The sequence below is a fragment of the Microvirga sp. VF16 genome (assembly GCF_016864375.1).
Taxonomy (GTDB): Bacteria; Pseudomonadota; Alphaproteobacteria; order Rhizobiales; family Beijerinckiaceae; genus Microvirga.
The window spans coordinates 226,979-342,321 of record NZ_CP069358.1 but is presented as its reverse complement, the minus strand read 5'-3'; the positions used below and the strand labels follow the sequence as shown (position 1 = coordinate 342,321).

The 115,343-nt window shown below is 61.9% G+C and carries 103 protein-coding genes and 6 pseudogenes (1 of these 109 cut by a window edge); 65 read left to right on the top strand and 44 right to left on the bottom strand.

Annotation, left to right across the window (positions count from 1 at the left end; all coding sequences use genetic code 11):
- Positions 1-229: 229 nt before the first annotated feature.
- A pseudogene (locus tag JO965_RS44445) lies at positions 230-1,259 on the top strand (IS630 family transposase).
- A 32-nt stretch (positions 1,260-1,291) separates the two neighbouring features.
- Here JO965_RS44445 and JO965_RS44440 read toward each other — a convergent pair.
- Positions 1,292-1,512 (bottom strand): annotated as a pseudogene (locus JO965_RS44440) (IS6 family transposase); the annotation flags it as partial.
- A gap of 214 nt (positions 1,513-1,726) precedes the next feature.
- Between JO965_RS44440 and JO965_RS44435 the strand changes: the two are divergent.
- Positions 1,727-2,551, top strand: a complete 825-nt coding sequence (locus JO965_RS44435; protein WP_203447521.1) for an IS5 family transposase — start codon at positions 1,727-1,729, stop codon at positions 2,549-2,551.
- 1,250 nt (positions 2,552-3,801) lie between these two features.
- On the opposite strand, the gene JO965_RS44430 is transcribed toward JO965_RS44435, so the two are convergent.
- Positions 3,802-3,969: a hypothetical protein gene (locus JO965_RS44430; protein ID WP_203447520.1), complete on the bottom strand. Its 168-nt coding sequence runs from the start codon at positions 3,967-3,969 to the stop codon at positions 3,802-3,804.
- 64 nt (positions 3,970-4,033) lie between these two features.
- Here JO965_RS44430 and JO965_RS44425 point away from each other — a divergent pair, with 64 nt between their 5' ends.
- Positions 4,034-4,732, top strand: a complete 699-nt coding sequence (locus tag JO965_RS44425) for an IS6 family transposase (RefSeq protein ID WP_203447519.1) — start codon at positions 4,034-4,036, stop codon at positions 4,730-4,732.
- A 47-nt stretch (positions 4,733-4,779) separates the two neighbouring features.
- Positions 4,780-6,591, top strand: a pseudogene (locus JO965_RS48780) (Tn3 family transposase); the annotation flags it as partial.
- A gap of 52 nt (positions 6,592-6,643) precedes the next feature.
- Here JO965_RS48780 and JO965_RS44410 read toward each other — a convergent pair.
- On the bottom strand, positions 6,644-7,426 hold the full coding sequence (locus JO965_RS44410; RefSeq protein ID WP_203447516.1) for an IS5 family transposase: 783 nt from the start codon (positions 7,424-7,426) through the stop codon (positions 6,644-6,646).
- 164 nt (positions 7,427-7,590) lie between these two features.
- Positions 7,591-8,160 (bottom strand): hypothetical protein, encoded by a 570-nt coding sequence (locus JO965_RS44405; protein ID WP_203447515.1) that lies wholly within the window; start codon positions 8,158-8,160, stop codon positions 7,591-7,593.
- A gap of 339 nt (positions 8,161-8,499) precedes the next feature.
- Between JO965_RS44405 and JO965_RS44400 the strand changes: the two genes are divergently transcribed.
- The 3 genes from JO965_RS44400 (at position 8,500) to JO965_RS44390 (ending at position 13,117) form a co-directional block, all read left to right on the top strand.
- Positions 8,500-9,750 (top strand): hypothetical protein, encoded by a 1,251-nt coding sequence (locus JO965_RS44400; RefSeq protein ID WP_203447514.1) that lies wholly within the window; start codon positions 8,500-8,502, stop codon positions 9,748-9,750.
- Between the two features lie 100 nt (positions 9,751-9,850).
- On the top strand, positions 9,851-11,326 hold the full coding sequence (locus JO965_RS44395) for a chitosanase (protein ID WP_246777285.1): 1,476 nt from the start codon (positions 9,851-9,853) through the stop codon (positions 11,324-11,326).
- A gap of 231 nt (positions 11,327-11,557) precedes the next feature.
- A complete protein-coding gene (locus JO965_RS44390; RefSeq protein WP_203447513.1) occupies positions 11,558-13,117 on the top strand; it encodes a hypothetical protein in 1,560 nt (519 codons plus the stop codon).
- A 97-nt stretch (positions 13,118-13,214) separates the two neighbouring features.
- Here the strand turns inward: JO965_RS44390 and JO965_RS44385 are convergent, their stop codons facing one another.
- Positions 13,215-13,457 (bottom strand): hypothetical protein, encoded by a 243-nt coding sequence (locus JO965_RS44385; protein ID WP_203447512.1) that lies wholly within the window; start codon positions 13,455-13,457, stop codon positions 13,215-13,217.
- Positions 13,458-13,612: 155 nt separating this feature from the next.
- On the opposite strand from JO965_RS44385, the gene JO965_RS44380 reads away from it, so the two are divergent.
- Entirely contained in the window at positions 13,613-14,749 is a 1,137-nt protein-coding gene (locus tag JO965_RS44380; protein WP_203447511.1) for a DUF3616 domain-containing protein, read from the top strand.
- A 29-nt stretch (positions 14,750-14,778) separates the two neighbouring features.
- Here JO965_RS44380 and pbpC read toward each other — a convergent pair whose 3' ends face one another.
- Together pbpC and JO965_RS44370 are read right to left on the bottom strand one after the other, a co-directional pair.
- Positions 14,779-16,881: a penicillin-binding protein 1C gene (gene pbpC, locus JO965_RS44375; RefSeq protein WP_203447510.1), complete on the bottom strand. Its 2,103-nt coding sequence runs from the start codon at positions 16,879-16,881 to the stop codon at positions 14,779-14,781.
- 2 nt (positions 16,882-16,883) lie between these two features.
- Positions 16,884-22,118 carry an alpha-2-macroglobulin gene (locus JO965_RS44370; protein WP_203447509.1) on the bottom strand — a complete coding sequence of 1,745 codons (5,235 nt, stop codon included), beginning with the start codon at positions 22,116-22,118 and terminating at the stop codon, positions 16,884-16,886.
- Between the two features lie 121 nt (positions 22,119-22,239).
- Between JO965_RS44370 and JO965_RS44365 the strand changes: the two genes are divergently transcribed.
- Positions 22,240-23,622, top strand: coding sequence for a peptidoglycan-binding protein (locus JO965_RS44365; RefSeq protein ID WP_203447508.1), 1,383 nt, complete (start codon positions 22,240-22,242; stop codon positions 23,620-23,622).
- A gap of 701 nt (positions 23,623-24,323) precedes the next feature.
- The gene (locus JO965_RS44360) at positions 24,324-25,310 is read left to right on the top strand and encodes an IS481 family transposase (protein WP_203444277.1); all 987 of its coding nucleotides are present in this window, start codon (positions 24,324-24,326) and stop codon (positions 25,308-25,310) included.
- On the opposite strand, the gene repB is transcribed toward JO965_RS44360, so the two are convergent.
- The 6 genes from repB to JO965_RS44330 form a co-directional block, all read right to left on the bottom strand.
- Positions 25,307-26,578, bottom strand: coding sequence for a plasmid partitioning protein RepB (gene repB, locus JO965_RS44355; RefSeq protein WP_203447507.1), 1,272 nt, complete (start codon positions 26,576-26,578; stop codon positions 25,307-25,309). The two genes, JO965_RS44360 and repB, sit on opposite strands and share 4 nt — an antisense overlap.
- A complete protein-coding gene (repA, locus tag JO965_RS44350; RefSeq protein WP_371827048.1) occupies positions 26,578-27,810 on the bottom strand; it encodes a plasmid partitioning protein RepA in 1,233 nt (410 codons plus the stop codon). The genes repB and repA overlap by 1 nt, the downstream gene beginning before the upstream one ends.
- Before the next feature lie 1,574 nt (positions 27,811-29,384).
- Positions 29,385-29,891 (bottom strand): hypothetical protein, encoded by a 507-nt coding sequence (locus JO965_RS44345; RefSeq protein ID WP_203447505.1) that lies wholly within the window; start codon positions 29,889-29,891, stop codon positions 29,385-29,387.
- A gap of 221 nt (positions 29,892-30,112) precedes the next feature.
- The gene (locus JO965_RS44340) at positions 30,113-31,033 is read right to left on the bottom strand and encodes a recombinase family protein (RefSeq protein WP_203447504.1); all 921 of its coding nucleotides are present in this window, start codon (positions 31,031-31,033) and stop codon (positions 30,113-30,115) included.
- A 54-nt stretch (positions 31,034-31,087) separates the two neighbouring features.
- Complete coding sequence (locus JO965_RS44335; RefSeq protein WP_203447503.1) at positions 31,088-31,489, bottom strand: PIN domain-containing protein; 402 nt, start codon at positions 31,487-31,489, stop codon at positions 31,088-31,090.
- The gene (locus tag JO965_RS44330) at positions 31,479-31,709 is read right to left on the bottom strand and encodes an AbrB/MazE/SpoVT family DNA-binding domain-containing protein (RefSeq protein ID WP_203447502.1); all 231 of its coding nucleotides are present in this window, start codon (positions 31,707-31,709) and stop codon (positions 31,479-31,481) included. Before JO965_RS44330 ends, JO965_RS44335 begins: the two co-directional genes overlap by 11 nt.
- Before the next feature lie 420 nt (positions 31,710-32,129).
- Between JO965_RS44330 and JO965_RS44325 the strand changes: the two genes are divergently transcribed.
- Positions 32,130-33,287 (top strand): RHE_PE00001 family protein, encoded by a 1,158-nt coding sequence (locus tag JO965_RS44325; RefSeq protein WP_246777284.1) that lies wholly within the window; start codon positions 32,130-32,132, stop codon positions 33,285-33,287.
- A gap of 70 nt (positions 33,288-33,357) precedes the next feature.
- Positions 33,358-33,648 carry a hypothetical protein gene (locus tag JO965_RS44320; protein WP_203447501.1) on the top strand — a complete coding sequence of 97 codons (291 nt, stop codon included), beginning with the start codon at positions 33,358-33,360 and terminating at the stop codon, positions 33,646-33,648.
- A 166-nt stretch (positions 33,649-33,814) separates the two neighbouring features.
- Here JO965_RS44320 and JO965_RS44315 read toward each other — a convergent pair whose 3' ends face one another.
- The 4 genes from JO965_RS44315 to JO965_RS44305 all read right to left on the bottom strand — a co-directional run bounded on the left by JO965_RS44315 (position 33,815) and on the right by JO965_RS44305 (position 36,370).
- Positions 33,815-34,171, bottom strand: coding sequence for a lysozyme inhibitor LprI family protein (locus JO965_RS44315; RefSeq protein ID WP_246777283.1), 357 nt, complete (start codon positions 34,169-34,171; stop codon positions 33,815-33,817).
- Positions 34,172-34,396: 225 nt separating this feature from the next.
- Positions 34,397-34,822: a L,D-transpeptidase gene (locus JO965_RS44310; RefSeq protein ID WP_246777282.1), complete on the bottom strand. Its 426-nt coding sequence runs from the start codon at positions 34,820-34,822 to the stop codon at positions 34,397-34,399.
- Between the two features lie 9 nt (positions 34,823-34,831).
- A complete protein-coding gene (locus JO965_RS48775) occupies positions 34,832-34,969 on the bottom strand; it encodes a hypothetical protein (protein ID WP_246777281.1) in 138 nt (45 codons plus the stop codon).
- Between the two features lie 123 nt (positions 34,970-35,092).
- On the bottom strand, positions 35,093-36,370 hold the full coding sequence (locus JO965_RS44305) for an App1 family protein (protein WP_203447500.1): 1,278 nt from the start codon (positions 36,368-36,370) through the stop codon (positions 35,093-35,095).
- A 767-nt stretch (positions 36,371-37,137) separates the two neighbouring features.
- Here JO965_RS44305 and JO965_RS44300 point away from each other — a divergent pair.
- The 3 genes from JO965_RS44300 to JO965_RS44290 all read left to right on the top strand — a co-directional run bounded on the left by JO965_RS44300 (position 37,138) and on the right by JO965_RS44290 (position 39,538).
- Positions 37,138-38,520, top strand: a complete 1,383-nt coding sequence (locus tag JO965_RS44300; protein ID WP_203447499.1) for a cytochrome P450 — start codon at positions 37,138-37,140, stop codon at positions 38,518-38,520.
- Between the two features lie 81 nt (positions 38,521-38,601).
- Positions 38,602-38,988, top strand: coding sequence for a hypothetical protein (locus tag JO965_RS44295; RefSeq protein ID WP_203447498.1), 387 nt, complete (start codon positions 38,602-38,604; stop codon positions 38,986-38,988).
- A gap of 190 nt (positions 38,989-39,178) precedes the next feature.
- Entirely contained in the window at positions 39,179-39,538 is a 360-nt protein-coding gene (locus tag JO965_RS44290) for a cupin domain-containing protein (RefSeq protein ID WP_203447497.1), read from the top strand.
- 35 nt (positions 39,539-39,573) lie between these two features.
- Here JO965_RS44290 and JO965_RS44285 read toward each other — a convergent pair.
- The 3 genes and pseudogenes from JO965_RS44285 to JO965_RS44275 form a co-directional block, all read right to left on the bottom strand.
- Positions 39,574-40,128, bottom strand: a pseudogene (locus JO965_RS44285) (IS630 family transposase); the annotation flags it as partial.
- A complete protein-coding gene (locus JO965_RS44280) occupies positions 40,113-40,535 on the bottom strand; it encodes a helix-turn-helix domain-containing protein (protein WP_203447496.1) in 423 nt (140 codons plus the stop codon). The gene JO965_RS44280 and the pseudogene JO965_RS44285, both read right to left, overlap by 16 nt.
- 129 nt (positions 40,536-40,664) lie before the next feature.
- Positions 40,665-43,118 carry a type IA DNA topoisomerase gene (locus JO965_RS44275; RefSeq protein WP_203447495.1) on the bottom strand — a complete coding sequence of 818 codons (2,454 nt, stop codon included), beginning with the start codon at positions 43,116-43,118 and terminating at the stop codon, positions 40,665-40,667.
- 1,292 nt (positions 43,119-44,410) lie between these two features.
- On the opposite strand from JO965_RS44275, the gene JO965_RS44270 reads away from it, so the two are divergent.
- On the top strand, positions 44,411-45,046 hold the full coding sequence (locus tag JO965_RS44270) for a helix-turn-helix domain-containing protein (RefSeq protein WP_246777280.1): 636 nt from the start codon (positions 44,411-44,413) through the stop codon (positions 45,044-45,046).
- Positions 45,047-45,118: 72 nt separating this feature from the next.
- Here JO965_RS44270 and JO965_RS44265 read toward each other — a convergent pair whose 3' ends face one another.
- A complete protein-coding gene (locus JO965_RS44265; RefSeq protein WP_371827034.1) occupies positions 45,119-45,739 on the bottom strand; it encodes a hypothetical protein in 621 nt (206 codons plus the stop codon).
- A gap of 468 nt (positions 45,740-46,207) precedes the next feature.
- On the opposite strand from JO965_RS44265, the gene JO965_RS44260 reads away from it, so the two are divergent.
- Positions 46,208-46,630 (top strand): helix-turn-helix domain-containing protein, encoded by a 423-nt coding sequence (locus JO965_RS44260; protein ID WP_246777279.1) that lies wholly within the window; start codon positions 46,208-46,210, stop codon positions 46,628-46,630.
- Between the two features lie 421 nt (positions 46,631-47,051).
- Here the strand turns inward: JO965_RS44260 and JO965_RS44255 are convergent, their stop codons facing one another.
- Positions 47,052-47,642, bottom strand: a complete 591-nt coding sequence (locus JO965_RS44255) for a transposase (RefSeq protein ID WP_246777278.1) — start codon at positions 47,640-47,642, stop codon at positions 47,052-47,054.
- Positions 47,639-48,145 carry a helix-turn-helix domain-containing protein gene (locus JO965_RS44250; protein WP_246777277.1) on the bottom strand — a complete coding sequence of 169 codons (507 nt, stop codon included), beginning with the start codon at positions 48,143-48,145 and terminating at the stop codon, positions 47,639-47,641. Before JO965_RS44250 ends, JO965_RS44255 begins: the two co-directional genes overlap by 4 nt.
- A gap of 41 nt (positions 48,146-48,186) precedes the next feature.
- On the opposite strand from JO965_RS44250, the gene JO965_RS44245 reads away from it, so the two are divergent.
- The 7 genes from JO965_RS44245 to JO965_RS44215 all read left to right on the top strand — a co-directional run bounded on the left by JO965_RS44245 (position 48,187) and on the right by JO965_RS44215 (position 56,296).
- Positions 48,187-49,152, top strand: coding sequence for an ABC transporter substrate-binding protein (locus tag JO965_RS44245; protein ID WP_203447493.1), 966 nt, complete (start codon positions 48,187-48,189; stop codon positions 49,150-49,152).
- Positions 49,149-49,733, top strand: a complete 585-nt coding sequence (locus JO965_RS44240) for an SCO family protein (protein WP_203447492.1) — start codon at positions 49,149-49,151, stop codon at positions 49,731-49,733. The genes JO965_RS44245 and JO965_RS44240 overlap by 4 nt, the downstream gene beginning before the upstream one ends.
- Positions 49,720-52,344, top strand: coding sequence for an ATP-binding protein (locus JO965_RS44235; RefSeq protein ID WP_203447491.1), 2,625 nt, complete (start codon positions 49,720-49,722; stop codon positions 52,342-52,344). Before JO965_RS44240 ends, JO965_RS44235 begins: the two co-directional genes overlap by 14 nt.
- The gene (locus tag JO965_RS44230) at positions 52,344-52,706 is read left to right on the top strand and encodes a response regulator (RefSeq protein WP_173909538.1); all 363 of its coding nucleotides are present in this window, start codon (positions 52,344-52,346) and stop codon (positions 52,704-52,706) included. The genes JO965_RS44235 and JO965_RS44230 overlap by 1 nt, the downstream gene beginning before the upstream one ends.
- 14 nt (positions 52,707-52,720) lie before the next feature.
- Positions 52,721-53,899: an adenylate/guanylate cyclase domain-containing protein gene (locus JO965_RS44225; RefSeq protein WP_203447490.1), complete on the top strand. Its 1,179-nt coding sequence runs from the start codon at positions 52,721-52,723 to the stop codon at positions 53,897-53,899.
- A 172-nt stretch (positions 53,900-54,071) separates the two neighbouring features.
- Positions 54,072-55,079, top strand: a complete 1,008-nt coding sequence (locus JO965_RS44220) for an ABC transporter substrate-binding protein (RefSeq protein ID WP_203447489.1) — start codon at positions 54,072-54,074, stop codon at positions 55,077-55,079.
- 203 nt (positions 55,080-55,282) lie between these two features.
- On the top strand, positions 55,283-56,296 hold the full coding sequence (locus JO965_RS44215; protein ID WP_203447488.1) for an ABC transporter substrate-binding protein: 1,014 nt from the start codon (positions 55,283-55,285) through the stop codon (positions 56,294-56,296).
- 1,665 nt (positions 56,297-57,961) lie between these two features.
- On the opposite strand, the gene JO965_RS44210 is transcribed toward JO965_RS44215, so the two are convergent.
- From JO965_RS44210 to JO965_RS44185, 6 genes are all read right to left on the bottom strand, one after another.
- Positions 57,962-58,657 carry a DUF998 domain-containing protein gene (locus JO965_RS44210; RefSeq protein WP_256451956.1) on the bottom strand — a complete coding sequence of 232 codons (696 nt, stop codon included), beginning with the start codon at positions 58,655-58,657 and terminating at the stop codon, positions 57,962-57,964.
- 258 nt (positions 58,658-58,915) lie between these two features.
- Positions 58,916-59,407 carry a hypothetical protein gene (locus tag JO965_RS44205; RefSeq protein ID WP_203447486.1) on the bottom strand — a complete coding sequence of 164 codons (492 nt, stop codon included), beginning with the start codon at positions 59,405-59,407 and terminating at the stop codon, positions 58,916-58,918.
- Positions 59,407-60,084 (bottom strand): hypothetical protein, encoded by a 678-nt coding sequence (locus tag JO965_RS44200; RefSeq protein WP_203447485.1) that lies wholly within the window; start codon positions 60,082-60,084, stop codon positions 59,407-59,409. Before JO965_RS44200 ends, JO965_RS44205 begins: the two co-directional genes overlap by 1 nt.
- An 11-nt stretch (positions 60,085-60,095) precedes the next feature.
- The gene (locus JO965_RS44195) at positions 60,096-60,872 is read right to left on the bottom strand and encodes a molybdopterin-dependent oxidoreductase (protein WP_203447484.1); all 777 of its coding nucleotides are present in this window, start codon (positions 60,870-60,872) and stop codon (positions 60,096-60,098) included.
- Between the two features lie 17 nt (positions 60,873-60,889).
- The gene (locus JO965_RS44190; RefSeq protein WP_203447483.1) at positions 60,890-61,486 is read right to left on the bottom strand and encodes a cytochrome b/b6 domain-containing protein; all 597 of its coding nucleotides are present in this window, start codon (positions 61,484-61,486) and stop codon (positions 60,890-60,892) included.
- 63 nt (positions 61,487-61,549) lie between these two features.
- Positions 61,550-62,071, bottom strand: coding sequence for a fasciclin domain-containing protein (locus JO965_RS44185; RefSeq protein WP_246777334.1), 522 nt, complete (start codon positions 62,069-62,071; stop codon positions 61,550-61,552).
- A 423-nt stretch (positions 62,072-62,494) separates the two neighbouring features.
- Between JO965_RS44185 and JO965_RS44180 the strand changes: the two genes are divergently transcribed.
- Positions 62,495-63,040, top strand: coding sequence for a gamma-glutamylcyclotransferase (locus JO965_RS44180; RefSeq protein WP_203447481.1), 546 nt, complete (start codon positions 62,495-62,497; stop codon positions 63,038-63,040).
- A gap of 136 nt (positions 63,041-63,176) precedes the next feature.
- Here the strand turns inward: JO965_RS44180 and JO965_RS44175 are convergent, their stop codons facing one another.
- Together JO965_RS44175 and JO965_RS44170 are read right to left on the bottom strand one after the other, a co-directional pair.
- The gene (locus JO965_RS44175) at positions 63,177-63,908 is read right to left on the bottom strand and encodes an anti-sigma factor domain-containing protein (protein ID WP_203447480.1); all 732 of its coding nucleotides are present in this window, start codon (positions 63,906-63,908) and stop codon (positions 63,177-63,179) included.
- Positions 63,905-64,468, bottom strand: coding sequence for a sigma-70 family RNA polymerase sigma factor (locus tag JO965_RS44170; RefSeq protein ID WP_246777276.1), 564 nt, complete (start codon positions 64,466-64,468; stop codon positions 63,905-63,907). Before JO965_RS44170 ends, JO965_RS44175 begins: the two co-directional genes overlap by 4 nt.
- 299 nt (positions 64,469-64,767) lie before the next feature.
- Between JO965_RS44170 and JO965_RS44165 the strand changes: the two genes are divergently transcribed.
- From JO965_RS44165 to JO965_RS49930, 3 genes and pseudogenes are all read left to right on the top strand, one after another.
- Positions 64,768-66,198: an NAD(P)/FAD-dependent oxidoreductase gene (locus JO965_RS44165; protein WP_203447479.1), complete on the top strand. Its 1,431-nt coding sequence runs from the start codon at positions 64,768-64,770 to the stop codon at positions 66,196-66,198.
- A 74-nt stretch (positions 66,199-66,272) separates the two neighbouring features.
- A pseudogene (locus tag JO965_RS49935) lies at positions 66,273-66,353 on the top strand (GFA family protein); the annotation flags it as partial.
- 113 nt (positions 66,354-66,466) lie between these two features.
- Positions 66,467-66,730 carry a hypothetical protein gene (locus JO965_RS49930; protein ID WP_371827032.1) on the top strand — a complete coding sequence of 88 codons (264 nt, stop codon included), beginning with the start codon at positions 66,467-66,469 and terminating at the stop codon, positions 66,728-66,730.
- A 158-nt stretch (positions 66,731-66,888) separates the two neighbouring features.
- Here JO965_RS49930 and JO965_RS44155 read toward each other — a convergent pair whose 3' ends face one another.
- Positions 66,889-67,551 (bottom strand): hemolysin III family protein, encoded by a 663-nt coding sequence (locus JO965_RS44155; RefSeq protein ID WP_246777327.1) that lies wholly within the window; start codon positions 67,549-67,551, stop codon positions 66,889-66,891.
- Between the two features lie 184 nt (positions 67,552-67,735).
- Positions 67,736-67,963, bottom strand: a complete 228-nt coding sequence (locus JO965_RS44150) for a hypothetical protein (RefSeq protein WP_203447890.1) — start codon at positions 67,961-67,963, stop codon at positions 67,736-67,738.
- A 511-nt stretch (positions 67,964-68,474) separates the two neighbouring features.
- Here JO965_RS44150 and JO965_RS44145 point away from each other — a divergent pair.
- The 7 genes from JO965_RS44145 to JO965_RS48770 all read left to right on the top strand — a co-directional run bounded on the left by JO965_RS44145 (position 68,475) and on the right by JO965_RS48770 (position 73,840).
- On the top strand, positions 68,475-68,942 hold the full coding sequence (locus JO965_RS44145; RefSeq protein WP_203447889.1) for a DUF1772 domain-containing protein: 468 nt from the start codon (positions 68,475-68,477) through the stop codon (positions 68,940-68,942).
- 255 nt (positions 68,943-69,197) lie between these two features.
- Entirely contained in the window at positions 69,198-70,229 is a 1,032-nt protein-coding gene (locus tag JO965_RS44140) for an IS110 family transposase (protein ID WP_203439776.1), read from the top strand.
- A 543-nt stretch (positions 70,230-70,772) separates the two neighbouring features.
- The gene (locus JO965_RS44135) at positions 70,773-71,402 is read left to right on the top strand and encodes an IS5 family transposase (RefSeq protein WP_246777326.1); all 630 of its coding nucleotides are present in this window, start codon (positions 70,773-70,775) and stop codon (positions 71,400-71,402) included.
- A gap of 15 nt (positions 71,403-71,417) precedes the next feature.
- Positions 71,418-72,640 (top strand): IS3 family transposase gene (locus JO965_RS44130; RefSeq protein ID WP_371827045.1). Its coding sequence is split into 2 segments (ribosomal slippage): positions 71,418-71,687 and positions 71,690-72,640, totalling 1,221 coding nucleotides; the frame shifts between segments, so codons are not numbered across the junction.
- An 87-nt stretch (positions 72,641-72,727) separates the two neighbouring features.
- Positions 72,728-73,270: a helix-turn-helix domain-containing protein gene (locus JO965_RS44125; protein WP_203447887.1), complete on the top strand. Its 543-nt coding sequence runs from the start codon at positions 72,728-72,730 to the stop codon at positions 73,268-73,270.
- Between the two features lie 14 nt (positions 73,271-73,284).
- On the top strand, positions 73,285-73,698 hold the full coding sequence (locus JO965_RS44120; RefSeq protein WP_246777325.1) for a hypothetical protein: 414 nt from the start codon (positions 73,285-73,287) through the stop codon (positions 73,696-73,698).
- Positions 73,580-73,840: a hypothetical protein gene (locus JO965_RS48770; protein WP_246777338.1), complete on the top strand. Its 261-nt coding sequence runs from the start codon at positions 73,580-73,582 to the stop codon at positions 73,838-73,840. Before JO965_RS44120 ends, JO965_RS48770 begins: the two co-directional genes overlap by 119 nt.
- A 178-nt stretch (positions 73,841-74,018) precedes the next feature.
- Here JO965_RS48770 and JO965_RS44115 read toward each other — a convergent pair.
- The 3 genes and pseudogenes from JO965_RS44115 to JO965_RS44105 form a co-directional block, all read right to left on the bottom strand.
- Positions 74,019-74,276 (bottom strand): annotated as a pseudogene (locus JO965_RS44115) (transposase); the annotation flags it as partial.
- 89 nt (positions 74,277-74,365) lie between these two features.
- Positions 74,366-76,114, bottom strand: a complete 1,749-nt coding sequence (locus JO965_RS44110) for a SulP family inorganic anion transporter (protein ID WP_203447886.1) — start codon at positions 76,112-76,114, stop codon at positions 74,366-74,368.
- 90 nt (positions 76,115-76,204) lie between these two features.
- Positions 76,205-76,474: a helix-turn-helix domain-containing protein gene (locus JO965_RS44105; RefSeq protein WP_203447885.1), complete on the bottom strand. Its 270-nt coding sequence runs from the start codon at positions 76,472-76,474 to the stop codon at positions 76,205-76,207.
- Positions 76,475-76,977: 503 nt separating this feature from the next.
- On the opposite strand from JO965_RS44105, the gene acs reads away from it, so the two are divergent.
- From acs to JO965_RS44050, 11 genes are all read left to right on the top strand, one after another.
- Positions 76,978-78,948, top strand: a complete 1,971-nt coding sequence (acs, locus tag JO965_RS44100) for an acetate--CoA ligase (RefSeq protein WP_203447884.1) — start codon at positions 76,978-76,980, stop codon at positions 78,946-78,948.
- Positions 78,949-78,970: 22 nt separating this feature from the next.
- Entirely contained in the window at positions 78,971-79,276 is a 306-nt protein-coding gene (locus JO965_RS44095) for a DUF485 domain-containing protein (protein WP_203447883.1), read from the top strand.
- Complete coding sequence (locus JO965_RS44090; RefSeq protein WP_203447882.1) at positions 79,276-80,970, top strand: cation acetate symporter; 1,695 nt, start codon at positions 79,276-79,278, stop codon at positions 80,968-80,970. Before JO965_RS44095 ends, JO965_RS44090 begins: the two co-directional genes overlap by 1 nt.
- Positions 80,971-81,038: 68 nt before the next feature.
- Positions 81,039-82,853 (top strand): DUF294 nucleotidyltransferase-like domain-containing protein, encoded by a 1,815-nt coding sequence (locus JO965_RS44085; RefSeq protein ID WP_203447881.1) that lies wholly within the window; start codon positions 81,039-81,041, stop codon positions 82,851-82,853.
- Positions 82,854-83,522 (top strand): 3'-5' exonuclease, encoded by a 669-nt coding sequence (locus JO965_RS44080; RefSeq protein WP_203447880.1) that lies wholly within the window; start codon positions 82,854-82,856, stop codon positions 83,520-83,522.
- A 382-nt stretch (positions 83,523-83,904) separates the two neighbouring features.
- Positions 83,905-84,168 (top strand): hypothetical protein, encoded by a 264-nt coding sequence (locus JO965_RS44075; RefSeq protein ID WP_203447879.1) that lies wholly within the window; start codon positions 83,905-83,907, stop codon positions 84,166-84,168.
- A 166-nt stretch (positions 84,169-84,334) separates the two neighbouring features.
- Entirely contained in the window at positions 84,335-84,913 is a 579-nt protein-coding gene (locus tag JO965_RS44070; RefSeq protein ID WP_203447878.1) for an Hsp20/alpha crystallin family protein, read from the top strand.
- A gap of 146 nt (positions 84,914-85,059) precedes the next feature.
- A complete protein-coding gene (locus tag JO965_RS44065) occupies positions 85,060-86,037 on the top strand; it encodes a zinc-binding dehydrogenase (RefSeq protein ID WP_203447877.1) in 978 nt (325 codons plus the stop codon).
- Positions 86,038-86,163: 126 nt separating this feature from the next.
- A complete protein-coding gene (locus JO965_RS44060) occupies positions 86,164-86,997 on the top strand; it encodes a universal stress protein (RefSeq protein WP_203447876.1) in 834 nt (277 codons plus the stop codon).
- A gap of 27 nt (positions 86,998-87,024) precedes the next feature.
- A complete protein-coding gene (locus tag JO965_RS44055; RefSeq protein WP_246777324.1) occupies positions 87,025-87,432 on the top strand; it encodes a cation-transporting P-type ATPase in 408 nt (135 codons plus the stop codon).
- A complete protein-coding gene (locus tag JO965_RS44050) occupies positions 87,429-88,130 on the top strand; it encodes an IS6 family transposase (RefSeq protein WP_203447875.1) in 702 nt (233 codons plus the stop codon). Before JO965_RS44055 ends, JO965_RS44050 begins: the two co-directional genes overlap by 4 nt.
- Before the next feature lie 194 nt (positions 88,131-88,324).
- Here JO965_RS44050 and JO965_RS44045 read toward each other — a convergent pair whose 3' ends face one another.
- Both JO965_RS44045 and JO965_RS44040 read right to left on the bottom strand, forming a co-directional pair.
- Positions 88,325-88,483, bottom strand: coding sequence for a hypothetical protein (locus tag JO965_RS44045; RefSeq protein ID WP_203447874.1), 159 nt, complete (start codon positions 88,481-88,483; stop codon positions 88,325-88,327).
- A 7-nt stretch (positions 88,484-88,490) separates the two neighbouring features.
- Positions 88,491-89,030, bottom strand: a complete 540-nt coding sequence (locus JO965_RS44040) for a hypothetical protein (RefSeq protein ID WP_203447873.1) — start codon at positions 89,028-89,030, stop codon at positions 88,491-88,493.
- Positions 89,031-89,208: 178 nt separating this feature from the next.
- Here JO965_RS44040 and JO965_RS44035 point away from each other — a divergent pair, with 178 nt between their 5' ends.
- From JO965_RS44035 to JO965_RS44020, 4 genes are all read left to right on the top strand, one after another.
- Complete coding sequence (locus JO965_RS44035) at positions 89,209-89,436, top strand: hypothetical protein (protein ID WP_203447872.1); 228 nt, start codon at positions 89,209-89,211, stop codon at positions 89,434-89,436.
- A 189-nt stretch (positions 89,437-89,625) separates the two neighbouring features.
- Positions 89,626-90,294 carry a hemolysin III family protein gene (locus JO965_RS44030; RefSeq protein WP_203447871.1) on the top strand — a complete coding sequence of 223 codons (669 nt, stop codon included), beginning with the start codon at positions 89,626-89,628 and terminating at the stop codon, positions 90,292-90,294.
- 250 nt (positions 90,295-90,544) lie between these two features.
- Positions 90,545-91,126 (top strand): winged helix-turn-helix domain-containing protein, encoded by a 582-nt coding sequence (locus tag JO965_RS44025; RefSeq protein ID WP_203447870.1) that lies wholly within the window; start codon positions 90,545-90,547, stop codon positions 91,124-91,126.
- Positions 91,012-91,578 (top strand): transposase, encoded by a 567-nt coding sequence (locus JO965_RS44020; RefSeq protein WP_371827044.1) that lies wholly within the window; start codon positions 91,012-91,014, stop codon positions 91,576-91,578. Before JO965_RS44025 ends, JO965_RS44020 begins: the two co-directional genes overlap by 115 nt.
- A 267-nt stretch (positions 91,579-91,845) precedes the next feature.
- Here JO965_RS44020 and JO965_RS44015 read toward each other — a convergent pair whose 3' ends face one another.
- The 3 genes from JO965_RS44015 to JO965_RS44005 form a co-directional block, all read right to left on the bottom strand.
- Positions 91,846-92,070: a hypothetical protein gene (locus tag JO965_RS44015; RefSeq protein ID WP_203447868.1), complete on the bottom strand. Its 225-nt coding sequence runs from the start codon at positions 92,068-92,070 to the stop codon at positions 91,846-91,848.
- 86 nt (positions 92,071-92,156) lie between these two features.
- The gene (locus JO965_RS44010; protein ID WP_203447867.1) at positions 92,157-93,359 is read right to left on the bottom strand and encodes an adenylate/guanylate cyclase domain-containing protein; all 1,203 of its coding nucleotides are present in this window, start codon (positions 93,357-93,359) and stop codon (positions 92,157-92,159) included.
- A gap of 239 nt (positions 93,360-93,598) precedes the next feature.
- Positions 93,599-94,492, bottom strand: coding sequence for a LysR family transcriptional regulator (locus JO965_RS44005; protein ID WP_203447866.1), 894 nt, complete (start codon positions 94,490-94,492; stop codon positions 93,599-93,601).
- Between the two features lie 87 nt (positions 94,493-94,579).
- On the opposite strand from JO965_RS44005, the gene JO965_RS44000 reads away from it, so the two are divergent.
- The 8 genes from JO965_RS44000 to JO965_RS43970 all read left to right on the top strand — a co-directional run bounded on the left by JO965_RS44000 (position 94,580) and on the right by JO965_RS43970 (position 104,074).
- Entirely contained in the window at positions 94,580-95,926 is a 1,347-nt protein-coding gene (locus JO965_RS44000; RefSeq protein ID WP_203447865.1) for an acyclic terpene utilization AtuA family protein, read from the top strand.
- A gap of 1 nt (position 95,927) precedes the next feature.
- Positions 95,928-96,275, top strand: coding sequence for a hypothetical protein (locus JO965_RS43995; protein WP_203447864.1), 348 nt, complete (start codon positions 95,928-95,930; stop codon positions 96,273-96,275).
- 23 nt (positions 96,276-96,298) lie between these two features.
- Positions 96,299-97,267 carry a tripartite tricarboxylate transporter substrate binding protein gene (locus tag JO965_RS43990; protein ID WP_203447863.1) on the top strand — a complete coding sequence of 323 codons (969 nt, stop codon included), beginning with the start codon at positions 96,299-96,301 and terminating at the stop codon, positions 97,265-97,267.
- A gap of 39 nt (positions 97,268-97,306) precedes the next feature.
- Complete coding sequence (locus JO965_RS49130; protein WP_256451961.1) at positions 97,307-97,651, top strand: D-(-)-3-hydroxybutyrate oligomer hydrolase; 345 nt, start codon at positions 97,307-97,309, stop codon at positions 97,649-97,651.
- Entirely contained in the window at positions 97,572-99,359 is a 1,788-nt protein-coding gene (locus JO965_RS43985; RefSeq protein WP_256451960.1) for a D-(-)-3-hydroxybutyrate oligomer hydrolase, read from the top strand. Before JO965_RS49130 ends, JO965_RS43985 begins: the two co-directional genes overlap by 80 nt.
- A 120-nt stretch (positions 99,360-99,479) precedes the next feature.
- Positions 99,480-101,171, top strand: coding sequence for a tannase/feruloyl esterase family alpha/beta hydrolase (locus JO965_RS43980; RefSeq protein ID WP_203447862.1), 1,692 nt, complete (start codon positions 99,480-99,482; stop codon positions 101,169-101,171).
- Positions 101,172-101,689: 518 nt separating this feature from the next.
- Complete coding sequence (locus JO965_RS43975) at positions 101,690-102,748, top strand: phosphotransferase (RefSeq protein ID WP_203447861.1); 1,059 nt, start codon at positions 101,690-101,692, stop codon at positions 102,746-102,748.
- Positions 102,749-102,751: 3 nt separating this feature from the next.
- Entirely contained in the window at positions 102,752-104,074 is a 1,323-nt protein-coding gene (locus JO965_RS43970) for an aspartate aminotransferase family protein (RefSeq protein WP_203447860.1), read from the top strand.
- A gap of 92 nt (positions 104,075-104,166) precedes the next feature.
- Here the strand turns inward: JO965_RS43970 and hisD are convergent, their stop codons facing one another.
- Positions 104,167-105,462 carry a histidinol dehydrogenase gene (hisD, locus tag JO965_RS43965; protein ID WP_203447859.1) on the bottom strand — a complete coding sequence of 432 codons (1,296 nt, stop codon included), beginning with the start codon at positions 105,460-105,462 and terminating at the stop codon, positions 104,167-104,169.
- A gap of 191 nt (positions 105,463-105,653) precedes the next feature.
- On the opposite strand from hisD, the gene JO965_RS43960 reads away from it, so the two are divergent.
- The 5 genes from JO965_RS43960 (at position 105,654) to JO965_RS43940 (ending at position 110,666) form a co-directional block, all read left to right on the top strand.
- Positions 105,654-106,202, top strand: coding sequence for a cupin domain-containing protein (locus JO965_RS43960; protein ID WP_203447858.1), 549 nt, complete (start codon positions 105,654-105,656; stop codon positions 106,200-106,202).
- 131 nt (positions 106,203-106,333) lie between these two features.
- The gene (locus tag JO965_RS43955) at positions 106,334-107,386 is read left to right on the top strand and encodes an ABC transporter substrate-binding protein (RefSeq protein ID WP_203447857.1); all 1,053 of its coding nucleotides are present in this window, start codon (positions 106,334-106,336) and stop codon (positions 107,384-107,386) included.
- A gap of 232 nt (positions 107,387-107,618) precedes the next feature.
- Positions 107,619-108,683: an ABC transporter ATP-binding protein gene (locus JO965_RS43950; RefSeq protein WP_203447856.1), complete on the top strand. Its 1,065-nt coding sequence runs from the start codon at positions 107,619-107,621 to the stop codon at positions 108,681-108,683.
- Complete coding sequence (locus JO965_RS43945; protein WP_203447855.1) at positions 108,680-109,867, top strand: ABC transporter permease; 1,188 nt, start codon at positions 108,680-108,682, stop codon at positions 109,865-109,867. Before JO965_RS43950 ends, JO965_RS43945 begins: the two co-directional genes overlap by 4 nt.
- Before the next feature lie 4 nt (positions 109,868-109,871).
- On the top strand, positions 109,872-110,666 hold the full coding sequence (locus JO965_RS43940) for an ABC transporter permease (RefSeq protein WP_203447854.1): 795 nt from the start codon (positions 109,872-109,874) through the stop codon (positions 110,664-110,666).
- 120 nt (positions 110,667-110,786) lie between these two features.
- Here the strand turns inward: JO965_RS43940 and gabT are convergent, their stop codons facing one another.
- On the bottom strand, positions 110,787-112,079 hold the full coding sequence (gene gabT / locus JO965_RS43935; RefSeq protein WP_203447853.1) for a 4-aminobutyrate--2-oxoglutarate transaminase: 1,293 nt from the start codon (positions 112,077-112,079) through the stop codon (positions 110,787-110,789).
- A gap of 105 nt (positions 112,080-112,184) precedes the next feature.
- Here gabT and JO965_RS43930 point away from each other — a divergent pair, with 105 nt between their 5' ends.
- Both JO965_RS43930 and JO965_RS43925 read left to right on the top strand, forming a co-directional pair.
- Positions 112,185-112,760, top strand: a complete 576-nt coding sequence (locus tag JO965_RS43930; RefSeq protein WP_203447852.1) for a cupin domain-containing protein — start codon at positions 112,185-112,187, stop codon at positions 112,758-112,760.
- A gap of 442 nt (positions 112,761-113,202) precedes the next feature.
- Complete coding sequence (locus JO965_RS43925) at positions 113,203-114,258, top strand: IS110 family transposase (RefSeq protein WP_203447851.1); 1,056 nt, start codon at positions 113,203-113,205, stop codon at positions 114,256-114,258.
- Positions 114,259-114,927: 669 nt separating this feature from the next.
- Here the strand turns inward: JO965_RS43925 and ltrA are convergent.
- A protein-coding gene (ltrA, locus tag JO965_RS43920) for a group II intron reverse transcriptase/maturase (RefSeq protein ID WP_246777322.1) crosses the window boundary here: on the bottom strand, positions 114,928-115,343 show its final stretch. It continues 934 nt past the right edge of the window; the window shows 416 of its 1,350 coding nt (coding positions 935-1,350); the start codon falls outside the window, past its right edge — the gene reads right to left on this strand; it ends in the stop codon at positions 114,928-114,930.

Below are 115,343 nucleotides of genomic sequence, written 5' to 3'. Positions count from 1 at the left end.
AAAAGCTTTACACTCAAGTGTGTGGGAAGAATGCCTTATCTACATGTAGTGGCATGATACCCCTGATGGTCCGCGGCATACATTGCAACCACGATGAATTCTGCTGCGCTGCCGCGCGGTGCGCTTCTGATCTTTGGTGGATCATCCGGAAGGGTCTGATCATACCGTTCTTTATTGATCCGGCTTGGGTACTCTTGAAATCTGCGGCTGGGTAATCCAGTTTGGCGGGATGAAACATGTCGATATGCGCAAGCTGCCAGCAGCAGCGCAAGAGGAGCGTCGGCGGCAGGTCATCGGCTTGCGTGAGAGCGGCCTGACCTATGAGGCCATTGCCGCCCAGGTGGGCCTGACCCGGACCGGCGTGTTCGATATCTGCCGCCGCTTCGCCGCGCAGGGCCTGACCGGATTGGCCAGCGGGCCGCGCGGCCCGGCTCTCGGCACGGGGCGATTTCTCGCGGCCGAGCAGGAAGGGCAGGTCCGCGCTCTGATCAGACGGCACACGCCCGACGACTCGGCCTGCCCTTCGCCCTGTGGAGCCGGGCGGCGATGCGGATGCTGATCGAGCGGCATTGTGGAGTCCGGCTGGCGGTGCGTACCACCGGCACCTATCTGGCGCGCTGGGGCTTCACGGCCCAGAAGCCGCTCCGACGGGCCTACGAGCAGTCACCGAAAGCGGTGCGGCGCTGGCTGCGGCAGGACTATCCGGCCATCGTGGCGCAAGCCAAGGGTGAGAAGGGCACGGTCTTCTGGGGGACTACACCGTGCGCTCGGACGATGGGCGCGGCCGCAGCTTCGCCCTACGGGGCCGGACGCCTGTCGTGTGCCCGAGTCACAAGCGCGCGCGGCTGGGCTTGATCTCGGCTGTGACCAACAAGGGCGAATTGCGCTGGATGGTGCTCAATGGCGCCGTCAAAGCCCCGGGCCTGATCCGTTTTCCCGGGCGGCTGATCCAGGAGGCCAACGGCAAGGTGTTTCTGATCTGGGATAACCTGCCGGTCCATCGGGCCCGGGCGGTGCAGGGCTGGTTAGCCGCGCGCACGCAGCAGATCGAGGTCTTCTCCCTACCCTCCTATAGCCCTGAGCTGAACCCGGACGAGGGCCTGAACGCCGACCTGAAGCACGCCGTGACCCGCAAGCCGCCGGCCCGCAGCAAGCCCGAACTCAAGCGCGTCGTCATCAGCCACATGCGCCGGCTTGCCAAGTTGCCCGACCGGATCCGCCGCTACTTTGGGCATCCATCTTTCCGTTATGCCGCGTAGTTCAAGATCACCCAAACCGGATCAATAATACTATCCTGGCGGCTCGGTGTCTTGCGCCGGAGGCGGCGAGCGTAGTTTGGCCCGAACTTCAGCGCCCACCGGCGAACCGTCTCATAGGAGACGACGATGCCGCGCTCGAGCAGCATCCCCTCGACCAGACGCAAGCTCAGGGAAATCGGAAGTACAGCCAGACTGCACAAGCGATGATCTCAGGCACGAACCGATGGCGTTTGTAACTGATAGGCGTGGTCATACCCGCCCATCTACACGGATCACCCTCATCCCCGAGTCAACGTGACAACGCCCTCGCCTGACCTGTGTCAAGAGTTGCAACGAAACCCGTAGCTCGCACTATGCTATTATACTTCTGCGTTAGTGCAAAAGTATGAGAGGCTGACTGAAAAAGGTTGAGTGGCCTCAAGGCCCTGTGATTCCGTCGGATTTGCAAAGATTCGATGGAGGTCACGATGGTTTGGACCGAGGCCACTCGCCGACAGTATCGGCGGGATGGACTGCGCTATGCAAGCAATCTCACAGATGCCGAATGGGCGCTGGTCGAGCCGTTCATGCCCGCCGCCCGGCGGATCGGGCGTCCGCGTATGACCTGCCTGCGGGCCGTGGCCGATGCCATTCTCTATCTCGCCTCGACCGGGTGCCAATGGCGCCAGCTGCCAAAGGAGTTTCCGCCCTATTCGACCGTGCAAGGATACTTCTATGCCTGGTCACGCGACGGCACCTTTGAGCGGATCAACCATGCTCTCGTGGCCGCCTCGCGCGAGAGGGCCGGCCGCGAGGCGAGCCCCTCGGCCGGCGTGATCGACAGCCAGTCCGTGAAGACCACCGAAGCCGGCGGCCCGCGCGGCTTTGATGCCGGCAAGAAGATCAAGGGCCGCAAGCGCCACATCATCACCGACACGCAGGGCCATCTCGTCGGGTTAAGGGTTCATCCCGCCGAGATCCAGGACCGGGACGGAGCCGTAGAGGTGCTGACGTCCGTCCGCACCCTCTATCCGTGGCTGCGCCATGTCTTTGCCGATGGCGGCTACGCGGGCGACAAGTTGCGCGACGACATCGCCGCTCTCGGGCACTGGACGATCGAGATCATCAAACGCTCGGATGCGGTCAAAGGCTTTGCGGTTCTCAAGCGCCGCTGGGTCGTGGAGCGAACCTTCGGTTGGCTTGGACGCTGCCGCCGCCTGGCCAAGGACTTTGAAGCCTCTATTGAAAGTGCGGTGGCATGGGTCTTCATCGCCCATATCCGGATGCTGACCAGACGGCTCGCAAGGACCTGAAAGACCACATGTCTTTTTGAGTCAGCCTCTGAGCCCCTCCAAGTCAGTGGATCGCACAATTTACCATATACTATTGTTGAATACTTGCTGCGCTGACTATGCTGCTCTGTCCAAAATATGCAAGATGCTACAGGTGCCGGGGGAGCTCGATATGAAGAATGTTTCTCGTGTACTTGTCTGGCCTCTTTTGGCTCTAATCGTCGGGGGATGTCAGACTACCGTTCCGAAGTTGCCAGCGGTCGCTGCAGTTGAGAGTTACATCTCGGAGTGCTCAGCAGCCAGTTCACTTGGTGTAAGCCCGCGTGCCTATGCGATAGCAGGTTTCGCTTACGTAGAGCAGCAATGCGACGGGTTCTTCGACAGTATTGCCTCACTAGGGCAGCAAACCGGGTTCATAAATGATGTGCTGGTTGCCGCGATACCGTCGCTCAATGCATTCCTGCAAGCCGCGAAGGCGCATGCAAGTACAATCACCAAGATCTCAACAGGTCTGGCCTTGGCGACCATAACAGTCGACGCTTTCGCCCGTAACTATGCCTACTCGCCTGTACTCTTTCAGATCCGGTCAGCAGTCAAGGATTCGTTCATAAAGGCACAAACGGACCTGCTTGCGCCCCTGTCCGACGAAGTTGGGAGCTCAACCGGTCAATACTGCGCAGCACACTATGCTGTGCAGAGATATGCAAGCTATTGCTCAATTGCCAACATTCAATCACTTGTTCAATCAGCTCTCATTAATGCGAGAGTTGGCGAGAGATCTACAAGTCAGGTCGGAGCCAGGAGTGAGAGCGCACCACGCATTGCCAGTGGCAGACTCTTTATACGGCGACTGGAGACACCCCTCCCAAAGGCACCGAACCTGACGGTGTCTCCGAATTAGGCGCGGTACTTGCATTCGCCGTAACAACCGGGCGTGGAGAACCTGCTTCGGCGCACGCGCATGTTTTCCTTAGGTTGAGGTTGCGACCAAGAGGATGAAAGGTTTCAAACTGGATGCAGATCGCCTTCCTATCTAACAAGTGGGGATTAGTACATCAAATGCTGATGCCCCTAGTGTGGGCGGCGATCACGTTGACGCCGCCTGTTTGTGGTTCTTGGGACCGTGGGGCGAAGGTCTTTATCTGATACTCAAGTGAATCCTGATGTGTGGAACCAAAAATGCGAGGCTCGCTTTGGTGATTGATCTGCGCGGGTGCTGTCACGTTAACCAGCCTCGGGCGTATTGAGGCAAATTCGGCCGCATGACAGTTTTAGGCGGCGGCATTCGCCGCGACTTTCCACTGTGCCATGGCGTTGAGGCGGTAAAGGTAGGTCGCATGGGCAGAGCGGCGGGAGCGGGGTGGAGCGAAGAGATTGCGGACAGCAGAGAACACGCTGACGAAGCGCTGCAGGTACCTGGGTGATCGAAAGCCTTGCATCACGGCACTGTTGCGTTAACCTCGGCAGTATAATCCGGAGCGGCCAACTCGAGGAGCCGCCCTGTTGTCTTTGTTCAAGCGCCGCCGCTTTCCGGTCAAGATCATCCTGTTGTGCGTGCGCTGGTACTGCAAGTACGGAATCAGCTATCGCGACCTGGCAGAGATAATGTCCGAGCGCGGTGTCAGCGTCAGTCCAAGCACAATCTTTCGTTGGGTCCAACGCTATGCCCCGGAGAATGAGAAGCGGGTGCGCCCTTACTACGGACATCGTTCAGGCTCATGGCGAGTGGATGAGACCTATGTGCGAGTTGGTGGACGCTGGCGGTACTTGTTTCGAGCAGTCGATAAACACGGTCGGCTGATCGCCTCCATGCTATCCGATCGGCGTGATACTGGAGCGGCGTATCGCTTCCTGCGCAAAGCTCTTAGGGCAGTGAGCGACTGTCCTCCCTCATCCATTACGACCGACAAATTGGCCTCGTACCCGAAGGCGATTCGGCGCTTGCAGAACGAAGGGCTGCTGCCGCAGGATGTCGAGCACCGCACCTCGAAATATTTGAATAACATCATTGAGGCGGATCACGGCGCATTCAAGCGGATGATTCGGCCAACGCGTGGCTTCCAGACGATGAAAACCGCCGCCGTGACCCTGAATGGTTTTGAAGCCATGCGCATGATCCGCCGCGGTCACTACATCCAGCGAAAACGTCAGGCGACGGGCGAAGTCCGTCTCGTTAATCAGCTCTTCGGTCTTGCAGCCTGAATGATCCGATCGACAGGGATCGTCATGCCCTTTCTAAGTTACTGCAACGGTGCCCGCCAGATGCACCCGGCGCCGACAATGTGATCGGCCTCATGGATCGACTGGCTTTCGACCGCTCTATAGCCATCGATCCGCAGCGGCGTGAGCGAATCCACCCTGAACGCTGGACCCAAATTTTCCGTGAGGGTGACGCCGCCCCAGCCTGGCTCGTTGCCGACTTCAACGCCAATCGGCGGCGGGCGACAATCGTCGCGCAACTGATCACACTCTGGGAGCGCTTGACCGACGAGGCGGTCGCGATGTTCAACAAACTGATCGGCCGTCTCTTCGCGCGAGCCAACCTGCGCCGCAAGCAAAAATACGCCGACACGCGGCAAGAGACCACCAAGGCGCTACGCCTGGCCCGCAACACCTTGCGAGCCCTCGTTGTCGCCAACGATACAGGCCGGAATGCCATTGATGTGCTCGACGATGAGATCGGATGGCATCGGCTGCTCGAAGCCAAACCCGAAGTCGAGGCCATGGTGCAGGATGCTGATCCCGATCCGCTTGTGCTGGCCGCGGAGCACTACGGCCCTGTGCGCAAGTATGCTGCGGGCTTCCTTGAGACGTTTACCTTCCGCTCCTCTCGCCGGCATGACCCGCTGTTAGCCGCGATCGGGACACTCAAAACATTGAATTCTGCCGGACGCCGGATCTTGCCGGAGCGAGCGCCTGTCGGCCACCTCACCGCCCAAGCCCGCAAGCTGATCTTTGCCGACGCCAAGCCGGATCGCCGTCTGCACGAGATCGCGACGCTGGCGGCGCTTCGGGATCGGTTGCGCTCTGGAGACATCTGGGTTGAGGGCAGTCGCGCCTTCCGGCCGATGGACGAACAACTCATGCCGAGGCCTACGTTTGCGGCCCTGAAGGCATCGGACGATCTCGGGCTCGGTGTGCCGCGCGATGCCGTAGCCTATCTCACCGAGGCCCGTTAGAGCCTCGACTTCAATCTGAAGCGGCTCGCCTATCGTGCACGCAACGGCAAGCTCGAGGGCGTCCGGCTTGAAGCGTGACAACTCATTGTCACTCCCCTCCCCGGCGATGTGCCGGCAGCAGACGAAGAGCTGAAATGGGAACTTGGCGACATGTACCCGCTGATCGAGGTGCCAGACCTTCTGACGGAGGTTCATGCCTGGACCGGGTTTGCCGATCAGTTCACGCACATCCGCACCCAGGACCCACCGCACAGCATCCCAGCGATGCTGGCCGGGATTCTGGCTGACGCCACCAACCTCGGTGCCAAACGGATGGCTGCGGCTTCGAAAGGCATCAACGCGCGGGAAATCGCCTGGAAGCGGATCTTCCATACCCGGCCTGAGACGTACAAGTTGGCGCAAGCTTGCATCACCGACAGGCATGCTCAGCATCCCCACGCCCTTCTCTGGGGCGACGGGTCCACAGCCTCGTCGGATGGCCAGTTCTTCCAAGCCAGTGATCGCGCAGGTCTGCGCAGTGACGTCAACCTGCACTACGGGAGTGAACCAGGGTCGAAGTTCTACAGCCATCTCTCCGACCAGTGCGGCTACTTCAGCATCCTGCCGATTAGTGCCACCGAGAGCGAGGCTCCGTATGTGCTGGATGGCCTGTTCGATCACGAGACGGCGCTCGACATCCAGGAGCACTTCACAGACACGGGCGGCGCGAGTGACCACGTGTTTGGCCTCTTCGCGCTGACGGGCCGACGGTTTGCTCTGCGGCTTCGTAATCTCAAGGACCGGAAGCTCCACACCTTCGAGAAGCCGGAGACCTATCCTGCACTCCACGAGCATATCGGCGTGCCGATCAACGCCAGTCTGTTTATGGAATACTGGGATGACCGACCTTGGTGCGTAATTCAGAGGCAGACCGCTCCCGTGCCTGCGGCGGAGCTCAGGTGATGCGCTGTGATACCGGCCTGCCGAGGCGGGTCATGACGTTGATGACCTTGCAGCCGGCCGCGGCTTCGGCCCTTTGCGTCGGCAGAGTCCGGGCGTGGAGACGGCGCCAGATTACGGTCTTGTAGCGCATCATCGCCACCTCGCCCAAGGACCGAGGGCCGTAGTTCACCGCCTTTTGCCAGCCGCGCCGACTACGCTCTTGGATCATCCGGAGGTGCCGGTCTCGCTGGGTGGGCGCCGTCTCGGCCGTGCTGCTCGGCACTGCTGTTGATCGCGGTGGAATGATCACCGCAGCCGCAGGATCCCGCTCGGCGATGGTACGGTAGACGGGCTCACCATCATATGCGCCATCAGCCGTGACCGAAGCGATTGGGCCTGAGATCTGATCCAACAAGGGGCCGACCTGCGAGGCATCACCGTCTTCCGTGGTCGTCAGCTCTGAAGCAAGGTTATCACCGGTCTCGGGATCGATGGCCAGGTGGAGCCTGCGCCAGGTTCGGCGCCCCTTGCCGCCATGCTTGTCGCGCTGCCATTCGCCGGCCCCAAAGACCTTCAGGTCGGTGGAGTCGATCACCAGGTTCACTGGACAGATTGCTGTTCTCACCGCCTTGGCAACAGTCAGGTCGACGCTGCGGCGCGAAAAGGTGGTGTGATCAGGAACCGGGAGGGCCAAGCCGAGCAGACGCAGAGCCGCATCGTAGTCGCGCCAATTCTTTACGTGGTAGCGGGCCTTCGGGATTCTGTGGCGGTGCTCTTGATTGACCTTGTAGGGCATGCAGCTCTCGGGTTCCGACGACCGCCTCTATACCTCACGCCGGTCTTCGCGCGACACCTCAGGCCGAATTACGCACCAACGTCCGTTCGACCGGGTTCGTTATGACCTTTCCAAGTTACTGCAACGGAGCCGATCCGCCCGGCAGTTATCCGGACAACTATTCTCTAAATATTCCAGCTCGTCGTCGTATCGTAGCCGCCGGGGCCATCCTTCTCCCCTTTGAGGGAAACGTGGAAATGCTTGGTGTGCGGATTGGGGCCGTTATAGCGCCGCCATGCAAACGGCGGATGATCTCCGATCACCTTGAAGTTCGCGATGCGCCCGTTTGAAATAATGTACTTAATGCGCGGGTCCTGACCTACACGCAAGCGCTCTGCAATCTCCCCAGCATCGAGGCCGTGCTCCGGATCATGAGTGATGTCCAAGGCAGTGACGACGCCAATATTTCCCTCAACAATATTCGGGCAATGATCGGACGAGCCTGGGCAATGGTTGATATCTCCGATTGTCCCGTCACTGTCTTTTTTACGGTTGGGAAATTTTGTGTTGATTTGATCTCGAAGGACCACGAGAGCTTTGGCGACGCGCCATTCCCTTGGGACCACCGGAGCTGCGGTGGCCGGTGGAGGATCATCCGGGTCGATATGCGTGTCCCCTGCTCCGAGTGCCTTAGCCACTTCCTCTTCGGGCCTATCTTCAAACCGGCGTAGTTTGGAGCTCTCTGTATCGATCATGATGCCCTCTCCTCATCATCGTGAAAAGGCGAAGTCGGAGACGCGCTAAATATCCATAATGCGTGATTACCTCCCCTACGGGCCGATACCAGCAACAGCGCCCGCAGAAGCTAATTACCGTGAGTTCGGGAACACCTACGAACTTTCCGGCGAAGACTTTCGTCACTATCATATTATAAACCTATTGACCTTGTAAGTAGCTCGTCGAATATTTTACCATCAGCCTGCATTAAGGTCAGATCAAAGACATCCAAGTTTCAATTTTGAAGTACTCCGACTCGATAGTTGCGAATTACTGATTATTGATCTAATATAAGAATATTATCTAAAATTGGTCGCGTGGCACATTTTTTCTGCCATAGCACTATTCATACGACACCGTCTACAGAGAAGCGATTTCTTCTCTTTTTGCAGTTTGCGCTTCCGGCCAGTAAGAGTGCCCCAATCAAGTACAGTAATAAGAATGCTTCCCATAAACTGTGCGAAGATGATTGGATTTTGATCAGCGCTGTTGCTGTTCGAACGCACTTGGCAGGGGGCATCAATGTCCGCTGTGGGGTCGAGTTAGGTGAGTTATCGATTGGACCTGATCTTCAGTATCTGCAACGGCTGGGTAAGCCCATGCCTCCAGTCATTACATTCAGTCAGCTTATCTCTCACATCGAGAGGCGCACGCTGACGCCCGAAGGACTGAGGCGAGCCTTCATTCTCGATCCAGCGAACACAACACCATTCAATCCACGCTTCACGATCAATCCAGACTTCGTCGATATCTCTGGGCTCCCCCGTACAGCAATGGAGTGTGGCAACACTTTAGCGATCGAGGCCGCGTCCGCCATAGAGCCCGAAGTCCGCTTCGAAGCGGCTCCTATGCCGCCTTCGATTATAGCCGAAGGGGATTCCTGGTTCCGACTACCGCGCTTCCTTTATCCGAAGACGATGGCCGATTATCTCTCGGAGTCCTTTCCAATCCTCAATCTCGCCCATTGGGGCGATCTGCTGTCGAGTATGTACAACGACGGGAGAGGCCAGTTCGTCCCCTTCCTTTCGGCGGGCAATATCAAAGTCGTTATGTTCTCCGGCGGCGGCAACGATATCTTGGGTGAAACACTCGAACGATCCCTCAATCTTTTCGATGTGGGCCACGCGGATCCGCAGGATGCCTCATACTATCCGACTGCCTTCTTCTTCGAGCAACTTGCAAGGGTGATGAGCATCTATACGGCGATCTTCGATCAGGTGCGTTTCATCTCACCCAGAACGGCGGTGCTCGTGCACGGGTATGACTACGCGATTCCGAGGGAGAACGGCATTTTTCTCGGCGTCCGATTAGCCCGCCGTGGCTTGCACCCTGCGGATCGCCCGGAACTCTGCAAGGCTATCATCAGAGTGATGCTCAATCTCTTCAATGAGTCTCTCGCGGCATTGGCGGCGAGGTACGACAATGTGCGTTATGTCGACCTTCGCAACACCATTCGTGAGGACGAATGGTTCGACCAGGAGCTCCACCCTACGGCGACGGCGGCTGAGCGGATGTCAGTCAAGCTGGCCCTGGCCTTGCGGAAAGTTCTAAACGTACCTGAGGTCTAGAACCATGAACGATGCCGCCAATCCGTATGAAACTCGAACTCGGCGAAGACGCCTTCGATCAGCTAAAGCTAAGTCCCATTCCGTCCCACGGGAGCTCGTCATGTCGACCTCGATCAACTCAGCGGAACTCACTAGATCTCTTCAGGCGCTGATTGAGGCATCAAATAACCTGGCGGCAACGGTCAACTCTCTTGCGCAGATGAGCGTCGAGCAGCGATCGTACATCGACGGCGGCGCGATTGCAGGAGTAGCGACCCCGGCCGCGGCACTTGCGGCTGTCAGACTGACAGATCTGCAGCGGCGCATATGCGAGCGCGTCGTCAATGTCTTCGAGACCGGGTCCTCCCAAGGAAACTACGCCACGATCAGCATCTTCCACGATGGACCGAATAGAATCCGGCAAATCACCTATGGGCGCTCGCAGACAACTGAATACGGCAATTTGCGGAAGCTGGTGCAGATGTACGTCGATGCCGGCGGACATTTTGCCGATGAGTTAAGGCCGTTTATCCCGAAGATCGGAGTTTCTCCCCTCGTCGACGATTCACGCTTCAAGAGGCTGCTGCAGGACGCAGCCAGACAAGATCCTGTCATGCGCCAAACCCAGGACGTATTCTTCGACGAGGTCTACTTCCAGCCGGCCCTGAACTGGTTCAATCAGGAAGGCTTCACACGCGCCCTTTCTATGCTCGTCATCTATGACTCGTTCACCCACAGTGGGCAGATCCGGCCCGAAATCCGGGCAATGTTCCGCGAGCGGACACCCAAAAATGGCGGCAACGAGACGATCTGGATCCGCGACTACGTGAAGGCGCGTCACACATGGCTGGCCACCCATTCAAATCCCGAGCTCCATCCCACGGTATACCGAACCCGTGATCTCGCCCGTGAGATCCAACGTGGCAACTGGGATCTTACCATGGTCCCCATCATGGCGAACGGGACGCCAGTCGATGGTGGCGTTGGTACGATGGCTGCGGCGCCAGGCGTCGACGAGAGTACCGATCTCATATTCGAGGACTTCGCCCCCTTCGATTTGGTCCCCTTACAGGACGATGAGGTTTGGAGCGAAGTTGAAATGTTCTCGTCCGAGATTGCCGAGGCCGCGGCGGCTGCCGCACCTTCGACGCCAGACCTAGCACGGCGCATACTCAATCACCCGTCTATCAGCCTCGCAACGGCTCATCCTTCCGGTGCCGTTGACCAGGCCACGGCCCGCGACAACATCAGCGATACCGCCTCCGGACGCCCCGCCAGGCGTAGCACTCATGGCAACGCTCCTGGTGGCACCACGAACCTCGATGTCCGGCTGTTATCGGGGCTATTAGCGCTCGCAGATCAGTTCTCATTCTCGATTGCCGAGCTCGCCGGGGGCAGTCACAACCCCAATTCACGCCACTATGCCGGTTTGGGGATGGATGTGAACATCATCAACGGTCGTCGTGTAAGGGCTGACCATCCTGATGTCTCTGCCTTTAAAGCGAAGTGTCGAGAAATGGGCGCAACGGAAGTGCTGGGGCCGGGGAATACAGGCCATGCTACGCATGTTCATGCAGCTTGGCCGCGGCCAAACTGAACCGGGAGAGTGGGGTTCCGCCAATTCAGTCGCATGACCTCATAAGTCGCATCCCTCAAGGAGGCATCAATGCCGAAAAGCCCCGCTACAAAAAAGCTTGCTCAGGGGGACCGCCCGGATGAGATCACAACGGCGCTCGATCGGGTCACTGCGACGCTGGAATCGACCAACGAGCAGATCCTAAGGCTGATGGACATGCTTGCACCGCTGCAGCCCGGCGGTGCCACGGCTTTGGCGGGTCCGGCGACGGAGATCAACACTTTCGCCGACGACCCGTTCAGCGAAACCCTGCCAACGGCCAACCCAGGGCAAGCGGCGACAGTAACGGTTCCAATCGCCACTATTGCGAACCAAAGGCTGCGGATCGCGATCCGTGACCCCCGTCCGGCGCCGGCTCGTTACAATCCCGGAACGCCTGGCTTCCGCTACTGGTCGGCCTCGAACGCACTGACACGAGGTATCAATTTCTGGGAGGAGTTGCTTCCGGCAGGCACGACTTGGTCAACCATCAATCCCATGCCTGTCGTTCTTTTGGAATCATTCCCCTGGCTCAACGCGCAATATGTGCGAGGCAGCGGTCTTCACTTCTATAGCGACAGGGTCAGAGACGGTTTTCCCATCTATACCGCCGAGAGCCCTGATGTCGTGCGCCACGAACTAGGTCACGCCGTCCTCGATGCCATCAAGCCCCAAGTTTTTAATGCGGCAAGTCTTGAGGGAGCGGCATTCCATGAAGCGTTCGGCGACATCAGTGCCATTCTCTGCGCCCTACAACAGGAATCCGTCCGTCGCAGCGTCATCGAGGAAACCGGCGGCAGGCTGAACACCACTTCCAGGCTATCACGCGTTGCCGAGCAGCTCGGATGGGCCTTCCGCCAGAGAGATCATGATTCTGCCGACAGAGATGCACTCCGCAACGCTGCGAACCGCTTCTTCTACACACGGCCGGACCTCCTACCGCCGAGTGCTCCCGCCAGACAATTGTCAAATCAACCTCACTCCTTTTCACGCGTGTTCACCGGCGCGTTCCTGGATGCGTTGGCCGGCATGTTCGCGATCTCGGGGGCCCCGCACGAGCAGACGCTGCTCACGGTGAGCCGTAATATCGGACGGCTCATCGTTGACGCGGTTCTCACCTCGGACGTGCCGATCAACTATTTCAGCCAGATCGCCGCCGCCATGATTCAAGCAGACCGCGCCCGTTTCGCAGGCCGGCACACACCGGTCCTCACTCGGGCCTTCACACGACGCGGCATCCTCAGCGTAACATCGGCTGCTTCCCTCCGCAGCGCACCTATTCCTGCCCCGGCAGCACCCATCCCCACCACTGCGATGGCCTCATTCTCCATGGCGTCTCCACTCGCCTATGAAGAAGAGGACGTGGACGAGTCTTTTCGCCTCGGGGCCGGTGAAACCCCTGATCTTCCGAAGAAGGCCGTCTCCATAGGTGACCTGAAGATTGAGGTACATGCTCCGAACGAAACCCCACGGCTCAATGTATGGCCGGCCCTGATCGGCACTATGGCGGCAGTTCCCCTGAGCGAGCGCTCAGAGAGCACAATCTTTGTCGAAGGGCTCATTCAGCGTGGGGAACTAGACCGAGGGGCAGCAGACAGCGATGGGGTGAGCGCATTGATGATCGCTTCGCCTACGGAAATTGCCAGCCCAATTCCAACGAAGAAGACGCACTACTTGGCCGAGGAGGACGGGAAGCTTGTCCTCAAGAGAAGCCATTTCAACTGTACCGCATGTGGCTGGCGGACTAGCAATAGACTCCTATCTTGTCTCTGAAAGCGTTATCATGTTCGCGTTCAAGGCCGATACCGGCCTTCGGACATCAAGGCCCCGAATGATCCAATCAGCTCGTTTGCGTGCGGGGCAGGCCATCTTACGAACTACTGACGCGAGCAAGATCGCCGTTCGGGAAAAGTACCCACTCAATGTAGGGAGGCAGGCCCTGTTTTTGGGTCCAACCCTCGTCGACCGGCATGACCGTTCCATTCGCCTGCAGCATCTTCAGGAAGCCTGGCCCCTGTTCTTCTGGCGGAACCCGAACGATGTCGAGCGCCCCATGGTCGAAAGAGCTCGATTCATCGGAGGCAGATGGGTCAGTACGCTTGCGTGTGGTCATGCTGTTCATCGCCGCTGTTCGGATTTTACATGGTCCGCCCCGGTTGGCTTATCAAGCTGGCCTTCGTTCTGGCACCTGAGATGCCTCCTTTCTCGGCTCAGGCGCATTCTTCTGAAGCTGCCTATCCGAAACCCCCACACATAGGAGGCACGGTTATGACAAACCGAGCTGGACATGCCCTTCTGATCCTCGCGTCAACATGTTCACTGATGTATGTTTTCCCATTCTGGGTGGCTCCTGCTTCTGCGCAGCAGGGGCAGTCTGAGATTGTGATCGAGGGAGAATTCAAGGGTAAGGAGGGCGATCCCGCAGGAGATCTCAGCGGGATCGCCTGCCGGGTGGAGAGGAATGGCCACACCTGCCTCGTGGTCAATGATGAGAGCCCGTTCGCACAGCTTGCCAAGCTGCGGGATCGGCGTCTCACATCCGACCGGACCGTGGATCTGATCGAAAACCTCGGGGCGCGTCTGGCCGATAACATACCGCCGGCAGGGACGTTTGGATCGGAGGCGAAAGCCCGGCCAGTGTTGTCGACCCGCTGTCCAGATCGCCCTCTCAATAAGGATTTCGACGAATTTGATGGCGAAGGGGTCGCCTATACGCCTACCGTCTCAGGCGGGTTCTTCTATATTGTAGGATCCCATGCCTGTGGTCGCGGCAACCCTACCAGGCGCCGATCGACGCATCTACTCGCCCGGTTCCGGATCGATGAATCAGGAGCTCTTGCCGAGCCGGCTGAGCTTACTTGGCGCTTGGGCGAAGCGCTGCTCAAGGCAGACCAAGTCAGCGCCAACTATGGACTCCTCCTCACCGAGGAGCAGAAAGGTCTCGACATTGAAGGCATCGCGGCGTTGTCGGACGATGACCTCGTGCTTGGCCTGCGAGCCCCACTCCTGGGGGACTCAGATGCGGTTATCCTGCGCGTACGGGCCTCAGAGCTCTTCTCTGCGGCTCCAGAGCAGTCTCCTTCAGTGCGGGTCGCCCGAGTTTCACTTGGCGGCAAGGCTGGGATCCGCGACTTGGCCACCCTTCCGGACGGCAGACTCTTGATCCTCTCGGGATCTCCGCAACAGCAACCTGACATTCCCCAGGAAATCTTTATCGTCACTCCGAGCGATCAGCCCGTCTGGGAGGTAAAACCCGCCTTGGCGAAGATCACGCCGCCAAGACCAGAAGCCAAGGCCGAGGGAATAGCCGTGCTCGGAGTCGCGGGTCGTACGGTTTCTCTGCTGGTGCTCTTCGAAAATATAAAAAAGGATAAACCTGTGGAGTATGCGATTGAGTTGCCTTGAATCTTCGTCCGTAGCGGCAGGTCGCAATCTCATTCCAGCCGCACCATGACGCTGTCCGTGGCGCCTCTTGCGTCGATAACGGACAAGCGGACAAAGCCAGCGCCATCCGGCTCCCAGAACGCCTCGCGCCTCTGGGAGCCGACTTCCACAGGGGCTCCGTCCACCATCCAGGTCAGAGGCGGCACGCCCCCTGATGCCTTCAGGACAAGGCTCCCCTTCTCATCCGATGATTCTGAGAAACCCAGATCCACCCTCGACCTGTCTAGCGGAAACGCAATCTTGAGGGGCGCCTGGACAGTTGAGGCGATCGTTTTCGGAACGTCTTTCCTAATATGACGTAAGGGCGGCGGCAGAGACGCGGTCGTAGCCTGCAGGGCATAGGAAGGCACAGCCAAGGCTTCCGACTCGATACCAAGGCGGGCATATGCATCGAAGAGTATCGGGGCAGCAACCATTCGGCCGACGAGGCCCGGTACAGCCGTACCGTCTGGCCGGCCCACCCAAACCCCGACCGTAAACCGCCGGTCGTATCCGACCGCCCAGGCATCCCGATAGCCATAGGATGTGCCAGTCTTGAAAGCGAACCTGCCGGCGAGCGCGTTGTCCGGCGGCGGAGCCCCGCGCAGGATATCGAAAACATACCATGCAGAAACAGGGTCGGTGATGCGACGTCCTTGGGCCGGCACTGGGGTTTCGCCGGCATACCGTACGAGATTGGGCATTTCTCCGCCCCGCGCGAGACCACTATAGAGCCGCGTCAGATCGATCAGCGTAATGCCGAGGCCGCCAAGACCGATCGCAAGTCCTGGGGCGGCTTCCTTCGGTATTGCAATCGCCGTCTGTGTATCTCGAAGACGCGCCAACAGGCGGGCCGGCCCAAGTTCGTTTAAGAGCTCGACCGCGGGCAGGTTGAGCGATAGCTGCAATGCCTTGCGCGCGGTCACCGTGCCTTGGAAGGCGAGATCGAAGTTTTCCGGCTGATAGATGCCATATCGGGAAGGTCTGTCATCGAGGAGGGTCTCCGGATGAGCCAATCCCCCTTCGAAGGCGAGTGCATAGATGAAAGGCTTCAGAGCAGAGCCAGGCGAGCGCACGGCGAGCGTCATGTCGATGGCGCCGGCCCGTTCCTTGCTCATGTAATCGGGACTGCCAACCTGGGCCCTCACCTCGCCTGTCGTGTTGTCGATTGCCAGGATCGCGACGGACAGCCTGGAATCGAGCCGGTTGACCCGCTCCCGTGTCAGATGCTCGAGGCTGTCCTGCAGCCGGGCGTCGATCGTAAGGTGATGTGTGTTCCGGTCTGGTCGTTCCGTTAGAGCAGCCTCCGCGGCATGAGCTGCCAGCATCGGGAAAGCTCGCCGACTGTCAGGCATCGGTGCGGACTTGGCTGCTTCGGCCTCTGCCGCAGAGATGACGCCCCGCTCTTGGGCCCGGTCCAGAACCCGGTTGCGTGCGACTAAAGCGGGTCGAGCAAAGCGGTCCGGACGGCGCGTCTCCGGCGATTGGGGCAGAGCCACGAGAAGGGCCGCCTCGCTGAACGACAGGCGTTTGGGCTCACGTCCGAAATACGACAGGCTCGCGGCCCTCATGCCCTCGAGATTGCCGCCATATGGCGCCAACGTGAGGTAAAGCCTCAGGATGTCATCCTTCGAGAGGCGACGTTCCAGCTGAATGGCCCGGACAACCTGGCGTAGCTTCGCCGTGAGCGAACGCTCATCCCGGGGCTCCAGGAGGCGTGCCACCTGCATAGTCAGCGTCGAACCACCCGACACAATCCTGCCGTTGCGGAGGAATTGCCCAGCCGCCCTCATAAGCGCGAGCGGATCAATGCCGGAATGACTGTCGAACCGCCGATCCTCGTAGGCTTTGAGCATTGCGAGATAGCGTGGATCGACGTCCGTTGTCTCAATTGGAAGACGCCAGCGCCCCTCCTTCGTCGCGAATGGACGCAACAACTGTCCATGGCGATCGAGGACCACAGTCGAGCGGTTTACCGCAACGGACAGGTCGAGCGGCCCCAAGCTCTCCGTGTAGTGCCATAATGCGAAAGCCGGGATGGAAACGACAAGCGCAAGAGTGCCCGCGAGGGCAATCCCCCATCTGGCCTTCCGGCGTTGTCGTTCCCCTGTCATCGTTACCGTGCCGTGACGATATCAACGGCACCGTAGCCCGTTCGTCCATAGCGTTCGGGCCGATACATGTCCTCCACCTGTGCGGATGGGTGGACATAGGTTCCCGGCGACACGGCCCGAACCATGTAGGCCACCGTTAAGAACGCGGGCTGATCCGGCCTGCGGTCAAAGGCAGCGACAAAGCGGTCGTCCCGGTACTCAGTGTGCGCCGGCTCAACATCCCGCTTGAGCCATGACAGACTTGCCACCGTATCGCTGTCCACGAGACTCGGATTGTCGATCTCAAACCCAGCCGGCAAGCGGTCAACCAGCAGCAGGCGTGCTTCCCTGGCCTCCGCCTCGGTGACCTTCAGCACCACCACGAGACGGTCGTTCTGCTGAACCGACGAAAGCTGAATCTCACTGCCGTCGAGCCGGTAGTAGTTCCGTTCCACCGTGTAGCCGTGAGACAGGGCGGGTTCGGGATCTACCGGATTGCCCAAAACTGTCAGGACAGCCTGAACCGGGGCGTTCCCGGCATTGGCGAGGCTAATTGAGACTCCGTCCAGTTCAGCACCCTTATAGGTGCGATAAAAGGTTCCACGATGCTCGGCACCATCGACAGTAAGGACGAACTTCTCCGTGGCCTGATCCACCGCTTGGGCGGCCATGACCAGCCAGGCTTCCTCCTGAGTGCTGGTCCGCCGAATGCCTCGCTCCTCCTCGATCACGCGAGAGACCGGTTGAATGAGCGCCGGCAGGTTGTTTGCCTCCGACGCAAGGGCCAGAAGACCTGCCCCGTCTCGCAATCTCGAACCATAATCAGAACGGTGACTCTTGGTATCTTGGGCACTCTGCAGGACATTGACAGCCGTCATGAAAGCCTTTTTGGCTCTGGCGCCATCCCCAAGGAGGGCGAGCGCCGCACCGATTTGGCCACGCGATAGAGGTGACGAGAACTCGTCCATCTTCGTGTCGGCAAGATAGCGCAGATCCCCCATCACCGGACGTCCGTTGCGCGCCAACACATAGGCCGCATAGGCGAGATCGGCGGCGTTGTCCTCCACCTGAGTGGTGTTGGCGACGAAATTGCGCAGCCGGTCGAGAGCGAGATTGAACGCTACTTGAGGGACTGCGAAACCCTGCTCCCGCGCGCGAGTCAGGAAATCGCCGACATAGGCATCAAGCCACATGTCATCGCCGCCCACCGACCACAGGCCGAACGAGCCATTGGAATCCTGCCGCGCCAGGATCCGCTCGATGGCCCGGCGCACACGCTCGTCCGCCTTGTCGTCGAGCGAAAGGTTTTCCTCTTTGGCCAAACGGTTGACGTAGAGCAACGGCAGTGCACGGCTCACGACCTGCTCCGTGCAGCCGTAAGGATACCGGTCGAGCGCCTTGAGCAGCCCCGGCACGTCGAGGCTCGCGAGCGGCGAGACCGAGACCGACACGGTCCCGGTACCGCCGAGAATATCGGCCACGAGATCCTTCGAGAGAGTAAGGCTTGCCCCCGGTGCAATGCTTTGCACCGTCCGGCGTGCCAGCACCCCAGTTCCAGGCTGGATTGCGACGGAGAAGCTCTGCGTCAGCTCGGTGACGTTCGGCCCTTTGAGGGTCACGTTGACCGTCGCCGTGCCCTGCCCGGCTGCCGTGATTGGGATGGTGATGCCGTTCTTGGCCTTGGCTTCAAGCCGGATCGTGGATCGCAGGGCATCCGCCGCCACGAGGATGGGGCCGCGGATATCGAGGTCGACCGTGTAGTCGCCCGCCGGCCCCTCCACATTGTCGAGCTGCATGAAGAAGCGGGAGCGATCGCCGATGGAGAGGAACCGCGGAAGCGTGCCGGCCAGCACCACGGGATCGCGAACGATCACATCGGCGCTCGCACGGCCGACGCGATCCTTCGTCCAGGCGACGGCCATGACGCGCACGGTGCCGTTGAAGGCAGGAATGTCGAAATCCACCTTCACGGATCCGTCTGCCTCCACCTTCACCACGCCGGAGAAGCGCGCCAGCGGCTCCTGCGTCGGTGGAATGCCGTCGAGAGCCTTCGGCTCCATGTCGCCGCCCGAGCGGATCGTGCCGCGTGTGCCCTGCATGCCGTCGATGAGATAGCCATAGAGATCGCGGACCTCCGACGAGAGCTGTTTCTGGCCGAAGAAATAATCGAGCGGATCGGGCGCCTCGTAGCGGGTGAGGTTGAGGATGCCGACATCGACCGCCGCGACGGTGATGCGCGCCTCCTCGCCGGGAGCCAACCCCGCCACCTTGATCGGCAGCGTGAGGCTGCTCCGCGGCCTGATCTTGTCCGGCGCATTGAGGTTCACCTGCAGATCGCGATTGTCCCGGTCGATCTCGAACCAGGCCGTTCCCAGAGAGCGGCCCGGCATGCGCTTCGCCGCCTGATCGAGGGGGCGATGGGCCATGGCAACGATGTAGGCGCCCGGTCCCCAGGCGGCCTGCACGGGCAGGATGACCGTCGAGCCACCTGCGGCGACATCGACGACACGGATGTCGTGCACGCGGTCGCTGACGACCGCCAGCGTCGCCTTGCCCTTGAAGCGCGGGTTGAGGCGCAGCTGCATCGTCTCGCCTGCGCGGTAGCTCGCCTTGTCGAGATTCATGTCGAGAAGGTCCGGCGTGTCGGCCGTCTGGTCACCCGACCATCCGACCGTGAAGGACAGGCTGGTCTGCGCGGTCTCGCCGAGATCGGGAGCGTTCACATCGAGCCTGTAGGTGCCCCACTCCACCGGAGTCGAAATGCGGGCCGGCCCGTCGGCTCCGACGGTGATGCGGCCGTCAGCCACGCGACGTGTGGATTTGATCGGCTCGTAGCCCCAGCGCCCGTCGGAATTGTACCACTGGTAGCGCCGCTCGACCTTGTACAGGCTCCAGGCGACATTGCCGCTGGCAAGACGCCGGCCCGCGGGATCGGACAAAAGCACATCGAAGCCTGCTTTCGCGCCCTCGCCAAGCTGCCCGCCGAAGGTCTTGCGCACGGCCACGACCGGGCCCTTGGGCAGGATCGGCAGCGTCACGCTGCGCTCCACCGCTCGGCCGCCCACCTCGGCCACACGCAAGGTGATGCGGGCCTCCGTCGGCCGCGGCGCTGCCATTTCCTGCACAGGGACCTGCAGGCTGACGCGTCCCTGCGCATCGGTGGTGGCATTCTGTTCGACCTCCGTGGTCGAAGCCTCCACAGGCTCGTCATCAAGGCCGATGACGTAGCCTTCCAATCCCCTGATACCGCTGGACGAAGATGCCGCCACCGAAACCTCGCCTGTGACGGCCAGATTGCTTCCCGGTGTGCCGTAGAGATAGCGCGCGGCCAGGTCAATGGGAGCTGGCTGCCCGCGACGCAGGGCGTCCACCTTCGGCGTCAGGGTCAGTTCCAGACGCTCGGGTACGTAATCCTCGACGAGGAAGCTTGCTTCCCCGACGGCAGAACCTTTGGGATCGGTATAGGCGGCCACGCGCCAGGTGCCCCGCAGCGAGCCCGACAGGATCGGGATCGACAGAGCCCGGCCACCGAGTCCTTGGTCCTGCACCAGATCGCGGCGGTATTCGACGCCGTCGGGACGCCGTATCACAATCGTCAACGGCAATCCCGCCACCGCCGCGCCTTTGCCGTCCCGCAGCAGCGCCGTCAGCGCCACCGTCTCGCCGGTGCGATAGACGCCGCGCTCGGTGTAGAGAAAGGCGTCCATGGCGCCCGAGACGGCGCGCCCTTTCACGCCCCGATCCGTCAGATCGAAGGCCGCACTCCCGAGATCGAGAAAACCGTAGTCGACACCCTCTGTCGCCACGACAAGCCCGGGAGCGAGCCCCCCTTCGCCGCGGGCGAGGCCAGGATCGAAGGTGGCCACGCCCAAGGCATCGGTCTTCTTCGTCGCCAGCACCTCGTTGTTGCGGGCGATCAGCCTGACTTCCACATCGGCATGGGGCTCCGCGCTGGCGAGCGAGCGGACGAAGATCTGCACGCCGCCCTTGCCGGTGAAAGCTGTGAGGCCGAGATCAGACACCACGAACCATTGCGTGGCGATGTTGCTCCAGTCGTCGGCGCTTTCGTTGTCGATGGCCGTGCCGTCATGGGGCTTGGCCGTCATGACATAGACACCGGGCTGGAGCTGTCCGACCGCCTGCGCGACGGGGAAAGCCGTGACCACGTCCCGGTTGAGATCGGATGCGGTAGCGAGCGTGCCGTTCCAGATCTTGACGCCCTTGTCGCGCGCGATCTCGGCTGCGGAGGAGCGGGTGAGCTGACCGAGGAAGTCGTAGGAGCGCACGGTGGGCAGCAGATTGCGGTCGCCGATGCGATAGACCTCCACATCGACCCTGGACGTGTTGACGGAGATGACCGGAATGCCCTCCTGCCCCGTGCTCGGCAGAACGTAATTGCGGCCGGTAAAGCGCGTCTGGGGCGAGCGGTCGCGGACATAGATCTCGTAATCAGCGGATTTTAACAGGTTCTCGCCCACGGACGACGGCAGGCCCTGGCGCAGCACCACGGCGTAGCGTTCGCTGTGCTTGAGCCCATCGACGCAAAGCTGCTGCCCCTCAGCGGATACGGCGGCACTGGCATTGCCCGAAACGGCCACATAGGGCGCGAAATCCACCTTCCCGGTCGCGAGCGGGTCCGAGAACTGGAAGCAGACGCGGGGAGAGGCCGCATCGGAATCGACTTTGAAGTCCGTGATCCGGAATCCATGCTCCTCGCGCAGCTGCTCATAGGTCGAGCGCACATTGGCATCGTCCTGAACCTTGAGGCTGGCCGCATAGGCGTTCAGAGACGGGCGCCATTCCTCCCGCGCAGCATAGACTTCGCCGAGGAGCGCAAGCGCCGCGGCCTCGTCGGCAGGTGTCACGGCCCGCAGATAGGCGGCATAGGCTGCCGTTGCCTGCCGTTCCTGAAGCTTGGATCGCTCGTCCCAGTTGTTGCCCGGATCAACGGCGAGCGCCGCGCGGGCATAGCCGTACCAGCTCGCGGAATTCATGGGCTCGGCTGCGACGGCGGCGGCAAACAGGTTCAGGGCCTGTCGTGGGTTGCTCCGCGCCAGAGCCATGTCGCCCTCGCGCCGCAGCTGTTGGGCAGGCTTGCCCGCGATCAGGCGTCCGCCCTCGATGTTCAGGGCCTGCTCCAGCCGGACGGCCTGACTTGCCAGATCCCCCGGGCTGAAGCTTTTTTGCGCCTGAGCGGCAAATGCGGAGGCCGTCAAGCCTGCAGCAATCAGAACGGCGCGCAGCAGAGACCGGATCATGGGATGTTCCTCGCATTCACCTGTCGACCGATGCTTCGACCTTAGCACCCGGTCGCCTAGCCCACACTAGCGTAGTGCAACAGAATTTGGGAAAATGATCCGAAATTCGGAGGTTTCGCTGATGGACTATCCCCGCTCGCGAGCATTCGTGTTGTCGTCTCTCATGCTCGCTACCCTCTTGGCTGTCAGTCCCCAGCCAGTCAGGGCGCAAGCGCCCTCCCCTGACGCCGTCATTGATGGCGCGCGTAGGGCCTTCGAGGCTCTGGTCGACGCGGATCGAAACGCGATCCAGGACGCCTTGATCTGGACCGGAGATTACAGCGGCGTGGCGGACGGAACTTTCGGGCGTCAGACCTTCGCGGCCATCGCGGCCTACCAAAGACGGATGCAGCAGCCGCCGACTGGAATTCTGACGCTTCAGGCCCACTCCGCCTTGCTTGCCGCCGCCCAGCGGGCCAGGAGTGCCGCCGGATTCACCTTGGTCGACGATCCGAAGACCGGGATACGGATCGGCATCCCGACGAAGATCCTTCCGAAGCGGAGTGTGAATCCAAGCGGCGGCAGCCGTTGGCAGAGTGCGGATGATCGAGTGACGCTCGATACGCGATCGGCACCGCCGGATGCGACCTTGCAAACGCTCTACGACCGCAGCATCGCGATGCAATCCCCTGGTCGCGTGGTGAGCTACAAGGTGCTGCGTCCCGATTTGTTCGTCGTCGCGGGTGAGACGGCGGGAGGAAAATTCTATACCCGCTACGGCAGCGGGCCTGAAGGCCTGCGCGGCTTCTCGATCGGTTACGACAAGGCGGTCGCCCCTCAGTTCGATCGGCTTGTCGTTGCCATCGCCAACAGCTTCACGCCCTTCCCGGCCCAAGCCACACCAGAGCCGGTCGCCCAGAATCCGGTCCCTGCGCCGCAACAGGGTCAGAACAAGCCCCAGGCGCCGATTGTGATCGGAACAGGGATCGCAATCGGCAGTTCGCAGATCGTGACCATGGCCCCCATCGCGTCGTGCAAGGATGTGCAGGTGTCCGGCCTCAAGCCTCGTCAGATCACCGGCCAAGGCCCCTTCGTGCTGGATTTCGCCGATACTGTGAAGGCGGAGCCGCTGAAGGCCAATCGCGGGAATCTTGTCGGGGGCTCCTCTCTGCTTGTGGTCGGCTTCATCGACGAAGGTGGAAAAGCCAGTCTTGTTGCCCTGCCGGCGCAGACCCTGGCTACGGGCCTGCTCTCCGGTCCCCTGCAGCCTGGAACGAGTGGAGCGCCTGTTCTCGACCAGCATGGCGCCCTTGTCGGACTGGTTGGCCCCATTCCTGCGGAACGGCGAACGATTGCGGGCATCACGCCGGCTTCGAGCTATCCGGTCGTTCCAATCTCGGAACTGACTGGGGCGGTTTGGGATCATCTCAGTCAGCAGCTTGAATCCGAGAACCAGAATCTCAAAATGGCCGATATGGTTAGGTCGGTGCAGCCGGCCTTAGTGGCGATTTCATGTAGGTCATAAATCTTCGATCGCTGCAATTGATCAGCGAGAGGACCGCCCAAGGCCCACTCCCAATCTGCCCAGCTGACTCCAAATGCTACGCTTCGAGGCTTCTGTTAAGCTATTGAGATAATTGAGTGTGAGTGTCGTATATGAAGCTAAACGGGAATTAGCTATGGTCTGATATTGGGATACCCGCTGTTCTGTCAGATAGCATCGTGAACTACTTCATCTGGGATCTGACTATGGAGGCTTGTATCGGCCTCCCTCATCAGCCGAGCTGCTCAAGTCCTTGTTTTCAAAGCATTTTCACTGGCTCTGGGGAAGCCCTCCCCTCCCCGCCTGGTTAACAAAATGGCTTGAGAGACGTTTTCAAACGATCAGTTTATCACGCCCTGATGAATGTACAGTAGGTTCAGGCGGCCCATGACCAGACGGGGCAAACAGGCAATGTCAAGCGGCGCAACGAGATCCGTTCAAGCTGGTAAAAGTAGCCGGTCAACTCACCTCCCTTGGGTCCAGGGTGACAATCGGGTGAGGACAAGCCCGTTTTGAGCCAGCCATAGCGATTAAAGGGCAGCATTTCTGCTGCCCTTTGCTTCGAGTACAGTTAGCTGTCTGGTGGCGGAACGTTGTTGGGACCAAGTGCGTTGCGCGATTGAGGAGTATGCTTGGCGCTTTGACGGCCTGCGGCGCCGAGCTCCTCATCGCAGGAGGACATGATGCACTCCCTTCATCCGCAAGCCCGCACCACTCCAGCCGTCCGCCAGGAGATTGCCCGCTCATCCGAGCCGACGGGCGTGCTGGCCCAGCGCTTCAGTGTGAGCACCGAGACGGTCCGCAAATGGCGCAAGCGCGGCCCCAAAGACTGTCAGGACCACAGCAGCCGGCCGCACAAGCTGCCCTGGAGGGCCACCGAGGAGGAACGCGCCATCGTCTGCGCCCTGAGGCAGGCCACCGGCTTTCCGCTCGACGATCTGACCTTCGTGGTCACGCATTTCCTGCCGCATCTCAACCGTGATGCGGTCTACCGCATCCTCAAGGCTGAAGGCTTAGGCCGCCTGCCACCGGCGCAGCAGCGCCAGCGCCGGAGCGGCACCTTCAAGGACTACGATCTCGGCTTCGTGCACATGGACATCAAACACCTGCCCAAGCTGAGAACCGCCAATGGCGAGAGCCGCAAACGCTTCCTCTATGTCGCCATCGACCGCTGCTCGCGCTGGGTGCACCTGGCCGTCAAAGACGACGAGCTGGCCATAAGCGCGATTGCCTTCCTCAAAGAAGCGATCCGCGCGTTTCCCTTCAAGGTCACCCACGTGCTCACCGACCGTGGCTCGTGCTTTACCGCTGATGGCTTCGAGGACGCCTGCCACCAGTTGAAGGTGGAGCATCGCAGGACCAAGCCCTACACGCCGCAAACCAACGGTCTCGCCGAGCGCTTCAATGGACGGGTGCAGCGTGAAGTGCTCGGCATCACGATCTACAGCCATGGGGATCTGGAGACGCTGCTCAAGGGCTTCAACCAAGCCTACAACAGAAGACGCCAGCGCGTGCTCAAGGGGCGATCACCGGACGAGGTCGTGCGAAGCCGCTTGGTCGCTGAGCCGAAGCTGGCCAATCGGCGCGCGAAGCCACCCGATCCACACGCTTTGCCTCAAGCCCTCCAGGTCGTCGCTCACGCCAAGGAGGTCTCGCATCCAGACAGTTAGCTTTCCGATCGCCCAGAGTATTTGGCATACAGAGCATCTAGGTTATTGACGACGAACTCGGCAAAGCCCGCATCGACATTGCGGTCGATCTGCAGCGTGCAACGCTTAGACGTAAAGTTGATTGTGGCCTTGACGCGCGTATCGGAAGCTTCCCAGTAACCAGGCTCAGCACGTGCTGGCCGGTCTTTGCGGGTCACCTCTTCGACGACGGAGTTGAAGCGCTCGTTCGTCTCCCGAGCGTTAAAAGCGGGCGTCTTGATGAACGCCTTCGCTTTCTCTAGCGCGGATGCATCGTTCTGGAACAGTTCAGCCAAGGGCAGCCAGCGCTTGCGACCGATCTCTGGAGCTGGGCCAATCGCGTCGATAACAGTGGCTGGAATCCGTTCGACCACCTGTAAGTACCAGGTGATCTGAGACTGGTTGCTGATGCCGAGCGCTGCCGCGATCGTCTCACGGTTGAACTTCTTCGCTTTCATCGCAGCCGCAAATCGCGCCTTCTCAATGAAGCTCAAGTCGAGTCGGGCGTTATTTTCCTGGCCTTGCGCCACAATGAGCTCAACGTCAGTCAATTGCCTGACGACCGCGCGGATTTTTCTTCCGAGCGAAGCGACGGCCTTCAGGCGCCGATGCCCGTAAGCGGCCTGGTAGCGCCCATCTTGCTGAGGATGAGGCCTTACTAGGATCGGAACGAGCTGACCCTGGCTCTCGATCTGATGTGCCAGATCAGCGATCGACTGAGTGCCATCCTCCATTCGGTCTCGGATGAAGGACTCGTCGATCAGGTTCGGATCTAGTTCAACGACCGTTTGCCCGCTCTCAACGAGTGCCTTCAAGTCCTCTAGTTCGTGTGAGTCGTCACGAACCATTGTACTTAAGCGCTTCATCACTTGGCTTGTAGGCGCATTCTGCCGAAGCAGACTTTTGGACACTGCCTGAGAAGTATTCTCAGTTTCACTCTCGCTCCCGACTTTCCGAGGTGCCGCCGTAACCGTTTCAGGGATCTCCACGAGCGTCGCGGGGACCGTCGGGGCAATATCAGAGATCTCAAGATCAGTGCTCAGGGTCGCTGAAGCCCCCTCCCCCGCCCCTGACTTTCTGTCAGATGGCTCCACGATAACGGGAACGCCACTCGGCCCGGGCTCAACAGTTAACTCGGAGATGGTTTCGGAGACTGCCCGCAGCTTGTCCTCATATGCGGGCTCCTGATTCACAGGATCAGACTCTTCCGTGTTGAGGAACGCTGCCAGTCGCTTCGCACTCTTTGCCATTAGATCCTCCCCCAAGCCTGCAGAACCAGCTTTTCAATATCGCGGTTGACGGCGTTCATGGACTCAATCGCGCGGTCGATTGTGCCTTTCGTAAAGTCCGCGCGCTCGGCTTCGTAAATGGTCTTCTTCATGATGCCGGCATCTGAGACGGCAGTGCTCTTCAGCATTTCATTGTCAAGAACATAGTCTCCGAACATCTTACGGAGATACTGAACCATTTGGGCTTGAGGCACATCGTTTGGCTCATAGCGGGTGACCAGATATTTGAGCCAGTCGTACTCTGTATTGCCGCCCGCATTTCTAAGCACGCTTAGCAGGTCCTTGGTCATCGTCAGGAACTGAGCCATAGACATCACGTCCATCATCTGCGGATGAACCGTGATCACGATGCCCGTCGCGGCACTGAGAGCTGAGAGCGTCAGATATCCCAATTGAGGAGGACAATCGATCACAACGAGATCGTAGTTATGATGCACGGTCTCAAGCGCGCCGTTTACGCGGTCGAAGAAGCGCTTTCCCTCCTGCTTGTTCTGGAGAGCCATTGGCACTTCGTGCTCGAACTCCATGAGCTCGAGGTTCGCAGGGATAATTTCCAAGCCCTCAATATAGGTTGGCCGGATAATATCCTTGAGCGGAATTCTCGCACCGGAGTAGCGGATGTTTCCATAAAGGGTCTGGTTCTCTAGGACGTCGAGCTCCGGATGGAGGCCGTGGACGGCTGAGAGGCTCGCTTGCGGATCCAGATCGATGGCCAGAACGCGATATCCATTTATGGCAAGATACTGCGCCAGATGAGCCGCAGTTGTGGTCTTTGCTGATCCGCCCTTGAAGTTCGTGCAGGCGATCACCTGAAGGTGTTCGCTTCCGCTACGATGTTTCAAATACTGCCTCTCCCCTTTCGCATTTGCGTCGAGATACGCACGCAGGTTCGCGACGTCCTTGAGGGAATAGAGGCGTCGGCCATTCGGCTGTATCTCCACGTCAGGCCCCTTCCCATCCAGCGAGAGCTGCCGCAGGTAGCTGTCCGCGACACCAAGGAGCTTAGCGACCTCTCCGGACGTCAGCTTGCGAAACGACTTTTGAGCCCGCGGCGGAAAAGCGGTCTCAAGTTGCCGGTGCAGGTTTTTGGAGAGCTTGGTTGCATGCTCTCCAATGAGGTCGAGCCCCACACGGGACGGCCGATTGGATGTTGAGCTGGCAGATACCTGACCTTCGCTCTTGAGCTGAGGCAGAGCCATCAAGGTCCTCCTTCTTACGGAAAAGTGCCGGCGAGCGGCCGAATTCCGTCTCATCAAATGCAGGGAACGTTAACATCAGGTTAAACTAGGGCTGTTCGAAACGAGACGTCGGCCACGTTCTTCTGCTGAGCCGCTCTTGCTAAATAGCTGTTGATCAACGAGAACTATCAGCGACAGAGTGTTTTAAACACATGCAAAAAACTCTGCTTGCCATCCCCAGAGACGAGGATCAGAGTTCCGTCAACCTCGCCCGCCTGCGACTGCCGGTCTGATTCGCGTTTGCCAAGTATGCCGCATCAAACCCTGCAGCAAGGTGGTCTGAAACAGTCCACCCCTTCCCTACTGGCGTAATCCGTTCCGCATACCGCGAAACCAAGAGCAGCCGAGGAACCAAACCAGACTGTCCAAGCCTGATTTCCAGTCGTGCGAGGTTTACACCGCCTTCGATTTTACACGTGTAAAATCCGGGTGGAGCAGCTCTCGCTTGTGGTTGGTCGGCCCCGACGTCAACGACCTCAGTCGAGTACAAGGCGGCGCAGGGATCGCTTAGCCGATGCCATCGACTCTCAGCCATTACGTTTTTACACGTGTAAAAACTGCAGCGATGGCCTCACGTCCATCGGGCGACGTCAGTGGAGTCGCCTTTAGCTTCTAGTGCCCTGCCCGTTTCAGCACCAAAGGTAGTTTTGAGATCCTGATATTTGGCAGGTATGATGTCGGCAGAGCGCTTCCGCTGCTGTTCCTTGATTAGATGACCGCCATGTGTTGCCAGGTCCGGGGCCGCAGACCACAAGACATCGTATTTTACACGTGTAAATTCGAGGAAGCGAGCCAAAGCCCCTCCCCTTCATGCCGGGGGCCGCCGATAACTGTTTGACATGTAAGCTGCCGGCGCAAAGTGCTAGCGGCTAAGAGAGATCCAGGCCAAGTGGAAGTCCGCCGTGTCACCACGGTTTCCACTCAGAAGGCTTCAAAGCCAGAACGCTCTTCTCGCTCCGGGTTCGCTCTCAAAGGATTTTACATGTGTAAAAAGGCCTCGCTGGTTAGGTCAGTCGCTCGTCAGGTTGGTTGCTCGTCCAGATCAAGGAGAAGCCTCACCTACGAGGCCCGCCACATCGTTCCGCCATCAGATCCCTGCGTGAAGCAGAGGGGAAGAAGGGCAGGTTCTCCGCGACGCTATGGCAGCAATTATGGGGGTACCGCTGACGGATTCGCTCGCACCATCAATCCCGTGCACACCATGTCGGATGGCGATAAGATCTTTGCCTCGTCCAAGGGCAAAGCCTCCTTAGTCCGTATCGATGTGTCTGCCCTTCGCGTTATTGCCGCGACCGTGATGCCCTGTGCGGTGTTGCAAACCGAGAGGCTGGCAGAGCACCAATTCTCAGCCACAGAGACTACGTGAACGGTTGCACCGCAGTCCCAGCCGGATCTGGGTGAACGGAGAGGGAATCCACGAATCTACGCTCATGATGCTTGCCATTCCGACACGCGGACATTGGCCAACCGACGTTCAGGCCGCTGTGGGCGCCACTGAGCCGTTCCGAGCCATGTCACCAGAGGCGCTCTCACAGAGTTGGCACAAGCCACGCCTTGATCTTGCTGAACTTGAGATGGTCGGCCACCGACGTGGGAGCCTTCGCGCTCTGTTGGACAGCATCCAGCCTGGACCTCACCTCCTCTGTCACCAGTACGTCAGCCTGCCGCCCGATGGCCAATGCGCCTTCCAGGACCTCGAGCCGATCCTGGAAGCTCATGCGGCGTCTCAGGTGCTGGGAGATATAGATCTCCCGCTCCCACTCTACCTTCGCCGTATCAGCACAAGCCAAGCGGGCGACGAACGGGAGCAAGAATTGCCGCTCGGCATCATCAGCCTCATCGTTCAGGAGCATCGCCAAGCGGCAGATCGGGCGCGAGAAACACGCCGGCATGGTCTCGACGGCTCGGACCGGCTGGTACGGGAAACCGGCCGCCACGATCGCCGCCTCGTTGATACAGGTTCCGCCGTCTTTGCCGGGGAATGGGTGTGAGCCTCGTTTCAGCTTCCAGTTCAGGATGTGATAGAAAGTGTCCATGGCAGCCATTCCTGTGGCGCCCCCACCGCAGGATGGTGATCCCCTGACAGCTCACCTGTCAATCGCACGGGGATGCCAAGTCGAAGACCTGACCTTGAATCCTAGGTGCATGGCTACCGGGGCAGCTTAGCGCGCAGGAGCGCGATGGCAGAGTACCTCAGCAGTCTATGCCCAGACGGAGCCCGAACTCGGTTGAGTAAGGACATCTCCCAGCGAAGCGACTACACCGCATCTTGTAAGGAGCATGGCAGGGCCAGACCGGCCTTGCGCGCTCGGTCGAGTTGCTTCTTCACGGACGAAGCTGACCATGTGAGGCCGCCACGCGGCGTCCGTTCCCGCATGCGTTCCAGCTGCGCCCCAATGTCCCGCAACGAGAGGCTCGAGTCGGTCATAGCGATGCCGGCGATCAGCGTCATGAGGCGATCCTCAGGAGTCTTCCGTGGGGCAGGGCGGAGGAGGGCAGGGTCCGCCATGCGCTGCGAGACGAGCTTGCCGACTGCGCGCCGCAGCCGCGCCACCGTCCAAGCTTGGCCATTGTCATTCAATACCCGGACGACATCGTCCCAAGGCTGATGCGGCCGCATCCGGCGAACGGTCAGCATCCACCGATCGGCGCCACCAATCAACTCGTCGAGGTAGACCTTCTCGCGGGCGAGGGCGATCTTCCGAATAGCCTCCGGCCTGCGTTCGCGCATGCCCGGATTGCCCGGCTTCTTGCCTCGCGCCTTGGCGGCCTTGATGCCAGCCCGTGTTCGCTCTGAGATCAGCGAGCGCTCGAGCTGTGCCACGGCGCCAAGCACTTGTAAGGAAAAAATACCTTGAGGGGTCGAGGTATCGATGGGATCGCGCAGGGAGCGGAAATGTGCCTTTCTGGCCTCCAAGGTTTCAATCACCTCGAGAAGGTGGCTGACTGAGCGTGCCAGTCGGTCGAGCCGGACCACAACCAGAACCTCAGCCGGCTTGATCTCGCGCAGGAGCCGCGCCAACACCGGCCGAGCTCGGCTCGCGCCGGATCCATGCTCCTGGTGGATCTCGGCACAGCCAGCGGCGCGTAGCTCGTCAACTTGGGCGTCGTGGGCCTGATCCTCTGTGGAGACACGGGCATAGCCAATCAGACGCTTTCTGGCAGGGGAGGGGGCCATCCGCAGTGAAAGCCTCATAGAACGTGGCAAGGGACGGCGAGTCCGCCGAAACTTCTAACGAAATGGATTGGTGATCGTGAGCCGAGCCCCAACCTGCTGGCCATGCTGAAGGTCCTCCGAGTAGAGAACCTCACATTTTGCGTCGATTGCCGCGGCAACGATGAGGCTGTCATAGACCGAGAAGCCAAAACGCCTGGTGATCGCGAGAGCCTGATCATGGATTTCGATTGTGACAGGCACAACCTCGCAGAAGTGGCGAACGCCTGCCAAGATGTCGCCGACCTCATCAAGGTCCATCTTGAGCTTACGTGTCATCACGTTCGCCGCCTCATTCAGAACTTGCACACTCACTGTCCCACCTTGGGCGAGCAGAGCCTCCGCACGATCTGCCTTGGTCGTATCCTCAGACAGTAAGTAGAGGATCACATTCGTATCGAGAAAGGGCTTAGCGCTCATTCGCTTCAAGCCGATCGAACTTAAACCCAGCGGGCAGGCGACCGCGGAACTGCCGAAGCCGGGCCAGAATGCCAGTTGCATCGGGCGATTTCGAAACCTCGAAAGCACGCGATCCAGCGATCATGATCTCGATGTCGTCGCCTTCTTTAAGGTCCAATGCTTCGACCACGGCAGCAGGGAGACGCACCGCAAGGGAGTTGCCCCATTTCGAAACCTGCATAGCGTCCTCCTGATATACGTTATTCAAATGTATATCTAAGATTGCCTAACGAATTAGGCAAGGTCGTATGTTGCGATGCACCAGCCTTGCCGTCATAGTCATTTGTACACTTTCGATTGTCATGAACAACTGATCGTTTGAAGACGTCTCTCAAGTCATTTTATTAACCGGCCACGGGAGGAAGGACTTCCCACAAGTCTGCGAAAATGGCTTAAAACAAAGGCTTGTGCAGCCATTTTTCGCCTTTAATGCTCATTGAGGCGGCTCCAGACCTGCTCGCCGGCGGCACCATCCTCGACCTCTGCCGATGGCGCTTCTCAGAGCGTTGGACAGCCGCAGCCTCCATGGTAGCAAAGCCTTGCTTTGCTTCTTCCCGTTAAGCTATAGCTCCTTGGATCAGTCACTTAGCTGGGGGCAAGCGTGGCTTTCGGGAGCAGGGCAGGGGACTTTGACGAAGAGCCGTTCCTGGCGCCCCGCACTTACGATCTGCCGGAGCTGCCGTGGGAGATCATCGCCGGACGGCTGGAGCCGATCACGATCAGCATCCTCCGGTTTGACGCCCGCCTGGAGACCTCCGGCCTGGGCGCCGGTTGGCAATCGCGCTGCGACATGACCGAAGCCGTGCGCGCCCTGATCCTCGACGGCCATCTGGTCGATGTCGGCGACCTGGTCCTGCACGATGCCGGCATGGATGTCCGCCACCCCACCCACGAGCTCACGCGAGCCGCGGCCGCCCTGCGCGCGCGGCGCACCGCTCTCGCCCGCAAGGCGCCCTGGCCGCTGTCGATTGATGGACTGGCGGCCCTGCGCGGCATCAGCCCCGTGGCTGAGGCATCCGTCAGGGCAAAGGGCAAGAAGCCCGATCCCGAGGATGACGAGGCATACCCGCCCTATGCCAACGATGCCGATCCGTGGGCGGCGCATTTCGCCGAGATCGATGCGCTTCTGGACCGCACCAACCAGGTGCTCGCCGGCGAGACCCCACTGCGCAGGAGCCGCTCGCATCTGGTCTACGATCCGGATCAGGACGAGGCGGAGGCCGAGGATCTGTGGCTCGATGTGGTCAAGCGCACCAGACACTGGCCGGCGGTCGCGGCGGCATCCGTGGCGTGGCAGGCGTGGCTCGACCTCAACCTCTACACCCGCCTGCCCTGGCTCGGCCTGATCATGGCCGCCGCCATCCTGCGGTCCCGCGGCCTGACGAGCCATCTGCTGCCGCTGGCTGCCGGGTTCAAGCAGTCGAAGTTCCGGCCGCAGGGCCGGGAAGGGGCGAAGGAGAAGCTGGCGGGCTTCTGCCAGGTGCTGGAGGAGGCGCTTGTCCTCGCCCACAAGGATCTCGACCGGCTGATCCTCGCCCGCGAGCTGATGAGCCGGGTCACGGCCAAGACCCGGAGCAACTCGAAGCTGCCGGAGCTGGTCGACCTGTTCCTGTCACGCCCGCTGGTGACGGGGCCGCTCGCGGCGAAGCTCCTGCGGGTCACGCCCAAGGCCGTTGACCTGATGCTGGCGCAACTCGGTGGTGCGCTGCCGCGTGAGCTCACCGGACGAACCCGCTACAGAGCATGGGGCATCGTGTGATCTTGGGCCGTTCAACACGGTCTGCGAACAGCCTCAACGTGACAAATCAAGGCGAGTCCCGGAGCACCCAATGAAAGTGAGACGACCTGTACCGCCGCCATTCCGGTTCGACAATCCCGCCACCGATGATGAGATGCTGGCCCAGCTTGCGGCCCATCTCGGGATGCTTGTGCTCGAGCTGAAGACCGACAAGAAGCGGGATCGTGCGCTCAAGAAGCTTGAGGAAGAGGAATTGCCCGCCGCGCTTGTGGCGGTCAACAAGCCCGCCTTTCTCGCCGGCCATGTCTTGCGTCAAGCCATGGATCTCTTTGCCGCCGCCGTGGCCGATGAACTCGACAGGGAGCCGCCTCCCTGGTTGTAGAGGCTAGACGCGGGAACCCTCCAATCACGCCGTGGTCGTGGGCGATTGGTTCTGGAACGGGCGCACGAACACCCGCTCTCATCCGCGGTGTGCCCTGTGCCGGAGCTGTTGCCATGCTCAGGTCTGGAAGCCGATCACCACGCTCAATGTTCCTTGAGGACCGCAGTCAGAAAGGACCATGCTTGGCGAGAGCCTCAAAGCCGCCTCTCAGCTGCTGGACGCGCTCCTGATAGGCTTTGCCTAAGCAGGCTCGGTCGGCTCCACAGGCCGCACGCCGCTTGAGCCAGGCCGCCTGCTCATCCTCCATGTCACCGCGGGCGCCCATGCCCAGCAACGGCTTGAGTTGGGTGTAGAGGACTGCCATCTCGACATCCTCGTCGTTCAGCTGGCGATCGGCACAAACCGCCTTCTCGTCAGCAGCTTCGGCTTTGGAACAGTCGAAACTGGCAGCCCGGGCAGGTTGCCATCCCGCAGCAATCAATAGGGCAACAAGACCCGTGACGCGGAGAGTGGTGCTGATCATTGGATCATCCTGAGAACCTGACTCCTGAGCAAACCCCTCCAGCCAATCAAAGCTCCCGGTCGCAGAGAACTGTTGTGAAGCAGGGTTAACAGAGGGTGAGGGGCTTGGGTCATGCCCAAGAAGATCCTCAGCCGGAACTCGCTGACCAGGCATCTGCCGAACTGCGAACTGGCGGGTGGCAGCCGCTCGGCACCGCCGCTCTGGTGTTACGGTCGGCCAGCCGTCTCACGGATTTCTGCTGATCTCAGATCGAGAGCGACGCACGTTATCGCCGGCCATGATCCCGACGGACACCGGGTCGAAGCTGGTCACGCGGCTGTAGTCACCTCCTACGCCAGCCCCGCTCGCCAACCCTGTGCCGATCGGATCCATCCCGGTGATCTCGACCCGCGTGGTCTCGGCTCCTTCCAGCATGACGAGATCGAACAGAATGCTCGCCTCTCTGGGTGCCAGCCGCACGCAGCCGTGCGAGGCTGGGGCCCCGAGATAGTTCGTGGCACGGCTGCCGTGAATGACATGGCCCGCATCGGTGAAGAAGATCGAGTGCGGCATGGGTGCGTTGTCCCACTCCCTCGAGTAATGCACCCTGGCCAGCCGTGACGGCGTGAAGGTGCCGACGGACGTGGAGTAATCGGCGGTGCCCGTCGCCACTGGCCAGGACTAGCGCTGTTGCCCGTCGACAGACACGGTCATGCGCTGGGCCGTCTTGTCGACCACAATCGACACCTCGGCGACCGCAGGGGCGGCAAGGATGATGCCGCCGAGCAGTGCAATCAGGGATGAGATAGCTTGACGCATCGGGCAGCCTCCGGTGTTGTTCCAGTCTGGGTTGAGCCGCTGCCCGAAGATGACTGCTGAGAATGGCTAAGGTTCCAACCACCTGAAGGTTGACCTCTTGAGCCGGCAGACCCTCACATCCCATCAGGGTTCCTTGGGCTGCTCCCGCGCCTCCGGCTCGACGATCACATTCGGCGGCATCGGCTCGGATCCGGTCTCAACCAGATCCTGCAAGTCACCCCGTGCTACGGCCTCTGCCGTCCTCGTCGGAGTAGCCTTCTGAATGCCGTAGGTCGGCGGCTCACGCTCAACCTGACCGGTAGCCGCTCTCTCCTTTCGGACCTTGGAGACAGTCTCTGGGGGAACGAGGCCAAGGCTCACGGCGTGCTCCGCGATCACCACACTGTCAGCCGCCAGCACCAGACTGCTGCCCGCGCCCGCCACCGCCTTGGCGAGGTCCTCAATCTCTCTGATCCTCTTGGGATTCCGGGAGACATTCCGAATGTAGACGGCCAGTACCCGTCCAGGATGCTCCTCGACAATCTGGCGGTAGATCTCGGGATCGTGCTGGCCGCTGTCGCCGATGAGAACAAAGGGCAGCTCACTGTAGAGTGCCAGCATGTTGTGGATCAGCTCGCGCTTATGGTCCTCAGCCTTGCGCGGCAGCGGACTTGTCCAGGAGACACCCCATTCGCGCAGGAACAGAATCGGGCCGATCGGGATGCCATTCCGGTCGAAAAACTCTTCCAGCACTTCGTAGATGCCCCAGGGTGCGCGTGAGACATAGAGCATGGGATTTTGCTGGTCGCCGGAGGTGCCGGAGTGCAGGGCCCGGTACAAGGCACTGACCCCGGGAAAAGCCACCCGGCTCTGCGCGTCTTCGACGAACAGGCGCCAGAGCATCCGGAGCTTGTTGGCGACGCCGGTGTACATGACGGTGTCATCGATGTCGCTGATGACCACATACCGGCAGCTGGCAGGTGGGATGAAGATCTGAGCTTGCGCCTGAGCCGCATGAGGCTGCGGCAGCGTCAGATCCATGGCGTGCCACGAACGGTCGAGTGGTGGTGGCAGGGCCGGGGAGAGATGGACCCGGAAATAGCCGTCCTGGTCGGTAGTGATGGTTTCCTCTGCTCCATAGAACCGGGCTGTCACGATGGCATTGCGGATCGCGCGGCGGGCAATGCGCCGACCGACATCGCGTAAGTTCGTCAGGAGGTCGCCTCGGCCAGTCTCCAGATGCGGGCTTGATTGCCGGAACACCCGACCAATCAAAAAGACCTCGGAGCGGGATCCGTATCCGCGGTAGGGTTGGATGACCACGCCACTTTCGCCTTGAGCCTCCTGCACGGGCCGGGCCACGATGCCCAGCAGCCGGATCAGTGCGCCCAGCCATTCCCTCATTGCGCTGGTGAGGCTCATCGCGTTCACCTCGTATCCTTATCTGGTCTTCCAATGAGGTGGGTCGTGGGAAGGATCCTTGGAGGACTGCTCTGTTAAGCCATGGTGCTCTCGTACCAACTGCGGCAGGCCGGACTTGGTCCACTCGGAGAGCCGAAGAACTTCTGACTTTTAGTCAGAGGGTCCTGGGTTCGAGTCTCAGCGCGCTCACCAACAGCATCAAAGGGTTACCGGCATCCGCCCTTTGAACTGTTCTTTCCCGTGCGCACCACGTGCGCACCAGTGAAGCGGCCCAAAAACCCTCAGAGCAGAGGAATCATAATCCTTGTGTCGGGGTGTCGGGGGTTCAAATCCCTCCTCCGCTACCATAGGCCCAAGGCCATTTCTGGCATTCTCGCGAGTTGCCGATCTGAGTCGGAACCAAGCTGGTACCAACTGGCTCGCGCCAAAAGGCGGAAAATCCCCCTTTCTGAACACCGCCCCGAAGGATTGAGCACTCAATTCCTGTTCGGGTGATTCCCAATTCTCTCAGCGAGCGTGGCTGGTCGCAAAGGATCAGTCTCGAAACTCCCGATCAGCCCTCATCCAAGCTGCTGCATCTATTCCCTGTTCCTAACGTCGTTTCGCGGCGCCCAGTCCTTCCGGATGATGCTTCGTCTAATCTGCACTACCTTCCAATCCTACGAGGCGAAAGGTTTGAGCCCGTGTGGCCGAGTGGATTGAGCCGTCTATCCTTGGTGCTCGCGCTGCATCTCTGCCTTGGGGACTGAACGTGCTAAACATAGCCAATGGAGACCTCTGTCGCGCCTGAGGGCATTCGGACCTTCGTCCCGCCGCATCCGGATCCCGCCCCGGAGAACCTCTCGCCGCGTCAGCTCGCCTCGCTGATGCGCACCAACAACCTGCGGGTCTGGTCGCAGCGGGCCTATGAGGAGGAGGTTGTCGTCCGCCGCTTCTTCGGCCGCTCCTCGGTTTTATTCAATGCCCCCGAGGCGATCCGGCATGTTCTGGTCGATCACCCGGAGACCTATGGCCGAACCCGCGCCACCCTCCGGATCCTCAAGCCGCTGCTCGGGGAGGGGCTGTTCACCAGCGAAGGACCTGCCTGGCGGCATCAGCGGCGCACCCTGGCGCCAGCCTTCACGCCACGGTCGGTGGAGCTTCTCATTCCTCATATCCGGTCAGCCACGACTGAGATGCTCGGTAGCCTCGCCGCCACTGAGAAGGAGCGGGTGGATCTCTTTTCCATGATCCAGCGCCTGGCGCTGGAGATCGCCGGCCGCACCATGTTCTCCCTCGAGATGGGACGGCGTGGCCCCGCACTGCGGGACCAGATCATGCGCTATGGCCAGCGGCTTGGACGACCACATCTGTTGGACTTTGTGGTTCCGATCGGCCTTCCCACACCCCACGATCTGGCGCGGGCTTGGTTCCGGCGTGGCTGGATCCGGCTGATCGACCAGATCATGGCCGAGCGGCTGACGGCCAAAACCCATGCGAGTGGTCCGCGCGATCTACTCGACCTGCTTATGGCGGCTCGCGATCCGGAGAGCGGGGAGGGGTTCTCGCCCAGCCAGCTGCGGGATCAGATCGCCACGATGATCCTGGCCGGGCACGAGACGACCGCCGTGGCACTGTGCTGGTCGGTGTATCTGCTGGCCCACCTGCCGGAGGTGCAGGAGCAGATCGCCCAGGAGGCCGCGGCAGTGCTGCCGGACGGCGGGGCGGAGCCACAGCTTAACAAGCTGACCTACGCGCGGGCGGTGCTGGACGAAGTTATGCGTCTCTACCCGCCAGCCTACGTGATCGTCCGGGCAGCCCGCCAGCCAGACGAGGTCGCTGGGATTGCGATGAAGCCGGGCGACCTCGCCGTCGTCTCACCTTGGGTGCTGCATCGGCACCGGAAGCGCTGGCATGATCCGGACGCGTTCGTCCCGGAACGCTTTCTGTCCGGTGCATCGGCAATAGACCGCTTCGCCTACCTGCCCTTTGGCGTTGGGCCACGTGTGTGTATTGGCGCTCACTTCGCTCTCACGGAGGCCACCCTGGTGCTGGTCGAACTCATGCGCTCGTTCCGGCTCGAACTGGTGACAAGTCGACCGGTCTTGCCCGTCGCGGTGGTGACCACCCAACCCGATCACGCGCCGCTGTTCCGCCTGCGACCCCGATAGGCATCGGCCGGGATGATGAGCTTTCCGGCGTCGGATAACCCTCTACGTCGAAGAGTAGATACCAGCTGAGAGGAGGAAGTCATGGCAAGAGCCACCAAGTCGGTTAGCCGAGCCCGCACGACGGAGCGGGGAGCTTCCAAGAAAGGCACCGGCAAACGAGCTGCCACTCGAGGAACGAGCGCGGAAAGAGGTGCTTTGAAACGAGGAGCCGCCAAGAAAGGCGCGACTAAGCGGGGATCTCGGGGCGCAGTCGAAGTTAAAGGCTGGACCATCAACTTTGTCTCCGGGGAGTCACTCCAGCTCGAGGCGGATGCCGTGAGCATCGACAATAGTGGAACGGTGACGTTCTCGCTGTTCGGGAACGACGTGCTCTACGTCTCCGCTGCCAATTACAATTTCATCATGGAAACGAGTGAGCCTCTCGAGAGCAGTGAAGAAGGTGGAGAGGAGTTTGAAACCGATCGATAGGCCAATGTTGTCAGATCAAGGTGTGCGTGGACGGTAACTCGTTTCTCCACCCGGCAGATGACGTGGCACTCCGACCATGCCCCTTGGCTCTCCCCGTCGGATTTGATGGGACGGTGAGCGGCACGCGTTCCACCGCGCCAATGAGACAAGTGAGTATAGCGCCGCCAGTGCAAGGAGGGACTTAGCGGCGATGATGACTGCGGCCGGAAATATTCTTGAACACGTCCGCCGCGATACGGTGGACGAGGAATTCACGGAGCTTGTTGCCGCGGACGGTGTCAGGATCGAGCGCATTGTCTCCACAGGGCAGGCAAGCCCACCCGGGTTCTGGTACGACCAGGAGGCGTCCGAGTGGGTGCTGTTGCTCTCTGGATCCGCTGGCCTTCTGTTTGAGGGCGAACCCACTCCCAGAGAGCTGAAACGAGGGGATTACCTGCTCATCCCGGCGAGGAGACGCCATCGGGTGGAATGGACAGACGCGACGGAGCCGACGATCTGGCTTGCTGTTCACTATGGCTTGTTGCCCCGCAGTGAGTCGCCCAAGACCTAAAGCAGCTCGACACACTCATTAAAGCGCTTTTGAGATCAGTGTAGGGCATAGCCGGCGTGCCTGATCCAGCCTTTGGCATCTTTTGCGGTGATGGTGTCGAGGGCTGGTTTGAGTTCCGCCTCCAGGGCTTCGAGAGTGCGTGCGGCTTTCGCCTTGAGCCGCTCTTTCATCTTGGCCCAGGCGTGCTCGATCGGGTTGAACTCGGGCGAATAGCGGGGCAGGTACAACAGCCCGATCCCGGCTCGGGCGAGAAGCTCTGTGACTTCGGTGGCATGGTGCGGGCGCAGGTTGTCCATCACCAGGATCGCATCCGGCTTCACCTGCCGGAGTTTGGGCACCAGCACCTGCTCGAGATAAGCCAGCAGCACGCAGGTCGAGGTCGACGCCTCGATGCTCATCGTCGCGATCAGGCCCTCACACGCGAGGGCTCCTAACACCGTCAGCCGCTGCCAGGAGCCAAGGGGAATGGCCCCATAGGCGCGCTGACCACGCGGCGCTCGCGCATGGGTGCGGGCCATCTTGGTCGTCACGCCGCTTTCATCCAGGAACACCAAGCGTTCCACAGGAAGCGCGCTCATCTGCTGGCGATACGCCTCGCGCTCGGCGGCAACCTCGGGCCGATCCTGCTCGGCCGCCCGAAGGGTCTTTTTTTCGGACGCAGCTTAAGCCGCTTGAGCGCCTCGCAGATCACCGCCAGACACACCGTCACGCCGGTGCGCTCAGCCAGGCGCTCGCGATACTCGCGCAGCAGCGCGTCATTGTCCTCGATCACGAGCTGACGCAGCACCGCCAGAGCCGCCGCATCCAGGCGCGAGGGCACACCGCCGCTGTGCGGCTTCGCAGCACGCCGGCCTTCCTCGCGCTCCTGGCGGCGCCAGTTCGACACGGTGGCCGGGCAAACCTGGAAGCGGCGGGCGATCTCGACCTGATGAAGGTCGCCGCGTTCGCAGGCGACCAGAACGCGCTCACGCAAATCAGCGGAATAGGGCTGGGACATGGCTCGCCTCCCGGGCCATATCCCAATCAACGCACAGATCACCCAAATGGATTCAAGCCCAGATCAAAAGCGCTTTAACACCTGGATCACGCACTCATTCGATCTCTTCGGCAGACGTGTGGGGGCCGCTTATCGTGATGGTTGGGTAGGACTCGCAGGACGCGCTCGTGCACGGCCACGGGTCGATCCACCCTTGGCAGCTATGGATTGCTTGGTTGCGGGAGTTTCAGTATGCCTCTTGCGAGGACTAGCGCTCGCGGCAGCCGATGAACAGTTCTTCCGGGTTGTGCTCTCGTTCCCGTCCTTTACCTTCGTTGCCTGACGTGAGGCATGTTGGTCGAGAAAGGCCCTGCAGGCTGCAAAGTCTGTCGCGATTTCCGGTGGGCACTCCACACCGTGTTCTTCAGCCAGTGCTCGTGCATAGCGCACCATCGCTTCACTCGGAGGGCGAGGGCCATTCTGAGGCCGGTGTTCTCCCGACTCCGATGATCGTGCTGGCGCATGCTGGTCAAGGAAAGCCCGGCAGATGGCGGCATTGCTCTTCAAGCCTCGCGGCAGCTTTAGTCCCTTGCGGGCCGCAAGGGACGCAGCAAAGGCAATCATGGACTTGGTTGGTGGCTTCCCAGCCGGCGCAAAACTCACAGGAACTGTCGTAGGATCAACGGCAACCGTCTGCGACTGCGCGATGGCCCCGATCAGTTCCTGTACGCGGGCACGCGTCCGCTCCTGATAGGCGGCGGCCCGCCGAACGGCCTCATTCCGTGTGGTGGCGCGCCCAATCTCAGCGAGATCAGCCTCGAACATCGCTCGCCCGACAGGATCACCATAACTGGGGAAGACACGACGCACGGCTGCGATGAAAGCAAGTCCGATTTCCGTGACCTGGATCGGTGGATCCTTGCCCTTCAACAGATCAACATACTGGCTTTTCTGGAGCTTCGGCAGGATCGTGTCACGCGTCGCCGCTGTTCCAAGGCCTTTGGGTTCGGTTGGGTTCACGGGATTTTCCAGAGCCGCTTTGAGTGCTGAATCATCCACCTGATCGATGAGCCGCCCCATCACGACCGGCAGCTCGCCGCGGGTGATCCGGCGTGGTGGCTCGGTCTTGGCCGTTTCGATCCGGGCGTCGGTTGCTTTCCCGGGCTCGTTGTCGCGGAGCGGCGGCAGGCGTCCGGTGGTGGGCTCTTCGTCCGGCTTGGCCTTGCCCGGAACAGCCTCGGTCTCCTCGTCAGCCTCGGCCCCATAGACGGCGCGCCAGCCCGGCGACTTGATCACGCTGCCGCTGACCGAGAAGCGCTTCGGACCAAGTGGCGTCGGGACCTGCACAGCGACCGTGGTGCGAGCATCGATGCCGTCGGGCAGGTGGGCCGCCAGGAAGCTCTTGGCCACCAGCTCCCAGAGGCGAAGGTGATCCCCGCTGACACCCCCCGGCTGAGGCACCTTGCGCAGTGGCACGATGGCGTGGTGCTCGCCCGGATCCTTGACGTAGTGGCCCTTGTTGCCCTTGCGGAACACAAGATCGCCCGCGGCTGGCACGAGACTCGCAAGATCGGACAGGATGCCGACGACGCTCTCAATGACCGTGCTGGCATCGCCTGTCTGGCTCTCCGGCAGGTGCTCGGACTCAGTGCGGGGATAGGTCAGGTAGCCCTGATCATACAGGTCCTGGGCGAGTTTGGCCGTGTGCTGCGGATCCCAGCCGAACCACTTGGCGCAGCGGCGAGCGAGGGTGTCTTTCGAGAACAGGCGAGGGGGCGACCGGCGCACATCCTTCTGCTCGACGCCAAGCGGACCTGACCAGGAAGTGGCAGCCTGCTGGATTGTCTCGGCCACCTGCTTGTCGAGGATTTTGTCTTTGGGAGCATGCCAGAGGGTGATCTCGGCACCACCGTCCGTCGCCACCGTCAGAGCAATCTTGAAATAATCCTGCGGGACGAAGTCACGGATGCGCTTCTCCAAATCAGCCAGGATTGCAAGCGTTGGCGTCTGCACGCCGCCAAACCGCCAGGGCTCCCGGAAGGCAGGCGGGCGCAGCCGCAGGGAGATGGCACGGGTGCCATTGAGCCCCAGGTGGTAGTCCTCATATTGGCGGCACAGGGCTTCTAGATAGGCAGCATAGTCCCGCTCACCTGAGTCCGGCTCCTTGGCCATCGCCGCAAAGGCGCGGCGGATCGAGATCTCGTCGAGGGCGCCCAGCTTGAGACGGTCTACGCGACCTTTGTACCCGAGATGCTCGAGCACCTCCCAGGCGATCATTGAGCCTTCGCGGCCCGGATCGGTGGCGATGATCACCCGCTCCACGCCCTGAAGCGCCTGCTTGATCGCCTCGACTTTGGGCTTGTGCGACTGGCCGGAGCGGCTGGTACCGTACGTGACTGGAATGCGCTCGAGCACGATTGGCAGGGTGTCGAAACGCCACGACTTCCACTCGTCCCGCATGGTGCCGGGCTCCTCGGCCGCCAGGAGATGACCCTCAGCCGAGACGCAGATCGTGCTGGGTGATTTGAAGAAGCGTTGCAGCTGGCGCATGGCCGAGGGCTTCTCGAAGAAGAACAGCGTGCGCGATGCTGAGTGAGCGGTCATGACCCGGGTAATCTAAATGGAACGAAAAGAGAACATTACCCCCAGGGCTGAGGTCGGTCAATGACTAGGGGCGCTCCAGAGAAATGGTCCGCCAGCGCTCTTTTCAGGAAAAGGGGCGATCGCCATATCAGAGTTTGGGCGGAGCTAGCGACCCACTGTACCTTGGGAGACCAGGGGAAAACAGCTGCTGGGGGCTCTGATCCCGCGGTGTCTAGACCCCACTGCGGGTCATCCCTTGAAAAGGCCCGCTCTGGCAGAGGCTGGGGCGGGCCTTCCTGCATTCACCAATCGTACCCAAGGCTGAGAACCTGACTGTCCGACGTGAATGCGACAGGACACTCGCTTGCTCGACCTGCTGTCGGAAACGAGGATTGCCTCATGCTCAAACTCCTTCATCGCATCCGGCAGTTGTTCCGCCGGCGGCCTCCCGCTGCCGACCGCACAGTGATCGAATCCGAGGCCCTGTCTCTGATTGCGTATGAGGGGAGGTTTGCTTACCAGCGGGCGCGGGAGCAGGCAGAGTACTGTCTCAGTCGAGGAAGCGAAGCGGGCTGCCGGTTCTGGTCAGAGGTCGCCGTTGAAGTCGCACGTCGTACAGGCATGACGAGCACAAGGAAGACACGAGAACAACCGAGGTAGAACAACCTCGTCTATGGTGCCTCAAGCGGAAATGACATCAGCTTCTCAAGCTGAATGTCGTGGGTTCGATTCCCATCGCCCGCTCCAATACTCCCCAAGAAAGACAATGACTTACGAGGATTCTGTAGATAGCGCCCTGCGCCTATCAGTCGGATTGATACAACGCTGATACAATAATCCTAAGTGCTTGATCCCGAATTGGTGCGTCAATCCGCCTCCACCTGACTTGGGCTTGGAAGGGGCTGACTAAGCAAAAAGAAGGGTTCTGTCGCACCTAGCTTGACCCTGCCTCCGATGTCGAGCTTTAGCCAAAATGTTCGGTACTCAGAACAAGGGTTGAAACCTTATCCGACTCCAGAATAGCAGACACTACAGCGGGTTGCGGCTGCATCAACTGCTAAGGTTCCGTTATATTGACATCTGGTTCTTTATAAAGGATAACGTGTTCTGTTTGATGAACACCAGGCATCGGTTATGGCCGCAACGGCACAAATCATTGATCTCAACGAAGTCAGGCGCCGACGCCAGGAGGCAGCACAACCCGTGGTGCCGATGCCCAGCATTGTGCCCGGGACTTGGGTTGCGGTATGGTTCTTCGTGCCCGTCTGGGTCGGGAATGCTTGGCCCGTCAACCGGTAAGACGAGGTGTGGCCGTGAGAGATGTGCCCAAGGATCATCTCGCCGGCATCCCGCATGAAGCCGAGGGCGATCTCGAGAGTGAGGCTCACGAACTTGCCGAGATCGTCAGCAGCAATCTCAAGCGGTTGCGCCGCTCGCGTGGTCATTCTCTAGAGCGCCTTGCCAATCTCGCTGGCGTCAGCCGCGCCATGCTGAGCCAGATTGAGCTGGGGCGGAGCGTTCCGACGATCTCGTTGTTGTGGAAGGTGGCACGGGCGCTCAACGTCCCATTTTCCGCGCTGACAAGCCCAGGGACCGGCAGCGGCACGGTTGTCATGCGCTCGAAGGCTGCCAAGATCCTCACCTCAGCAGACGGGAGCTTTACCTCACGGGCGTTGTTTCCCTTCGAAGCGGAGCGGCGCGTCGAATTTTATAAGCTCACCCTTGCCGCGCAGTCACAGGAGAACGCTGTCGCCCACGCGGCGGGCACAATCGAAAACCTGACCGTGGTGGTCGGCGATGTGGAGATCGAGGTCAACGGCTCTGTTTACAGTCTGCACGCAGACGACGCGATCATTTTCCAAGCCGACGTTCCGCACATCTACCGGAATCCCGGACACGTGATGGCGATCATGTACCTGGTGATGACCTACGTGGAGACGGTCGGATAGTTCGACCCGTGCATCCGGAGCGGGCCGTGCCGCACTTGGCACGTGCGGCACCACGTCCAAAGGGTGGCCGGTTCAGGCGCTCTTCTTCATCGGCTTGGTCTGCGAGCCCATGGCCGAGCCCATGCCGACGAGCATCATGCCACCGCACATCATCATGCAGGGCATGCCCATTTCCATCATCCTCATCATGTTCTCACAGCACATCTTGAACATGTCTGCGGGCATGCCCTCCACCGGCATCATGGTGCAGGTCATGGAACCGTCGGCGGCCATGTCGCAGGACATGCGGCACATCATCCCTGGCATCATCCCGCCCATCTGCATCTGAGGCATCATACCGGGCATCATTCCACCCATCATGGGCATCATACCCGGCATCATTCCACCCATCGGCATCTGAGGCATCATGTTACCCATCATGGGCGTCATGCCTCCCATCACCGGCATCATCCCCGGCATCATGTTGCCCATCATGGGCATTGCGGCTGAGCTGGTCATCGGTCCGTCTCTCATCTGCGTGTCAGAAACTCGCCAGCGTTTCCGCTGCGTCGAAGAAAAGAATGAGCCTGGCAGGGTCCCGCAGCAACGCATCTCAGCGACAAGGCTGCTTCTTTCCTCCAATTTATTGGAGGTCGGGCCAACTGATCGAACAAACCGTCGTTTTATTGGAGCCACCTCAGCTTTAGCAGACAACCCGGGCCGTTGCTGAACTAGCGCAGCATGCTCAAATCACGCCGCACGCCCGCTCGGAAATGTTGAGCTGGGAGTGCTGAGAGGCGGAGAATAGGTTATGAACGACTCTCGTTTTCCAGGCTTTGCAGAGGCCAGAGTTTCTCCGGCAGCGTTGACGAACGATGGGAAGACCCGGAGGCTCCTAATCCAAGTCTGTCTGCAGCTTCACGCCCCGTCGCTGAGCGTCCTTGAGGAAATTGACTACTATAGGCGGCAGCTCGCGTCGCTGCCCGGAGGCGCGGCGCTGGAATGCATCGAATTCGCCTTTGCGGATCATAGCCGCCTCAAAGCTCAGTCCAAAAGGAGAGCATAAGGAAACGTGGGGCAACAACATCGCCCGTAGCCTTAGCTGTCATTGCGCCGCAGTCGATTTGGTGTGGTCGCAGTCTCGCGGAGGCAGCCCTCTCACTGCCTGCCCCACGAAACCTCATGCTCTCCATCATGGCCGCCGCCATCCTGCGGTCCCGCGGCCTGACGAGCCATCTGCTGCCGCTGGCTGCCGGGTTCAAGCAGTCGAAGTTCCGGCCGCAGGGCCGGGAAGGGGCGAAGGAGAAGCTGGCGGGCTTCTGCCAGGTGCTGGAGGAGGCGCTTGTCCTCGCCCACAAGGATCTCGACCGGCTGATCCTCGCCCGCGAGCTGATGAGCCGGGTCACGGCCAAGACCCGGAGCAACTCGAAGCTGCCGGAGCTGGTCGACCTGTTCCTGTCACGCCCGCTGGTGACGGGGCCGCTCGCGGCGAAGCTCCTGCGGGTCACGCCCAAGGCCGTTGACCTGATGCTGGCGCAACTCGGTGGTGCGCTGCCGCGTGAGCTCACCGGACGAACCCGCTACAGAGCATGGGGCATCGTGTAAGGCTCCCTAATAACATCTCATCCCAGAATTCTGAACCATCTTGACCAATTCAAAGCCTTCAGTCCCGGAAGCGACATCGCAGCGGCCAGAGATCAAAAAGCCCAGCGCGAATTCAGGCTGGAAGGCTCGGCAATAGAGGCGTAAAATCGCTTTCTGGGATGGCGCGGCCTGTGTCCGAACGCCACCCATTGCCAGAATTGCGCCGTTGCAGGAACTGGAGCGGCAACGTCGTCGCCTTATTGGGCGCACGGGCGAGGAACGCCGAGAGGACACACGCGAGAACGGTGCGCTGATCGACAATGGGTCCTGATCACTCCTCCAAGTGGGAAGACAGGCCTTATCCGATATCAAGTGGAGGGGACGCTCCATGCACAGCACTTCAACCCGCCGCCATATCCTCGCTGGCCTCACTACGACCGGGCTAAGTAGGTCGCCAAAAGTTCTGCAACAGCTTTCTGAGCCAGAAGCGTTTGGATGCCATGCCAGCCTTGCGACGCGCCTGTTGCGGCGTCAGGCTTAGAACCCAGGCCGCGGCATCGGCGGCCAGAGCATCGATGGACGCGGCCTGCCGGTTGGCCGCAATGAGCCGCTTGAGTTCGCGCCAGAGCTGGTCCATCGGGCTCAGTTCGGGTGCCTGCCGGGGCAACCACACGAAGCGGATGCGCAGCCGATCGGCCAGCGCTTGCGTCTGTGGGGCGGTGTGGGCGCTCGCCCGATCGGTGAGAAGCCAGAGCCAGCCGGCGCGGCGATATCGCCGCCGCAACGCGTGCAAGAACGCCTGAGCGTCGGCCTGACCGGCGCGGGTGCGGACCAGCACCACCCGACGCGCGGTCCGTAGGTCAATCGCCCCAAACAGCACCCGCTTGGCATTGCGGCCGGTGATCGGCACGATCGCCTGGGTACCCTTGAGCGCCCACATCGCCCGCAGGGGCGGAAACAGTCGCAGCAGGGTCCAGTCGAGGCACAGCAGCCGATCGCCTCTGTGCCAGCCCGCCTTCAGGCGCCGGATCAAGCCCCTTTTTTCTGCGCCAGATGAGCCGCGCGCGCGACATAGACATAGCGCGGCCGCTTCCAGCGATAGCCGGCCTCGTGCAGCCGGCGCCGCAGGGTGCGGGGGCTGACGGCGAGGCCCTTGGCGGCCAGATCGTGCGCCAGCAGCGGCACCGTCCAGCTCGTCGCCTGGTAGCCGCAGCGGCGCGGGTCGCGTGCCAGGGCGGCGGCCAGGCGCTGCGGCGTCAGCGGGCGATGCAGGCGCGGACGCCCGCTGCGCGGTCGGTCGATCAGGGCCGTGGTCTCATGCTCGGCCCGGTACTGGACGAGCCAGCGATGCACACTGGAGCGGTTGACGCGGCAGCGGCGGGCCGCCTCGGCCACGGGATGCCCCTCGGCCACCAGCAACAGCGCCTCGAGGCGGCGATACTCACGAGCCTCGCGGGCACCAGCAAGCGCTACGGCCAGCCGCTTGCGATCCACCTCGTCGAGCCACGTCTCGGGAGAGTGATCATGTCGTTGCATGCTCCCTAGGGAACACCCGCGGCTCTCGCGTTGCAAGTTTTATGGCGACCTACTTAGCCGCCCTGCTCGATACCCGGAGAGCCTCCTCGGAGGAGGCTCCGCTTGATACCACCACCGTTCGCTTCTCGAAATCTCCTGGAATCTGCAACGCACCGCAGTTTGTGGCAGAAGACCTGCTCCGCGCCGATGGGTTTTCCGACTTCCGTTACGTGGATGCAGTGGCCGGTCTGACCGCGACCGCGATGCTGGCCCGCAGCGAAGTGGACTTTGTTGTTGAGTTCGGAACCGCTCTGGCTCTGCAGATCGATCAAGGGGCACCCCTCAAGATCCTCACCGGCGTGCATGTCGGATGCTACGAACTTTTCGCGCATGAGGGCATCAATAGTGTCCTCGACCTGAAAGGCAAGACTGTCGGCGCCGGGCAAAATCTGGGGTCCGACCCGCATGTCTTTGTGACAGCAATGGCGACCCATGTCGGGCTTGATCCGCTCAAGGACATCAATTGGGTGACGAGTGACGTCAACCCGATGGAGCTGTTCACGCAGGGCAGGATCGACGCCTTTGTGGCCTTTCCGCCAGAGCCGCAGGAGCTCCGCGCCCGCAGGGTCGGCCATGTCATTGTCAACAGCATTCTGGACCGCCCCTGGTCCCAATACTACTGCTGCATGCTGGCCACCAATGCGTCATATCTGGAGAACTATCCTGCGGCCACCAAAAGGGTTGTGCGCGCTGTTCTCAAGGCGACTGATCTGTGCGTCTCGAATCCCGAGCAGGTGGCCACGCTCTTGGTGAATGGTGGCTATACCAAGCGGTACGATCCCGCCCTTCAAGCCCTCAAGGAGATCTCCTACGCCAAATGGCGGGACTACGACCCGGAGGATACGATCCGGTTCTACTCCTTGCGCCTGCATGAGGCCGGCATGATCAAGTCGAGCCCACAGAAGATCATCGCCAGCGGCACCGATTGGCGCTTCCTCAATGAGATCAGGCGTGAGTTGAAGACATGAGCGGGCGGCTTGCATCCCTTCTGCTGGCAGCACTGCTGTCCTGGCCGGCGCAGAGCCACGACGCACCGCGCAACCAGCGCTTACCGGTCATACGGTCAGCACCGGACTTTACCCTGACGTCGCAGGATGGCAATCGCGTGTCGCTCCACGATTTCCGTGGCAAGGCGGTCGCTGTCACCTTCATCTTTGCGTCCTGCACGGACACCTGTCCGCTGCTGACCGACAACATGGCGCGCGTACAGGAAAAGCTGGGTTCCGTGTTTGGCTCGAAGATCGCCTTCGTGTCGATCACCGTCGATCCCGAGCGCGATACGCCCGAAGCACTGAAGCAATATGCGCAGAATTTCGGCGCCAACCTGAAAGGCTGGGCCTTTCTGACCGGTGACCCCGTTGTTATCCGTGAGGTCGAGCGAAAGTACGGCGTCTTCGCGAAGAAGACCGCGTCCGGCGACGTCGACCACACCTTCCTGACGTCACTCATCGACCCGAAGGGGAACCTGCGTGTGCAGTATCTCGGCGTCCGGTTCGATCTAGAGGAGTTCCGCGGTGATCTTCTCAAGCTCCTCGATGAGGCCGAATAGTATCAGGAACTGGCTGGTCGGCTGGGTCGCCCGGTTGCCGGCGCGCGTTCAGACCAAGCTGCTCGCCGCGTTTCTCTCCATCGTCGGGCTCCTCATCGTGCTTGGGGCGGTGGGGTTGCAGGTGCTGAGCGGGGTCAACGAGCAAACTGATGTGCTGATCCGTCAGCAGCGCAAGATTGCAGCCTATCATCAGGTCCAGCACGATACCACGAGCCAGCTCTACAGCATCTCGACCGCACTCCTGCTGCAGGAGGACCGAATGCTCGATGCAGCGCTCCGTCAGCTCAGGCAGTTCGGCTACGATCTCGATCGCATGGAATTCATCGCCCGGGACGAGGCCGAGCTTCTTGCTCAAGTCCGCCAGGACTATGACCGCCTGACGGCTGAGGTGACACGGGTGGTGGACTTCATCCGCACCGGCCAGAGGGATGAAGCGCGGACAACGCAACTGGCACAGATCATGCCGCTGGCGGATCGTCTGGAACGGCTGACGAACCAGCTGGTCAACATCGCCGAGGCCGACATGGTGGACGCGATCGAGACGACCGAGCGGGCCTACGCCACCTCCCGGGCCGTCGTGATCTCGTTTGTCATCGGCAGTATCCTGTTGGCGCTCGGCCTTGGTTACATCATCTCATGGTCGCTGATCGAGCCGGTCAAGGAGATTGAGACCCATCTCAGCCAAATCGCGGCCGGCGACTTTGCCCAGAAGGTCACGATCGCCAATCGGGACGAGCTCGGCGCGCTCGCTCAGAACGTCAATCGGACATCCGAGCAGCTCGGGCAGCTTTACCGGCAGATCGAGGCACGCACGCATGAGCTTACCGAGGCGCTGACCTACCAGACCGCCACCGGTGAGGTACTCAAGGCCATCAGTCGCTCGACGCTTCACCTGCAGCCCGTGCTCGACACATTACTGGAGACCGCCGCTCGGCTGTGCCGGGCCAATCGGGCGCTCCTGTTCCGCTTGGATAATGGACTTTATCGGCTCCGGGCCTCGTACGGCTTCTCTGACGAGTTCAAGCAGTTCCTCGAGAACAACCCCATCAGTCCGGATGCGATCGGCACCATTGTCGGGCGCACCACCACGGAGCGTCGCGTCCTCCACTATGAGGATATCGAGACGGACCACCGTTATATGTGGAAGGAAGCCCAGGCCTTCGGGGGCTTTCGCACCGTACTCGGTGTGCCCCTGCTGCGGGATGGGGAACCGATCGGCGCGATCGTGCTCTCTCGTCTCTATGTCGAACCCTTTACCGACAAGCAGATTGATCTGATCACGGTCTTTGCCGATCAGGCGGTGATCGCCATCGAGAATGCCCGCCTCGTCAGAGAACTTAAGGAGCAGTCCGCCGCACTGGCCGCCTCGGTTGAAGAGTTAAAGGCTCTTGCTGAGACCGGTCAGGCCGTCAGCGGCACCCTCGACCTGACCCAAGTCCTCGATCTGGTCTCCAGCCGGGCCATGGCACTGGGCCAGGCGGATGCCTGTGGGCTGTTCCGCTACGATCGAACGAACCGTGCCTTCGTGCTATGGCGGGCGAGCGGCCTTGATGAGGACTTTTCGGAGCGGGTTCGCCACATCCGGATCCTGGAGGTCGAGACAGCTATGGGACGTGCGATCCAGCAGCATGTCCCGGTCGCCGTCAGCGATATCATGAAACTGCCGAACTGGCCGCTGCGCGATGCCGCCGTCGGCGCCGGAATCCGGAGCGTTCTGGTTGTTCCACTCGTCCGGGCGGAACGGGTCTTCGGGACGCTCGTGCTGATGCGGCGGGAGCAAGCGGAGTTTCCCAGGCGGACCGTCGACCTGATGCAGACCTTCGCGAACCAGTCGGTGCTCGCCATCCAGAACGCACGGCTCTTCCGCGAGATCGAGGACAAGAGCCGTCAGCTCGAGATTGCGAGCCAGCATAAGTCGCAGTTCCTGGCCAACATGAGCCACGAGCTGCGCACCCCTTTGAATGCGGTCCTCGGCTATACGGAGATGCTGCTCGATGGCGTCTACGGCGACGTGACTGGCGAAGCTCACGAGATCCTGGAGTACATTCAGGCGAACGGCCAGCACCTTCTGGCGCTCATCAATGACGTGCTCGACCTCTCGAAGATCGAGGCCGGGCAGCTTGCGCTGGCGCTCGATGAGTATGCCGTCCAAGGCGTCATCGAGGCCGTGGCCTCTGTCGCCCAACCGCTCGCCCAGACCAAAGGCCTCGACCTGAAGGTCGACATCGCGGGGGATCTCCCGCTGGGACGGGGTGATGAACGGCGGCTCACCCAGGCTCTCCTCAACCTCGTCGGCAACGCCATCAAGTTCACCGACGCAGGCTCGGTCACAATCGCCGCAACGGCGGTCGGTGACCTGCTGGAGCTAGCTGTGACTGACACTGGCCCGGGAATTGCCCCGACCGACCAGGAGCGGATCTTCGATGCCTTCCAGCAGGTCGACAATTCCTCAACCCGGCAAAAGGGCGGTACGGGTCTGGGGCTCGCGATCTCACGGCGCATCGTCGAGATGCATGGCGGGACGATCTCTGTGGAATCCACCCTGGGGCAGGGTTCCACCTTTCGGATCAGGATCCCGCTCCAAGCTGGCGGCGTCATGGAGGCGGCGTGATGAAGCGCATCCTGGTGGTGGAGGACACCTGGCACAATCGAAAGATGCTGCGCGATCTGCTCACGCGGGCAGGCTTCGAGGTGCTGGAGGCGGTCAATGGCGAGGAAGGTATCGCCCAAGCCGAACGACACCGGCCCGACCTGATCCTGATGGACATCCAATTGCCGCTGGTGGATGGCTACGACGCGACGCGGCGCATCAAGGCCAATCCGGACCTGCACCACATTCCGATCATCGCCGTCACCTCCTACGCCCTTGCTGGCGACGAGGCGAAGACGCGTGAGGCTGGCTGTGACGGGTATGTCGCCAAGCCGTTCAGTCCACGCAATCTGCTGGCGAAAGTCCAGGAGTATCTCGCATGAAGAGGACACCGGCCATGCGTGATCTACCTCTTATTCTCGTGGTCGACGACACGCCGCAGAACCTTGACCTGATGACGCGTCGGCTCAGGAGCCAGGGCTACGAGGTTGCGACGGCCGGCGACGGCGAGGAGGCGCTTGCCCGGGTGGTGGAGCTCGAACCTGATCTAATCCTTCTGGACATCATGATGCCCAGGCTCGACGGGATCGAGACCGTCCGGCGACTAAAGGCCAACGCCGCGCACAGGCACATCCCGGTCATTCTCGTCACCGCCAAGTCGGACCCGCGGGACGTGATCGAAGGCCTCGATGCCGGTGGCGACGACTATCTGACCAAACCGATTGACCATGCCGCGTTGCTGGCGCGGGTCCGGTCCATGCTGCGAATCAAGGCGCTGCACGACACCGTCCAAGACCAGGCCCGGGAACTGGCCACCTGGAACCAGCGACTCGAGCAGCGCGTCACCGAGCAGGTTGAGCAGATTGGCCGAATGGAGCGCCTGCGCCGGTTCCTGCCACCGCAAGTGGCGGATCTCGTGGTCGCAGGGCGGGGAGGAGCGGATCCCCTGGAGAGCCACCGGCGTGATGTCACGGTCGTGTTCGGGGATCTACGTGGTTTTACGGGCTTTGCCGAGACGGCGGAGCCGGAGGAAGTGATTACCGTGCTCCGGGAGTATCATACTGCGATCGGGCAGCTCGTGCTGCAACTCGAGGGGACTCTGGAGCGCTTTGTCGGGGATGGCGTGCTGGTGCTGTTCAACGATCCGCTCCCGCAGCAGGATCATACCGAGCGCGCGGTGAGGCTGGCGCTCCACATGCGCGAGCGCATTCATGTCCTGGCCGAAGGTTGGCGGAAACGAGGGCATGATCTCGGCTTCGGTGTTGGCGTTGCCCGAGGATACGCGACATTGGGCAGTGTTGGCTTCGAGCACCGGCAGGAATACTCGGTCATCGGCACGGTGCCAAACCTCGCATGCCGTTTATGCGGCGACGCGAAGCCTGGCCAGATCCTGCTTAGCCAGAAGGTCGTGGCTTCGGTCTACGGGAGGATTGAGGTCAGTCCGGTTGGCGATCTGACGCTAAAAGGGTTTCACAAGCCGGTCCCAGCCTTCGAGCTCGTTTCATGGCGTGGGTCGTGTGACGAGTCGAGACACGAGGCAGCTGGTGAAAGAGTCGAGCAAGGAGACGTCCTTTGAGAAAACCAAGACGCCTCCCGCTCCTGGCTCACAGATGCGCTGTCATTGAGGAACATGCCCACGAAACGCAGACGATTGCCGTCGAAGGAACAAGCCAGCTTACTTCAGCACGTTCCTGTGCGAGCAGAAGGTTTGAGCTGGCTGATCCGAGATCAACGGGAGGAGGCAGTCCATGAATACCATTCAGACCCGCCGTCATGTCCTAACCGGCCTCACCGCCATGGGACTTGTTCCACTGTTGAACCGTCCTGGAGCCTTCGCCGAGGAGGCTGCGCTTGAGACAACCTCTGTCCGCTTCGCACGGTCTCCGGGAATTTGCCTGGCACCGCAATTTGTGGCCGAAGAGCTGATCCGCGCTGATGGGCTCTCGGACTTCCGCTATGTGGATACACAGGCCAGCCTGACCTCGATAGCGCTGGCGGCGCGCGGAGACGTCGACTTCGTCGTCGAGTATGGAACTGCACTTGCCATTCGCATCGATCAGGGAGATCCGATCAAGGTGCTCAGCGGCGTGCATGTGGGCTGCTACGAGCTGTTCGCGCATGAGGGCATCAACAGCGTCCTCGACCTGAAGGGTAAGAGTGTCGCTGTGGGGGTGGCCCGCGGATCGGATCCGCACGTCTACGTCAGTGCTATGGCAAGTTATGTCGGGCTTGATCCTCTCAAGGACATTGATTGGGTGACGAGTGACGTCAACCCAATGGAGTTGTTCGCACAGCACAAGGTTGATGCCTTCCTTGCGGGACCGCCCGAGCCCCAAGAACTGCGCGCTCGCAAGATTGGCCATGTCATCCTCAACAGCCTCCAGGACCGCCCCTGGTCACAGTATTTTTGCTGCATGTTGGCCGCCAATGCAGCTTATGCCGCGAAGTATCCAGCGGCCACCAAGAGGGTCTTGCGCGCTGTCCTCAAGGCCAATGATCTGTGCGTCTCGGAGTCGGAACGTGTGGCCAGGCTTCTGATCAGCGATGGGTATGCCACAAACTATGACTCGGCCCTGCAGACGCTCAGGGACATCCCTTATGCCAAATGGCGGGAGCTCGATCCGGAGGACACGATCAGGTTCTTCTCGTTGCGGCTTCGTGAAGGAGGTATGATCAAGTCGAGCCCGCAAAAGATCATTGCCACTGGCACCGATTGGCGCTTTCTCAATGAGATCAAGCGTGAGTTGAAGACATGAGCGAGTGGTCGTTGCACATCCGGTGACGGAATGGTCTCAGATGATCCTTCCAACGCACCGGGCCGCCATCGAGGCTCGTACCGGATGAAAGTCTGGTAAGCGTCGGCATGACAGGAGGCGAGAAGGTCTTTGTCTGCCGAGCGGTTCGACAGGTGTTTCTTTGCAGCCTGTCACACTGACCATCATTTGGAAGGGAGGTTCTCATGCATACCCTATACGCTGGACCATTCATTCAAGATCGCCGCACTTTCCTAGCTGGCCTAACGGCTGCTGGCACTGCAGGCCTTATCGGCACCTCGGCACCAGCTTGGGCTGAGCCGCCCCCGGAAACGACCACCATCCGCCTCCCCGCAGTCCCTGCCGCGTGCATGGCGCCACTATACCTCGCCAAAGATCTGCTTCTTGGAGAAGGCTTTGCCGAAGTCCACTATGTGCCAACACCGATTATCTCAGTGGGCATGGTGGCGAATGGCGAGATCGACGTCAGCCTTGAGGCCTGCGTCGACTTTCTCCCGCTTGTCGATGTCGGCAGACCCTTGACGATACTATCCGGGGTTCACGTGGGATGCATGGAACTGCGTGCCAAGGACAGCATCAAGAGCATCGGGGACTTGCGAGGAACACGGGTGGGCGTCTCCGCCATCGGCGCAGCAGATCATCTGCTGGTAAGCGCGATGGCCTCTTATGTCGGAGTCGACCCCGGAGTGGACATCAAATGGGTGACAAATTCGTCGGTGAGCCAAGCCGACCTCTTCACCGCCGGTGAGATCGATGCCTTCATCGGCGCCCCGCCTGAGCCCTCGCAGCCATGCATGCGCAACGTCGGGCACGTCGTCGTCAATACTGCCGATGATCGCCCCTGGTCTAACTATTTCTGCTGCATGGTGACCGCCAACGCCGATTTTGTGAGCAGGAACCCGGTCGCGACCAAGCGTATGTTGCGTGCTATCTTGAAAGCGACTGACATCTGCCACACGCAATCAGAGATGGTGGCGCGACGGATGGCCGATGTCGGCTTCTCGCCCGAGTGTGCGCTGACGATCCTGAAAGACGCACGCTACGGCTCGTGGCGAGAGTATGACCCGGAAGACACCGTGCGTTTCTTCACCCTGCGGCTGTCTGAAGTGAGAATGATCAAAAAGACGCCAAAAGACGTTATCTCGAAATTTACCGACTGGCGCTTCCTCGACGAGCTAAGGCGGGAGATGAAAACGTGAACGGATAGCAATTGATTGCTCGCCACGTCAGGAGGCTCAGGGCATAATTACGGCCCGCAGGGCGGCAAGATGGCCCGGAGTGTGGCCCGTCCTCACCAATCTCCGGTGCTCCGGCGCTCGGTTCATAGGCGTCGGGCTGCTGGTTCGAGCCTCTGCAACGAGCGCACAACGGGTCAGGATCAGATTATCGCCATTGTGTCAGTCCCCGGGTATCCGTTGGTATCTTGGTGTGAGACGTCGTGGTGAGCGTTTTCAAGCACTTGGCTTTGAGCATGTAATTTGAGATTATACATATAATTTGAGAATTTGATTGGCTTTGTACATTTCTTTTGAGACTGCCGCCGTCCAACATTGGTCTCTGATTTTGCAGGTGGGATTGGCGACAGCGTAGAGTGCACCGCATTCGAATTGACATCTAAAGTGAGAAATCAAACAGCCCGTTTGTCTCACTATTGATGCCCAAAGCAGCCATAAGCCCGAAATTCTCATTCCAAGATGTCAACCGACATCTCCCACAGCCGTTTCAATCTCTATCAATGACTCAGCGTCGGGACGAAGCGCAGCTTTGGAACGAGCGAGGGATCAAATGCGTCAACTGCGGTAACCTTCCCGTCAAAGTCCTGTGCCGCCTTTGTTGCCAGGATGAGAGCAGGAGCTTGGGACTGCTGGCTGCTCGATTAAGTATTCATGGAGGTACAAGAGGAGAGGGCAGGGGAAGAGCAAAACGTCGGAGGGAGAGCAATCACCGCCTTCCCGTGGCTACAAGGGTGGAATGCGCCGGTGCCAGCGACGGTTGGCCCAGTGGTCCTGTAGCAAGCTCAGCGTTGAGATGGGGTTGCCTACTCCTTCGGAAGGCGTGCTTCTCCCATGAACGGGAGCGGACAACTTGCGGACCTGTACTCACGTGCCAACGATCACTTGGTTTGGCTCGGCCCCGGCCGACCTCAGGATGACCCGGTGCTCACCTCTGATGGCATCCAAGGGTTGGATACTTGCGGGCCTGGGTGAACGGAACCGGGCCTGTGTCCGTTGTCCTGCATCCAAGTCACGCTCTTGGAGGGCATGGCCATGCCTCCCAGGTCAGAGCAGAACGGGATCCCAGCTGTTCCCTCGGCTCAGGGCGTCCTGGACGCCGTTACTGCTCCTATCGCGGTTCTCGACCAGTCTGGAACGATTGTCGCCACCAATCGGGCGTGGCAGGACTTCGGCCAAGCCAATCAAGCCCGTGACAGCTCGCATATTGGGGTCGGAACAAGAACTGCTTCCAAACACACGCCGGCATTATAAACCAAACACAGCAATTCTGGAGATGGGATCGCTTTCTCGGATCTTGGTTTGACGCATTTCGTGCCCAACCGCCTGAACCGAAGCACCGGCGGTGTGATGGAGCGGCAATAGCCGAAGGTGAGGCAAATCCGCCTTATGCCAGACCATCGCCGCAAGCAGATGCCATCAATGGTCCTTATCTTGGAGGTCCTTATCTTGGAACGCCCTAGCCATGTCCGACATGGTAGTGATGCTCGCCACCGCCGACCACGAGGTCAGAGCCTCGCACAAAGCCATAGTTCCCAAGGAAAAGCTGTCTTTGGTTTATAATGCCGGCGTATAATCAGGAACAGATCTTGCGCTGACCCCTCGTTGGCTGCTGCGAGTGGAAGTCAGCCATCAGGAGCTTCGATCGCGGGCAAAGATCGCGAAGGAGGAGACCAACGTCCAAGCAATGATGGTATAAACGCTCAGACGCTCCCAAATCCCGTCGGCAAACAGGATTGAGCGGGCGAGGCTGATATTCGCCATCAGCATGATGAAGCTGGCTCCTCCAAAAGCGCCCAAAGCAATGCTGATGATCCGGTACGATCTCAAGGTCGTGATTGGATCGCCACGAAGCCCCGCGACGAGTGCCATGGTGTTTCCACCAAGGATCGCCAGAAGGGCCCCGAGAGTGTGAACGCCAATCAGGCCCGCTGCCGCCGAGGTCGGGCTGCTCGGGACGAGGCCAACGAGCACAATGCCCACACTGTGGAGCAGGGCCAAAATCAATAACGGTGTGCGCCCGCGCGCGACCGACACGGGACGCAGGATCAAGAGGCTGCCAATCAGGAGCAACAAGCCACGAGCGATGAACCCAAAATTCATCACCGCATGCAATGGGGAGTTCAAGAAGCGCCCCATGAAATCGCCGACGTCAGGGACGCCGAGGTCGCTGATGTAATTGTGAGCATAGCTATAGCCAGGGAAGGCTGATGCAGTCATGGCTTCGCAAGCCAAGTAAAGGAGCGAGCTCACCAGCCACGCAGTCGCTCCCAGTCGCGCTGACGATCGATCCAGCTTGGGTGTGAACTTTCGATTGTCTTCAATCATCTTGCGAATCGTTCCATCCCTCGGTGTGACGCGATCGCTCCAACAAGAGCTTCAAGTCCGCAACGGACGCTGACGGGTCAGCCGCCACGGAGACGAAAAAATCGTGCCTGTAAATCGGCTCGGAAGCATTGACCTCTGTCAGAGTAAGCGCAACCTGTTGATGATACGAAGCAACCGTCAACAACTGAGGGGTCACAGTCGGTGCCGGTCGTGACCCTCCCGGTCACAGCAAAAACCGCAAGCTCCATCCGCTGATCCTCAATCATGAGCCTGGGAATCCAAGCGGGCCAGTTCTCGCGTCAGGCCAATCTCCCCGCGACGCATGACCCAGTGGTGATTGGCGGCAAAGAACGGGCGGAGCACAGGTGTCAGCCATTGCATCCACGGCTTGGTCACCTCAACACACCAGGTGTAGGTCATCGCGACAAAGGCGCCTCTCTGGCGCAACTCCCAAACCCCTTCGCCAGCGAGATCGCCGGACGCCCGCACCACCAGATGCTCCGGCCGGCGGACCTCGATCACCTCCAGCCGCCAGCGTATCGGATAAGGAATCCGGCTGCGGGTCAGGATGTCGAGCACGCGACCACATCCTTCCGCATCTCCAGGAAAGATCTCGCGTACCTCCCGATACGCCTCGGGCCACCAGCGGGCGATCTCAGGGTCGCCGAGGCAGCCGAACGCAGCCCCGATGTCGCCCGGCACCCGCCAGTGCGACACCAGTACGAAGGCTGATCCGGGAGGTTGGGCCATCAGCGCTGATCTCCACTCAAACGCATCGAAGGCAGTGCGGTCGCAGCATGCAAAGCCTGGTAGGCTCGCATCAGCCGGTCGGCAATCGTCTGCCAATCGTCTTCCCTGATCCGATCGGCGCGAGTATCCCGCAGATCCATGGCCTCGGCACGCAGCCGGGCATAGGCAGCCAGTGAGCCTGGGGCGATCTCGTAGACATAAGCCGTTGCAGCCGCGATCAGTGACGCATAGCCGGCGACCCCGACGTTCTCCCGCCGGGCCTGCCACCAGTCCAGCTCAAGTCGCGCGGCCTCAACGGGATCGAAGCGGGCGTGCGTCGCCTGCCGGATCACGGCAAAGTGGTCGATGAGGGCCGGCAGGGCCGCCATGGCTTCATCACGGGATTGCGATATCTGAAACCGCTGGGCGGCCCGCATCGCCGACAGGCCGGAGCGCAGACTATCCGCCAGTGAGAAGCCGTACTGCGTCCGATTGAACAGAACGAGCCTCATAGCGAGCGTCGCGTATCGATGATCGTAATAGGCGCGCCAGAGTTCCGCCTCTGCCGCCCCAACAGCGATCGGATCAAACCGGCGCAGATCCGGTTGGCCCTGTGGTCCCGCGCCAGTGATCAAGCCACCGAGGGCGAGGACCCCGGTGACGAGGACAATTCCTACTCGGTATGGCACCAGGCGCATGGCGGTTCTCCTCACAGGCCGCTGAACCAGTTGTAGCCATACGTCTCCCAGTAGCCGCCGGTGTAGTCGTTGCCGATCTCGATCTCGACGATGTGCTTGGGGTTCTTGAACCCGAGCTTGGTCGGCACCCGCAGCTTCAACGGGAAGCCGTACTTCCGCGGCAGCACGGCATCGTCGAACCAGAAGGTAAGCTGCGTCTGCGGATGTAGCGAGGTGGCCATATCGAGGCTGGTGGCATAGCCGTCGGCGCAGCGGAAGGTCACATAGCGCGCCCGCGTATCGGCGCCGATGCGGGTGAGAAACTCCGAGAACCGCACGCCGCCCCATTTGCCGATTGCGCTCCAGCCCTCGATACAGATATGGCGGGTGATCTGAGTGACACGGGGCAGGGCGTAAAGCTGCCGCAAGGACCAGGGTGCCGGCCTCTCCACCAGTCCCACCAGCTCGAGCGCATACGACTCAGGATCGACCTCCGGCGACTGGCCTTCCGGGTAAAATGCATTGAACGGGAAGGGACGGGTGATGGCGCTGCCCGGGTATTCGCGTGCGAGCTGGTGGGGGTCGAACAACCAGGCCTGAACCCGATCGTTGAAGTCGGACATGCGTCCGAGTGCGGCTTCGGCGGAAACGCCATCGACAACATCACAGCCCGCCAGCAGAGTGAGTGTGCCCAAGCCGGCGGCCTGCTTCAGGAACAACCGCCGGGTTGGCAGGTCGAGGCGGCGGGCGCTCTCCTGCACGATGGCGGTGGTATCGGGGTGAGGTTCTGATCGCCAGGGAAACGGCATGGCGGAGTCTCCATAGGTTAGCGGCCGCGGACCATGGACACGAGGCTGCGCGGGACGAGCAGCACCATGGTCACGTGAACGACAAGGAAGAGCACGATCGCGCCCATTGCCAGGAAATGGATGAGGCGGGCTGTGTCGAAGTCACCGAGGAGGGTTGTGAGTGCGCCGAACTGGACCGGTTTCCAGATCGCAAGGCCTGATAGCACGGCGAGGCCGATGGCCAGGATCACCCCGCTGTACAACAACCGCTGGACAGCGTTGTACGACGCCAGGTCCGCGTGGCTCAGATGCCCTGTAAGGGCAGCTCTGAGATCCTCCCAAACAGCCTGCGGGCTGATCGGCCAGAGCCTGCGATACAGCCGGCCCGAAACGAGTCCGTAGGCAAGATACACGAGTCCGTTGCCAGCCAGCACCCACATCGCGGCGAAGTGCCATTGCGTGGCGCCACCGAGCCATCCTCCCAGGGTGAGCGACGAGGGAATGCTGAAAGGTAGGATCGGATCGGCGTTGTGGATCTCCCAGCCGCTCATGATCATGATCACCATGGCGGTGGCATTGATCCAGTGCGTAGTGCGGATCAGAAGCGGATGAATGATCGGGCGTGAGGCGGGCATGATCGGATCTCCAGCCAAGAGGGGAGCGAGGCCGCGGGCGAGGCCGCCCGCGGCCTGTGGCGCTCAGCTCGGGAGCAGAACCGTATCGACAACGTGGATCACGCCGTTCGATTGCAGGACATTGGGGATCGTGATCACGGCCTGATCTCCCTTGCGATCGGTGACGACGAGCCGGTTGCGGCCGGACTGCTTGATCGTGAGCTGCTCGCCATTCGCTGTCGTCAGCATCGCCTGCCCCTCGCCGCGTGCCACCAGCGCCATCAGGTCCTGTGCAGTGTAGCGCCCGGGCACGACATGGTAGGTGAGGATCCCGGTCAGCATGGCTTTGTTTTCCGGCTTGACGAGTGTCTCGACGGTGCCCTTCGGCAGCTTGCTAAAAGCTTTGTTGGTCGGGGCGAACACCGTGAAGGGGCCAGTCCCCTGAAGCGTCTCGACGAGCCCCGCGGCCTTCACGGCGGCCACCAATGTGGTGTGGTCCTTCGAGTTGACGGCATTCTCAACAATGGTCCGTGACGGATACATCGGAGCGCCGCCGACCGTGACGGTCTTCTCCGAGGTCATCTTCGACTGCGCGAACGCGGGCATAGGCTGAGCGAGGCCGACACAAACAAGGGTAGCAAGAGCAATATGAATCTTCATGATAATCGTCTCCCAAGGGTGGTGAATGCGCCAGCCACAGCCGGGCGGCGCCCCTGGAAGCCGGACCCATCCGGCTTCTGGGATGGGTACCCGCGGGAATGCCCGGCGGATGCAGCTTCCCGGGAAGGAATGTTCACGAGGTCATGAGGGAAGAGGGCCAGCTACAACCGTTGGCCGTCATATCTGCTCCGCCGGATCAGACGCTCTCGTCTATAGCAAGGGGCCCTGTGAGCGCGATCACAGTCGACAATCCCATTGCGCGCTAGAAGGGAATAGACGTTCGCTAAAGCGAACTTGGCCCTTGAAAAGTGCGGAGCCGCCGGCAGCGTGGACTCAACCGCTCCGTGACGGCGCGAACAGGACTGCGCCATGCTGGTATTCGCTTATGGCTCGCTGATCTGGAACCCGGGTTTCGACTATGAGTCGACGATGCCCGCGCTGGCTCCCGGCTGGCGCCGTTCCTGGTGCATCCCTTCCACTGTCCATCGCGGTTCCGCTGACAGTCCCGGCGTCGTCCTCGGTCTTGTCCCCGGCCCCTGCTGCATCGGCATCGCGTATGAGGTCGCCGAGGCCCGGGAGGCCGCGGTCCGGCGCTACCTGGTGGAGCGCGAGACCGCGGAAGATGGCTACGTCGATTCCTTGATTGACGTTCTGACGCCACGGGGATGGGACAAGGCTCTCTGCTATGTCGCCGACCTGTCGAATCCCAGCGTCCGCGAGTTGTCCGAGGCGGGGCTCCTGTCCCGGCTCAGGACCGCGTGGGGCCGGGCAGGAACGAACGCCGATTACGCCAGGAACACCATCGCGGCCGTCATGACGCTCCCACGTCCCCTTGCCTGGCCCGAGCCGTGCCCCGGCATGGCTCTGCGGCTTGCGGGCATCCTGTGCGGAAACGCCGTTGCCGAGTGGGTCTGAAGAAGGTCTGAGCTGTTGCCTTCGCCCTTCGCTTTGAGACCGAAGCCGTGATGGATTGTCACGGCAGCAGCTAACGGGTTGTGCTGATCCACGGCAGGGGATGCCGCAGTGCAAATCCACTTTTGGGCCCGATGCTTTAGAGCGCCGATGTGGCCGTGCCCTTCATCAGGACCGGCCCGGTCGGCTGGCCTGTCGGCGATCCGCCGGATGGCTCGAGGCTGACGGCAAACAACTGATCCGCCGCAATCTGCGGCACCTGATCGAGGCGAAGGCGGATCGCCCGGGCTTGGTTCAAGACCCCGATCGAGACCGGCGGAGCCGTGGCTCCATGGGCGAACGACCAGAGCTCGAGCGAGCGGTCCGGCGGGATCGTGACGCCTTCCAGAGGAACGAGTTCGGCCTGCCCATCGGCAAACGCATTGAGAATGGCTGCCGGACGGCTGTCGTTGGTCAGAAGAACCGCCACATAGATCGGGGTTGGCGGGGCACGGGAGACACCCACCGCGAGGCCGACCGCTAGGAGCAGGGATGCGAAGGCGCCGGCCAGACCGGTGACGCGCCAGAAGGCGAGACTGCGCCACAGCTCGGTGAAGGTCGCGCGGGAGCGAATGAGCGGTGCAGGCAAAGATTGGGAGGCTGCCTGCGTCGGCCGATCGAGGTCCGCCTCGATGCGGTGCCAGAGCGCTTCACCGCTGGTGATGACGGGTGCTTGATCGTCGAATTCCAGGAAACGGTCACGCCACTGTGCCACGGCCTGTTGGAAAGCTCGGTCGTGCCGCAGCAGCTCTTCCGCCTCGGTGGCTTCAGCCCCTTCGAGGAGGCCCAGCACATGCTCGGCCGCAAGCCGGTCGCGTTCGTCGCGGGTCATTCCAAACAGTCCCTCAACACGAGAAGAGAACGCCGGATCCAGGACTTCGCCGTGCCGACCGGCACGCCGAGGCGCCTGGCCAGTTCCCGGTGGCTCAGCCCGTCCGTGTAGGCGAGCACGATGGCTTGGCGGCGGACCGGCTTGAGACGCTCGAGGCAGCGCCGCAGGGCGCTGGTCTCGGACAGGCGGATGACCTTTGCCTCCGCGTCTTCGTCCTCGCTTGGCAAGGCCACCGGTTCGCCATCTTCCGCAAACTCCGTTCGACCCTCGTCGCGGAGGATGTTCAACGCCCGGTGGCGGAGGATGGCATAGAGCCAGGCCCGGGCCTGACCCCGGGCCGGATCGAAACTGACGGCCCGGCGCCAGATCTGGACGAAGGCATCGTGCACCGCCTCCTCGGCCAGAGCCCGCCGGCGCAGCAGGCGAAGCGCCACGCCGAGCATGCGGGCGGACTCCGTATCGTAGATCTGGCGCAAGGCTCCCTGATCGCCCTGAGCGCACCGTCTGAGAGCTTCGTCGAGCTCAGACGCTGGTACGGTTTCCGGTCGTGGAGCCCGCACGTTTCTCCTCCCAAACACACCATTCCGTCTCACGTGACCCGCGGATTATACACCATACCCCGGTGGCGACCTGCCGGATGCACGGCTCGAGTACGGTCGCAGGGAGCGAACATCCAGCGGAGCCACTCAGAATTTGCCGCCGGGGGACTGCATCCGGGGCACAAGGCTCCGGGTACTGGCTGCGTACGGGCACTGAGCCATGCCGTCGATCTGTGATCCATTTCACAGTCCGGGTCACGGGACGAGCCTACAACCGGAACGATCAGGCCATATGACCGCCGAAAGCATGAGACCAGACCATGCGCTCCTTTGCACGTTCCCAAATCAGAACACCCCGCCGCCCGCTCGGCCACGCTGTCGTTCTCGGCGGCAGCATCGCCGGGCTCTTTGCCGCCCGTGTCCTCTCGGACCATTTCGCCCAGGTGACCGTCATCGAGCGGGACGGCGTGAACGAGGCTCCGGAGCCGCGGAAGGGGGCCCCGCAAGGCAATCACCTCCACGCTCTGCTGGCGCGGGGGAGAATGATTGCGGACGACCTGCTGCCGGGCCTCTCGGACGAGCTTGCAGCCCTGGGCGCCGTTCGCCTCAATGCGGGGCGCGACTTTGCCTGGTACTACGCGGGCGGTTGGCGGATGCGGCATGACAGCGATCTTGTCTTCCTGTCGATGAGCCGGCCGCTCCTGGAAGGACAGATCGACAAGCGGGTTCGTGCACTGCCGAATGTCACGATCATAAATGGCGTCCGCATCATCGGTCTGCGAGCGGGCGAGGACAGCCGCGTCACGGGAGTTCGCCTGGCCGAGCCGGGCCGCTCGGCACCGGTTCATGAGATCATGGCCGATCTCGTGGTCGACGCGACAGGGCGCGGCAGCGCCACACCACAATGGCTGAACGAACTGGGTTTTCCCGTGCCTGCAACCGAACTCGTCGGGGCGCGCGTGGCCTATGCCACCCGTACTTTTCCTCGCAACAACGGCAGACCCGATTGGGGTGCGTTAGTCATCACGGGCAAGCCATCCCCACGCAGCGGTCTCATCTTTCCAATCGAAGGCGACCGATGGCTCGTGACCCTACCGGGTTTCTCCAATGAGCCGATGCCCCAGGACGATCAGGCTTTCCTGACCTATGCGCGCTCGCTCGCCGTGCCGGATCTGTTCGAGACGATCCGTCAGTGCGAACCCCTGTCGCAGATCAAGCACTTCCGCTTCGCCGGCAGCCTGCGGCATCGCTATGAACGGCTCGAGCACTTTCCAGAAGGGCTGATCGTTCTTGGCGACGCCGTCTGCAGCTTCAATCCCGTCTATGGCCAGGGCATGACGGTGGCAGCCATTGAGGCTGAAGCTCTCGGCCGGATGCTCGCGGAGGCCGAGACCGAAGGTGGTCTGGAACCCACGTTTACCCGACGCTGGTTCCAGACGATCAAACCCATCGTCGATGCGGCCTGGAGGGGTGTGTTGCTCGAGGACTTCCGGCTTCCGGAGTTGGCGGACCAGCGACCGCTGCGCATGCGTCCGATGCAGTGGTATATGGATCGCGTTCAACGGGCCACGCACCGCAGCGCCTACGTGACGAGCCAGTTCTACCGGGTCATGAACTTCCTGGATCCACCGACCCGGCTGTTCAGGCCTCGGATGCTCTCCGAGGTCATGCTCGCAGCCTTCCGCATCTCGCCCGGCAACACGTCGTCGCGCAATACGCCGCCCCACCATGTGCTGCAGGCTGAACAATGAGGAGGTGACCATGCCCAGGATTGCATGCTGCTGCTGCGGAAATCTTAGCCGAAGTCTTCGGTGAACCGACCCTTGTGGCCGCGTGTCATTGCGAGCAGTGCCAGCGCCGCACTGGTTCGGCGTTCGGCATCAGCGCCTATTTTCCCGCCGACAAGGTTCGCGTCGAAGGTGCGAGCAAGATCTTTTGCCGTCCCGGCCAGGAAGGGCGGATGATCCGGGGCACTTCTGCCCCGAGTGCGGTACGACGCTCTATTGGGAAGCTGAGTTCATGCCAGGATATATCGGCGTCGCCGCCGGAGCGTTCGCCGATCCGACCTTTCCCGCGCCGACGATCTCGGCTTGGGAGCAAAGCAAGCACCCCTGGGTCAGCTTTGGTCACAAGGCCCTGCATCTGCAGGGTCAACGCCCACCGCTAGGCCTTAAGGTGCCGACCGAGCGATATGCGACCCGATCGCCAGGGCCGAACTGCTCTATGAAGTCCCCGCCTCCTTCGACAGGTCCGATCCAGGTCTGTCCCGTGCTCAATCCTTGAAGCTCCACTCCGGCCACCCTGTTCTGTGTGCGGCCGCGAAAGTCGAAGGGCCAATCCGGAAGTCCAGCCCGTTTCAGTCCCCCGTCGGCACCCTTCGGGTGATGGAAAGACGGGTCAGCAAAGCACACCGATATTGAACCAGATTCTGAAGCCGTTCCTTATGCGCTCTCGGTCATGGCGAAGACGGTGAACACAGCGCCGTAGTGGCATGCAGTCGCCAAAAGGACGAAAGTGTGCCAGATCGCGTTTTGAAATCGCAGTCGATCCCACACGTGAAAGATCACGCCAACGGTGTAGAGAATAGCGCCGGCGCCGAGCAGCCAGAGGGTTTCACTCGGCAGTGCGAGAATTTGATCCCACAGAATAAGTCCGCTCCAGCCGATCAGGAGGTAGAGACCGATCGACAGCCGATCGAAGCGGCCGGGCAGCACGATCTTGAGAATGATTCCGACTAAGGAAACTGCCCAGACGATGACCATGAGAAGTTGGGGCGTGATAGCGCCACCCATTCGGGTGAGGAATGGCGTGTAGGTCCCCGCGATCAGGACGAAAATTGCTGCATGATCGAAGCGGCGTAGCCACCACTTCACCGGCGAGATCGGCCACATGTTGTAGGCGGCCGAGATCATCAACACAGCCAGCATTGCGCCGCTGTAAATCAGAATGGGAACGAGGTCTGAAGGCGACGGGTCTGACGGGAGCGAGGTCACAAGCACCGAAACGGCAACAAACCCGAGAGCAATGCCAAGGCCATGGATAATCCCATCGGCCCAGAGTTCGGCGCGATCATACTCAAAACGTCCGGCAGTTGGTCTGTGCAAGCCTATTCCCCGACAGCAGTGTGTCTCCGCGTGTACCAGTCGATTGAGGAAAGACGCGGGCAGGATTGAGTGCAGGGGCATCCGGCGCCCGGACCCGACCCGCGGACACTCACTCGTGCTGGTCGGGGGGCGGGCCACTTGGCACTAAAAATTCGTACTACCGCCGAACTTTTGCCCTAGCGGCTCAGAGGTCGTTCGCCGCTTGAAGCCCACGGTAGACCTTCACGTCTGGATCCGGCAGCCGTTCGAGCCGCGCTGCATAGGCCTCATCGTCCTCACCGTCCTCCTGTGGGTACTTTCCGACCTTAAGCAGGAACTTCAGCGCCACCTCGTTTGAGCATCCATAGTGCTGTGCGAACTCGCTCACCAGGGACATCGTCTGCTCGTCGATACGCTGGAAGGTCTCAATCATGGCTCGACGCTCCTGCAGGTCCTTGGGTGCTGCAAGCAAGTATGCCGCTGGCGCGCTCTGTGAGAAGCCCACCTCCACCGAAGAGGTGTGCGAATTGGAGCTGTTTCAGGCCACGTTTTTCGCCCACTCATGGCACCTGGACTCATCCATACACAATGGATTGAGGCATCAAGTTTGAGCGAAACGCTCGAACAACTCGGAGAGCATAAGGATTCGCGGGGCAACGATACCTCCCGATCTTATTGCGCTATTGTCAATCGGCCTTGGTACTCCTCTCACGCAGGGACCTTCTCATTCGTTGCTCCAAAGATCCTCATGGTCCACAGCAGGGAAGGGAAAGAACAAATCTTGGTATAGGCGCGCTCAAAGGCTGAATTAAAATGAGGTTGAGTGTCAGTTGGCATCTGTTTCCGACGAATGGCTCATACTTCGACGAGCGCATCGCCGGGAACACCGCAACCCTGATCACCCTTCTTCGCACTCCCGTTGCTTGATGAGAGGGATTGAAGTTATGTTGCTTCGCTTGACCGCCTTGGCGCTGACAGCCCTCATTTTCATTCCGAGCGGCGCCCATTTGTTTGAGTTGCCCCACAAGATTGGGCTTGATCGCGATGCCTACTTTACCGTCCAACAGATCTATGCCGGGTGGGCCTTGTTCATCATCCCGATCATTGCGGCGATCCTCGCCAATGGGGCTCTCGCCCTGGCTGAGCGACGCCGCGGCTCGCGCTCCTGGCGGGCCGCGCTGGTCTCGATTGGGCTCATCCTGCTTAGCCTCGTTGTTTTCTTCATCTGGGTATTCCCGGCCAATCAAGCCACGGCGAACTGGACCCAGATGCCGGACAACTGGGAAAGCCTGCGGCGGCAATGGGAGTATGGCCATGCCATCTCCGCTCTCATCGTCTTTGTAGCCTTGCTCATGACCGGCTGGGCTATCATCCAAGGGCACCAGGGGCGAAATGGACGAGAGGCGGGCTAACGGTAGTCGTTGCGACACATTCTTTCGATGGGCTTGAGAGGTGAGGAGCCCGCATCAGAACACCCGCGCTCCTTCTAACAGGCTCGCACCCGCTGTGAGCGCTTACTCGTTCAGGATGAACATTCGAGCATCCCGTTAGATGCCGTAATGGGCCTGCCGCTCACGCAGTAGCGGAGCGGGGTGGCTGTCCCTCAGAGTGATGTGTGTTGGAACGGGGTCCGAGCGGATCGGCCCCAAGCATCATGAGGGACAGCCATGGACTACTATGCCGGAATCGACGTGTCTTTGGAACTGAGCAGCGTCTGCATCCTCGATGGCTCCGGACAGATTGTCCGCGAGGCGAAGGTCGCCAGCGAGCCGGAGGCGCTTGCGGCCTTTCTCGCCAGCCTGAGCCTACCGCTCACCCGCGTCGGCCTGGAGGCCGGGCCACTTTCGCAGTGGCTGCATGCCGGCCTTGTGCAGGCTGGGTTCGAAGTCGTGCTGCTGGAGACGCGGCATGTCAAGGCGGCGCTCTCGGCCATGATCGTCAAGACCGACCGGCGCGATGCGCGCGGCATCGCCCAACTGCTGCGCATGGGCTGGTTCCGCCCCGTCCACTGCAAGTCGCCGCCGGCGCAAGAAGTGCGGGCGCTGCTCATGGCCCGCAAGCAGCTGCAGGCCAAGATGCGTGATGTCGAGCTCAGCCTGCGTGGGCTGTTGCGCGGCTTCGGCCTGAAGGTCGGCGAGATCAGCAAGGGCCAGTTTGCCGCCCGGGTGCGCACCCTCACGGCCGGTCATGAAATGCTGGAGAAGATTGCCGAAGCCATGCTGCGCGCCCGGGACGCGCTGCAAATGGAGTTTGCCCGATTGCATCGGGCCATGCTGGCGATCGCCCGGAAGAACGAGGTCTGCCGGCGGCTGATGAGCGTGCCAGGCGTTGGCGCGCTGATCGCGGTCACCTTCACGTCCGCAGTCGATCATCCTGAGCGGTTCTCGCGCTCGCGGGCGGTGGGCGCGCATTTTGGCCTGACCCCGAAGAAGTATCAGTCGGGCGAGACGGATATCACGGGAGCCGTGAGCCGGGTGGGCGATCCGATGGTGCGCACGGCGCTCTATGAAGGAGCCCATATCCTGCTCACCCGCGCGGTGCGCTTCTCTGCGCTCAAGCGCTGGGCGCTGGAGGTGGCCAAGCGGCGCGGCATGCGGCGGGCCAAGGTGGCGCTGGCCCGGAAGCTTGCGGTCATTTTGCATCGCATCTGGATCGACGGCACCACCTTCCGCTGGAACCGGGAGGGCGTTGCCGCATAGGAGAAACAAGCGTTCGGAACGGGGCGGCGATCGTCCCGTTCTCCTGAGGTCCCGTCGCCGGGACGATGGAGGCGGTCAAGCCGTAAGTAGTGCCGTGAGCATCTCATCGAGGTGGAACACGCGCCTTAGATGGGCTGACCGCATCCTCTCTGATGGCATGGTGGGGCGGCCTCGCGTCGACCCCGAACAGAAGCAAGACTTCGGCGACAGGACAGTCACTCAGGGGCTTGACACCCAACGGCCCATTACAGAAGTACTACTGTGTCATAAATCTTCTGTGGCAGCATGGACATCGTGGGAGCTTTCGAGCAAGGGCGTAAATAAGCTCAGCCCGGATGGTGGCGATCGACTGAGCGACGTGGCGTTCCGGGCGGACTGGCGCTGCCACGAGGCTGGTCACCTTTGGATAATCGAGGCGCTGTGCGGTGGCGGGGCGGAATCGTTCTGAGGGGAAAAACCCGCCTTGTTGCATGGATGAGCGGGTTGGTAACCACAGTTAGGTAGCGTAGGGGCCAGTTCGGCTTCTGACCAAAGATTTCCACCGTGCCCTTCAAAGCCAATGCCGCTCGCCGTCACCGCATTCCGAAGCAGCGGTACCGGGTGATGAACTGGGCGGAGCACGATGCGGCCCTGCGCCAGCGGGGCAGGCTCACGGTCTGGTTCACCGAGCAAGCCATTGCCGCCTGGCGCGCTGAGCCCCGCAGGACACGCGGTGGTCAAGCCTACTATTCGGCTCTGGCGATCAGGACAGCCCTGACCCTGCGGGCGGTGTTCCGGCTGGCGCTGCGGCAGACCGAGGGGCTGATCGGCTCAATCGTGACGCTGCTTGGCCTTGATCTGGCGGTGCCGGATCATTCAACCCTAGGCCGCCGCGCCGAGACTCTGGAGATCCCGAAGCCATGTCCAAGCTCCGGAGGACCGCTTCACCGGCTGGTGGACAGCACCGGCCTGCGGCTATGTGGACCTGGCGAGTGGTTGGCCGAGAAGCACGGGGCCCGGAGACGCCGCGCCTGGCGAAAGCTGCACATTGGAGTTGATGCCGAGACCGGACAGATCCTCGCTTACAATGATCGCGGCGAAGCGGGCGGGCAGGTGCAGCATGGCGGCGTCTCTTGGCGGAAACGCTGCCAGATTATGGTCTTGCTTCGGAACAATGGAGAGCACTTCTTATGATCCAGGAGGTGCTCCATGCCCCACACACGCTTTACGAAAGAGTTTCGGGATGAGGCGGTGCGGCTTGCCCTGACCAGCGGCCGCAGCCGGCGCGAGGTCGCTCAAGATCTCGGCATTGGCCTGTCGACCCTGCGCCACTGGCTCGATCGCCGTCGCGAGCGTGAGATCGACCACCCGCCCGATGAGCGGCAGGAGGACATGGCGGCCGAACTCAAGCGACTGCGACGCGAGAACGAGATCCTGCGCCAGGAACGGGAGATCCTGAAGAAGGCGACGGCTTTTTTCGCCAAGGAGGGAAGTCGATGAGGTTCAAGTTCATCGATGCGGCGAAAGAAAACTTCCCCGTCACACGCCTGTGCCAGGTCCTCAATGTCAGCCCCAGCGGCTACTTCGCCTGGCGCTCTCGTCCGGCCAGTCCGCGCCAGAGGGAGGATCTAGTTCTGTTGGCCCACATCCGCTCGGCCTTCACCCTCTCGAATGGGACCTATGGCAGTCCACGCATGACCCGCGAGCTGCAGGATGAGCGACTGCAAGTCGGTCGCCGTCGGACCGCACGGCTGATGCGCGAGAATGGCCTCAAGGCCCGGCAGAAGCGGCGCTTCAAACGCACCACCGACAGCCACCACGCCTTCCCGGTCGCGCCCAACCTGCTCGAGCAGGACTTCTCGGCCGAGCGCCCGAACCAGAAATGGAACGCCGATATCTCGTACGTGTGGACGGGTGAAGGCTGGCTGTACCTGGCCGTGATCCTCGACCTCTTCGCCCGGCGTGTGGTCGGCTGGGCAGTGAGTGACCGGCTGCACAAGGAGCTGGCGCTCGAGGCGCTGCGCAAGGCGCTGGCGATCCGAAGACCCGGTGAGGGGCTGACCCACCACGCCGACCGCGGCAGTCAATATTGTTCAATCGCGTATCAGGCCGAGCTGAGGAAACACGGCATTCGGATCTCAATGTCCGGGACAGGGAACTGTTACGACAACTCGGTGGTCGAGACCTTCTTCAAGACCTTGAAGTCCGAGCTGGTCTGGCGCACCGTCTTCCAGACGAGAGCTGAGGCCAAGGCGGCGATTGGGCGTTACATTGATGGCTTCTACAATCCCGTTCGGCGTCATTCGACACTGGACTATGCCAGCCCGGTTCAGTTTGAAAGGCTGGCCGGATTGCTACAAAACCGCTCTCCACTGAACCGAAGCAAGACCATTACCGCATCGTTCGCTTCGCCGCCCTTCGCTGCCAAATAACCATCAGAAATGGCCAAACTCGAGCTAAGTGGTGCATCCGGCATGTTCAGGGGGGTATAATCGCGGCCTGCTGGCGGGAGGTGACCCATGACACCGATCTGCTTACGGGACTTGACTGCTGACGAGCATACAGCGGTCACGAAGTTGGCCCACGCGCGTACCGCTCCGGCTCAGATGGTGCAACGGGCTCAAATCATCTGGCGCGCCAGTCACGGAGAGAGCGCATCCGCCATTGCCTCTCGCCTGGGCCTGGATGGCGAGACGGTGCGTAAGCGCATCCACCGCTTCAATGCAGAAGGAGTGGAGGCCCTCAAGGACAAACATCGCTCCGGACGCCCGCCCACCTATCCGCCTGAGCAAACCGCCACCGTGATCGCCACGGCGCTGACCAAGCCAGAGACCCTCGGGCTGCCGTTTGCCGCCTGGACCCTGGATCGGCTGGCCGCCTATCTGCATGAGGCCAAGGGCATCGCGATGCAGGGCAGCCGGATTGACGAGATCCTGCTGCACGAAGGCTTGCGCTGGCGCAAACACGAGACCTGGTTCGGCGAGCGGGTTGATCCGGCCTTTGCCGAAAAAAGGGGCGGATCGAAACGCTCTACACGGCGCCTCCTGCGGGCAGTTGCGTAATCTGCCTGGACGAGATGGGACCGGTGAGCGCCAAGAGCTATGCGGGCCGAGCGCTGGTGCGGACAAAGACGCGACCGGCCGAACGCGCCAAGCAGGAGATCGACTATGGTCGGCGCGCCAAAGGCTACATCTTCGGGGCCTTCTGTCCTGCGACCGGCGAAGCGTTCACGCATCCCTATCCCGGACGCGGCGGAGCGCACTGGGTCGACTTCCTGGAGCACGTTGAGACTTGGGTCCCGAGGACAACCAAACGGGTGTATGCGATCATGGACAACCTGAGCTCCCATCGCACGACAGACGTGTTGCTGTTTGTGCTCGCGCATCCGCTGGGAGATGGTGTTCCAGCCCAAATACGCCGCTTATCTCAACCTGATCGAGCCGTGGTGGAAGATCCTACGCTCGCTGGCGTTAGCGGGCCGGCGGTTTGAGAGCTGGGACGATATCAGCGATGCGATCCACCGCTCCACGATCTACTGGAAGACGCACCGCCAGCCCTTCGTCTGGGGCAACCGCCGCCGCCATCGGCCCCACCGCTCACCCGGGATCGCCCTCCTGCCGAGGGCCGCATGACTTACCGGATGCACCACTAAGTAGACCGAGAAAATCATGGTGCAGTGGCATGAAATTGTACAAATAGTTCGCCACGATCAATCCGGTTTGAGTGTTCACACGGGCTCGACCCAAAGCGGGCCTTCCGCTGTGGTCTTCTGCCAACGTAGCGTTAAAGCTAATTTGGGATCAGTGCAGGCCCCTCGGTCTGACGCAGCGCCAGCCGGAACACCGCCCGCAGGGTCAATGCCGTCCTGATCGCCAGAGCCGAATAGTAGGCTTGACCACCTCGCGTCGTGCGAGGCTCGGCTCGTCAAGCGGCAATTGCCTCGTCAGAGAACTCGACGGTGAGACTTCCCCGCTGACGCAGGGTGGTGGCGTACTCGGCCCAATTCGTCACCTGGTGCCGCTGCTTCGGAATACGGTGACGGCGAGCGGCATTGGCTTTGAATGGCACGGCCGAGATCCGACATGAAGAGCGCAGTCCTCCTATGTCACCCGGCGCCAGTTGCCAACTCGTCCATCCGTGCAACAACGCGGAGCCATTCACTCACGCCTCTGGTCGTCGCGTGCTATCGTGTCTTTTGTAAAAGTGTCTTCCTCGGCCTTGCTGTGAGCTGAGGCGAGGGCCTCCGCCAAGCTCGCTTTGAAGCGGACCCGAGGCGGACGCACGCCATGGGTGAGCAGGACCCGCCGGATCGGCGGTCGGGCACCCGCAATATAGACCGCTGCCTGGTGACGCTGCGCTTTGCGCACGAACCCCTCGATCGTTGTCGCTGCCGTGCTGTCGAGCACCGGGACCGCCGAGAAATCGATGACATAGGCCTTCGGGTGTTCCGCGATGCGGTCGAGCGCGGCTGCAACCGTTGCCGCCGCGCCGAAGAAAAACGCGCCTGAGATGCGATACACCACCACGTCGGGGTCGGTCGCGAGCGCCGGATCATAGGGCTCACGGCCGTTGCCGCCCACAGTATCTGGCCGGTCCTCCTCCGGCAGGAGACGAGGCTGCTTGACCTCGACCGCCGCCGCCATCCGCTGCAGGAACACGAGCACGCCAAGGCCGAACCCCACGAGGATGCCTTCGGTGAGATCGCGGAAGACCACCAGCAGGAACGTGGCGAGCAGCACCACGGCATCCCCCTTCGAGGCTCGCAGCAGGGTCGCGAACTCGTGCTTCTCCGCCATGTTCCAGGCAACCGTCGTGAGAACCGCCGCCAAAGCCGACAACGGGATGAATGAGGCGAGCGGGGCGGCCACCAGCATGAACAGGAGCAGGAACACCGCGTGCAGCATCCCGGCCACCGGCCCACGGGCGCCAGAGCGGACATTGGTGGCGGTGCGGGCGATCGTGCCCGTGACGCAGATGCCGCCCAACAGGCCCGAGGCGATGTTCGCAAAGCCCTGCGCCACCAACTCACAGTTGGAGCGGTGGCGCCGGCCCGTCATGCTGTCGGCAACCACCGCCGACAGGAGGCTCTCGATCCCGCCCAGGAGCGCAAACGAGAGAGCGGCGGGCAGAAGCTCGGTTATTCTCGCGAGTGAGAGAGGTGGCAGGTGCGGAGCCGGCAGGGATTGCGGCAGGCCGCCGAAACGGGTGCCGATGGTCTCGACCGGCAGGCCCAGGATCCAGGTCACGAGGGCGGCGGCGGCCACCGCGATGATGAAGGCCGGCCAGTGCGGACGCAAGCGCCGAATGGCGACAATGATGCCAATGGTCAGAACGGCCACAGCCACGGCCGAGACAGTCAGGGTCGGCAGGGCGCCCCCAAGCGCCACGAGCTTGGGAATGAAGGGCCCGGGTTCCGCGTCGAGCCTGAGCCCCAGCAGCTCCTTGAGCTGGCTCGCGAAGATGATGACCGCGATGCCGGCCGTGAAGCCAACCGTCACCGGATAGGGAATGAACTTGATGAAGGTCCCGAGCCGCAGGACTCCGATCGCCAGCAGGATCAGACCGCTGAGCATGGTTGCAAGGAGGAGCCCCTCGACGCCGTACTGTTCGACGGTGGCTGCCACCAGCACGATGAACGCCCCCGCGGGCCCGCCGATCTGAAACCGGCTGCCGCCCAGGGCCGAGACGATGAAGCCGCCGACAATGGCGGCGTAGAGGCCCCGGTCGGGGGTTACACCCGAGGCGATGGCGATCGCCATCGAGAGCGGCAGGGCGACGATGGCGACCGTCAGACCCGCAGCGGCATCGGCGCGAAGGTCGGCCAGCCCATATCGCTCGCGCAGGACCGTGATCAGCTTTGGCGTGAACAGTTCCGCGAAGGTCGGTTCAACAGACCGTGCAGGCATACTGGCGCTTTCTTGAGCCACTGGAGCAACGGAGATCGTCGACCTGAGGCAACGGTCACCGTCGCGATCACTTGCATCAGGAGGAGGGCATCAGGAGGAGCCGCCCACGGCCTTGGCGTGCTTGAACCGCACGCCGCGCCCGCCTTCGCGGCTCACGACATTCTCGCCAATGAGTTCGATTCCGGCCCGATCGAACGCCTCGACGACTTTCGTGAGGGTCTCAACCACTCCTCGCACATTGCCTGTGCTCGCTTCCATGCGTTGGATGGTCGGCAGCGAGACCCCTGCCATCTCGGCGAGCTGGCGTTGATCAATGCCGAGGAGGGCCCGGGCAGCCCGGATTTGTGCGGCAGTGATCAATGGATGACACTCCTTCCATGCATCACATCTCGGCTATGATCGCTGAATCTTGATGTCATGGCAATCAATCCGGATGGGTGATGGGTAAGTGTCTGCAGCGTTGCAGTTTAACTGCATGACCAGGCTGACCCTCAAGCTCTCCGGATTGGGAGACTCTCCAGGATCCCGGCGGGTCCTCCCCTCTATGTCACCTGGAGAGGAGAGAGTCTGGACCATTGACCTCGGGAGGAGCGTTGAGCCGGTGGCTAACCGGGCCATTTGCCAAACCGGTGCTCTCTGCGCCTGTCCATCACCATCGCTTTGCGAGAGAACGTATGGGAGCGGCTTGGCGGACGTCGTGTTCCCGCCCCGACCATCATACTTTTTTATAGGCCACTGGAGCCGCAGGACTTGATCTCGCTCAATTTGGCCCAGTGTTGAACCTGTACGATCAAACGATGGCCCCCAGCGACAAGAACGACATAACGGGGCTGAGGAGAGGGGCGGCGAGGAAAGTCAAGCTCATGAATTCCGCAGCACTTGATGCGACACTACCCATCTACGACGTGCCGGGGGAGTGGAGGCATCGGGCCTATCTGGACGATGCGGGCTATCTCGCGAAGTACGAAGCTTCCATCACGAACCCGGAGGCCTTCTGGGCCGAGGAAGCCAAGCGCATCCACTGGTTCAAGGCCCCGACCCGGATCAAGAACACCCATTTTGGGCCCGGCAACGTCGCGATCCGCTGGTTCGAGGATGGCGTCACCAACGTGGCCTATAACTGCATCGACCGGCATCTCCACACCCGCGGTGACCAGGTCGCCATCATCTGGGAAGGCGACGATCCGGCCGAATCGAAGACAATCACCTATCGCGAGCTTCACGACGAAGTCTGCCGCATGGCCAACATCATGCGCAACCGCGGCGTCGAAAAGGGCGACCGGGTCACGATCTACATGCCGATGATCCCGGAAGCCGCCTATGCCATGCTCGCCTGCGCGCGGCTCGGGGCCATCCACTCGGTGGTGTTCGGCGGCTTCTCGCCGGATTCGCTCGCCAGCCGCATCCAGGACGCCAAATCCGCCTTCGTCATCACAGCGGACGAGGGCCTGCGCGGCGGCCGCAAGGTGCCGCTGAAGGTGAACGTGGATGCCGCCATCGAGCGTGTCGGTCCTGGTGTCGTCGATCACGTGCTGGTGGTGCGCCGCACCGGTTCTCCCGTCAACATGGTGCCGGGCCGTGACGTCTATTACCACGAGGCGGCCGAACTCGTCTCCGAGGAGTGCCCCTGCGAGGAGATGAACGCGGAGGATCCGCTCTTCATCCTCTACACCTCAGGGAGCACCGGAACGCCCAAGGGCGTGCTGCACACCACCGGCGGCTATCTCGTCTATGCGGCGATGACGCATCAATACGTGTTCGACTACCACGACGGCGATGTCTACTGGTGCACCGCCGACGTGGGCTGGGTGACGGGCCATTCCTACATCCTCTACGGACCGCTGGCGAACGGCGCCACGACCCTGATGTTCGAGGGCGTGCCGACCTATCCGACGATCTCCCGCTTCTGGGAGGTGATCGACAAGCACCAGGTCAACATCTTCTACACTGCCCCGACGGCGATCCGCTCGCTGATGCAGGCGGGCGAGGAACCGGTGAAGAAGACCTCGCGCAAGTCCCTGCGCCTGCTCGGCTCCGTCGGCGAGCCGATCAATCCGGAAGCCTGGGAATGGTACCACCGCGTGGTCGGCGACGACCGTTGCCCGATCGTCGACACCTGGTGGCAGACGGAGACCGGCGGCATCCTGATCACGCCGCTGCCCGGCGCCACGAAGCTCAAGCCGGGCTCGGCCACGCGGCCGTTCTTCGGCGTGAAGCCGCAGATCGTCGATGCGGACGGCAAGGTGCAAGAAGGCGCCGCCGAGGGCAACCTGGTGATCGCCGATTCCTGGCCGGGCCAGATGCGCACGGTCTATGGCGACCACGAGCGCTTCGTGCAGACCTATTTCTCCACCTATCCCGGCAAGTACTTCACCGGCGACGGCTGCCGGCGCGATGCGGACGGCTATTACTGGATCACCGGCCGCGTCGACGACGTGATCAACGTCTCCGGCCATCGCATGGGCACGGCGGAGGTGGAATCGGCCCTCGTCGCCCATCCGAAGGTGTCGGAGGCGGCGGTGGTCGGCTATCCGCACGACATCAAGGGCCAGGGCATCTACGCCTATGTCACCCTGATGACCGGTGAGCAGCCCTCGGAGGATCTGCGCAAGGAACTGGTCGCCTGGGTGCGCAAGGAGATCGGCCCCATCGCCTCGCCGGACCTGATTCAGTTCGCGCCGAGCCTGCCCAAGACCCGCTCCGGCAAGATCATGCGCCGCATCCTGCGCAAGATCGCCGAGGACGAGTTCGGCTCGCTCGGCGACACCTCGACGCTGGCCGACCCCGCCGTCGTCGACGACCTGATCACCAACCGGCAGAACAAGACCCATTGAACGCTTTTGGAGGGCTCTCGCCATGGCCTCGCAAGACTACAACCAGGTCCTTCGTAGCCCACGGTTTCAGGAACTTGTCCGCCAACGGACGAGGTTTGCCTGGACCCTCTCCATCGTGATGCTCATCATCTACTTCGGCTTTATCCTCCTCGTGGCCTTCGCCAAGCCTCTCCTCGCCACCAAGGTCGGCGGCGGCGTCACCTCGTTGGGGATCATCCTCGGACTGGGCGTCATCCTCTCCGCATTCGTCCTGACCGGCATCTACGTCCAGCGCGCGAACAGCCGCTTCGACGAGTTGACCCGTCACCTCACGAGGGAGATCATGTGATGCCCCGGCCGCTCATTCTTGCAATCGCAACCCTTGTCGCACTCGACATCAGTTTCTCTGGCGTGTTGGCCGCAGGACCGGATCTCGGCGCCGTGCAGAGACAGCCCCTGAACTGGACGGCCATCATCATGTTCCTGGTCTTCGTGCTCGGCACGCTCGGGATCACCTATCGGGCCGCGGCGCAGACCAAGTCGGCTGCCGATTTCTATGCCGCGGGAGGTGGCATCACCGGATTCCAGAACGGCTTGGCCATTGCTGGCGACTACATGTCGGCGGCGTCCTTCCTGGGCATCTCCGGCCTTGTCTTCGCCAGTGGCTTCGACGGCCTGATTTACTCCATCGGCTTCCTGGTCGGATGGCCGATCGTCCTCTTCCTGATCGCGGAGCGCCTGCGGAACCTTGGCAAGTTCACCTTCTCGGATGTGGCGTCATTCCGCCTCGACCAGACGCAGATCCGCATTCTTTCCGCGGTCGGGACACTTGTCGTCGTCGCCTTCTATCTCATCGCGCAGATGGTCGGCGCCGGCAAGCTCATTGAGCTGCTCTTCGGCCTGAACTATCTGTACGCGGTCATCATCGTCGGCGTGCTGATGATCGTCTATGTGGCGTTCGGCGGCATGAAGGCCACGACCTGGGTGCAGATCATCAAGGCGTGCCTCCTCTTGGCCGGCGCCACCCTGATGTCCCTGATCGTCCTGTGGCGGTTCGGCTTCAGCCCGGAAGCCATGTTCGCCGAGGCCGTGAAGACCCACCCGAAGGGTGACGCCATCATGGCGCCTGGCGCCCTCGTGGCCGATCCGATCTCGGCCATTTCGCTCGGCCTCGCGCTGATGTTCGGGACTGCCGGACTGCCCCACATCCTGATGCGGTTCTTCACGGTGTCGGATGCCCAGGCGGCCCGCAAGTCGGTCTTCTACGCCACCGGCTTCATCGCCTATTTCTATATCCTGACCTTCATCATCGGGTTCGGCGCGATCACGTTCCTGATGAACGACCCGAGCTTCTTCAAGCTCGGCGCGGGCGGAGCCTACGACAAGGTCAAGGACATCATCGGCGGGACCAACATGGCCGCGGTCCATCTCGCGACCGCGACGGGGGGCTCGCTCTTTCTCGGCTTCATCTCGGCGGTGGCGTTTGCGACGATCCTAGCTGTGGTGGCTGGCCTCACGCTTGCGGGCGCGTCGGCGGTGAGCCACGACCTCTATGCGGAAGTGATCGCACGCGGCAAGGCATCCGAGCAGAAGGAGGTCAACATCTCGAAGATCGCGGCCATCGTCATCGGCATCGTGGCGATCTTCCTGGGTTACATCTTCGAGAACCAGAACGTGGCCTTCATGGTCGGCCTGGCCTTCGCGGTCGCGGCGAGCTGCAACTTCCCGGTTCTCCTGATGTCGGTCCTCTGGAAGGGAACAACGACCCGCGGAGCGCTGATCGGCGGTCTGCTTGGATTGGTCAGCGCGGTCGCCATGGTGGTCCTGAGCAAGGCCGTCTGGGTGCAGACGTTCGGCTTCGCGCGCGAACTCTTCCCCTATGACAACCCGGCCATCTTTTCCATGCCGATCGCCTTCCTCGGGATCTGGGCGTTCTCCAGGCTCGATGCCAGCAACCGCGCCAAGGTCGAGGTCGCTGCGTTCGATGCCCAGTACATCCGATCGGAAACGGGGATCGGAGCCGCGGCGGCTCACGTTCATTGAGTGACGTGACAAGTGTCGCCTCCCGGCAAGCCGGAAGGCGACGGCTCGGTTGAGGCAGAAAGGAACCCATGCAGGGCTTCGACACCGCCAATCCGCCATTCGACCGCCTGACGCATCAGGAGAGCGAGGAGCTCCGGGCCGGACTCGACATTGGGTACTTCGCGCCCGGCGAAATGATCATTGCCCAAGGGCGCTCCTCAGACACGCTGCACGTCGTGATCAAGGGATCCGTCGAGGTGCGGGACGGCAACACGATCCCGACCGTGCTCGGGCCCAAGGACAGCTTCGACTCCCGCGCCCTGGTGCACGGGGCCGCGGGCGAGAATTTCGTGGCGGCCGAGGAGACGCTCTGCCATCTCATCCCACGCCATATCGTTCTCGACCTGATCCGCCGTAACGCCGCTTTCGCGGCGTTCTTCTATGCCGACGTCTCGCGCAAGCTCGACGCCTTTGCGCAGCAACGGAAGGCGGAGGGTATGGACAGCGTCCTCCGGACACGGGTGTGCGATGTCCGGTATCGTGCCGCCGTATACGTCGACGGAGGGATCAGCATCGAGCAGGCCGGCCATTGCATGAGGGACAACGACATCAATGCCCTCTTCGTGCGGGATGGTCCACGCATCGGCGTCGTGACCGGCATGAACCTGTCGAAGGCGGTCGTTCTGCTCCGGCGCCCGCTCGAGGCCCCGGTGCGGGAAGCCTGCCACTTCGATGTCGTCTCGGTCGACCTCGACGACTTCGTGTTCGAGGCGCTGCTGCTGATGACGAAGCACGACAAGCGGCGCCTCGCGATCCGCTCGAATGGTGACTATGTGGGATTCCTGGAGGACATCGATATCCTCGGCCTGTTCGCGGGCAATTCCCAACTGATCCCGGGGCGGATTGACCGCGCGCGGAGCATCGATGATCTCGCCACTGCCGCCCAGGACATCGAGGCGCAGGTCGAGCGCCTTCACCGGCAGGGGGTGAAGGTCGACGTGATCGCCGAGATGACGTCCGACCTGAACCGGCGGCTGTTCAAGCGCGTTTTCGAGATGTCAGCTCCCCCGACGATCCGTGAGGCCGGCTGCCTGTTGCTGATGGGATCGGAAGGGCGCGGCGAACAGACAGTCCGAACCGACCAGGACAATGCCATCCTTCTGGACAGGGAGGTTCCGGTGTCGGATCTCGCCCGCTTCCGGGAGGCATTTTCGGGGGCGCTGGACCGGTTCGGGTTTCCGCCTTGTCCCGGGAATGTCATGGTTCGCAATCCGGTCTGGTCCCAGTCCCTGGACGACTTCATCCGCCAACTCAAGGCGTGGGTTCTCCGCGGTGATGCCGAGGCTATGATGAATATCGCCATCTTCCTCGATGCCGAGGCCGTGGCGGGCCCGGCGGACATCCTCACCCGAGCAAAGGAGGCGCTGTTCGCACTCATGCGCGGCGAGGCCGCTCTCCTGGCGCGGTTCGCATCGCTGATCGAGACCTTCGCGACCCCCAACCTGGGCGTTCTCAGCACTATCATGGCAACCGTCGGCGCCGGTCCGGACGAGATCAACATCAAGAAGGCCGGAACGTTTCCGATCGTACATGGCGTGCGCACGCTCGCGATCGACAAGGGCATCCTCGAGACGCCGACGGCAGCCCGGATCGAGGCCCTCGTCAGGGCAGGCTCCCTGGAGCCAACGTTCGGACGGGAACTGACCAGCGCCCTGCACGTCTTCATGGAGTTTCGGCTCCGATCCCAGCTCCTTGCGCTGCACAAGGGGGAACTTGGGTCGGAGGCCATGCTGCGCCTGGATAGGATCACCACCGTGGAGCGGGACATCCTGCGGGATGCCCTCCGGGTGGTTCGCCAGTTCCGCGAGTTGATCCGTAGCCGCTACAATCTCGGGGCATTCTGAATGCGGCGCTGGCTGCGCAACCTCTTCTATCGTGCGACGCTGGCGGACCATGCCTACCGATTCCTGTTCGAGCCCGGACCGGCGGACGAGGTCCTGGTTCTGGATTGCGAGACAACCGGGCTCAACCCGCGGATTGACGAGGTGATTGCCGTCGCGGCCATCGTGATCCACGGCAACCGCATCATGACGAGCGAGGCCTACAAGGCGATCATCAAGGCCGACAGGCTTCCGACCTCCGCCTCCATCAAGGTGCACCAGCTTCGGGCGCGTGATGTGGCAGAAGGCCGGCCTGTGCACGAGGTTCTCCCCGAGTTGCTCCGCTTCATCGGCGGGCGTCCCATCGTCGGCTACTACGTGGATTTCGATGTCCGCATGCTCGACAAGCATGTTCTCCGGTACATCGAGGCGAAGCTTCCCAATCGCCGCATCGAAGTGTCGGAGATCTATTACGCCCTCAAATACGGCGGTGCCCCACCCGGGACGGTGCTTGATCTCCGGTTCCAGTCGATCCTGGCGGACCTGGGCATTCCAAGCCTCGGGCAACACGACGCCTTCAACGATGCCCTCATGACGGCCATGATGTACGTGCAGCTCAGGGACATGCGTGAGCGAGGCGCTCGCATCGGGCGCGAGCGCGTCGTTCAGCAGGAGGCTCCGATCGGCGCTTGAGTTCAGCTCATGGAGCAAGATCGCGGTCTGGGCCATGAGGCTGGCATGTTGCCCGTCTCATCCGGGCAGTTCCTAGTGGTCGTTGGTGTCCAGTCGAAAGGCCTGGCTCCTCGTCCCTGGTGACGGAACTCGGGTCGACGCCGGATGTCCGGCAAAGGAACAGTGCCCCGGAACCGCTCGCGTGATGCGTCGGTCAGGATCGTGAAGCCCATCCCCTTGGGGGCGGTGGGACTCGTGCTCCCGATCAGCGGAGCATCATGCGGTTTCTCCGTAAAAATACGGAGTTTCTCTTTGCTCCCCATCAAAGGTACTGTCCTGAGACGCCATAAACTTCTTGGATAAACGTGACTCCAAATGATGACGAACAATCATGGAGGGAAACATGTCCAATTGCGCCAGCCATCAGTATCGGATGTACTCGTCCAGCCTTGACCTGATGATGAAAGAGGTCGCGCGGACGCTTGGCAACATCGATTTCGAGCATCAAGTCGAGTTGGAGAAAATCGAGAGAAGCGCCAGCACCAAGGAGCTCAAGCAATACATCAGGGAAAGACTCAGGGCCGCCCACCTTGAGAGGCGCCAGCCCTACGTCGCCCTGTTGAACCAGCTCTGGATGCAGCAACGCGGTCAGTCCTTCGCGGCCTGAACGCGCCGGTGCGCAGGCTGGTTCCGGTGCCGCGAGGTCCCATGCCTCGTCAGGTTACGACAGCCCGCCTCCGCACCGCCCGTCCCGAGTTGTCGAGTCGTAGCATCCTTCCGCGGCGGGACGAACGCACCGCCCGGATCCCGCAACGAATGAGGAGGACCGCACGATGGCCCACAATCCCATGATCCCCTTCCGTCCCAGCGGCGGAATGTTTCCCGGCGATCCCTTCCTCTCGCTTCATCGCGAGATGAACCGCCTGTTCAATGATGTCTTTCGCGGCACTGGCCTGCCCGCCTCGACCGGCGGCCAGGGCGATGTCGGCGCCTTCGTCAATGCCAGCATGAACGTGTCGGAGACCGACAGCGAAATCCGCATCACGGCGGAACTGCCCGGCGTGACCGAGCAGGACATCGACGTGAGTCTCGATGACGACGTGCTCACGATCCGGGGCGAGAAGAGGTTCGAGCGCAAGGACGACAAGGAGAACTACCATTTCATGGAGCGCTCCTACGGCAGCTTCCAGCGCTCGCTGCGACTGCCCTACGCCGTCGAGTCCGAGCAGATCCGGGCCAGCTTCGAGAACGGGGTCCTGACCGTGACCGTACCGAAGACGGAACGGCAGGAGCGCTCGCGGCGCATCCAGGTTCAAGGACGGGGCGCGACGGGTCAGGGCGCCACTGGCGGAAGCGGGGAGCAGCAGGCAACTGGCACATCGCCGCGATCGGACGACACAAGATCCGGCTGAGGATCGACCAACGTGATCGGGACCCTGTATCCGTGAAGCAAGGTCAGTGATCAGCCATCCCAGTCCAAAGCCACATCAGGCCGAGGATGGCGCCCGTGGCGCTGCCGCGCGGAATGATGAACCGAGATCAGTCTTGAGGGATGGCCATGTCCAGGATGAAAGCCGCCGTCTTCGTCGAGCCCGGGCGCATTGCCCTCGGTGAGAAGCCGATCCCGGATGTCGGTCCGCTCGATGCGCTCGTCCGCATCACCACCACCACGATCTGCGGTACCGACGTGCACATCCTCAAGGGCGAGTATCCTGTAGCCCGTGGGCTCACCATCGGGCACAGCGAGGCCTGCCTGTGCGGCTGCCATTCCCAGGACGGGGCCGGCACCAGGCACGGGTGGAAGCCGCTCGGCGGCTGGCGCTTCGGCAACACCATCGACGGCTGCCAGGCCGAATACGTGCGGGTTCCCGACGCCATGGCCAATCTCGCCTTGGTGCCGGACGGGCTGACCGACGAACAGGTGCTGATGTGCCCGGACATCATGTCCACTGGCTTCTCGGGGGCGGAAAGCGGTCGCATCCGCATCGGCGATACGGTCGCGATATTTGCCCAAGGGCCGATTGGCCTGTGCGCCACGGCGGGCGCGCGGCTGATGGGCGCGACCACGATCATCGCGGTCGGGAGCGTGCCCGAGCGCATGGAAATAGCGCGCCGCATGGGCGCCGACCACGTCGTCGACTTCGCCAAGGCCGATCCGGTGGAGGAGATCAGGCGCCTCACGGACGGGCGCGGCGTCGACGTCTCGATCGAGGCGCTCGGACGGCAGGAGACCTTCGAGGCGTCGCTGCGCGTGCTCCGTCCCGGCGGCACGCTGTCGTCGCTCGGGGTCTACTCGGGTGATCTCAGGATCCCGCTCGACGGCTTCCTGGCGGGCCTGGGCGATCACACCATCCGGACGACGCTTTGCCCCGGCGGCAAGGAGCGCATGCGGCGGCTGATGGGCGCCATCGCGGCGGGCCGTGTCGACACGCGTCCTCTCGTGACGCATCGCTTCACGCTCGACCGGATCGAGGAGGCGTACGACCTGTTCGCTCATCAGCGCGATGGCGTCCTGAAGGTGGCGATCACGCCATGAGCAACTCTCGGATGGATGCCGCCAGCGGTTTGCTCAGGATCAAGGCGTGCATCCGATATCGAGCGCTTGATGGTCGACGACAGCTCCGGCACGCGGCCGTGTCGGGGCACGCGGAAGGAGAGGGCGATGATCAAGGACATCATGGTGCATCTCGACGGCAGTCCCGAGGACGAGATCCGGCTTGAGCACGCGCAGGCGCTGGCATCGGCGAATCGGGTCCAACTGATCGGGCTCTTCACCAACCAGCTTCCCGATCTCACGGTCGCCATGCCCATGGATGGCGGCGCGGCCGCGATCCAGGTCCTGACCGAGCTTCAGGACCAGGCCATGCGGGACGGTGATGCCAAGGCCAAGTGGCTGAAGCAGCGATGGGCCGGCCTTCAGGTGCCGAGCGAGCTGCGCCGGTACGACGAGCCGTTCGGCGTATTGACCGGAAAGGTGGTGCAACAGGCGCGCTGCGCCGATCTGTTCGTCGCCACGCGGCCCTACGGCGCGGCCAAGGCAGCGGTCTGGCCGGACCTGGTCGAGGCAGTGCTCTTCGGCAGCGGGCGCGCCTTGCTGCTCGTGCCGCCCGGCCGCCACCGGCAGGGCCCGATCGAGACCGTGCTGGTTGCCTGGAGCGGCACCCGCGAGTCGGCCCGCGCCCTGCGTGAAGGCATGGAGTTCATCGAGCAGGCCTCACGCACGGTGGTCCTGGTCGTCGATCCTCCGGCGGACAGCAAGCCCTGCACGGAGCTGACGGCTCATCTCGCGCACCACAATGTCGTTGCGGAGGTCGTCACCGCCGAGAGCGAGGACCGCTCCATTGCCGAGGTCATCCTCGATGAGGCGCGCCGCATTTCCGCAGACCTCGTCATCATGGGGGCCTACGGCCACACCCGCCTGCGGGAGCAGGTGTTCGGCGGCGCAACGCGCGACATGCTCACCGCCTCGGAAATCCCGATCCTGGTGGCCCATTGAGGCGGGCCATGTCGCCGGGGAGCTGACATGCCCGTGCAGGCGGGAGCGGCATCGAAAGCCCATGGGACGGGCGTCGCGGACGGCATGCCCGCGCACCCGCTGGGTCTCGACGAGGCCGAGGCGCAGCGCCGCCTCGCGCGGCATGGTCCCAATGCCATTGCGGCGAAGCACTCCCGCGGCCTGATCGACATCGTCCGCGGGATCCTGCGCGAGCCGATGTTCCTGCTCCTGCTGGCCGCGGCCGGGCTTTACCTAGTGCTCGGCGACATCGGAGAAGGCCTGTTCATGACGGCCGGCGCCGTCGTGACGATCGGTCTCGTGGTGTTGCAGGAGGTCAGGAGCGAGCGCGCGCTGGCGGCCCTGCGCGAGCTGGCCGAACGGGGATGTCACGGTAACTTTTGGGCAGTGGCTTGTGGCTTAAGTGCTCGTGCATGACCAAGCCCATCAGCTATAAGCGCCATCGGTTCCCGCCTCAGATCATCGCCCATGCGGTTTGGTTATACTTCCGATTTCCTCTGAGCCTCCGGCTCGTCGAGGAGATGTTGCTCGAGCGCGGCATCCTCATCTCCTATGAGACCGTCCGCCGGTGGGGGAAGAAGTTCGGACCAGAGTATGTCCGGCGCCTTCGTCGCAAGCCGCCACGCCCAAACGACATTTGGCATCTGGACGAGGTCGTCATCAGCATCGCTGGCAAGAAACACTGGCTCTGGCGGGCTGTCGATCAGGACGGGTACGTGCTTGACGAAATCGTCCAAGGCCGCCGCAACACCAAGGCGGCGAAGCGCCTGCTGACCCGGCTGATGAAGAAGCAAGGCGTGGCACCCAAGCGCATCATCACCGACAAATTGGCCTCCTACGGGGCCGCCAAGCGGCAGGTCATGCCAAGGGTTGAGCATCGGTCCCATAGGGGCCTGAACAACAGGGCTGAGAGTTCCCATGTACCTCTGCGAAAGCGGGAGTGGGTGATGCAGGGCTTTCGGTCCGCGGGCGGATTGCAGCGGTTCACATCCGTCTTTTCAGCCGTCAGAAACCTGTTCGTTCCGCCCCGCTCGCACCAGTCCGCCCTCGCCACCCACCTTCACCGCCTCCAGGCCATGGCCGCATGGAAAGCCGCGGCTGGAGTTCTGACCTGAGATCACTGAGGCAAGGCGTCTTGCGACCTTCTCAGGTTAACGTGACAAGCCCGGCCGAACCGTTTGCCCGCGTGATCCGCCGCGGCCACTGCGTCCTGACACAGCCTGGCACGACAGGCGAAATCCGTCTCGTCAACCAACTCTTCGGTCTTGCGGCCTGAGTGCCCCATTCGGCAGGATTCGCTTCGCCCTTTTCAGGTTAATGCAACAAAACCATCGATCGCGCCGTTGACCGACCGCCCGAGATTTTCGAACTCGTTGTCGACACTCGGTGCGGGAAGCGGCTTGTCCGGATTGGTGGCCTGATAGCCAGAGAAGCTGTAATCACGCTGATACTTGGTTGGGTCGGCCATCACACCCTCAATGCTTCGAGTTACTGACATGCGTCCGGGCGTCTTGTGATACCCAGCGTGGATGGACTTGCCCTCGCGCGCGTGTCGACATCTCTTCCGCGAGGCAGAGGTTATGGAGCTCATTGCGGAACATACGGGCGAACGCCTTCATGTTCGGCAAGAAATCCGGTGATCGGGCTGCTCGATTAGCGTCATCTGCGGCCCGGTAACAAATCAAGCCGAGCAGAACCGACACCCCTGTGACGATACTGACTCTGGGGCACTCGTCAGGCAGTCGACGCATGGCGGCGGCATATGCCTCGACGGCGGCAACAAGAAGTCGATCGCGTTGTGCTCTCGAAGGCCTATACATTCCTCGCCGCGACATCTGGAGGTCGAGCGAGTACATCGCCTCGGAAAGTGCTGACGCAGTCTCTTGGCTGCGGCTTACCTGTTGAAACAGGTAGATGACGTTTTCGACGACGTCGTCAAAGGCAACTTCTTCGGGTGTAGGTGGATCAAAGTCGACGCCCTCATCACCACGGAGATCGGAATTGTACTTTGGCATTTCGCTGACACTCGCTCTGAACTCGGCTTTAATGAGAGTAGTCAGCGTGGGCGTGCGAAAAAATATAGGCTAATAGGCCTCCAATTCGCACACCCCAAAGGTGGAGGTGGCCTTCCCACTCTCCTCTGGAGCCCGCATACTTGCTCGCAGTATTCGCCACCGCAGAGGCGTCGGGACAATGATCGAGACCTTCCAGCGCATCGACGAGCAGACAATGTCTCTCGTGCGGGGGTTCGCGCGTCAGTATGGGTGCTCCAACGAGGTGGCGCTGAGGTTCCTGCTCAAGATCGGAAAGTATCCTCAAGAGGCCGATGAGGACGATGAGGCCTATGCGGCTCGGCTCGATCGGCTGCCGGATCCGGACGTGAAGGTCTACCGAGGCTTTCAGGCGGCGAACGACGTCTGAGACGCTCGGGTCGAAAGTTCCAGCCGAGCGCGAATTTCTAGCGCCGTGGGGCGCAGGCACCGGGTCGCGCGCCGGACTATCCCCTAGGCCCCGGGTCCGGCCTCCGGCCACCAGATGCCACACATCCATGTCCGGCCCATGTCTTTCCTCAATCGACTGGTATTAGCGGTAATAAATTGCTGCAGGGGAATGGGCTTGCATAGACCGACCGCCGGACGCTTCGCGTATGATCGTGCTGAACTCTGGGCCGATGGTATCGTCCACGGCCTTGGCATCGTTCTAGGGCTTATTGCCGTTGCGGTGCTCGTGATCTCAATCCTGCCGGATCCCTCTCCTTCGGAGCTAATCCCAGCCCTGATCTACAGTGTCGGGATGATGACGGTGCTAGTGATCTCGGCCGCCTATAACATGTGGCCGATCTCGCCGGTGAAGTGGTGGCTACGCCGCTTCGATCACGCGGCAATCTATGTCCTGATTGCGGGCACCTACACGCCGTTCCTGACACGCATGGGCAGCGCACTCACGCCGCAGATCCTTATGATTGTTGTCTGGGTGGCGTCCCTAATCGGGATTCTCCTCAAAGTCGCACTACCTGGCCGCTTCGATCGGCTGTCGATTGGCCTCTACCTCCTGATCGGCTGGAGCGGGGTTGTCCTATGGGACCATATCCTCGCGCTGCCGACTGCAACCCTCGGGCTGCTCGTCGCCGGTGCCGTTCTATATACCGTTGGCGTGATCTTTCACATATGGGACAGCCTGCGGTTTCAGAATGCGATCTGGCACGCTTTCGTGCTGGTCGCGACGGCCTGCCACTACGGCGCGGTGCTCTCCTCCTTCGCCCTTATACAAAGCGCATGACGACGTAGCCTCAGCCTCTGGTTCAATATGGGTACACTCAAGTTGAACCAATGCGACGAGGCTTGCCGATGCCATCGATCCATAGGGAGTGCAGAGCAATGAAAAGGGCTGCGACCGTGAGGTTGAGGCTACTGATCGCGTGTCACAGAACTCCGGAAGGGTCATCCGTCTCCGTTCCACTGTAGTCTTAATGATCTTCACGAAGATGGAGTAACATAGGGTGGTGTCGATCCTCGTGAGGAGGTGCGCGATGGAGGACAACGTTTGGCGTCCGGCGCATCTGACGCCGGAGCAAATGGAGGAGCGTCGCCTGGAGGCCGCGAGGCTGTTGCGGCAAGGGCAGCTTTCTCAGGCCGGGATCGCCCGGCACGTGGGGGTCAGCCGCGCCAGTGTCTGCCGCTGGGCCGCCACCCTGGCCCAGGATGGCCCGCGCGGCCTGCAAGCGCGCCCCATTCCAGGACAACTCCCTCGCCTCGATGAGAAGGCCTGGACCCGCTTGGGGCGGCTGCTGGACCGGGGTGCCATCGCGGCGGGCTTTGCCACCGAACGGTGGACGCTCGCGCGCATCGCGGCCCTGGTCGAGCGCGAGTTCGGGGTTCACTATCATCCGCGCTACCTGGAGCGGCCGCTCAAGGCGCACGGCTTCAGCGTGCAGCGCCCGGCCACACGGGCCAAGGAACGCGACGAACTCGTGATTGCGGTCTGGCCCAAGCGCGAGTGGGTGGCGCTCAAAAAAAGGCGCGGCGGGAGCGCCGGACCCTCCTGCTCGTGGATGAGACAGGCCACAGCTTCCGGGCGCGGCCGGCCACGACCTGGGCGCGACGCGGGCTGACCCCGGTGCTGCGGCGGGTGAGCAAGCGACGCGAGGTGTCGAGCATCGTGGCGATCACGCCGGATGGGAGGCTGTATGCGCGCCATTTCCGCATGAGCATCTCAAGCTACTGTGTCATCCAGGCGCTGCGCTTCTTCCGCCGCAAGGTCGGCACGCCGCTGCTGGTGGTCTGGGATCGGCTGAATGCCCATCGCTCCCGAGCAACCACCATTTTCATTGCGGCACACCCGCAGGACTACGCGGTGGCCCATCTGCCGGCCTATGCACCAGAGCTCAACCCGGAGGAGCAATGCAATGCCCTCGTCAAGCGCGCGATGGCGAACGCGCTCCCTGGATCAGTCACCGATCTACACCGCTTGGCCCGCCGCGAATTCGGTCGCTTGCAAAATCAACCCGAAATGATCGTCAGCTTCTTTCGGCACGCAGGTCTGTCTGTTGCAGGCCTTCCGTGAAGATCATTAGACTATCCAAATTTGGTTGTTCCAACGATCAACAGCCACTCTTCTGGAACAGAGATGCTTTAGCAATGGAACGTCCTGAATGAGTAAGGTCTGGTGGAACAATGGCTCCGCGCGAAGAGGCCGCTATCACGATCAAAGCAGACCTTTACACGGCCGCGTTTAAGGACCGTGGTTGACCCGGTGCTAACTTTCCGGCTGATGCCGTAGGAACCAGGCAACTCATTGTTTGAAGCTTGGTTGGATATGCTGCCTGTGCGTTTAGAAGGGCGCTTCCAAACGCAATATCGAAAACTCTTGGCCCATCTCCTCCACAATCTCGACCGTCAGGTTCTCCTGTCGAATGTTGCGGGGCAGGTAAGCGCGAAAGTGTCTGGCGACCCGGTGAGCCTTGTGACAGGCGGTCTCCAGATCCGGGAGATGGTGGATCTCGAACTCCTGCACAAAGCAGATGCCACTGGATGCATTAAAGATGTAGCGCGGCATGGTCTGTTCCTCGGGCCAGCGCTGTTGTGCGCCGCTGTTGGACGCTCCGCCATCAACCAGGTTAAGTTCCGGCCCCGTTCTGGGCTTTATCTCGGGGCCAGCCCTTGGTTCTCCCGAAGCCCTCGGTCCGGTGCGATCAGTTCGAAGACCGCCTGCTCGTCCGGAATCCCCTGTAGCGTGAAGGTTCCGAGCTGCCTTGTGGTGTCCGCTGGAAAGCAGGCCGCCACCTCCCGAGACCACACCGCGGCCGAGTTTGTGCTCTTGGCAACCGCCTCTAGCCGGCAGACAAAGTTGACCGTGGGCCCTACCACCGTGAAGTCGAGCCGATCCGGGCTGCCAATATTGCCGTAGATTACGGAGCCGACGTGCAGGCAGCCGACAAAACGCAGCCCTCCGATCTGCTCGGCTTCGAACAAGGCGGCCTCCAGGGCACGACGCGCGCGACCGCTCGCCTTCTCCCGTTCGCCATCCTCAACCGGAAAGATGGCCAGCACGCCGACGCCGATGAACTTCAGCACGTCCCCGCCCTCGGCCCGCACCGCCGTGACGACTACCTCCTGGTATTGGCCAAGGCGCTCCAGGAGTTCATTGGGAGGCAAGTGTTCCGACAGAATGGTGTATCCACGCAGGTCAGTCAGCAGCACGGCGGCTTCGATGGCCACCTGATCACCGCGGCGGATGGCGCCAGCGGCAATGCGCTCGGCAGGGCCGTCGCCAAGGTAGGTCCGCAGCAGGCTCTCGGCAGACCGGCGCATCGCGGCCGGCTCCAGCGCGGCCGCTAAAAAGGGACTAAGCTTTTCGATCAGCGCGATGGCCTCCGGAGTGAAGCGGTCGGGAGCATCGGTTGTGAACGAGGATCCTTGCACCGAGCCATCCCCATAGACGATCGGGAGGGCCAGATAATCGGTGCTGCCATCCGCAGCGAGCTCGAACAGCACCGGATGGTCATGGACTGGGTCGAGGTTGCGCAGGGAGCGGTAGAAGCGGGTCCGCGTCTTGACGACGTGCTCGAAGGGGCTACCGGTGTAGGAACTCGTGGCCAGGACACTGCGAGGGACAGTGTAGTCCGTGCCTCCCGTTCCGCGCACCCAGATCACGCCCCAGGCGCTGAGCAAGGGATTGATCAGCCGCTGCCCGACCCGCACCCGCCAGAGCGGGATCCCAGCGGTCACGAGCCGATCACAGACTTGGGCGACGATCTCGACCGGGGGCAGGGCCACGCGTGCCGTGCCGACCAGCCAGGTGGCGACTTCGAGAATATCGAAGTCCAGGATCCGCTGATGGGGCATGGCGTATCACACCTGTGCGTTGCCGATGCCGGAAGGATGCAGTTACACTCGTTTGGAGTGCGCCTGACGATTATCTGGCCAGACCCATGACGACACAACCCTGCGCAAGGGCCCTCCTGGCACTTCTCGCAAATCGACCAAATGTCGGCTCAAGCGGAGAACACCGGACGTTCTTAAGAGGCACAGATCATCGCCTTCTGACCCACACCGGACTTGCGATGGGCGCCGGGGTGATCAACTCAGGCGGCTTGTAGGGCTTGCATCAAGTTACGGGCAAAGCTCTCGCTCGCGGGTGGGAGTGTTCGCCCCGCCTTCTTAATGAGCGAAACCTCACGGGTGAACCTTGGATCATCCACGGAGCGTGAGCGAAGGGTCCTTTCAGCGCGAACCTCCATGGCGGATCCGGGCAGGATGGCGGCCCCCAGTCCTGCCCGCACCATTCCCACCGCGGTCGACATGTAGGTGGCCTCGGCAGCAACGATGGGCAGCCGACCCGCCGCAAGAAACGCTGCATCCACCACGGCACGCACACTCGTGGCCGGGTGCATCAGAATGAGCGGGTGCTCCACGAGCGTCTCTGCATCAACCTGCTTCAGGTCTGCGAATGGATGACCGATTGGGTAGACGACGTGCATGTGATCCTGCGTCGTGTGCAGCACCTCGAACTCGGGATCGACGACGCGGCCGCCTGTGAGCCCAAGATCGACCTGTTCTTCCTGTACTTGGGCAATGACACCGCTCGCGATCACATCGTGGATCACGAACGAGACCTTCGGGTGCTCGTCCCGGAACCGCGCGATGATCTCCGGCAGGACACCCGCGGCAAACGATGGCAAGGCGGCAAGCCGAACGATGCCGTGCCGCTGCGCGGCCACATCCCGGGCCTCGGCGACAACAGCATCAAGGTCCCGCACGATGCGCTGCAAAGCCGGGATGAGCTCCCGGCCCATCCTCGTGAGGGAGATGGTGCGGGTATTGCGGTCGAACAGGCGCACACCCAAAGCGTCCTCCAGATTGCGGATCTGCACCGTGAGCGCCGGCTGTGACAGGTTCAGGAGGCCGGCAGCCCGCGTGAAGCTGCCAAGCTGGGCCACGGTGATGAAGGCACGGATCTGGCGGAGATCAGGATTCATAAACGTAGCCTATTACTGTGATCCGATCATTTCAATTGTGTGATCACCGGGCTCGATCTCTAATGCGCTGGAGATCCGGAGAACCCTATGAGACAGATCAGGATCGGCGCAGGTGCAGGCTATGGCGGCGACAGGATCGAGCCGGCCATTGAGCTCGCCGAGAAGGGTGAGCTTCAATATCTAGTGTTCGAGTGCCTTGCCGAGCGCACCATCGCTCTGGCCCAGCAGGCCAAGCTCAAGGACCCCGCCGCCGGCTACGATCCGCTCCTGCCGGATCGGTTGCGGGCTGTTCTCCCTCTCTGTCACAGCAAAGGCATTCGGATCGTGACTAATATGGGGGCCGCCAACCCCGTTGCGGCCGCCGAGCGAACCCGTGCGGTTGTCCAGGAGCTTGGGCTGACGGGACTGAAGATCGCGGCCGTCACGGGCGATGACGTTCTACCGTCGCTGGCGGGTGGTGATTACCGGATCGAGGAAACCGGGGGCACGCTCAGCGAACTCGCCAACCGCATCGTGTCGGCTAATGCCTATATCGGCGCACAATCCATTGCGGAGGCGCTCGCGCAGGGCGCCGACATCGTCATTACAGGCCGGGCCTCAGACCCATCTCTCTTCGTCGGTCCCCTCGTTCACGAGTTTGGCTGGGGGATGGAGGATTGGCAGCGGCTTGGGCAGGCCACGTTGATCGGGCATCTGCTCGAATGTGCCGGGCAGGTGACGGGCGGGTACTTCGCAGATCCCGGCTACAAGGATGTTCCCGATCTCGCCCGCCTGGGTTTTCCCATCGGCGAGGTCAGCGAGGACGGATCGGTCGTCATCACCAAGGTGGCGGGCTCGGGTGGACGGGTTATGCCCGCCACCTGCAAGGAGCAGATCCTCTACGAGATTCATGACCCGGCCCGGTACCTCACCCCGGACGTGATTGCCGACTTCTCGCACGTCATCGTCGGGGAGATCGGGCCTGACCGGGTCCGCATCCAAGGCGCTGCCGGCAGCCCCAGGCCAGAGACTCTGAAGGTGTCCATCGGGACAATCGAAGGCTTCGTCGGCGAGGGCCAGATCTCCTATGCGGGCCCAGGGGCCCGCGCCCGCGGAGTACTGGCCCTCGACATCGTCAAGGAGCGCCTTGCGCTCACCGGTGTCCGCGCTTCCGAGCTGCGCTTCGATCTCATCGGCGTCAACTCACTGCACGGCGACAGGCTCTCAGCCAACGGCAACCGCCCTGAGCCGTATGAGGTTCGCGTGCGGGTCGTGGGGCGCACTGAGAGCCTGGAGGAGGCCGTGCGGATCGGCAATGAGGTCGAGACCCTCTACACCAACGGACCCGCCGGCGGGGGCGGCGTGACGAAGTCTGCCCGCGAGGTGGTGGGCATCCTCTCCACCTACATCCCGCGCGATCTGGTCCAGCCCGCTGTGCATTACGTGGAGTGCTGAGATGAAGCTCCGTCAGATCGCTCACTCCCGCACCGGCGACAAGGGCAACACATCCAGCATCTCGGTGATCGCCTATGACGACCGAGATTACCCTCGGCTGCTCCGGCACGTCACGCCCGAGCGCGTCAAAGCCCACTTCGGTGACCTCGTAGCCGGCGAGGTGATCCGCTACGCGATCCCGAGCCTTGGAGCCCTAAACTTCGTCCTGCGCCAAGCGCTGGGTGGCGGCGTGACCCGCTCGCTGATCCTCGACACCCATGGGAAGAGCCTGAGCTCCGCCCTGCTCGATCTTGAGCTTCCCGACGAACCCCACACCCACGAAGCGCCAGCCCAAGGCGACGTCATTTAACCGAGATTTTGGAGGAGACGACCATGAGAGTGAAGACTTGGACTGCTGCCCTGACCCTTGCCGGGACCATGCTGGCTGCCTTGCCCGCCGCAGCACAGCCCTATCCGACCCGCACCATCAAGTTCATCGTCCCATTTGCTGCCGGCAGCGCCACGGACGCGCTTGCTCGCATCGTGGGTGAGCATGCCTCCAAGACGCTCGGGCAGTCGATCATCGTCGAGAACATGGCCGGTGCGAACGGCAATCTAGCCGCCCAGAACGTGGCCCGGGCCGAGCCGGACGGCCATACCGTGCTGATCACCACGAATACGACGCATGGGGCCAACCAGAGCCTGATGAAGAACGTACCGTACGATGCCATCAACAGCTTTGAGCCGGTGACGAAACTCGGCACCATCACGCTGGCGCTCATCACGAACCCGTCTGTGCCGGCTAAGAACGTGCAGGAACTCATCGCCCACGCCAAGGCAAAACCTGGGGAGCTGACGTTCGGCTTCGGCTCCAGTTCGTCGCGTATCGCCGGCGAGATGCTGAAGTCCCTGGGCGGTGTCGACATCCAGGGTGTGCCTTACCGGAGCAACCCGCAAGCCATCACCGATCTCCTCGGCGGGCAGATCAACATCATCTTCGCCGACATCTCGACGACGCTGCCGCAGGTGAAGGCCGGCAAGGCCACGGGCCTTGCCGTCTCGACCGCCAAGCGCAGCACGCTGGCTCCCGAACTGCCGACCATGGAAGAGGCTGGCGTGAAGGGCTACGACCTTGCCGCCTGGTTTGCTGCCTTCGTGCCGGCCAAGACGCCCAAGCCCGTCGTCGACAAGCTGCGCGAGGCACTGGTGGCCGCCGTCAACGACAAGACGACCCAGGAAAAGCTGCTCACGGCTGGCATCGAGGCGGAGACCAGCACGCCAGAGGAACTGAAGGCATTCGTCGGCACCGAGATCAAGAAATGGGCCGACATCGTCAAGGCGGCCGGCATCCAGCCGGAATAACGATCCCTGCCAACAACATGGTACCAACGGGAGGATGAGATGAAGCGCAGTGCCTTTCGGTTCCTCACGACTGTTACGTGGCTTGGAGCAGCCTCATTCGGAGCGCTGGCCGAAACACCGAGCGAGGCCAGCAAGCCCGACTGGCTCCGGTCCGTGCAGAGAACTGCGCTCGACGGACAGTCCGATGATCTCGCGACGGCAGGCCTCGGTATTGCTGGCATGACCGACAAGGCGCCGGCGCCGGGATATGCGGACAAACTTCACCCGACCGCGGCCGAGTTGAGACGCGCGGCCTTGTTCTCTCGTGGCTCGTCGGGGGGAGGGCTTCGGGCGGCTCTACGGGCCGAACATCGATCCACGCACTGGAGCAGCGTTCCCGGATGACGGCAAGATTGCCGGCACAGAGTATCTCGCCTATGCGGATGATGACGACGGTCGTCAGAATGTGGCGATGCTCGTGCAGGTGCCAGCCTCCTTCCGGTCTGAGCGGCCGTGCATTCTGGCCGTCCCTGTCAACGGATCCTCAAGCCTGTATCGCGACATCGTTGATTTCGGGTACTGGGGCCTGCGGCGGGATTGCGCTGTCGTGTACACCGACAAGGGAGCTGGTAATGGCGTGCACGATCTGGAGACCGACACGGTCAATCGCCTCGATGGTACTCGAGCCGACGCAGCGGAAGCTGGCCGGGAGGCACATTTCAGGGCTGCTCTGGACGAGACTAAGCGTCAGGAGCTCCTGAAGGCGTTTCCCCACCGCATCGCCTTCAAGCACGCCCATTCAAAGCAGAACCCCGAGACTGGTTGGGGCCGGGATGTCGTGCGGGCGATCCAGTTCGCGTTCTACCAGCTCAACCAGGATGCCCGTGGCTCAGGGGACGGTCCTTACCTGACCCGTGACAACACACTGGTGATCGCCACCGGCAGTTCCAATGGCGGTAGGGCAGCCCTGTACGGTGGTGAATACGACAAGGAGGGCTGGATCGACGGCATCGTGGCCGCCGAGCCTCAGGTGCAGGTGCAGCCTAACAATGCGGTGATGGTCGAGCGCGGGGGCACCAAACGGCCGGGCACGGGCCGGACGCTCCTCGACTACTTCACCACGGCGATCCTGTATCAGCCCTGTGCCGCTGTGGCGACGCCCGATGCGCCCCGGCGTGAGAAGCTCGCATTCGCAGAGAACCGGTGCCGGTCACTCAAGGAGAAGGGGCTGCTCTCGAGCGTGACGGTGGAGGCTCAAGGCAATGAGGCCCTTGCAAAGCTGCGGGGCTATGGCTGGGAGCCCGAGTCTGACGTCTTGCACGCCTCCCACTACGACATCGCGCCAGATGCTACGGCCGCCAAGTACGTAAGCGACCATGGTCGCTTTGGTGTCGAGGACCGGATTTGTGGCCTCAGCTATGCCGCCGCAGACAAGGACGGCCGGCCAATACCGATCCCTGCGGACGTGCTGGCAACCATCTTCGCAACGGCACCGGGAGGTGCTCCTGTCGGGCCGGTCGACATCATCAACGATCTTGATCCTGCCGGCCCGCGGCGCAGTGCCGTTTCCGCCTCTGCCTCGACCGGACGTCGGGACTACAACCTGGATGGAGCGCTCTGCCTTCGGGAACTCGCGACCGGCCAGTCAGCCAATGCCCAACGGGTTCAGGCGGGCAATCGCGAGTTCCTCGCATCCGGTGATCTTCATGGCAAGCCGACCATCATAGTGCATGGTCGTGCGGACGCGCGCGTTCCAGTCGGCTTTACGTCCCGTCCCTATCTTGCTCTCAACAGCCTCGTCGAGGGTGATCGGAGCCGGTTGCGCTACGTCGAGGTGGCCAACGCGCAGCATTTCGGAGCATCCGAGCCAGGCTATGACACTCGGTTTGTGCGGCTGACGATCTACCACTTGCGTGCATTGGAGCAGATGTACGCGCACCTGACGCAGGGATCCCCTCTGCCCGATCATCAGGTGGTGCGCCCCACGCCCCGAGGCGGGCAGCCCGGACAGGCTCCGTCCTTGGAACCGAAGAACATCGCTTCGATCGCGGCCAAACCGGCCGATGCCGATCGCATTCACGTGGAGCGTGGGCGAGCCATCATCCCGGACTAACACGACAACACGAAAGCAGGTCAGCTCGCACTGAGAGTTTCGTGATCCGGGTTGGCAACGAGGTGAGATCCGTCTCCGACAAACATGAACCGATAGGACGGAGCAGTGATGAAGGTTCAGATGAGGCACAAAACTACGAGGCCTCATTCAGTCCATCGCAAGGGAGGGGCGGCAACCCTGTCGCTCCTTGGCATTTCGTTCCTGGCGACCTCCGCTGCGGCAGAACCCTGCGAAGATTTGAAGGTGCTCTCGCTTGCCAATACGACCCTCGAGGCTGTTGAACCTGTTGCCGCTGGCGCTTACACACCGCCTGGCACGACAAGCCCGATCAGCAATCTCCCCGCTTTCTACCGGGTACGTGGTGTAACAAGCCCTGTTCCAGGTTCAAAGATCGGCTTTGAGGTATGGCTCCCGCAGACGGGCTGGAACGGCAAGCTCCAGATGTTCGGGAACGGAGGATACAGTTCTGCCATCCCGTATTCGGACCTTGGAGCCTTGCTCAGGACTGGCTACGCCACTGTTGGGACCGACACGGGTCACACGGGTGACGATCCCGATTTCGCCATCGGGAAGCCGGAATCCATCATCGACTGGGGGCATCGGGCCGTCCACGAGTCGGTGACGAAAGCGAAGGTCATTACGTCGGTCTTCTATGGCCGTCCTGCCCGATACTCGTACTTCTCCGGATGCTCGACGGGCGGGCAGCAGGCGTTCATGGAGGCACAGCGCTACCCGGACGACTTCGACGGCATCATCGCAGGTGCTCCTGGCCATAACCGCACGCACCTGAATGCGGGCTTCCTCTGGCAGTTCATTCAGAACCACCCGCCCCAGAACAACGAAAGCCAGATCATCCCGTCCTCCAAGCTGGCCCTCATCGCGAAGTCTGCGTTGGCTGCGTGCCGAAAGCAGAATGGAGCAGAGGCAGGAGGACTTGCGACAGATGAATACCTGAACGATCCGTTCTCGTGCGACTTCGACCCGGCAGCGATCCAGTGCAAAAGTGGGGACGGCTCCGACTGCCTCACGGCATCCCAGGTCGACGCCTTGAAGAAGATGTATGCGGGAGCGAGAAACCCGCGGACGGGCAAACAAATCTACTTCGGGTGGCCCGTCGGCAGCGAGAACTCCGGCCTGGCCAACCCGAAGCTGCCGGGGTGGAGCCTGTACTGGGCGGACCCGAAGAACGCGGCAGTTCCGTCACGGCTGAACTTCTGGCAGCATTGGGCCTTCGACAATCCGAACTGGAACTGGTGGGATTTCGATTTCGACCGCGACATGGAGGCGGTTGATGCGAGGCTCGCTCCTGTCATCAATGCGATGGATCCTGATCTGGAGCAATTTCGCCGGCGCGGCGGCAAGCTGATCCACTACCATGGACTTGCCGATCCTGTCGTGCCCGCACTCGACTCCGTCAGCTATCACGGGCGTGTGCTGGAGCATCAGGCGCAGCGTCTCGAAGAGCAACCCGGCTCGACCCAGGTCGCGAGGCAGACGGGTGACTTCTACCGCCTCTTTCTGGCTCCGGGTCTTGAGCACTGCCGCGGTGGGCCAGGCGCCAATGTGCTGAAGGTGCAGGAGGCCCTGGAGAACTGGGTGGAACGAGGTGTTGCTCCTGATCAAGTGGTCGCCACGAGGTCCGTGAACAATGCGGAGGCGCAAGGCGTAGCCTTTTCGCGTCCTCTTTGCCCCTATCCGCAGAAGGCCCGGTATGATGGCAAAGGAAAGCCGGATGATGCAGCCAGCTTCATCTGTGTAGCCGATGGGCCCCGCCGAAATCTCCCCAACCCAGCTCCTGAATATTTGCGGTAGTCCTCGTTGCCAGCGGACTGATGGAACTGGCCCGGAGGGATTCTGAGAACTCTTCGGGCCGTCTTGTCTAACACAAGGAGGTTCTGCAAGCGCCTGCCCCGAAGATTAGGCTGCGAACCTGAAAGGTCGCATCCTGGCACTTGCCGGAAGTAGGCGGAATATCCGCTTCGGATAGGAACATCGGACGTTCCTGTCAGTAAACGAACTTCACTGCCTGACCCAGAGCTGCCCTAGCCTCCGTAGCGTCACTTGCGCAGGCCACAGTAGTGGCTCTCGACCGGCGTCGGCATGCCTGACCGATCAGGAACTGCCTCAGCCGGCCCACATAGTAGCGGGACTGCCGGGCTTGCGATGCATCAGCCACGAGAGCTGAGGAGGAACGCTCATCGATCGGCGGAAAATGGCTGACAAATTGCTGTGGGCAGCTATTGTCCGCTCGAGGCCTCCGCAATGCGGAGCCGTCCGCATGTCCCAGAGCCTGAATGACCTCGGGCCGTTCTGGCGAGGTAAGCCTGATCATGTCGACGACGTCGCAAGCGAGCATCAACGCCGTGCTCGAAACCGCTGTGCCCGTGGCTGCGGGCGAGGAAGTGAAGGCAATTGCGCTTCAGCATTTCGGCATTCGCGGCGAGCCGACCCGACTGCCGGGCGAGCGGGACAGCAACTTCCACATCAGGACGGAGGAAGGCGATCACTTCCTCCTGAGGATCAGCAATCCTGTCGAAGACCGTCAGGTGACGGATTTCCAGACCAAGCTCCTGCTGCATATCGAGCAGACCGATCCCTTGCTGCCTGTGCCGCGGATTGTCAGATCTGTTGAAGGCAGGTCCGAAATCGTCCTCACGCTTCCGGGGCAACTGCCGAGCGTCGTGCGCCTCTATACGTTTCTCCAGGGCGAGCCCCTGCATAAAACGCCGCCCAGCCGGCGCCAGCGGCGGAACATGGGCGGAGTGCTCGCCCGGATCGATCTCGCCATGCGGGAATTCCAGCATCCGGCTTCCAACCACGAGCTAATGTGGGACATGAAGCATGCCCACCGTCTGTGTCCCCTGCTGGTGCATGTCGAGGATCCGCAACGGCGTGCTCTGGTGGAGCGGTTCCTCGACAGATTCGAGCAATTCGTGCTACCCGCCATGCCGAACCTGCGCACGCAGGTCATCCACAACGATCTGAACCCGCATAACGTGCTCGTGGCGGAACGCGATCATGACCATGTGACCGGCGTGATCGACTTCGGCGATGCGGTGCTGGCCCCTCTGGTGAACGATCCCGCGGTCGCCGCGGCCTATCGGAATGCGGATGCCGGGCATCCGCTTGAAACGGTCTCCGAGTTCATTGCCGGATACCATGCTGTCCTTCCGCTCGACGACGCCGAGTTCGAGATCCTGTTCGACCTCGTGGTGACCCGCATGATACTGACGGTGCTGATCACCAGCTGGCGCGCCGCCATCCAGCCGGAGAACCGCGAATACATCCTGCGCAACGCGCCGTCAGCCTGGGCCGGGTTGGAGCGCTTCGCCGCCTTGGACCGCGCGGAAGCGCACGCCTATCTTCGTCGAAACAGCCGCCCGGAGTGACCGATGTCCATGATCAACGCCTATGATCCTGCCAAGGCGGCCGATGTGGCCGTACGCGAGCAGGAGATGATCGCCCGTCGCCAGCGCCTGCTCGGGCCAGCCTACCGGCTGTTCTATGCCAACCCGGTCCATGTGGTGCGCGGGGAGGGCGTGTGGCTCTATGATCCCGATGGCCGGGCTTATCTCGACGTGTACAACAACGTGGCGTCTGTCGGCCATTGCCACCCGCACGTCGTAGCCGCACTGTCCAGGCAGGCGTCCATCCTCAACACCCATACCCGCTACCTCCACGACATGGTTCTCGACTATGCCGAGAAGCTTCTCGGCTATTTCCCCATCGAGAACCCGCAGGTGATGTTCACTTGCACCGGCAGCGAGGCGAACGATCTGGCCTTGCGGGTGGCGAAAACTCACACGGGCGGCACCGGGGTCATCATCACCGACTTCGCCTATCACGGGGTCACGAGCGTCATCGCCGAGATGTCGCCCTCGCTCGGCGCCGGGATGCGCTTGGGGGATCACGTGCGCACCGTGCCTGCGCCGGACCATTATCGGTCGAACGGGCAGGATGTGGGCGCGGCCTTTGCGCAGCATGTTCGCGCCGCGATCGACGACATGAGGGCTCATGGCATCAAGCCCGCCGCGCTTATCGTCGACACGATCTTCTCGAGCGACGGCGTGTTCTCGGATCCAGCAGGCTTCCTGAAGCCGGCGGTCGAGGAGATCCGCAAAGCCGGCGGGATTTTCATCGCGGACGAGGTCCAGCCCGGCTTCGGCCGCACAGGCGACGCCATGTGGGGGTTCCAGCGCCATGGGATCGTGCCCGATATCGTGACCCTCGGAAAGCCCATGGGCAACGGTCATCCCGTGGCCGGCATGGTGACGAAATCTGAGATTCTCGCCGAGTTCGGGAAGCGCGTGCGCTATTTCAACACCTTCGGCGGCAACCCCGTCTCCTCGGCGGCCGGCATGGCCGTGCTGGAGGTCATCGAACAGGAGGGACTGGTGGAGAATGCCCGCCGCGTGGGCACTTATCTCCGGCAGGGCCTTCAGGACCTGGCGAACCGCCACCCGATCATCGGCGACGTGCGCGGGGCCGGTCTGTTCGTCGGTGTGGAGCTGGTGCGGGACCGTGCCACAAAGGAGCCCGCCACGCAGGAGACGGCGGCCTTCGTGAACGGCCTGCGCGAGCGGCGGGTGCTCATCAGCGCGACGGGACGTGCCGCCAACGGCCTGAAGATCCGTCCGCCGCTGGTCTTCTCGAAGGCGAACGCCGACCATTTCCTCACCGCTATGGAGCAGACACTCGAGCAAATGGCACTCTGATGGGATCGGATGTTGTCGCAGGCAGATAAACGATCGGCGACAGGCTCTGCCGCCGGTCGCCGACCGCTCCGACGAACCTGCCGGTTGCGGGATCAGACTGGTCCGTTCTTCAGGAGCTGTTCGCGGCCCAGGCGGAAGGCGGCCGCGCGGCGATGCCCTTCGAGGCCTTCGCTCTCGCTCTGGCGGCAGGCAGGCGGCGCAACGGCCGCGACTCCGCGCTCGTCGAGCCACTGGTGGGTGCAAACCTTCACGTAAGAGCCGACCCAGAGTCCCCCTGTGTAGCGGCCGGCGCCCATGGTCGGCAGCGTGTGATTGGTGCCGCAGCATTTGTCCGAATAAACCACGCTGGAGAGTGGCCCAATGAACAGCGAGCCGTAGTTGCGTAGCTTTTTGGCGGTCGCATGCGGATCGCGCGTGTGCACCTGCAGGTGCTCGGCCGCGATAAAGTCCGAATAGGCGATCATCGCCTCCTCGTCGGCGCAGACGGCGATCTCGCCATAGTCGCGCCAGGCGGGGCCGGCAACATTCGCGGTGGAAAGGTTCTGAAGCTGACGCTCGACTTCCGCGCGAGTGGCCTCGGCCAGTTCCCGGCTCGTCGTGATGAGGCCCACGCGGGTGCGGATGTCGTGCTCGGCCTGTGCCAGAAGGTCCACGGCGATCATTTCCGGATCGCCTGTCTCGTCGGCCACAACGAAGATTTCGCTGGGGCCGGCGAGCTGGTCGATGCCCACAGGGCCGAACACCTGGCGCTTGGCCTCGTTGACGAAGGCGTTGCCGGGGCCGACGATCTTGTCGACGACCGGCACCGTCTCCGTTCCATAAGCCATCGCGGCAATCGCCTGCGCACCGCCGATGCGGAAGATCCGGTCGGCGCCCGAGAGATTGCAGCCGGCGATCATGGCCGGGTGGGCCGTCGGTGGAAGGCAGGCGATGACCTCCTCGCAGCCAGCGACTTTGGCGGGCACGATCGTCATAATCGGAGCGGACAGGAGGGGATAACGCCCGCCAGGCACGTAGGCGCCGACGGTTTTGATCGGGATCACGCGGTGCCCCAGATGGAGGCCGGGCAGGGCTTCGATCTCAAGGGGCAGGATGGTGCCAAGTTGCGCCTGTGCGAAGGCGCGGACACGCTCGATGGCGAACTCCGTGTCCTGCCGGGTCTGCGGATCGAGGTTGCGCACGGCCTCGGCGCGCTCCTCGTCGGTGACTTCGAAAGCGGCCACATCCACCCTGTCGAACGCGTTGCCGTATTCCCGCACAGCCGCGTCCCCCCGCGTCCGCACGGCGCCGATGATGTCACGAACGGTGGCTTCGATCTCGCGGTTGTCCGTGTCGGCGTCGCGCTTCGGGGCTTTGAGATGTGTGACCTTCCCGGTCGGAGTCGACATCGATCGTAACATTGTTTGTTCCTTTTGACGGGTCTCAACTCTCGATGATGTCGTGGCGCTTCTCAATTGGCCCCGACCCTCTTGTTCAGTATTCTAACCATGCCTAAGATGGTGAAACTGCAGCCTGTTACCACGCCGGACTCTCATCGGGTCTCGCCGGGGCGAGGCCCTCAAACGAGGAAGAGGTAGGCATGCCGAAGATCGGGACCCGGCTTAGAGAGCTTCGCCGCCGGCGAAATCTCGGAGTCCGTGAGGTGGCCTTGAGATCCGGCATCTCACATTCCTCGATCTCCCTTATCGAGCGGGACCGCATGAGCCCGTCAGTCGACACGCTCAGCGCCATTCTGGATGCTCTCGGCACCACCCTGACGGGCTTCTTCTCGGACCTGAACTCCGCTGTGCGTCACTCGCCGTTCTACGAGGCCGATGAATGGGTCGAGATCGGCAAGGCGCAGACGATCTCGTACCGCATGTTGGGCATGAACCATCCCAACCGGCAGATCCTGATGCTGCATGAGACTTATGCGGTCGGAGCCGATACGGGAGAGCCATTCTCCCATTCGGCGCAGGAAGCCGGAACAGTGCTGCACGGTGCCGTCGAGGTCACGGTGGGCGACGAATGCCGCGTGCTCAAGGCGGGCGATGGCTATTATTTCGACAGCCGCATGCCCCACCGCTTCCGGAACGTTGCCAACGAGCCGAGTACCATTCTCAGCGCCGTCACACCACCAACCTACTGACCTTCAAATTGACGGAGGCCAACTGGGTCGACGTTTAATATTTTCACCGCGACGGAGCCAAGCCGCTTCCAACTTCGACCGCGGATGTGCTTGCCTGCCGGAGGCGCTAATAACCAGAGAGGGATCCAAACATGACACTCGCCAAGAAACTGACGTTCGCCGCCTGCCTCACGGCTCTCGTCGCGGGCGCGGCCATCACATCGGCTCAGGCTCGCGATCTCACCGTGGTGTCCTGGGGCGGCAACTACCAGGACGCGCAGAAGAAGATCTATTTTGAGCCCTTCGCCAAGAAGACCGGCAAGCCGGTTCTCGACGAGAGCTGGGACGGAGGCATCGGCGTGATCGCGGCCAAGATCAAGGCCGGCGTGCCGAACTGGGACGTGGTGCAGGTCGAGTCCGAGGAACTCGCGCTCGGCTGCGCGGACGGCTATTATGAGAAGCTTGATTGGAGCAAACTCGGTGGCAAGGACGCCTACCTTCCGGCCGCCGTCAACGATTGCGGCGTGGGTGCCATCGTATGGACGACCGCCCTCAGCTATGACGCGAACCGCCTGAAGGAAGCGCCGCAATCCTGGGCCGACTTCTGGGACACCAAGAAGTTCCCCGGCAAGCGCGGCTTGCGCCGTGGTCCGAAATACGCGCTCGAGTTCGCCCTGATGGCCGACGGCGTGCCTCCCGCCGATGTCTACAAGGTGCTGGGTACGCCGGAGGGCATCGATCGCGCGTTCAAGAAGCTCGACGAGTTGAAGCCGAACATCGTCTGGTGGGAATCGGGCGCTCAGCCGCTGCAGCTCCTGGCCTCCGGCGAGGTGGTCATGACCACCGCCTATAACGGCCGCATCTCGGGCATCAACAAGACCGAAGGCAAGAACTTCAAGGTCGTGTGGCCGGGCAGCCTCTATGCCATCGACAGCTGGGTGATCATGAAGGGCAGCCCGAACAAGGACGCCGCGATGGACTTCATCGCCTTCGCGAACGTGCCGGAAAACCAGGTGAAGCTGCCGGAATATATCGCCTACGGCCTTCCGAACAAAGCGGCTGCAGCCGCCGTGCCGGCAAACCTGCAGAAGGATCTGCCGACCGCGCCTGAGAACCTGGCTGGCTCGGTGCCGCTCGACGCCGACTTCTGGATCGACAACATCGAGGAGCTCAACAAGCGCTTCAACGCTTGGCTCGCAAAGTAACGGCGAGACAATCCATGCAGGCAGGAGCGGGCGACATGCGAGTTTCAGCGGCTCGATGCATCACTCCGCTCCTGGCGCGTCCAATCCGCCACCAAGTCGAGGGGGGGGCCCCCCCCCCCCCCCCCCTCTTCTGCGCAGAGACGGCCTTTGCCATTTTGGCCGAGCCGAGACCACAGGATGCAGCACCCGCCAAGGTTTCACCTGCGGCAAACACGATCCAGGGCATAGCGAAATGCGACCTTTCATTCAGTTCGAGTCCGTCTCGAAAGCCTTCGGCAGTCTCACCGTGGTGAACGCGCTCGATCTTGCCATCGAAAAGGGCGAGTTCGTCAGTCTTCTGGGCCCGTCCGGATCCGGCAAAACCACGATCCTGATGATGCTGGCGGGATTCGAACGACCGACACAGGGTGCAATCTATCTCGATGGAAAGCGCATCGACCATCTGCCGCCTTATCGCCGGCAGATGGGCGTCGTGTTCCAGAACTATGCCCTTTTTCCGCACATGACCGTTGCCGAGAACGTTGCCTTCCCGCTCGAGATGCAGCGCGTGCCGCGCGCCGAGATCACCCGGCGGGTCGAGCGCGCACTCGACATGGTGAAGCTCAAGCAGTTGAAGGACCGGCGGCCCTCGCAGCTCTCGGGCGGCCAGCAGCAGCGCATCGCGCTCACGCGCGCCCTCGTGTTCGAGCCGAGCGTGATCCTCATGGACGAGCCGCTCGGCGCGCTCGACAAGCAGCTGCGCGAGCACATGCAGCTCGAGATCCGCGAGCTGCACAAGCGTCTCGGTCTCACCATCGTCTTCGTGACCCACGACCAGTCCGAGGCGCTCACGATGTCGGACCGCATCGCGGTGTTCAACGCCGGCCGGATCGAGCAGATCGACAATCCTCAAGTGATCTACGACACGCCGCGAACACGTTTCGTGGCGGAGTTCATCGGCGAGACCAACCTGATCGAGGCCAAGATCGCGAGCGTCGACAATCGCATCGCCCGCCTCTCCCTCGGCGCCGGCCTCAGCGCGCACGCGCATGCTACGGGTGGCCTCTCGGCCGGGCAGACCGCATCCTTCTCGCTGCGTCCCGAGCGGATCCGTCTCGGGATGGCGCCGGAGGGGAGCAACGCGCTCGACATGACGATCACCGACTGCATCTATCACGGCGATCACATGCGGATTCAACTCACCCGCGACGATTTCAGCCTGGTGGCGCGGTGCGAGCGGCTGGCGGGCCATTGGACTGTCGGCGCCCCCGTCGTCGCCTCGTTCGATCCCAGTGACTGCACGGTGCTCGCCCAATGAAATCAGCTGTTCTCCGCGAGCGCTCCGGCGCCCTGCTGCTGGTCTTGCCGGTCATCGTCTTCCTGGCAGTTTTCTTCCTGTGGCCCCTCTGGACGATGGTCACTGCCGCCTTCGTCGACGACGCGGTCAGCAAGGTTCTGCCGCGAACGGCGGTCAGTATCGTTTCCTGGGATGGCCAGGGCGTGCCCTCGGAAGCGACCCGCAAGGCACTCGTGCAGGATCTTTCGGCTGCCTCGGACGAGCAGGCTCTGGGCGAGGCCGTGCGCCGGCTCAACAGCGCAGCATCGGGCTTCCGCACCCTGCTCGCGCGGACGATCCCCGTGGTCAAAGCCGCGCCCGATCCCGCACAGGTGGATCTTCCCACGGTCGATCCGCGCTGGAGCGACACGCGCTTCTGGGTGGCGCTCAAGGAGGCGATGCCGCCTTATACGGATCGCAACATCCTCGCGGCCGTCGACTTGAAGCGTGATACGTCGGGCACCATCGTGGCCGAGGCCGCGGACGTCTCGGCACACCGCCTCATCATGCTGCGCACCCTTATGGTCGCCGCCATGGTGACAGTCGCCTGCGCGGTTATCGGGCTTCCCTACGCGATGCTTGCCGCCTCGCTGACCGGGTGGAAGCGGTCGGTTCTCCTCCTCGCGGTGGTCCTGCCGCTCTGGACATCGCTGCTCGTGCGCACGGCCGCCTGGTTCATCCTTCTCCAGAACGAGGGCCTCATCAACCGCGCGCTGCAGGCCATCGGACTCATCGGTTCCCCACTGCCATTGATCTTCAATCGGCTCGGCGTGGTGATCGCCATGACCCACGTGCTTCTGCCCTTCATGGTGCTGCCCATTTACAGCGTCATCCTCGGGATCCCGCGTAACCTCATGTCCGCCGCGCAGTCGATGGGGGCAGGGCCGGTTCGGGCCTCCTGGCGCGTGCTGCTGCCCCTGAGCCTGCCAGGCCTTCTCTCAGGCTCGCTCCTCGTCTTCATGGTTGCCATCGGCTATTACATCACTCCGGCGCTGCTCGGCGGAGCGAACGATCAGATGATCAGTTCCGTCATCGCGTTCTACGCGACCGGCACCGCAAACTGGGGGCTGGCAGGTGCTCTCGGCCTGATCCTGCTCATGGTCACCACTGTGCTCTACGCCATCTACGGGCGCTTTTCGACGTCCCAACAAGTGCCGGGAGCTTGAGGCTATGTTTCGGGCGCTTCAAACCATCTTCGGAATCGCCGTCGTCATCTTCCTGCTGATGCCGATCTTCGCCATCCTGCCGCTGGCGTTCACGTCCAGCGTGTTCCTCAACTATCCCATCCCCGCCTACTCGATGCGCTGGATGCACGAACTCACCACGGCCGAAGTGTGGCGAACGTCCATCGTCAACAGCCTCATCATCGGCAGCGGCGCGACGGTGCTGGCGACCGTGCTCGGCACGCTGGCCTCTCTCGGGATGCGCAGGGGGGCTTTGCCGATGGCCGGCCTGCTGCGCACCATGTTTTTGCTCCCGATGGTGGTACCGGCTGTCGTTCTCGGCGTCGGCATGCAGATCTTCCTCGTTCGGCTCGGGCTTGCGAGCACCTATCTCGGCGTCATCATTGCACATTCGGTTCTGTGCATTCCCTTCGTGATCGTCAGCGTCTCGGCGGCCCTGCAGGGGATCGACCCCGCGATCGAGCGCGCGGCGAGCAGCCTCGGGGCCCGGCCGGTCACGGTATTCCGGCGCGTGACCCTGCCGCTGGCTATTCCGGGTGTGGTGTCGGGCGCGATCTTCGCCTTTGCCACCTCCCTCGACGAGGTCGTGCTGACCCTGTTCGTGGCGGGCCCGAACCAGAGGACGTTGGCGCGGCAGATGTTCTCCAGCATCCGTGAGAATATCAGCCCGACGGTCGCCGCGGCGGCGCTTCTCCTCATCGTCGGCACGCTGTGCCTGGGTGGGCTTGCCGCGCTGCTGCGCTGGCGGCAGGGCCGAAAGACGGCTGCCGCGACCGCATAGGAAACGGCTGATTGCTGCTCTCGTCGCGAGAGGGAGCATCGGCGCATATTCATGCGCGCGCTGATCGCGCGAAAGGAAACCGCGTCGGCCGGGTGAGACGGGCGCGGTTGGCGGGCCGCTTTACTGACGCTTGCCCACCACTTCGGTGAGGGCCGCCTCGAAGATGTCGAGGCCCTCGTCCACCTGCTCCATCGGGATGGTCAGTGGGGCGAGGAGACGTACGATGTTTGCATCGACGCCGCAGGAAAGAAGGATGAGCCCCTTGTCCTGCGCATTGGCGATGAGCGCGGAGACGATGTCGGCGTCGGGCTTGCGGCTGTCGCGGTCCTTCACGAACTCGACCGCCACCATGGCCCCGAGGTTGCGGACGTCGCCTATGCACGAGAACGAGTTGCGGCGCGCCAGCTCCTCGAAGCGGTTACGCATGCGCGTGCCGATCTCGCTGGCGCGGGCGCAAAGACCTTCGCTCTCGATCACGTCGAGCACCGCGTGCGCGGCCGCGAGGCCGATGGGGCTGCCGGCATAAGTGCCGCCGAGGCCGCCGGGATCGGCCGCATCCATGATCTCCGCGCGCCCGGTGACGGCCGAGAGCGGGAAGCCGCCGCCGAGGCCCTTCGCCATCGTAATCAGGTCGGGCACCACGTCGGAGTGCTGAATGGCGAACATCCGGCCTGTGCGGGCGATGCCGGTCTGGATCTCGTCGGCGATCAGGAGGATGCCATGCTCGTCGCAGATGGCTCGGAGTTCCTGGAGGAAGTCGAACGGCGCGATGTTGAAGCCGCCTTCACCCTGCACCGGCTCGACGATAATGGCCGCGACGCGCGCCGGCTCCACGTCGTTCAGGAAGATCTGACGCAGACCCTCCAAAGCCTTGGCCGTGTCGATGCCCGCGGACTTCTTCGGGAACGGCGCATGAAAAACTTCGGCCGGCAAGGGGCCGAATCCCTTCTTGTAGGGTGAGACCTTGCCAGTGAGCGCCATGGTCATCATGGTGCGGCCGTGGAAGCCGCCGCCGAATGCGATGATGGCAGAGCGGCCGGTGAACCGGCGCGCCACCTTCACGGCGTTCTCCACCGCTTCGGCGCCCGTGGTGACGAACATCGTCTTCTTGGCGAAGTCGCCCGGTGCGGCCGCGTTCAGGCGTTCGGCCAAGCGAATGTAGGTTTCATAGGGCGCTACGTTGAAGCACGTATGGGTGAACGCCTCGGTCTGCTGGGCCACCGCCGCCATGACGGCCGGGTGGCGGTGACCGGTGTTGAGCACCGCGATGCCGGCCGCGAAATCGATGTAACGCTTGCCGTCGACATCCCACAGCTCTGCGTTCTGGGCGCGGGCGGCATAAAGCGTCTTGGTCGCAATACCCCTGGGAATGGCGGCCTTGTGACGGTCGGCAAGAGCCATTGTTGCGCTCATCGCGAATCTCCGATTATTCATGCGCTGGCGGGAAACCTATGCTACCACTCTTGCTCAAAATATTGAGCACGGCAAGAGGGCCCCGTCGGAAACCCGGGTGAGACGATGGACTTTGACGTTGGCGCAAGACTGAAGGAGATCCGGCTGGAAGCCGGGCTATCGCAGAGGGAACTCGCCGAGCGCGCCGGAGTGACGCATAGCCTCATTTCCATGATCGAGCAGAACAAGAGCAGCCCGTCCGTCGCCTCTCTGCGCAAGATTCTGAGCGGGGTCTCCATGACGATGGCAGGGTTCTTCCACGAGGAGACGAGATCACACTACAAGGTTTTTTTTGGCGCCAATGAGTTGGTCGACCTGACATCTCGCCTCTCAAGCCACACGGGACAGGACCACAGCCGGCTGAGCTTCCGCCAAGTGGGCAATGCGCAGGCCTACGACCTGCAGCTCCTCCATGAGCGTTATGCACCTGGGGCTGATACTGGCACGACCATGCTAGAGCATAACTCGCGCGAAGGCGGCATCGTCATCGAGGGGGAGCTCGAGGTTACAGTGGGCGATCAAGTTCAGGTGCTCCGCTCAGGCGACGCCTACCTCTTCGATAGCCGAATCCCGCACCGGTTCCGCAATCCTGGGACCAGTGACTGCATCGTGGTGAGCGCCTGCACCCCTCCCTACCTGTGATGGGGCGGGACCGTCCGAGGTGTCTAGAAATTTTACCAGGGTCCGACGGTGTGGCCTCAGCCTGGCTTTCAGGGGTGCGCGTCCGTTGATGCCGATCCTGCCGGCCAACGGTTATGCAGAGTTGCTGGAGTTGACCAGGCTTGGCGGCTCGCGATTGGCTAAACTCTTCCGTCGCGATGAGCTGGAACATGCGACTACGTCCAGCGTCACACCGGCCTGCGAGCCCATTGGCGCGATACCGTTCCTCAAACCTTGATGTTGTGCCGACCGGTGCGCCCATGCTGCTGTCCGCTTGTAAGCACTCGCTCCTGCCTTTCTCGGAACTGCATCGACTGTCTTTGCTCCCATCGCGCTAAGGTCAGCTAATGGGATGGTCCGGCCGTGCTTCTGCCCCGCTTGCCCGTAAGCTGTGGGGCTTCGAGCCACGCAAGGAGCACGTCCCATGTCACGGTCTTCTGTCTCTCCTGCCATCGCCACCCTTGGCATCGATCTTGGCAAGAACAGCTTCCATCTCGTCGGCCAGGACGAGCGCGGCGCCCTCGTGCTGCGAACCAAGCTCTCCCGTCCCCAGCTCGCGCAGCGGCTGGCCAACATCCCACCGTGCCTGATCGGCATGGAAGCCTGTGCCGGCGCCCACCACATTGGCCGTCAGCTCCAAGCATTGGGCCACGACGTGCGCCTGATCCCGGCTCAGTACGTCAAACCGTTTCTCAAGGGCCACAAGAACGATTATCGCGATGCCGAAGCTATCGCGGAGGCGGTGCAACGGCCGACCATGTCGTTCGTGGCGATCAAGACGCCCGACCAGATGGATCTGCTCGCCTTGCACCGAGTGCGTTCACGCCTGGTGAGCCAGCGCACAAGCGTCACTAACCAGATCCGCGGCTTCCTGCTTGAGCGCGGCATTACCGTGCGCCAGGGGCTTGCGCCGCTGCGGCAGGCGTTGCCAAGCATCCTGGGTTCGTCCTCCGACGCCCTTTCGCTGCGCATCGTCCACCTCATTGCCGATCTGGCTGAGGATTGGCGTCAGCTCGACGAGCGCATTGCTGACGTCTCGGCCGAGATCGAGGCGCTCGCCGCCCAGGACGAGCACTGTCAGCGTCTCATGAGCGTGCCGGGCGTCGGACCGATCATCTCGTCGGCTGTCGTGGCGGCCATTGGAACGGGGGCAGGGTTCAAGCAGGGGCGCGACTTCGGGGCTTGGCTCGGGCTGGTGCCCAAGCAGGAGTCAACCGGTGACCGCACCATCCTGGGCAAGATCTCCAAACGCGGGAACAAGTACCTGCGGACCCTGTTCGTGCAGGCCGCTCATATTGTCTTAGTGCGCCGCCCGCATGGTGCCAGGCTTGGCCTGTGGCCGTGGATCGAGACCGCCGGGCGGCGGCTGCACCGCAACATGCTGGTGATTGCCCTCGCCAACAAGCTGGCCCGCATCGCTTGGGCGGTGCTGGCCCGCGGACATGCTTATCAGCCGAGGAGTGCCTCTCATGCGATGTGAGATGAGGACGCTCCCGGCTCCTTCTGCAACCGATCAGCCCTGAGGGTTTGATGATGAATTCAGTTCAGTAAGCAGCAATTTCCCGCCGAGGTCTGCGAGATGAGGAGGAGATGGACGAACGGTCTGCCCGGCGCAACCACAAGACTGGGTGCCATGATGGCCCATTGAGGTCTTTCAGCTAGCGAGTCTTGGATGCGCGCGGATACCCATGCTGGCCCGGAGCACAAGCTCCACATCGAGGCCGAATACATTGATGCAGCTCTCACGTTCGTCAGTCCGCCAACATCATCTTGCGACGCACGGCCGGACCATACATCCTGGCACTTCTCGGACGAAAGCGTTTAGTCTGCTTTGGCGCTTAGGAGCTGACGTTTGTTGAGCGGCCGGAAGGTGAAAGGTTGGTAGAGTCGAGGTGTGGCGCGGTGGCGGTAGGATCGGCCTATCTGTTTCCGCCGCTTTCGCCTGGCGGTGCCTCACTAGCCGAGCCGTAGCTCCGTTTCCACACCCCGCTCATCGAACCGGACATGCAGTAGAGTAGGGATGAAGCGCCTTGCCTCGTTGCTGAGGCAGGTTTCCCCATCCACCGGGTCACCGGAGGCGGTCACCCGCCCCCGGTTCCCACAGAACGTGGCGTGCGGAGCTACCGCACCACGCTCTTCGGCAGTTGGTTCACAGCACCGCGAGTGCCTGCAGTTCCCGATGTGGGAGCCGCAGTTTGGGTCGCAGGAGCGGGTTCCATTCTTTGATCTGGTTGAAAGTGCTCCAACTGAGGCGGCCGCTATCGCGGCTGCGGCTGCCCAGCATTCTGCGCCAGTAACGCTCCACGACCTGGTACACCTTGATCAGCGACCGGAGATTTCCCGGGACGCCGTAATAGGCATAGTGGCCGCGCAGGACGCGGTTTATGTCCGCAACCTGATCACTGATCGCATCATGCCGGATTCGCCGCATCAGCTCCCGCAGAGACAGAAGGCTGCGCTTGAGCCGAGATTTCTCGGTGCGCATCCCAACCTTGAAGTTGCCTTTTCGGTTGCGCGTGCAGTACAGCGTCAGGCCCAGAAAGTAGATCGTTTCCGGGCGGTTCC

Coding starts and splice junctions, on each gene's coding strand:
- JO965_RS44435 (WP_203447521.1), top strand. CDS start 1,727: ATGGTTTGGACCGAGGCCACTCGCCGACAGTATCGGCGGGATGGACTG.
- JO965_RS44430 (WP_203447520.1), bottom strand. CDS start 3,969: ATGCAAGGCTTTCGATCACCCAGGTACCTGCAGCGCTTCGTCAGCGTG.
- JO965_RS44410 (WP_203447516.1), bottom strand. CDS start 7,426: ATGCCCTACAAGGTCAATCAAGAGCACCGCCACAGAATCCCGAAGGCC.
- JO965_RS44405 (WP_203447515.1), bottom strand. CDS start 8,160: ATGATCGATACAGAGAGCTCCAAACTACGCCGGTTTGAAGATAGGCCC.
- JO965_RS44395 (WP_246777285.1), top strand. CDS start 9,851: ATGTCGACCTCGATCAACTCAGCGGAACTCACTAGATCTCTTCAGGCG.
- JO965_RS44385 (WP_203447512.1), bottom strand. CDS start 13,457: ATGACCACACGCAAGCGTACTGACCCATCTGCCTCCGATGAATCGAGC.
- JO965_RS44380 (WP_203447511.1), top strand. CDS start 13,613: ATGACAAACCGAGCTGGACATGCCCTTCTGATCCTCGCGTCAACATGT.
- pbpC (WP_203447510.1), bottom strand. CDS start 16,881: ATGACAGGGGAACGACAACGCCGGAAGGCCAGATGGGGGATTGCCCTC.
- JO965_RS44370 (WP_203447509.1), bottom strand. CDS start 22,118: ATGATCCGGTCTCTGCTGCGCGCCGTTCTGATTGCTGCAGGCTTGACG.
- JO965_RS44365 (WP_203447508.1), top strand. CDS start 22,240: ATGGACTATCCCCGCTCGCGAGCATTCGTGTTGTCGTCTCTCATGCTC.
- JO965_RS44360 (WP_203444277.1), top strand. CDS start 24,324: ATGCACTCCCTTCATCCGCAAGCCCGCACCACTCCAGCCGTCCGCCAG.
- repB (WP_203447507.1), bottom strand. CDS start 26,578: ATGGCAAAGAGTGCGAAGCGACTGGCAGCGTTCCTCAACACGGAAGAG.
- JO965_RS44345 (WP_203447505.1), bottom strand. CDS start 29,891: ATGGACACTTTCTATCACATCCTGAACTGGAAGCTGAAACGAGGCTCA.
- JO965_RS44340 (WP_203447504.1), bottom strand. CDS start 31,033: ATGGCCCCCTCCCCTGCCAGAAAGCGTCTGATTGGCTATGCCCGTGTC.
- JO965_RS44335 (WP_203447503.1), bottom strand. CDS start 31,489: ATGAGCGCTAAGCCCTTTCTCGATACGAATGTGATCCTCTACTTACTG.
- JO965_RS44330 (WP_203447502.1), bottom strand. CDS start 31,709: ATGCAGGTTTCGAAATGGGGCAACTCCCTTGCGGTGCGTCTCCCTGCT.
- JO965_RS44320 (WP_203447501.1), top strand. CDS start 33,358: ATGAAAGTGAGACGACCTGTACCGCCGCCATTCCGGTTCGACAATCCC.
- JO965_RS44315 (WP_246777283.1), bottom strand. CDS start 34,171: ATGATCAGCACCACTCTCCGCGTCACGGGTCTTGTTGCCCTATTGATT.
- JO965_RS48775 (WP_246777281.1), bottom strand. CDS start 34,969: ATGCGTCAAGCTATCTCATCCCTGATTGCACTGCTCGGCGGCATCATC.
- JO965_RS44305 (WP_203447500.1), bottom strand. CDS start 36,370: ATGAGCCTCACCAGCGCAATGAGGGAATGGCTGGGCGCACTGATCCGG.
- JO965_RS44300 (WP_203447499.1), top strand. CDS start 37,138: ATGGAGACCTCTGTCGCGCCTGAGGGCATTCGGACCTTCGTCCCGCCG.
- JO965_RS44295 (WP_203447498.1), top strand. CDS start 38,602: ATGGCAAGAGCCACCAAGTCGGTTAGCCGAGCCCGCACGACGGAGCGG.
- JO965_RS44290 (WP_203447497.1), top strand. CDS start 39,179: ATGATGACTGCGGCCGGAAATATTCTTGAACACGTCCGCCGCGATACG.
- JO965_RS44280 (WP_203447496.1), bottom strand. CDS start 40,535: ATGTCCCAGCCCTATTCCGCTGATTTGCGTGAGCGCGTTCTGGTCGCC.
- JO965_RS44275 (WP_203447495.1), bottom strand. CDS start 43,118: ATGACCGCTCACTCAGCATCGCGCACGCTGTTCTTCTTCGAGAAGCCC.
- JO965_RS44260 (WP_246777279.1), top strand. CDS start 46,208: ATGCTCTCCATCATGGCCGCCGCCATCCTGCGGTCCCGCGGCCTGACG.
- JO965_RS44250 (WP_246777277.1), bottom strand. CDS start 48,145: ATGCAACGACATGATCACTCTCCCGAGACGTGGCTCGACGAGGTGGAT.
- JO965_RS44245 (WP_203447493.1), top strand. CDS start 48,187: ATGGCGACCTACTTAGCCGCCCTGCTCGATACCCGGAGAGCCTCCTCG.
- JO965_RS44240 (WP_203447492.1), top strand. CDS start 49,149: ATGAGCGGGCGGCTTGCATCCCTTCTGCTGGCAGCACTGCTGTCCTGG.
- JO965_RS44235 (WP_203447491.1), top strand. CDS start 49,720: ATGAGGCCGAATAGTATCAGGAACTGGCTGGTCGGCTGGGTCGCCCGG.
- JO965_RS44230 (WP_173909538.1), top strand. CDS start 52,344: ATGAAGCGCATCCTGGTGGTGGAGGACACCTGGCACAATCGAAAGATG.
- JO965_RS44225 (WP_203447490.1), top strand. CDS start 52,721: ATGCGTGATCTACCTCTTATTCTCGTGGTCGACGACACGCCGCAGAAC.
- JO965_RS44220 (WP_203447489.1), top strand. CDS start 54,072: ATGAATACCATTCAGACCCGCCGTCATGTCCTAACCGGCCTCACCGCC.
- JO965_RS44215 (WP_203447488.1), top strand. CDS start 55,283: ATGCATACCCTATACGCTGGACCATTCATTCAAGATCGCCGCACTTTC.
- JO965_RS44210 (WP_256451956.1), bottom strand. CDS start 58,657: ATGATTGAAGACAATCGAAAGTTCACACCCAAGCTGGATCGATCGTCA.
- JO965_RS44205 (WP_203447486.1), bottom strand. CDS start 59,407: ATGGCCCAACCTCCCGGATCAGCCTTCGTACTGGTGTCGCACTGGCGG.
- JO965_RS44200 (WP_203447485.1), bottom strand. CDS start 60,084: ATGCGCCTGGTGCCATACCGAGTAGGAATTGTCCTCGTCACCGGGGTC.
- JO965_RS44195 (WP_203447484.1), bottom strand. CDS start 60,872: ATGCCGTTTCCCTGGCGATCAGAACCTCACCCCGATACCACCGCCATC.
- JO965_RS44190 (WP_203447483.1), bottom strand. CDS start 61,486: ATGCCCGCCTCACGCCCGATCATTCATCCGCTTCTGATCCGCACTACG.
- JO965_RS44185 (WP_246777334.1), bottom strand. CDS start 62,071: ATGCCCGCGTTCGCGCAGTCGAAGATGACCTCGGAGAAGACCGTCACG.
- JO965_RS44180 (WP_203447481.1), top strand. CDS start 62,495: ATGCTGGTATTCGCTTATGGCTCGCTGATCTGGAACCCGGGTTTCGAC.
- JO965_RS44175 (WP_203447480.1), bottom strand. CDS start 63,908: ATGACCCGCGACGAACGCGACCGGCTTGCGGCCGAGCATGTGCTGGGC.
- JO965_RS44165 (WP_203447479.1), top strand. CDS start 64,768: ATGCGCTCCTTTGCACGTTCCCAAATCAGAACACCCCGCCGCCCGCTC.
- JO965_RS49930 (WP_371827032.1), top strand. CDS start 66,467: ATGCCAGGATATATCGGCGTCGCCGCCGGAGCGTTCGCCGATCCGACC.
- JO965_RS44150 (WP_203447890.1), bottom strand. CDS start 67,963: ATGATTGAGACCTTCCAGCGTATCGACGAGCAGACGATGTCCCTGGTG.
- JO965_RS44145 (WP_203447889.1), top strand. CDS start 68,475: ATGTTGCTTCGCTTGACCGCCTTGGCGCTGACAGCCCTCATTTTCATT.
- JO965_RS44140 (WP_203439776.1), top strand. CDS start 69,198: ATGGACTACTATGCCGGAATCGACGTGTCTTTGGAACTGAGCAGCGTC.
- JO965_RS44125 (WP_203447887.1), top strand. CDS start 72,728: ATGACACCGATCTGCTTACGGGACTTGACTGCTGACGAGCATACAGCG.
- JO965_RS44120 (WP_246777325.1), top strand. CDS start 73,285: ATGGGACCGGTGAGCGCCAAGAGCTATGCGGGCCGAGCGCTGGTGCGG.
- JO965_RS44110 (WP_203447886.1), bottom strand. CDS start 76,114: ATGCCTGCACGGTCTGTTGAACCGACCTTCGCGGAACTGTTCACGCCA.
- acs (WP_203447884.1), top strand. CDS start 76,978: ATGAATTCCGCAGCACTTGATGCGACACTACCCATCTACGACGTGCCG.
- JO965_RS44095 (WP_203447883.1), top strand. CDS start 78,971: ATGGCCTCGCAAGACTACAACCAGGTCCTTCGTAGCCCACGGTTTCAG.
- JO965_RS44090 (WP_203447882.1), top strand. CDS start 79,276: ATGCCCCGGCCGCTCATTCTTGCAATCGCAACCCTTGTCGCACTCGAC.
- JO965_RS44085 (WP_203447881.1), top strand. CDS start 81,039: ATGCAGGGCTTCGACACCGCCAATCCGCCATTCGACCGCCTGACGCAT.
- JO965_RS44080 (WP_203447880.1), top strand. CDS start 82,854: ATGCGGCGCTGGCTGCGCAACCTCTTCTATCGTGCGACGCTGGCGGAC.
- JO965_RS44075 (WP_203447879.1), top strand. CDS start 83,905: ATGTCCAATTGCGCCAGCCATCAGTATCGGATGTACTCGTCCAGCCTT.
- JO965_RS44070 (WP_203447878.1), top strand. CDS start 84,335: ATGGCCCACAATCCCATGATCCCCTTCCGTCCCAGCGGCGGAATGTTT.
- JO965_RS44065 (WP_203447877.1), top strand. CDS start 85,060: ATGTCCAGGATGAAAGCCGCCGTCTTCGTCGAGCCCGGGCGCATTGCC.
- JO965_RS44060 (WP_203447876.1), top strand. CDS start 86,164: ATGATCAAGGACATCATGGTGCATCTCGACGGCAGTCCCGAGGACGAG.
- JO965_RS44055 (WP_246777324.1), top strand. CDS start 87,025: ATGCCCGTGCAGGCGGGAGCGGCATCGAAAGCCCATGGGACGGGCGTC.
- JO965_RS44050 (WP_203447875.1), top strand. CDS start 87,429: ATGACCAAGCCCATCAGCTATAAGCGCCATCGGTTCCCGCCTCAGATC.
- JO965_RS44045 (WP_203447874.1), bottom strand. CDS start 88,483: ATGGCCGACCCAACCAAGTATCAGCGTGATTACAGCTTCTCTGGCTAT.
- JO965_RS44040 (WP_203447873.1), bottom strand. CDS start 89,030: ATGCCAAAGTACAATTCCGATCTCCGTGGTGATGAGGGCGTCGACTTT.
- JO965_RS44035 (WP_203447872.1), top strand. CDS start 89,209: ATGATCGAGACCTTCCAGCGCATCGACGAGCAGACAATGTCTCTCGTG.
- JO965_RS44030 (WP_203447871.1), top strand. CDS start 89,626: ATGGGCTTGCATAGACCGACCGCCGGACGCTTCGCGTATGATCGTGCT.
- JO965_RS44025 (WP_203447870.1), top strand. CDS start 90,545: ATGGAGGACAACGTTTGGCGTCCGGCGCATCTGACGCCGGAGCAAATG.
- JO965_RS44015 (WP_203447868.1), bottom strand. CDS start 92,070: ATGCCGCGCTACATCTTTAATGCATCCAGTGGCATCTGCTTTGTGCAG.
- JO965_RS44010 (WP_203447867.1), bottom strand. CDS start 93,359: ATGCCCCATCAGCGGATCCTGGACTTCGATATTCTCGAAGTCGCCACC.
- JO965_RS44005 (WP_203447866.1), bottom strand. CDS start 94,492: ATGAATCCTGATCTCCGCCAGATCCGTGCCTTCATCACCGTGGCCCAG.
- JO965_RS44000 (WP_203447865.1), top strand. CDS start 94,580: ATGAGACAGATCAGGATCGGCGCAGGTGCAGGCTATGGCGGCGACAGG.
- JO965_RS43995 (WP_203447864.1), top strand. CDS start 95,928: ATGAAGCTCCGTCAGATCGCTCACTCCCGCACCGGCGACAAGGGCAAC.
- JO965_RS43990 (WP_203447863.1), top strand. CDS start 96,299: ATGAGAGTGAAGACTTGGACTGCTGCCCTGACCCTTGCCGGGACCATG.
- JO965_RS49130 (WP_256451961.1), top strand. CDS start 97,307: ATGAAGCGCAGTGCCTTTCGGTTCCTCACGACTGTTACGTGGCTTGGA.
- JO965_RS43980 (WP_203447862.1), top strand. CDS start 99,480: ATGAGGCACAAAACTACGAGGCCTCATTCAGTCCATCGCAAGGGAGGG.
- JO965_RS43975 (WP_203447861.1), top strand. CDS start 101,690: ATGTCGACGACGTCGCAAGCGAGCATCAACGCCGTGCTCGAAACCGCT.
- JO965_RS43970 (WP_203447860.1), top strand. CDS start 102,752: ATGTCCATGATCAACGCCTATGATCCTGCCAAGGCGGCCGATGTGGCC.
- hisD (WP_203447859.1), bottom strand. CDS start 105,462: ATGTCGACTCCGACCGGGAAGGTCACACATCTCAAAGCCCCGAAGCGC.
- JO965_RS43960 (WP_203447858.1), top strand. CDS start 105,654: ATGCCGAAGATCGGGACCCGGCTTAGAGAGCTTCGCCGCCGGCGAAAT.
- JO965_RS43955 (WP_203447857.1), top strand. CDS start 106,334: ATGACACTCGCCAAGAAACTGACGTTCGCCGCCTGCCTCACGGCTCTC.
- JO965_RS43950 (WP_203447856.1), top strand. CDS start 107,619: ATGCGACCTTTCATTCAGTTCGAGTCCGTCTCGAAAGCCTTCGGCAGT.
- JO965_RS43945 (WP_203447855.1), top strand. CDS start 108,680: ATGAAATCAGCTGTTCTCCGCGAGCGCTCCGGCGCCCTGCTGCTGGTC.
- JO965_RS43940 (WP_203447854.1), top strand. CDS start 109,872: ATGTTTCGGGCGCTTCAAACCATCTTCGGAATCGCCGTCGTCATCTTC.
- gabT (WP_203447853.1), bottom strand. CDS start 112,079: ATGAGCGCAACAATGGCTCTTGCCGACCGTCACAAGGCCGCCATTCCC.
- JO965_RS43930 (WP_203447852.1), top strand. CDS start 112,185: ATGGACTTTGACGTTGGCGCAAGACTGAAGGAGATCCGGCTGGAAGCC.
- JO965_RS43925 (WP_203447851.1), top strand. CDS start 113,203: ATGTCACGGTCTTCTGTCTCTCCTGCCATCGCCACCCTTGGCATCGAT.